Raw genomic sequence first — 98,670 nt, forward strand, 5'->3', positions numbered from 1 at the left:
GTATTGCGGGCAGGCGCATTTGGTTGCGCCGGGCAAACCGCTGCGCAGAGCCATTGAGGCGGGTCATGTTCATTCAATGATTTTCTGGGGGCCGCCGGGGACGGGAAAAACTACGCTGGCAGAGATTATCGCCCGCCATATCAATGCGGAGGTTGAACGAATTTCAGCGGTTACTGGTGGCATTAAAGAGATTCGTGAGGCGATCGAACGGGCAAAACAAAACCGCCTGTCGGATCGGCGCACCATACTGTTTGTGGATGAAGTGCATCGCTTTAATAAAAGCCAGCAGGATGCGTTTCTACCGCATATTGAAGACGGCACGGTCATTTTTATCGGGGCGACCACCGAAAATCCTTCTTTTGAGTTGAATAATGCGTTGCTGTCACGGGCGCGGGTGTATATTTTAAAACCGTTAAGCACAGCGGAGATCGAACAGGTATTAGAGCAGGCGTTAACCGACGAAGTCCGCGGGCTGGGGAAAGAGCGGTTGATTTTACAAGAGAATCTGATGCATATGCTGGCTGAATATGTTAACGGCGATGCCCGTCTGGCGCTGAACTGTCTTGAATTAATGGCGGATATGGCGCAAGAAAGTGAAAACGGCAAAATATTGAACCGCACTTTGTTGGCAGAAGTGTTGGGTGAACGGCAGGCGCGTTTTGATAAGCAGGGTGATCGCTTTTATGATCTGATTTCCGCACTGCATAAATCCGTCCGCGGTTCCGCGCCGGATGCCGCCTTATATTGGTATGCGCGGATTATTACCGCCGGCGGTGATCCCTTGTATGTGGCGCGTCGTCTGCTGGCGATAGCCTCCGAAGATGTGGGCAATGCGGATCCGCGAGCGATGCAAGTGGCGTTGGCGGCTTGGGATTGTTTTACTCGCGTCGGTGCGGCGGAGGGCGAACGCGCCATCGCACAGGCTATCGTATATCTTGCCGTCGCACCGAAAAGCAACGCGGTTTATAGCGCCTTTAATGCCGCGAAAAAACAGGCGGCGGAAAGTCCGGATTACGACGTGCCGGCGCATTTGCGCAACGCACCGACTCATTTAATGAAGGAATTGGGGTACGGTGCGGAATATCGTTATGCGCATGACGAGCCGAACGCTTATGCGGCGGGAGAGAACTATTTTCCGCCGGAGCTGCAAAATACTCAATATTATTTCCCGACCCAGCGCGGCATGGAAATTCAGATTAGCGAGAAATTAGCCCGCTTGCGCGAACTGGATAAACAAAGCACGACTATTCGTTATAAATCACGCGGATAACTGGTTTATTTTGTGAATCCGATCTAGAATAGCCGAGTATCAGAGTAACACATATTTCAAATTAACAGGTTAGGGTAACACTATGATCGATCCGAATTTATTGCGCAATAATCTTGCAGAAGTGGCAGAAAAATTAAAGCTCAGACGCGGTTTTGATTTAGACGTGGAAAGTATCAGCCGCTTGGAAGAACAGCGTAAAACATTGCAAGTTAAAACGGAAACCTTACAGGCAGAACGCAATGCGCGTTCCAAAGTTATCGGCGCAGCTAAAGCGCGCGGGGAAGATATTGCGCCGTTGCTGGAAGAAGTGGAGCACATGGGCATCGAATTGAGCATGGCGAAAGCGCAACTCGATGATGTACAGGCGGAGCTCTATAATATTGCGATTGCGATCCCGAATATTCCGGCGGACGAAGTGCCGTTGGGTAAAGATGACAGCGAAAATAAAGAAATTTCACGCTGGGGCGAGCCGAGAACCTTTGATTTTGAAGTCAAAGATCATGTCACCTTGGGCGAGCAGCTCCGCGGGCTGGATTTTGCCGCCGGTGCCAAACTCAGCGGTGCGCGCTTTGCGGTAATGCAAGGACAAATCGCTAAAATGCACCGCGCATTGGCGCAGTTTATGCTGGATCTACACACCGAGCAGCACGGCTATCGGGAAACCTATGTGCCTTATTTGGTGAACCACGATACGCTATACGGCACCGGGCAGCTGCCGAAATTCGGCGAAGATTTGTTCCACACCAAACCGCTGGAAGGTGAGCAACCTTATGCTTTAATTCCGACAGCTGAAGTGCCGGTCACCAATTTGGTGCGTGATGAAATTTTGGATGAGGCAGATTTACCGCTCAAAATGACCGCACATACGCCTTGTTTCCGTTCCGAGGCAGGTTCTTATGGGCGTGATACCCGCGGTTTAATTCGTATGCACCAGTTCGACAAAGTGGAAATGGTGCAGATTGTTGCGCCGGAAAAATCCATGGCAGCGCTGGAAGAATTAACCGCTCATGCGGAAAAAGTTCTGCAATTGTTGCAGTTGCCGTATCGTAAAGTGTTGCTGTGTACCGGTGATATGGGGTTCGGTTCGGCGAAAACCTATGATTTAGAAGTCTGGGTGCCGGCACAGAATACTTATCGTGAAATTTCTTCTTGTTCTAACATGTGGGATTTTCAGGCTCGCCGTATGCAGGCCCGTTGCCGCGCCAAAGGCGAGAAGAAAACCCGTTTGGTACACACCTTAAACGGCTCCGGGCTGGCGGTTGGTCGTACCTTGGTCGCTGTTTTGGAAAACTATCAGAATGCCGACGGCAGCATTACCGTTCCGGAAGTATTGCGTCCGTATATGGGCGGGCTTGAGGTTATCGGCAAATAATCGATAGATAACTTAGCGGGCGCAATTTAGCGCCCTTTTTGTTGCCCGTGTGTTTCCGTTTACTGCATGATTGCTATAAAGGTGCGGGCGTTTTGCTGTCTGGATTATGCAGAATCAACAAAAAAACCCACCGCACTTTTAAACTGTTCGCCGTAGAAAATCAGTGGAATCCGGCGGCGTTGCCAGACGGGCACTTCGGCTTGTTGCCATAATTTTTTGATATCCTGATTCACACCGTTTTTATTGCGTACCGCGCCAGAATAAGCAAAGCGGATTTGGATCGGCAAATCGGTGGTCGGCAGTGGTTGGTGGTAATGCTGCCATTGCGCCAGTAAACCCTCTTGGGTTTCGTGCAGCCGCAATGTTCCCAGATTATCGGGCAGGGCGATTGTTTGATTAGGTTGAATATCAAGGCGAATTTTGCTCAAATCGGCAAAATTTTCTGTGAGATAAAGCCGGTTTCGATAGCGCCGGATTACCTGATTTTGCCAGTGAAACTGCGGGTTGCGATCGGCGCGGGCGCTAATTACATCAGTAATCAATTGCTCCAGTTGTACTACGGAGGGCATCGCTAGGTTAAGTGCCGCCAGCCAGCGGCGCAGCAAGGCTTTTTGGCGCAGGACGGAAAACTGTGCAAACCCACTAATATCAAAAGTGCGGTCGGATTTTGCATAATATTGCTGAAAATCCCGGTTGATAAGCTCGTCGATTAATTGCTGCTGCTCGAAACAATGCCGGGCGGAACGCTGTACCGCGTGGTCAAAATGCGGCCAGCGACGGCGTAATCGGGGCAGGATTTGATGACGCAAAAAGTTACGCTCGTAATGGTTATCGGCGTTGCTTTCGTCTTCAATCCACGGCAGTTTGAGCGCACGCACGTAATCTTCCAGTTGTGCGCGGCTGAAAGGCAGCAGCGGGCGAAAAATCGGCAGATTATTGACCGCACTTTTTACTGCCATAGCGCTCAACCCTTGCAGACCGCTGCCGCGTTTGAGCGCGAGAAAAAAGGTTTCCGTTTGATCTTGTTGATGATGAGCGGTGACTAGGATTTCGTTTTCGTGCAGGTGCTTTTTGATCGCGCTGTAACGCGCATCTCTGGCGCCGGCTTCAATGCCTGCGCGCGTATCAACCCTGACTTTCTCAATAATCAGAGGTATTTCCAGCTGCTGACAGAGATTTTGACAATGTTGCGCCCATTGATCCGCGTTGCGGCTTAAGCCGTGATGAATATGGATGGCGCGCAGCATGAAGTGCGGTTGTTTTTTTCGTAGTTCGGCGAATAAACCAAGCAGGGCAGAGGAGTCCAACCCGCCGCTGAAGCCGAGCAGAAATTCGGTCTGCGAGGGCGCATAATCGCTAATCTGGCGGCAGAATTGTTCAAACAGCATGGTGAGAATCCAAAAAATTCTGACGGCGCAAATGCGCCGACAGATTGTGTGAATTAGGCGATTTTTACCGCGCGATAGTTACTGCGTGGTGTAACGATTTGATCACGTGCCGCAATGATTTGCAGTTCATAAGAACCATGTTGATGCGTGATTGCCATTACGTCGTTTACTGCGTTTGCGGTGTGCTCAAAAGCATCGACGTCGGATTTGCCGTTCAGCAGGTTGGCGATAAACAAACCGGCGGTTAAATCGCCTACGCCAACCGGCTCTTTGTCGAACGGATGCAACGGGCGGGCAATATGCCAAATGCCGTCTTGATTCGCCAGTAACATTTCAAACTGCTGCGGATTTTGTCCTACTTTACTTAAATGTTTGACCAACACTTTTTTCGGACCTTTACGCAAAATCGCTTTAACCGCTTCAATTGCTTGATCAAAATTCTCTACCGTCAGCCCGCTGAGCTCGCGCAATTCCACCAGATTCGGGGTCATAATGTCCGCTTGTGCCATGGCAAGATTAATCAGCCCTTCTTTTACGCCGTCGGCAACAATGCAGCCTTTATCCGGATGACCCATGACCGGGTCGCAAAGATACAGAACGCGCGGATTTTTTTCTCTTATTTTATGCAGCGCATTAATAATTTCTTCTACCTGTTCGGCAGAACCGATATAGCCGGAGACGACGGCATCACAGTGATGCAGTTCGCCGATAGCGTCGATACCGGCTACGATTTCGCCGATTTGCTCTTTCGGCACGACCATGCCGGTCCATTTGCCGTATTGCGTATGATTGGAAAACTGCACCGTATTCAACGCCCACACATCGACACCGAGTAATTGCATCGGAAAAGTTGCCGATTTATTACCGGCATAGCCGTATACAACATGAGATTGAATTGAAAGAATATTTTTCATGATATTGATTATTTCCGGGTAATTGACAGAAAATAGGGACGGACCACCGTCCCCTTTGGAATTCTATGCGACTTAGCAGTAGCCATAACCCATTAAACGTTGGTAGCGGCGATCCAGCAAGGTTTCCTGATCTAAGACATCAAGGTCTGCCAGATCGGTTAATAGACGTTGTTTTAGATTTTGCGCAATTTCGTCATAATTGCGATGTGCGCCACCGAGCGGTTCCGGCACGATATTGTCGATCAGTTTCAGTTGTTTTAGGCGCGGTGCGGTTAATCCCATAACTTCCGCGGCGGTGGAGGCTTTTTCCGCACTTTTCCATAATATAGACGCACAGCCTTCCGGTGAAATCACCGAATAGGTGCTGTATTGCAGCATATTGACTTTATCGCCCACGCCGATTGCTAATGCGCCGCCGGAGCCGCCCTCGCCGATCACGGTACAGATAACCGGCACTTTCAAGGTTGACATTTCACGCAGGTTGCGGGCGATAGCTTCTGACTGACCGCGTTCTTCCGCACCGACACCCGGATATGCCCCCGGCGTGTCAATAAACGTGATGATCGGCAAATGGAAACGCTCTGCCATTTGCATTAAACGCAACGCTTTACGATAGCCTTCCGGTGCCGGCATGCCGAAATTACGCATAACTTTTTCTTTTACGCTGCGCCCTTTCTGATGCCCGATCACCATCACCGCTCTGCCGTCCAGACGAGCGAGACCGCCGACAATCGCTTTATCGTCGGCAAAGGCGCGATCACCGGCAAGTTCTTCAAATTCGGTAAAAATATGTTTGATATAATCTAGTGTATGCGGGCGGTTCGGATGTCGCGCCATGCGCGAGACCTGCCACGCATCCAGATTGGCGAAGGTTTTCTGTGTTAGCTCCGCACTTTTCTTTTGTAGACGGGCGATTTCGTCATCAAGATTGATTTTGTCGTCTTGCTGCGTAACGGAACGGAGGGATTCGATTTTGGCTTCCAGTTCGGCAATCGGTAATTCAAAATCTAAATATTCTTGGCTCATGTGTTTTTCCTAATCATCATTCGGCACAAAATTTTACCGCACTTTAACAAGATTTTTGTTCGGGTGCAATTATGCCGTGTATTTTATGCGTTTTTTCAACCGAACACAGCGATTTTATTCGGTATTTCAGCTGGTAAGCGCAGTGTGAGATGCCAGCGAAATGTCCCAAAGTGCGGTCATTTTTGTGGAATTTCTTCCTGACAGTGCGGGCAGTTCATCAAATGCTTTTGATTGTTATGGACAATAAAATGCCCCATTTTTTTCGCTTTAGTATCCAGATATTCCGTATTGTAGCGGTTTTCTCCGACGTTCAACGGCACACGTTCCACAACATTGATACCCGCTTTTTTCATGGTGTCGATTTTGTTCGGGTTATTGGTGAGCAGACGCACTTGTTTAACCCCGAGCAGTTCGAAAATATCGGCGCAGACGGCAAAATTGCGCTCATCAGCGGCAAAACCTAGCGCCAGATTGGCTTCAATGGTGTCCATGCCCTGATCCTGCAGAGAATAGGCGCGGATTTTATTAATTAATCCGATACCGCGTCCTTCTTCGCGGTGATAAATCAGCACGCCGCGTCCTTCTTCGCTGATCTGGCGTAATGCGGTGGCAAGCTGAAAGCCGCAGTCGCATTTTAAACTGTGTAGCGCATCACCGGTTAAACATTCCGAATGAATACGGGCTAACACCGGCACATTCGGATCGCTGATATCGCCCATCACAAGCGCTACATGCTCTTTTTTAGTATCCGGAAATTCAAAGCCGACAATACGGAAAAGTCCAAATTCGGTTGGCAGGTTGGCTTCAGTCACACGCTGAATTTTTGACATAATTAAATCCTTATCCTTTTTTCTTTGTAATGGTGTTAGAATACGTTCTTTTTACAATCCGAGATGGTTACTAAAATGTTAAAACGGCTGTCATTATATACCTTATTATTGCTTATTGTACCTTTTTTTGTTTGGGCGACCGGCTGGCAGTGGCAGGGAGATGGTGCGCTTAGTGGCTTTGATCACGCACTGTATTGGCTGACGGAAAGCGGTAGTTCGCCTTATGCGATGATCACCTGTGCGGTATTCGCCGGGTTGTATTTTTGGCTGATTCCGAATAAGAAACAAGCCGTTTGGGTGATTGTGATTATGGCCTGTTCCATCGTTCTCACACAGGGAATGAAAAGTGGGCTAAAACTGCTGTTTGCCGAACCGCGTCCTTTTGTTACCGCGCTGGCGGAGCAAGCCGATATTTCCACCGAGTATTTTTACGATCAGACGCGCACCCAGCGCGAGCAAATTGTCTCCCTGTATTATGCAGATAAACCGCAGACGCCGGACTGGTTGGTACGCCATCGCGTGCATGAAACCGGTTATTCCTTCCCTTCCGGACATACCTTGTTTGCCGCGGCTTGGTTGATGCTGGCAGTGGGGTTCGGTCGGCTGTTGGGCGGACAACGCGTCAAAATGCGGCTGTTAACCGGCGTGATTGCGGTTTGGGCGCTGCTTATGCTGGTTAGCCGGTTACGTTTGGGCATGCACTATCCGATTGATTTGTTCGTTTCAATACTCACCGCGTGGCTGGTGCATTGCGTGCTTTTCACCTTTTTAGCCAAAAAGGCGATCTTTCGCAAAGAAAACCGTTAAAAGTGCGGTTAGAATAAGCGCTATTTTATTGTAATTGATCAAAGAGGTTTACATGCTATATGGTTTTGATATCGGCGGAACGAAAATCGAGCTTGCCGTGTTTAACGAAAAACTGGAGAAACACTATGCCGAACGAGTGCCGACACCGAAAGAGGATTATCAGCAATGGCTTGATGTGATTGAAGATCTGGTGCGCCGCGCAGATCAACAATTCGGCTGTCGAGGCTCGGTGGGGCTGGGAATTCCGGGATTTGTCAATCCGAAAACCGGTATTGCATCAATCAGCAATATCCGCGCTGCCGATAAAAAACCGATTTTAACCGATTTAACCGAACGCCTCGGACGTGAAGTGCGGGCGGAAAATGATGCCAACTGTCTTGCACTATCCGAAGCTTGGGCGGAAGAAAATCAGCAATATCAAAGCGTTATGGGGTTTATTATCGGTACCGGTTTCGGCGGTGGTTTAATCGTTAACGGCAAGGCGCATTCCGGTCAAAGCGGAATGGCGGGCGAAGTAGGGCATATTGCGTTAAATTATCAGGCGCTGAAATTACTCGGTTGGGATAAGGCGCCGATTTATACCTGCGGCTGCGGCAATCAGGCTTGTCTGGACACCTATTTGTCCGGTCGCGGTTTTGAATTTTTGTATCGCGATTTACAGGGCGAACCCTTACCCGCCAAAGCCATTATTGAGCGGTTTTATGCCGGTGATAAAAAAGCGGTTGAATTTGTTGATATGTTTGTGGAATTAATGGCGATTTGTATCGGAGATTTAGCGGTGGTCTTCGATCCTGATCTGATCGTGTTCGGCGGCGGCTTATCCAATTTTGACTATTTATATCAGGCGTTGCCGAACATTTTACCGGGGCAGTTAATGCGCGGCGCCTCTGCGCCGGTGATTAAAAAAGCGATTTATGGTGATTCAAGCGGTGTGCGCGGGGCTGCGGCACTGTTTTTAAGCCGTTAATACCGTTAATGCCATTGCCCCCGCAGTGAGGGCGGGCAATGGTATGTTTTATAAAATTCCTGTGTCCAGTACCAGTTTTCCCGGTTCTACACGGATTTCCTTGGCAAATTTTTTTATCAGAACATCGCGTGCGTTATTGTCGTCCAGCGTATAAATCGGAATATGGTTGATTAAAGCGGAGAGATTCGTACTCAGAAACGGCATCAGCGTCTGTAATTGCTGCATGTAACTGTCCGGTGAACCGGACCAACGCAGAATGCGTATGTCTTTCAGATACACTGCGCCTTTTTGTGCGTCGTAGTAGGGCGTGGTATCGAAAGTCAGGTTGAGCTTGGCGGCAAATTGTTTGTCTTTCAGTTTAAATGTGCCGTCTATGCTACCGTCGATTTCCACTCGGTTTTCCGTCGTTTGTCCGATTCTGGCGGTTAAGTCCTGTAATTGATATTGCATGGAAAAAAGCCCCGGAAAACTGAACTGATCGCTGATATTGGCGTGTTGCGCAAGATAATCGTTGACTTGCGCTTCGCTGACGGCAAAGGGGGAAATGAACGCATGGGCGGCGGGCATAAACAGGCTGCAGAGGCACAATATAGCGGTAATCGCGACTTTGTAAAACATAAATACTCCTTATGATTATCTCGGTAAAGTCAAAAAATAAGTTAAATCAACCGAATTTTATCGATGCGAAGATAAAAACGTATTAATTTTAGACCGCACTTTTATGGATAGGCGATATGTTAAATTCTGAACAACAGACGTTTGAACATTATGTTCGGCAATTATTACAGAAATATCATGGAAAGAGAATCACACCGTTTAACTATGGCGGTGAGGCATTTTGGCTGAAACAGCCGGAGCGAGTGAAAGGCATTTGGCGCCTATTAAAACCCTATCCGCACAAAGCCTTTCGGCAGGAAATTGAGGCGTTGCGCTATTTTGCCGGAAAAGGTGCGCCGGTGCCGGAGATTGTGCTATGCGGCGCGGATTTTTTTGTGCTGCGCGACGGCGGCAAATCTATCGGCTCGCAGCTGAATGACGATAAGGTTGCACAAACCTTGAAAGATCATATGCTGGATGACGGTGCGCGTGCGCTGGCGCAATTGCATCGGCAAGGGCTGGTACACGGGCGTCCGGCATTGCGGGATATGCTGTGGGATAACGGTCGGGTGAGTTTCATTGATTTTGAATCAGGATTGGTGAAAACGGATTCCGCCGCTGCATTAACCCGCCAGAAAGTGCGTGATAATTTGATTTTTATTCACAGTCTGGGGCGCACGGCAAGTTTGTCTGATGAGCGAATTGTGAGCGTAGTAAAAGGTTATTTCGCCGACTGCGAAGCGCCGATCCGACAAGCCACCTTCAAAACCGTACGTAAATATCGCTGGCTGTATGTTGTTTTGCGACCGTTTAGAGCAATTGCGAAGATGGATTTAATCGCGATTTATCGGCTGTTTGAGACTATGCAGAAACTGGAAGATGAAGAGGAAATAACATGAAAAAAATAATTATTGCGCTGCTTGTTGTGATGCTTGTCGCCTGTTTGGTAGGCGGTGGTTTTGGCGTTGGCGGGGGCAGTAACGGTGTTGGGGCGGGCATCGGTATCGGCAGCGGTATTCGTTTTTAAGTGACAAAATCTCACTCTAAATGCCGATAGGGCGGAAATACAATAGAAAGTGCGGTGATTTTTTCTGTTGTTTTTTCGGATTATGCTATTGATACGCGCAATAATCCGCGTTTTTTGCAATAAAAACTTGATATTGGTGCATAAACCCCGTATAATGCGCCTCATATTTTCGGACGCGGGGTGGAGCAGCTTGGTAGCTCGTCGGGCTCATAACCCGAAGGCCGTCGGTTCAAATCCGGCCCCCGCAACCACTTTACAACAAGTTCAGTAAAGGAACCCCAAATTTGGGGTTTTTTTGTACGAGCAATTTAGATGTAGGACTGGGCTGAACGCCCTTTTTTTATGTCTTAATTTTAATCGGGAGGTTGTTTTGGCAGCTTTAGAAGAAAAATTACGGGAATTACTGCAAGGTTCAGTGGAAGATTTAGGCTGTGAGCTTTGGGGAATTGAATGTCAGCGCAGCGGACGTTTTCTAACCGTGCGTTTGTATATTGATAAAGAAGGCGGCGTGACGGTGGACGATTGTGCCGATGTCAGCCGTCAGGTCAGTGCGGTGCTGGATGTTGAAGATCCGATTGCAGATAAATACAATCTGGAGGTTTCGTCGCCGGGGCTGGATCGTCCGTTGTTTAGTTTAGCGCAGTATCAGCGTTTTATCGGGCAGGACATTGCCGTGCAGCTGCGTATTCCGGTAGGCGATCGTCGCAAATGGCAGGGAAAACTGGAAAAAATCGACAACGATATGCTGACCTTAAATGTTGAAGGGCAGCCACAAGTGTTCGTATTTGGCAATATTCAGAAAGCCAACATTATGCCTAAATTCTGATTTTATACAGGGGAAAATAATACCATGAGTAAAGAAATTTTATTGGCGGCGGAAGCCGTCTCGAATGAAAAACTGTTGCCGCGCGAAAAGATTTTTGAAGCGTTGGAAAGCGCAATCGCCCTTTCTACTAAAAAGAAATACGAGCAGGAAATTGATGTTCGCGTAGTGATTAACACCAAAACCGGCGAATTCGATACTTTCCGCCGTTGGTTGGTGGTCGAGCATGTGAATAATCCGACCAAGGAAATTACATTGGAAGCGGCGCAGTTTGAAGATCCGAATGCGAAACTTGGCGATTATGTGGAAGATCAAATTGAATCCGTTGCCTTTGACCGCATTACGATGCAGACTGCGCGTCAGGTGATCAGTACTAAAATCCGTGAGGCGGAACGCAATAAAATTGTTGAACAGTTCCGTTCCCATCAAGGCGAAATTCTGACCGGTACGGTGAAAAAAGTGAACCGCGACAGCATTATTCTAGATTTAGGTCAGCAGGCGGAAGCGGTTATTTTGCGTGAAGATATGCTGCCGCGTGAAAATTTCCGTCCGGGCGATCGCGTGCGCGGGGTGCTGTATAATGTCAATCCTGAAAGCAAAGGCGCGCAATTATTTATTACTCGGGCGAAACCGGAAATGATTATCGAACTATTCCGCATTGAAGTGCCGGAAATCGGGGAAGAGTTGATCGAAATCAAAGGTGCGGCGCGTGATCCGGGTTCCCGTGCAAAAATTGCGGTGAAAAGTAACGATAAACGTATTGATCCTGTTGGCGCTTGCGTCGGTATGCGCGGCGCGCGGGTACAGGCGATTACCAATGAACTCGGCGGCGAACGGGTGGATATTGTATTATGGGATGATAATCCGGCACAATTCGTGATCAACGCCATGGCGCCGGCGGATGTGAGTTCTATTGTGGTGGACGAAGACAAGCATGCGATGGATATTGCGGTGGATGCGGCGAATCTGGCGCAGGCTATCGGACGCAACGGACAGAATGTTCGTCTTGCCACTCAGTTGACCGGCTGGACGCTGAATGTGATGACGACCGACGAGTTGAATGCAAAACACCAGGCAGAAGACAATAAAGTGTTGAAATTGTTTATGGATACGTTGGAAATCGACGAAGAATTCGCCCATATTTTAGTTGAAGAAGGATTCTCTACACTGGAAGAACTGGCTTATGTACCGGTCAGTGAGTTGACTGCAATCGACGGGCTGGAAGATGAGGATTTGGTCGAAGAACTGCAAACTAGAGCGAAAGATGCACTCACTGCGGCGGCTTTGGCGGAAGAAGAAGCGTTGAAACAGGCGCATATTGAAGATAAATTATTAAATCTGGAAGGCATGAATCGTCAAATTGCGTTGCAACTGGCGGCGAAACAGATTACCACCTTAGAGGAACTGGCCGAGCAAGGGGTGGACGATTTATCGGATATTGAGGATCTGAACGCAGAGCAGGCGGCGGATTTAATTATGGCGGCGCGTAACATTTGCTGGTTCAGCGAACAATAAGGAGTGATGACAGTATGACAGATGAAATAAAATTATCGGGTGCGCCGAAAAAGCTGAGCTTGCAGCGGAGAACCAAAACGACGGTTAGCGGCACGACCAGCGGCGGACGCAGCAAAGAAGTGCAGGTTGAAGTGCGTAAAAAACGCATGGTGCAAACCGAAGCGGCGAGAAAAGCGGAAGAACAGGCACGTTTGAAAGCAAAAGAAGAAGCCGAGAAAAAAGCCGCCGCGGAAAAAGCGCAGCGCGAAGCAGAAGAAAAGGCGCGTATCGAAGCAGAAAAAGCACGGCAGGCGAAAGTCGCACAGGCTGCGGAGAAAAAAACGGCGGAAAAAATCACCGCACTTAAAGCGGAAAACAAAGCGCTTGATGCGGAGAAAGAAAAACGTAAAGCGGAAGAGGCAGAACTGCGTCGTAAGGCGGAAGAGTTAGCTCGCCAAAAAGCGGAAGAGCAAGCCAAAAAAGCCGCGGAAGAAGCCAAACGTTATGCGGAAAGCGCAGAGGAACAAAACAGCAGTGAAAATGTGGATGAATATGCTGATTATCATTTGACATCAAGCTATGCGCTTGAGGCGGAAAATGAGGAAGAACGGCGTAACGAAGGGCGCGGTCGCGGCAAAAATAAAGTTGCGAAAGCGAAAAAAGGCGGACGTGAGGATGATAATTCCAAAACCGAACGTGAGTCCAACCGTCGCAATCAGAAAGATTCTCGCGGTGCTAAAGGCGGCAAGGGTAAACAGGGCAAAAAAGGTAGTGCATTGCAACAGGGCTTTACCAAACCTGCCGCACCGGTCAATCGTGACGTGGTGATTGGTGAAACCATTACGGTTGCCGAGTTGGCGAATAAAATGGCGGTAAAAGCCACCGAAATCATCAAAACGATGATGAAAATGGGCGAAATGGTGACGATTAACCAAGTGATCGATCAGGAAACTGCACAACTGGTGGCGGAAGAAATGGGTCATAAAGTGATTCTGCGCAAAGAAAATGAGCTGGAAGAAGCGGTATTGGAAGATCGTGATATAAACGCAGAAAAAGTCACTCGCGCACCGGTTGTGACCATTATGGGACACGTTGACCACGGTAAAACCTCATTGCTTGATTATATCCGTAAAGCTAAAGTGGCTGCCGGCGAGGCGGGCGGGATTACTCAGCATATCGGTGCTTATCATGTCGAAACCGAAGACGGCAAGATGATTACCTTCTTGGATACGCCGGGACACGCGGCGTTTACTTCCATGCGCGCACGTGGCGCAAAAGCGACGGATATCGTGGTGTTGGTTGTTGCGGCAGATGACGGCGTGATGCCGCAAACTATCGAGGCCATTCAGCATGCCAAAGCGGCGGGCGTTCCGATTGTGGTGGCGGTCAACAAGATTGATAAACCGGAAGCCAATCCGGATCGGGTCGAACAGGAATTGCTGCAACATGAGGTAATCGCGGAAAAATTCGGCGGTGATACACAGTTTGTTTATGTGTCGGCGAAAAAAGGGATCGGCGTTGATGAATTGCTTGATGCGATTTTATTACAGTCCGAGGTACTGGAATTGACCGCCGTGAAAGACGGTATGGCCAGCGGTGTGGTAATTGAATCTTATCTGGATAAAGGACGCGGTCCGGTAGCCACTATTTTGGTACAGTCGGGAACATTACATCGCGGCGATATTGTGCTATGCGGTTTTGAATATGGTCGTGTACGCGCAATGCGTGATGAAGACGGCAAAGATATTGATTCCGCCGGACCGTCTATTCCGGTGGAAGTGTTGGGGCTTTCCGGCGTGCCGGCAGCCGGCGACGAAGCCACTGTGGTGCGTGACGAGAAGAAAGCCCGTGAAGTGGCGTTGTATCGTCAGGGCAAATTCCGTGATGTAAAACTGGCGCGTCAGCAAAAAGCCAAACTGGAAAATATGTTCAGCAATATGGAAGAAGGCGATATCGCAGAGCTGAACGTGATTGTGAAAGCCGACGTACAGGGTTCGGTTGAAGCCATTGTACAGGCGTTACAGGAACTGTCCACCGATGAAGTTAAAGTCAATGTGGTGGGATCCGGGGTCGGCGGTATTACCGAAACCGATGCCACTTTAGCGGCGGCGTCCAACGCAATTATTGTTGGCTTTAACGTGCGTGCCGATGCGTCCGCGCGGCGTATTATCGAAAATGAAAATATCGATTTGCGTTATTATTCCATTATTTACGAGCTGTTAAACGAAATCAAAGCGGCGATGAGCGGGATGCTACAGCCTGAATTCAAACAGGAAATCATTGGTCTGGCGGAAGTCCGCGATGTGTTCCGTCATCCGAAATTCGGCGCAATTGCCGGCTGTATGGTGACTGAAGGCATAGTTAAGCGCAATAATCCGATTCGTGTATTACGCGATAACGTCGTGATTTTTGAAGGTGAGCTGGAATCTCTGCGTCGCTTTAAAGACGATGTCGCCGAAGTGCGCAGCGGTATGGAATGTGGTATCGGAGTGAAAAACTATAATGACGTAAAAGTCGGCGACCAAATCGAAGTGTTTGAAGTGGTCGAAGTTAAACGTTCGATTTAATCCGATGGCATGCCGGGCGGTGTAGTCCGCTCGGGTATGCATTATTTTATTCAGGCGGACAATTGTTCGCCTCTGCCTTATTCAGGAGGGTATCAATGAGAGAATTTAAGCGCAGTGACCGCGTGGCGCAGGAATTACAGAAAGAAGTTGCGCTGATTTTACAACGCGAGGTTAAAGATCCGCGTATCGGTATGGTGACGGTCTCCGATGTGGAGGTTTCCAGCGATTTAGCGTATGCGAAAATATTTGTTACATTCTTATTTGATCATGATGAAAGCGCTATCGAAAACGGAATGCAGGGACTGCACAAAGCTGCGCCCTATATTCGTTCGTTGCTGGCGAAAGCCATGCGCTTGCGCATTGTGCCGGAATTGCGTTTTATTTACGACCGCTCTTTGGTGGAAGGCATGCGCATGTCGAATTTGGTGACGAATGTCGTGCGCGAAGATGAGAAAAAACATAAAGAAGAGTAGTGATGAGCAAACCGCGTAAACAAGGGCGTGATGTGCATGGGATTTTTTTGCTGGATAAAGCACAGGGAATGAGTTCCAACGACATCATGCAAAAAGTAAAACGCCTTTTCCAAGCTAATAAAGCCGGGCATACCGGAGCGCTGGATCCGTTGGCGACAGGAATGTTACCGATTTGTTTGGGTGAGGCGACAAAATTTTCGCAGTATTTGCTGGATTCGGATAAACGTTATCGGGTAACTGCCAAGTTGGGCGAGCGAACCGATACCTCCGATGCCGATGGACAGATTATTCAGCGCCGAAGCGTTGAGGTAAAAACGTCGCAGATTTTGACCGCACTTGAGCCGTTTCGCGGTGAGATTATGCAAGTACCGACCATGTTTTCTGCCCTAAAATATCAGGGAAAACCGCTGTACGACTATGCCCGCGCAGGTATTAGCGTGGCGCGCGAAGCCCGTCCGATTACGATTTTCGAGCTGCGCTTTATCGAATATCAGGCGCCTTATCTCACCCTTGAGGTGCATTGTTCCAAAGGCACCTATATTCGTACGCTGGTTGATGATCTGGGGCAGGCACTGGGCTGCGGCGCACATGTCACGATGCTGCGACGTTTGGCGGTGGCGGATTACCCGACGGAGCATATGCTGACCTTAGCGCAGTTGCAGCAGATCGCACAAACTGCTTCGCTGGCTGAAATGGACGCTTTATTACTGCCGCCGGACAGTGCCGTTGCTCGTTTGCCGAAATTGTGTTTAAGCGCTGAACAAAGCCGGGCGGTAAAATTCGGTCAGCGGGTAAAATTCGATAACCGACAGGCGCTTTATGGTCAAGTGCGGTTATTTTCTGATGAGAATCTTTTTCTAGGCGTTGCGCAAGTGGATGAAAATAATGTGATCCGCCCGCAGCGTATGGCTAATCTTTAAGGACGGCGGACAAATCGTCCGCATCATTGCGATTGTTATCGCGTAAACAATAAAAGTCTTTTATTAATGAAAAGAGTTATCTGAATAAAAAAGAAATTGGAGCGGGAAACGAGGCTCGAACTCGCGACCCCAACCTTGGCAAGGTTGTGCTCTACCAACTGAGCTATTCCCGCGTAGACGGATATTATTTCTAATCCGGATAAAATTGGAGCGGGAAACGAGGCTCGAACTCGCGACCCCGACCTTGGCAAGGTCGTGCTCTACCAACTGAGCTATTCCCGCGTTAATTTGTTGGTCATTCGTGCTGAATGTAGGGCGTATTATACGAAAAAATTTTCCTCTGGCAAGCACCATCGGAAAAAAAGTCTCACGTCCGCCTGAATATTCACCAAATTGAATAATTATTTATCGACCGCGCGGATAAAATGAGCACGATAATAAGCCAGTTCGGCGATAGATTCCCGAATATCGTCCAGCGCAAGATGTGTGTTTTTCTTTTCAAATCCTTGTAGAATTTCTGGTTGCCAGCGCGATGCCAGCTCTTTTAGTGTGCTGACGTCCAGATAGCGGTAGTGGAAATAATCTGCCAGTTCGGGCATGTAATTGAATAAAAAGCGTTTATCTTGTGCCACGCTGTTGCCGCAAATCGGCGATACGCCTTTCGGTACCCATTTTTTCAGAAAATCAAGAGTTTGTAATTCCGCCGCACGTTCATTCAGTTTACTTGCTTTCACCCGTTCTACCAGCCCGTTTTCCGTGTGGGTTTTCACGCACCAGTCGCTCATTTTGGCGAGCAACTCATCAGGCTGATGTATTGCCAGTACCGGACCTTCCGCCAGAATGTTAAGATTTTTGTCCGTCACGATGGTGGCGATTTCAATAATGCGTTCTTTGGCGGGATCCAGCCCTGTCATTTCGAGATCAATCCAAATAAGATTTTGTTTATCCTGCTGCATAATATAAGATATCCTATACAAAATTTTTGCTATTCTAACTGAAAACCGACCGCACTTTAAGGATTTATCTTTGAGCAAACGTAAATTAACTCGCAACCAGCAGCGACGTATCCAATCCAATAATACCAAAACCTTGCGCCGTCATCAGGGCAAGCAGCACCAAGATATTGAGTGGCAGGACGATATGTTAGGTGAGTCGCAGACCGGAATTGTGGTCACGCGTTATTCTGTCCATGCGGATGTGGAGGCGGACAGCGGGGAAGTGTTGCGTTGTAATTTGCGCCGCACATTGTCCGGTTTAGTGGTGGGCGATAAAGTGGTTTGGCGCAAAGGCAATCGGCAGTTGCAGGGCGTAAGCGGGGTGATTGAAGCGGTGCATCCGCGTAAAAATGCCATTGCGCGCCCGGATTATTATGATGGCTTGAAGGTTATTGCTGCAAATATCGATCAAATTATTATCGTTTCGGCGGTGGTGCCAGCATTATCTTTAAATATCATCGATCGTTATCTGGTGATCTGCGAAAGCGCGGGCATTCCTGCTGTGATCGTATTAAATAAAGCGGATATGTTATCCGATATACAGCGCCAGGAAGCGCAGGCGCAGCTTGATATTTATCGGAATATTGGCTATCAGACCATGATGTTGTCGGCGGCAAGCGGTGAAAATATGCAAAAACTGACCGCACTTTTAGCCAGCGGAACTTCCGTGCTGGTCGGACAGTCGGGAGTGGGGAAGTCCAGTTTGATTAACCGTATTTTACCAGAAAGTGATATTCCCACCGGCGAGGTGAGTGAAATTTCCGGTTTGGGGCAGCATACCACCACATCATCGCGCTTATACCATTTGCCGCAAGGCGGAGCTTTGATTGATTCGCCGGGCATCCGTGAATTCGGTTTATGGCATCTGGACAGGGAACAGATCACCAAAGGCTATCGTGAATTTCAATATTTTTTAGGCACCTGTAAATTCAGAGATTGCAAACACGGCGATGATCCGGGGTGTGCGCTGCGGGAAGCGGTGCGTCAGGGCAAAATTCATCCGCTCAGATTTGAAAATTATCACCGCCTGCTCGCCGGTTTATCGGAAACCAAATCGCAAAGACATTTTTCTGCGAGCTGAAACGGTTAAATAAAAGTTAAAGTCAGTGTAAAAAATAAACAATTTTGCTGTTTTTTTGTGATTTAGTTCAAATTTTATTGCTATTAATCTTGATTATTCCGTTACTAAGCCTGATACTACGCGACGATTTATTTTTAAATATAAAATAAATATTAAACCGAATTTAATAGGTTTGTGGTTTAAATCTGTTATTAACTTTTAATACTTAGAATTTACTAAATTTTAGAGGATACGATTATGTACTCAAAAGATGTTGAAATTACTGCGCCAAATGGTTTACATACACGCCCTGCCGCTCAGTTTGTGAAAGAAGCAAAAGCATTCGCTTCCGAAGTTACCGTCACATCCGCAGGCAAAAGTGCAAGTGCTAAGAGTTTATTTAAATTACAGACCTTAGGTTTAACACAAGGTACCGTGATTACTATTTCTGCCGAAGGTGAAGATGAGCAGAAAGCGGTTGATCATTTAGTCGCGTTGATTCCTACGTTAGAGTAATTTGAAGTTAGCCATAAAACGGCGGTTTTTATCGTGATTGATAAAAGCTCGGGTTTTATGGCTATTGTTCTATTTAGGGTAACGTTTAATTTATCATTTCGGAAGGTTATATATGATTTCAGGTATTCCAGCATCGCCGGGCATTGTTTTTGGTAACGCATTGGTGTTAAAAGAAGAAAAGATTGTCCTCGATACGCAGAAAATTAAAGATGATCAGATTGAAGCGGAAGTGGCGCGTTTTTATCAGGGCAGAACCGCTGCCATTGAGCAATTAACCGCAATTAAAGACCGCGCTTACGCCTCATTAGGCGAAGAAAAAGCGGCGATTTTTGAAGGTCACCTGATGATTCTTGAAGATGAAGAATTAGAAGAAGAAATTATTGATTATCTGCGTAGCAATAAAGTCAATGCTGGCGTGGCGGCAAGTAAGGTGATTGACCAACAGGTCGCGATGCTCTCGGAAATCGACGATGAATATTTGAAAGAACGTGCCGGTGATATTCGTGATATCGGTAATCGTTTGATCAGAAATATTCTTGGTATGAAGATTATTGATTTGGGCGACATCAGCGAAGAAGCGATTTTGGTCGCCTATGATTTGACGCCGTCGGAAACAGCACAGCTTAATCTGGATAAGGTACTCGGTTTTATTACCGATATCGGCGGCAGAACATCGCATACCTCAATTATGGCGCGTTCCTTGGAATTACCAGCGATTGTGGGTACCAATAATGTGACTCAGCTGGTGAATACCGGGGATTATTTAATTTTAGACGCCGTGAATAATCAGGTGTATGTGAATCCGACATCGGAGCAGGTCGAGCGTTTTAAAGCCTTGCAGGCACAGCTGGCGGAAGAAAAAGCGGAACTGGCGAAATTAAAAGATTTACCGGCATTGACATTGGACGGTCGTCGTGTGGATGTTGTTGCCAATATCGGCACTATTCGTGATGTTGAAGGTGCGGATCGCAATGGCGCCGAAGGTGTCGGGTTATACCGCACTGAGTTTTTATTTATGGATCGCGATCAGCTGCCAAGCGAAGAAGAACAGTTTATTGCTTATAAAGAAGTGGTCGAAGCCATGAACGGACGTATTGTCGTGTTGCGTACGATGGATATCGGCGGCGATAAAGAATTACCGTATTTGAATCTGCCGAAAGAAATGAATCCGTTTCTTGGTTGGCGCGCTATCCGTATCGCAATGGATCGCCGCGAGATTTTACACGCCCAGCTGCGCGCCGTTTTACGAGCGTCCGCGTTTGGTAATTTGGCCGTGATGTTCCCGATGATCATTTCCGTGGAAGAAATTCGCGAATTAAAATCGGTAATTGAAAGCTTGAAACAAGAATTGCGCGACGAAGGCAAAGCTTTTAACGAAGATATTCAGGTCGGCGTTATGGTGGAAACTCCGTCTGCAGCGGTGAATGCAAAATTCTTGGCGAAAGAAGTGGACTTTTTCAGTATCGGTACCAACGATTTAACCCAATACACGTTGGCGGTTGACCGTGGTAATGAGTTAATTTCTCATTTGTACAATCCAATGATGCCGTCGGTGTTGAATTTAATCAAACAGGTGATTGACGCCTCACACGCCGAAGGCAAATGGACTGGTATGTGCGGTGAGTTAGCCGGCGATGAAAAGGCGACTTTACTGCTGCTTGGTATGGGGTTGGACGAATTCAGTATGAGTGCGATTTCCGTGCCGCGAATTAAGAAATTAATCCGTAACGTCAATTATCAGGATGCGAAAGAATTGGCGGATAAAGCTTTGCAGCAGCCGACCGCCGCGGATATTGAAGCGTTGGTTGCCGATTTTTTAGCTGAAAAAGCGTTAAACTAGATACCAATTGTGAAATTTTTGCGCTAGAATAGCTCGAACATTCACTAGTAGGAGACTTACAAATGGGCTTTTTCGATAAACTGTTCGGTTCAAAAGACAATAAAGCTATCGATGTCACGATTTATGCGCCGCTTTCCGGCGAGATCGTCAACATCGAAGATGTGCCTGATGTCGTATTTTCAGAAAAAATTGTCGGTGATGGTGTTGCGATTCGTCCTACCGGTAATAAAATCGTTGCTCCGGTGGACGGCGTAATTGGCAAAATTTTTGAAACGAATCATGCGTTTTCAATGGAGTCGAAAGAAGGTGTTGAATTGTTCGTGCACTTCGGTATCGATACTGTTGAACTGAAAGGTGAAGGTTTTACCCGTGTAGCACAGGAAGGACAATCGGTAAAACGTGGTGATACCATCATTGAATTCGATTTAGCGTTATTGGAAACAAAAGCGAAATCCGTACTGACTCCGGTGGTTATCTCCAATATGGACGAAATCAGCAATATGGATAAGAAAACCGGTGAAGTCGTTGCCGGTGAATCAGTAGTATTAGTGCTGAAAAAATAAAATGGCAGGTGTAAAAAAAGCTCATTCAAACCGAATGGGCTTTTTTATTAGCCGCTAAAATAATAAAAAACACTCGCACCGGATTGTGCATTGGGACAAAAGTGCGGTCAGAAATTTAATCGTTTATCAAAATAAACTCATCTTTCATGTTTAAAGATGGGTTTTTAGCCCTTCGTGCTAAAAAAGCACTATCTTTCTTTCAAAAAATTTAATAAGATTTACTAAATTTGTTAAAGATTTGTAAATGTATGCCGATGACTGTAAAATACCGGCAAATCAAATTCAAGGCATTTTGTTATCTACCCGGCGTTTAATTTTAGACTGAAAAATTAAACATAACTTTAAATTAACAAATAAGGAAAAGGCTATGTCAGATATTTTGGCAAATGACGTAGATCCGATCGAAACCAACGATTGGTTATTAGCGATCGATTCAGTAATTCGTGAAGAAGGCGTGGAAAGAGCGCAGTTTATTATCGAGCAGTTAATGCAGCATGCACGCGCGAATGCAGTTTCGTTGCCGAGCGGCGTGACAACCGATTATATCAATACGATTCCGGCATCGGAGGAACCGAATTACCCGGGTAATTTGGATTTAGAACGTCGTATTCGCGGTGCAATCCGCTGGAATGCGATTATGATGGTATTAAGAGCGTCGAAAAAGAATCTGGAACTGGGCGGTCACATGTCATCTTTCCAGTCTTCGGCAACAATTTACGAGGTGTGTTTCAATCATTTCTTTAAAGCGCGTAGTGAGAAAAACGGCGGTGATTTAGTTTTCTTCCAAGGTCATATTTCACCGGGAATTTATGCCCGCGCTTTTGTCGAAGGACGCCTGACTGAAGAGCAACTGGATAATTTCCGTCAGGAAACTCATGGTAAAGGTCTTTCTTCTTATCCTCATCCGAGATTAATGCCGGAATTCTGGCAGTTCCCGACCGTATCAATGGGATTGGGACCGTTGAATGCCATTTATCAGGCTCGTTTCTTAAAATATTTACACAATCGCGGACTGAAAGATACCGCAGATCAAACCGTTTACGCTTTCTTAGGTGACGGTGAAATGGACGAAGTGGAATCCCGCGGTGCAATCGCATTTGCTGCGCGTGAAAAGCTGGATAATCTGGTGTTTGTTATCAACTGTAACTTACAGCGTCTGGACGGTCCGGTAACCGGTAACGGTAAAATTATTCAGGAACTTGAAGGTCAGTTCAACGGTTCTGGCTGGGAAGTCATCAAAGTGATTTGGGGACGTCGTTGGGATCGCTTATTGCAGCGTGATACTTCAGGTAAATTACTGCAATTGATGATGGAAGTGGTTGACGGCGACTATCAGACATTCAAAGCTAAAGACGGTGCGTATGTACGTAAACATTTCTTCGGTCGCTATCCGGAAACCGAAGCGTTAGTGGCAGAAATGACTGATGATGAAATTTGGGCGCTAAACCGCGGTGGTCATGATCCGCTGAAAGTATTTGCTGCCTTTAATAAAGCCAAACAGATTAAAGACAAACCGGTGGCGATTTTAGTCAAAACCATCAAAGGTTATGGTATGGGGGATGCGGCGGAAGGCAAAAATATCGCGCATCAGGTGAAGAAAATGGATATGTCCGGCGTTAAACATGTGCGTGATCGCTTTAATATCGCAGTTGCCGATGAAGACATTGAAAAACTGCCGTATATTACCTTTGCACCGGATTCTGAAGAATACAAATATCTTCATGAACGCCGTCAGGCTTTAAACGGTTATTTACCGACTCGCGCAACACATTTTACTCAGACTTTCGAGGTGCCAGCATTAGAGGATTTTGCCCAGTTATTTGAAGAACAGGCGCGTCCGATTTCGACGACTATGGCATTTGTCCGTTCATTGAATGTCATGTTGAAGAATAAATCAATCGGTAAACACATTGTGCCGATTGTTGCCGACGAAGCGCGTACTTTCGGGATGGAAGGATTATTCCGTCAAATCGGTATTTATAACCCGCACGGTCAGAACTATACCCCGCAGGATCGCGAGCAAGTCGCTTATTATCGTGAGTCTATCGACGGTCAGGTATTGCAGGAAGGAATTAATGAGCTGGGAGCAACAGCCTCTTGGTTGGCCGCAGCCACGTCTTATTCGACCAATGATGTGCCGATGATTCCGTTTTTCGTTTATTACTCCATGTTTGGTTTCCAGCGCGTAGGCGATTTAATGTGGGCGGCGGGCGACCAGCGGGCGCGCGGCTTCATGATCGGCGGCACATCCGGACGTACTACGTTAAATGGAGAAGGCTTACAGCATGAAGACGGTCACAGCCATATTCAGGCGTTAACGATCCCGAACTGTATTTCTTACGATCCGGCATTTGCATTTGAAGTGGCGGTGATTATGCAAGACGGTGTGCGTCGTATGTACGGTCCTGAACAGGAAGATGTCTATTACTATATCACCACCTTAAACGAAACATATGAACAGCCAGCAATGCCGAAAGGTGCGGAAGAAGGTATTCGTAAAGGTATCTATAAATTTGAAACAGTGACCGGTCAGGGTAAAGGTAAAATCCAGTTACTGGGCTCCGGCGCAATCTTACGTCACGTACGTGAAGCGGCGAAATTGCTGGCCGATGAGTACGGCGTCAGCTCCGATGTGTACAGTGTACCGTCATTTACCGAATTGGCGCGCGAAGGTGCGGATGTCGAACGTTGGAATCTGTTGCATCCGCAAGCAGAAGCCAAAGTGCCTTATATCGCACAAGTGATGAACGATGCTCCGGCAGTTGCGGCTACCGACTATATGAAACTGTTTGCCGAACAAGTGCGGGCTTATATTCCGGCGCAAAGTTACCGCGTGCTGGGAACTGATGGTTTCGGTCGTTCCGACAGCCGTGAGAACCTACGCGAACATTTTGAAGTCAATGCACATTATGTCGTTGTAGCGGCATTAACCGAGCTTGCCAAACAAGGCACAGTGGATAACAAAGTGGTCGCACAGGCAATTGAAAAATATGGTATTGATGCAGAAAAAATCAATCCGCTTTACGCATAATTAAACGGCTCTCTTTGTGCGATGCGATAAGAGAGCGACGAGAGGATACAAAAAATATGTCAAAAGAAATTCAAATCCCGGATATCGGTAGTGATGAAGTCACCGTAACGGAAGTGATGATTAAAGCGGGCGATAGTGTTGCCGTAGATCAAAGTGTCATCAATGTGGAAGGCGATAAGGCGTCAATGGAAGTGCCTTCTCCTGAAGCTGGCGTGATCAAAGAGGTTTTAGTAAAAGTCGGTGACAAAGTCTCTACCGGTACACCGATGTTTGTATTGGATGCGGAAGACAATAAAGCAGCGCAAGCGCCTGCCGCACCTGTATCGGCGCCTGAAGCGACAGCGCCAAGTGCGGCGAGTGCCGTGATTGATGTCAATGTACCGGATATCGGCGGGGATGAAGTGAATGTCACTGAAATTCTGGTAAAAGTCGGTGACCGCGTAGAGGCGGAGCAGTCCATTATCAATGTTGAGGGCGATAAAGCCTCAATGGAAGTGCCAGCGCCGATTGCCGGTGTGGTAAAAGAAATTTTAATCAAAGTCGGTGATAAAGTTTCTACCGGATCATTGATTATGAAATTTGAAGCAGAAGGCGCAGCGCCAAGTCAGGATACTTCCGCACAAGCGGCGGTGCAAAATGAGGCTGCCGCCTCCGGCGAAGCCGTGCAAGATGTTGAAGTGCCGGATATCGGTGGCGATGAAGTTAATGTTACTGAAATTATGGTTGCAGTCGGTGACAGCGTAGAAGCAGAACAATCGCTGATTACCGTTGAAGGCGATAAAGCCTCAATGGAAGTGCCAGCACCGTTTGCTGGCGTAGTAAAAGAAATTTTGGTGAAATCCGGCGATAAAGTGTCCACCGGTTCATTGATTATGCGTTTTGCAGTGAAAGGTGCGGCACCTGCACCGGTTGCGAAAACCGAGCAAAAAACCACCGCACCTGCTCCAACAGCCACAGAATCCGTTGCGGCGAATGCAGCGGCGAACCAGAGCGATGTCAGCGCTAGCACAACTTATGCCCATGCTACACCGGTTGTTCGTCGTCTGGCGCGTGAATTCGGCGTTAATCTGGATAAGGTGAAAGGTACTGGACGCAAAGGGCGTATCCTGAAAGAAGACGTACAGGCTTATGTGAAAGCCGCAATTAAAGCGGTGGAAAGCGGGGCGGTATCTTCCGCACCGGCAGCCGGCGCCGCGAATGGTGCAGGATTAGGTTTATTGCCATGGCCGAAAGTGGATTTCAGCAAATTTGGTGAAACGGAAGAAGTGGAATTAGGTCGTATCCAGAAAATTTCCGGCGCCAATCTGCACCGTAACTGGGTGATGATTCCGCATGTTACGCAATGGGATAAGGCGGATATTACGGAATTGGAAAAATTCCGTAAAGAGCAGAACCAGTTAGCGGAAAAACAAAAACTGGATGTGAAGATTACACCGTTGGTATTTATTATGAAAGCGGCGGCCAAGGCGTTGGAAGCCTATCCGCGTTTCAACAGCTCATTGTCCGAAGACGGTCAGCGCCTCACCTTGAAAAAATATGTTAATATCGGTGTAGCGGTGGATACGCCGAACGGTCTGGTGGTACCAGTATTCCGTGATGTCAACAAAAAAGGCATTATTGAGCTGTCGCGCGAACTGGCGGAAATTTCCAAGAAAGCGCGTGCCGGTAAACTTACCGCCTCCGATATGCAGGGCGGCTGTTTTACCATTTCCAGCTTGGGCGGTATCGGCGGTACGCATTTCACGCCGATTGTAAATGCGCCTGAAGTGGCGATTTTAGGTGTTTCCCGCTCTGAAATGACGCCGGTATGGAACGGTAAAGACTTTACGCCGCGTTTAATGCTGCCGTTATCGTTGTCTTATGATCACCGTGTGATCGACGGTGCTGATGGTGCGAGATTTATTACCTTTATTAATGGTGTGCTAAGCGATCTGCGTCGTTTAGTCATGTAATCAATGTTGCGCGGCGTTTCTCTTGCGGAAAACGCCGCCATAAAAGTGCGGTGGAAAATCGCAGAGTTTTAACGAGGTAAGAGATGAATAAAGAAATTAAAACACAAGTTGTTGTACTTGGTGCGGGACCGGCCGGTTATTCCGCCGCATTCCGTTGTGCTGACCTTGGATTGGACACCGTTATTGTCGAGCGTTATTCCACTTTGGGCGGCGTTTGTTTGAATGTCGGCTGTATTCCGTCCAAAGCGTTACTGCATGTGGCCAAAGTGATTGAAGAAGCCAAAGCGCTGGCGGCGCACGGTATCGTGTTCGGCGAACCGAGCACTGACGTAGAAAAAATCCGCGGCTGGAAAGAAAAAGTGATTAACCAGTTGACCGGCGGCTTGGCCGGTATGGCGAAAATGCGTAAAGTTCAGGTGGTTAACGGTTACGGAAAATTCTCCGGTCCAAATACCATTATTGTTGCCGGTGAAGAGGGCGAAACCACGATCACATTTGATAACGCGATTATTGCGGCGGGTTCTCGTCCGATTCAGTTGCCGTTTATTCCTCATGAAGATCCGCGCATTTGGGATTCCACCGATGCGCTGAAACTCAAAGAAGTCCCTGACAATCTGCTGATTATGGGCGGCGGCATTATCGGTTTGGAAATGGGAACGGTTTATCATGCGCTGGGATCGAACATTGATGTGGTGGAAATGTTTGATCAGGTGATTCCGGCGGCGGATAAAGATATTGTCCAGATTTATACTAAACGCATTGAGAAAAAATTCAATCTGCTGCTTGAAACCAAAGTTACCGCGGTAGAAGCGAAAGAAGACGGTATTTATGTCTCAATGGAAGGTAAAGCGGCAAATGAAACCCGTCGTTATGATGCGGTGCTGGTTGCGATTGGTCGTACGCCGAACGGCAAACTCATTGACGCGCCGATTGCCGGTGTCGAAGTGGATGATCGTGGCTTTATTCGTACTGACAAACAAATGCGTACCAACGTGCCGCATATTTTTGCGATCGGTGATATTGTTGGTCAACCGATGTTAGCGCATAAAGGTGTTCATGAAGGGCATGTTGCGGCGGAAGTGATTGCAGGCAAAAAACATTATTTTGATCCGAAAGTTATTCCGTCCATTGCGTATACCGAGCCGGAAGTGGCTTGGGTCGGCAAAACCGAGAAGGAATGTAAGGCAGAAGGTCTTAATTATGAAGTGGCCAAGTTCCCTTGGGCGGCTTCTGGACGAGCCATTGCTTCCGATTGTGCGGACGGATTAACCAAGCTCATTTTTGATAAAGACAGTCATCGCATTATTGGCGGCGCCATTGTCGGTACCAACGGCGGTGAATTGCTAGGGGAAATCGGTTTAGCAATCGAAATGGGCTGTGATGCGGAAGATTTGGCATTAACCATTCATGCGCACCCAACATTACACGAATCGGTCGGTTTAGCGGCAGAAGTGTTTGAAGGATCGATCACCGATTTACCAAATCCGAAAGCGAAGAAAAAATAATTCTTGCTGTTGTCGAATTAAAGCCTTTCTATGGATGGAAAGGCTTTTTTATAGATATTCTGATAAAGAATTCGACTTAGATCGCAAAAACGGTAAAAAAAACAAGAAAAGCTGGCTATTTAGCTAAAATTTTTGTAGTATCCTGCGCAGTGTTTTTTTAAAAGTTATTTAGATTGTAAACTTATGCTGAAAAAAATATTGATGATTGCAGGGCTGGGATTACTGACCGCCTGTTCAAATACGCAAAGGAACGCTTCTGTTGATGAACGTGACGATGCGCAACTCACTACACTTATCGGTAATTTAAAAACTAACAGACCTCACCAATATTCAGCCGTTATGGATAAGCAATTATCTGAAGTGTATCGCGAATGGGCGGGTACGCGTTATCGTTTAGGCGGTTTAAGTAAACTTGGTATTGACTGTTCCGGATTTACTCAAACTGCCTTTGCCAAGGCTTACGGTATTGATTTACCGCGTTCGACAGCAGAGCAGCGGCATGTCGGCAGAAAGATTCAAAAAAGCGAATTACAGTTAGGTGATTTAGTTTTTTTCCGTGCGAATCGCCATGTCGGTATTTATATCGGTAATAATCAGTTTATGCATGCGAGTACCCGCAGTGGCGTGATGATAAGTTCAATGGACGAAAACTACTGGAGTCGTACCTATACGCAATCACGGCGAGTTTTGTAATAGTCGGCAAGCAAAAAGCATAAAAGAGCGGTTAAAATTCTGAGAGTTTTTTGACCGCTCTTTTCTTTTGTCGCCGATCAGGCGGCAAATTTCATCGTTTTCCTCGGTTTCATTTGATGTATGCTGTTGGTGACAATGCCGAGGATAGGCAAGCTATCCCAGTGCGGTGTTTTGATTGTTTTCATCTTGGCGGCCAACGGAAAGAAAATAAATTCCTCATTGTTATGGGCAACAAATTCATAAATCTGAAATGTGTTATGCAATTCCAGTACCACCAGATCGCCAACGGACAGGCTATCTGTTTTTTCTACCACGAGCATATCGCCGACCTCAATTCCCCATGCCAACATGTTCGGATTGGTTACCTGAATAAAGCAGGTTTGCTGCGGGCGTTTTATACAATACAGATTTAAATCCAGTTTTTTACTGAATTTGGGGGTTAATCGATCAGTATCATCGTAAAACGGCATAGGACGATAAGAATAAGTGTTATCGCGTCGTACCATATTATTGACATCTCTCATCATATACCTCTGTATAAACTACTGTGAATTTGTACAGCAAATAATACTGTTGTTATATACAGTAAGTCAATAGGCGATAAATAAATTTTTTTCGTATAAATAATTTCTAAATTTAGTCGGGAAATTTATTGCTTTGTTTAATAAATAGCAGGAGATTTAATATAAACTTGCTATTTAATATTTGCTTTATAGTCGATTTGCGCTATCTTTATTGCTGCTCGGGGGATCGTTATTGTGCGATCCGAAGTTTAACGGCAAGTCAGCCTGTATAATATAGAAATTAATTATGAATTCATCTCGTTTATTCTCATTATTTTTTCATGGAAGTCTTATCAAACGTATTTCAATCGGTCTTGTCCTGGGGGTGATTGCAGCTCTGATTTCACCGGCTTTAGAAAGTGCGCTCGGTTTTAATATTGCCAAGAGTGTGGCTTTTTTAGGCACGATTTTTGTTCGCTCGTTACGCGCCATTGCACCGATTTTAGTGTTTGTTCTGGTCATCGCTGCGATTGCGAATAAACGTATCGGCACCAAAAGCAATATGAAATCTATTGTTGTACTCTATTTGTTAGGAACTTTTTTAGCCGCATTAACCGCAGTGATTGCCAGTTTCATTCTGCCGACCACCATTTCGTTGGTGGCGCATGAAGGTGAATTATCGCCGCCGGGAAATATTTCCGAAGTGCTCAGTACGTTATTTTTAAATGCAGTGGATAATCCGTTGGCTGCGTTATTCAATGCGAATTTTATCGGTATTTTAGCTTGGGCGATTGCACTCGGCGTGGTATTGCGGCATGCCTCGGACACGACAAAAACCGTGGTTAACGATTTCTCCGAAGGCATTTCGAAAATTGTGCATTTTATTATTACCTTGGCACCATTCGGGGTGTTTGGTTTGGTGGCATCGACACTGGCGGATAAAGGATTGTCGGCATTACAAGATTATGCGCAGCTATTGGTCGTATTAATCGGTTCTATGCTGTTTACCGCCTTTGTGGTTAATCCGATTTTGGTGTTTTGGAAAACTCGTTCCAACCCTTATCCGTTAGTCTGGACTTGCGTGCGTGAAAGCGGTTTAACAGCGTTTTTAACTCGCAGTTCAGCGGCAAATATTCCGGTTAATATGGAACTGGCAAAACGCTTGAATTTAGATGAAGAAACTTATTCCGTTTCTATTCCGTTGGGCGCCACCATTAATATGGCTGGTGCGGCGATTACGGTAACCGTTTTAACGCTGGCAGCGGTGAATACATTAGGTATTAATGTATCAGTACCGACAGCCATTTTGCTGAGTGTAGTGGCGAGTCTGTGCGGTTGTGGCGCTTCCGGTGTAGCTGGCGGTTCGCTATTGCTGATTCCATTGGCTTGTAGTCTGTTCGGGATCCCAAATGAGATTGCTGCGCAGGTAATTGGGGTCGGCTTTATTATCGGCGTATTGCAGGATTCGGCGGAAACCGCGCTGAACTCTTCCACCGACGTTGTTTTCACCGCGGCGGTGTGTATGGCGGAAGAAAAAAATAACGCCTAAGAAGATATAATTTAGAGTTAAAGCGGGTTTAAGATCCGCTTTTTTTATCGGTGGTATGGTTATGATCAAGATAAATGACGCGGTATTCCAATTAAGTCCGAGCAAATGTTTAAAGATTGCAGAGTTGACGATCCGAGCGCACGGTTTTTGGGCTATTGTGGGCGGTAACGGTAGCGGCAAAAGCGCACTGGCGCGGGCATTGCAGGGCAATTTCCCAGTACGGCGGGGCGAATATCACAACACATTCCATTCTGTTTCCGGTTTGTCTTTTGAACAGCAACAACATCTTGTTGAGCAGAATTTTAAGGATCGCAATAACGATGGTGTCAGTCCGGATGATTTGGGCAAAACTGCCGCGGACATCATTTTAGACGGTTCGGATAAGAATGAATTATGTGAACGGTATGCCGCACAGCTGAAAATCAGCGCTTTGCTATCCCGTCCGTTTATACAGCTTTCAACCGGCGAAAGCCGAAAAGTGTTGCTGTGTCAAGCGTTGGTTAAACAACCGGATTTACTGATTTTAGATGAACCTTTTGAAGGCTTGGATGCACAATCGGTAACAGACTGGCGGGAATTACTTGCTACGCTACAGCAAAAAATGGCATTGGTATTGATTCTCAACCGTTTTGATGATATTCCACCGCAGACGAGTCATGTGGCTGTAGTGGAAAATGGGGAAATCATTTTACAGGGCGAGCGCCGCCAGTTGGAAGTTCAAAGCCTTTACCGGCAGCTGTGTTATGCGCAAACCGCCGTTCATGTACCACTGCCGGCAGCGATTACGCCTTTGATTGAACTGGATCAGAAGGCGGCGCGGTTTGAATTAAAGGACGTTTGCATTCAATATGGTGATAAAAAAATTCTGGATCATTTAAGCTGGACGGTGTTGCCGAAGCAAAACTGGTGGATCAAAGGGCCGAACGGTGCGGGCAAATCGACACTGTTATCTATTATTACCGGCGATCACCCGCAGTCTTATGCCAATCACGTGGTTTTGTTCGGTCGCCAGCGCGGCAGCGGGGAAACAATCTGGGAGATTAAGCAAAAAATAGGCTATGTCAGCAGCCAGTTGCACATGGATTATCGGGTCAATTGCTCCGTTTTGGCGGTGATCATTTCCGGCTTTTTTGACAGTATCGGGGTTTATCAGGCGGTTCCGGAAGCGCTGCGGATAAATGCGATGCAATGGCTGGCGCGGCTTAATTTAACCTCTGTGGCGGAGCAGCCGTTTCGTTCTTTATCTTGGGGACAACAGCGCCTACTATTGATCGCTCGCGCTATGGTGAAGCATCCGCCCGTGCTGATTTTAGATGAGCCTTTACAAGGGCTGGATGCCGCTAACCGAACATTGGTGACGCATTTTATTGACCAATTGGTGAATAATAGTGCGACGCAGTTGTTGTTCGTTTCTCATCAGGCGCAGGACGCTCCCGCCTGTATTACCCATTTATTTGAATTTATTGCAAAAAATGGGAAATATTACTATATACAAAGTGCGGTCTGATTTGTTAGACTTTTGTTAATTCCAAGTGCAGCATAGGAGAATTATTATGGAATTTCTGGACGGCTTTCCCGCAGCCATCGTTATTTTTGTGTTACTGGTCGTTTTTGTTTTGTATTCAACCTTAAAAACCGTGCCGCAAGGTTATCATTGGACAATTGAGCGTTTCGGGCGCTATACCCGCACCTTAACACCGGGGTTAAATTTTGTGGTGCCGTTTGTGGATCGCGTCGGTCGTAAAATCAATATGATGGAACAGGTGTTGGATATTCCTTCACAAGAAGTGATTTCCAAAGATAACGCCAATGTATCGATTGATGCCGTATGTTTTGTGCAGGTTATCGATGCACGCCGCGCCGCTTATGAAGTCAACCATTTGGAACAGGCTATTATCAACCTGACCATGACCAATATTCGTACTGTGCTGGGCTCAATGGAGCTGGATGAAATGCTGTCGCAACGCGATAATATCAATGGTCGTCTGCTGGCGATTGTGGATGAAGCCACTAACCCGTGGGGAATTAAAGTGACCCGTATCGAAATTCGCGATGTACGCCCGCCTCATGAACTGATTGCCGCGATGAACGCGCAAATGAAAGCGGAACGCAATAAACGCGCGGATATTCTGGAGGCGGAAGGTGTGCGTCAAGCGGAAATTCTGCGCGCGGAAGGCGAAAAACAATCCCGTATTCTGAAAGCGGAAGGGGAGCGTCAAGAGGCTTTCTTACAGGCTGAAGCACGGGAACGTGCCGCCGAAGCGGAAGCAAAGGCGACACAAATGGTCTCCGAGGCGATTGCCAGCGGCGATACTAAAGCGATCAATTATTTTATCGCGCAGAAATATACCGAAGCGCTGAAAGAAATCGGCGGTTCCAATAACAGTAAAGTTGTGCTAATGCCGCTAGAGGCGGGTAATCTTATCGGTTCTGTGGCGGGCATTGCCGAGTTGCTGAAAGGCGAGAAAAAATAGCCTGTCGGACCGTGCCGTTGTTTTCGGCGCATAACCGCTCTGGTTGCTCGGTGTCGTTGGATATGATGTACGAAAGCGTTTATTTATCAGGAATAGAATTATCTGAGCGGCAAACCTGAATGGATTTCTCGGATTGCCGATTTGAAGGGGGCTATAATGCAATGGTTGATGACGTGGACCGTATGGCACTGGCTGGTATTCGGCTTTAGTTTATTGATTGCCGAAATTCTGCTGCCGGGCGTGTTTCTGTTATGGTGGGGATTGGCGGCGCTGGTGATAGCTGCCGTTGTGGCGCTGGTGCCGACCTTACCTCTATCCATCGTGATTGTCGGTTATGCCTTATTGGCGATTATCCTCAGTTTATTATGGTGGAAATATCAGCATGGAAAAGACCGTGCCGATCAGGCGAAAACCTCGCTGAATCAGCGTGATCACGCCATGCTCGGTTTGCGCGGCAGCGTGCGTGAAATGAATGACAGCGGTATCGGGCGCGGTTATTTTGGCGATACGACTTGGCGCATTCAGGGGCAAAATTTACAGGTGGGCGATATTGTTGAGGTGCAGCGTGTCGAAGGCATCACGTTGTGGGTACGTAAAGTGGAAAAATAGTATGAATCATTTAGTTATTTTTGCTCACCCGAACGGTGAGCAAAGTTTTAATAAAGCGATATTGGATGCGGTGGTGCAGACAAGTCGGAATTTGGCGGTTGACACCGTGGTGCGGGATCTTTATGCGCTGGAGTTTAATCCGTTGCTGAGCTGGAAAGAATTACAGGCGGCATATCGCGGCATTACGCCAGCGGAAATCAGCCATGAACAGCGACTGATTACACAGGCAGATTTAATCACGCTGATTTATCCGTTGTGGTGGATGGGATTCCCGGCAATATTGAAAGGCTATCTGGATCGCGTATTAAGCCACGGTTTTGCCTATAAAACTGAAGCGGGCGTATCGGTCGGCTTGCTGGGCGGGAAAAAAATGCAGCATTTCATGACAATTGGCAATAATGTCGACAAATATCGCAAACTCGGCTTTGCGCAATCTTTATGTGATTGCTTGGTTAACGGTTTGTTTAATTACTGCGGCATTACGGATATTCAGCATCAAGTGTTCGGCGATATTCATGTGATTGATGATCAGGCACGTGGGCGAATGCTTGGAGATGCCGCCCGACAAACTCAACAAAATTTGACCGCACTTTTCACTAACCGAGAACAAGAAAAGGCTGCATTATGACTACGGCGTATCAATTAAATAATTTTTCTCTTATCAGCCGATTATTCGGCAACCTATTTTATCGTGCGCCGACCGATCCCGTATTGGCGGAAACCTTTATCTGGCTACAACAAAAAGGTTTGAGCCGTATTTGGGCGCTGGATACCGATAAACAAAGCGAACAGGCGCTAGACAGTTTGCAGATGCCGATTGATTTGACCTTATTGGATAAGGAATATCAACGTCTGTTTGGCGGCGAAAACCCATTGGTTGATCCGAGAATTTCAGCATACGGACTTGATGTATCGGCATTCATTGATTTCAGAACCGTCAGAGCTATGCCACCGGTGAAAAGTGCGGATCATTTTGCGTTAGTTTTTTTAACCGCCTCTTGGATCGAAGATAATCTAGATTCCGTTGCCGCCCAACGGACATTATTCGAGCGTTTTTTACTGCCTTGCGCCGCCCAATTCCTGACTTCGGTCGAAACCAACGCCACCCTGCCTTTTTACCGCTCGCTTGCCTTACTCAGCAAAGCAATTTTATCCGCAATGGCCGATGAACTGGAAGAAAGCGAAACGGTATAAGATAAAAAGCATCCGAGGATGCTTTATTGTAAGTAATATCGTTATTTAAATAAGTTAATAAATAATGTAATAATAATCGGATTACAAATGTTAATAAATACAACGGTAATCACCGGTAGTACAAACCAGGCGGTCGGTGCTGGACCGTTTTTCTCAATGATAGCAGACATGTTTGCCATGGCGTTGGGGGTTTGTCCTAAGCCTACACCACAATGTCCCGCTGCCATAACCGCGGCGTCATAATTTCTGCCCATAGTGAAAAAGGTAATATAATAAGCCCATAACATCATTAATGCAGCTTGAGAGAGCAGAATAATCACCATCGGTAGGGCGAGATCAAGTAATTTGTTAATATTCAACGCCATCAATACCATAGATAAAAATAAATTTAATGAAATATCACCGATAATATCGATTTCTTTCATTCTCAGCTTTAATAAATCCAGATCTGCAAGATTACGAATCAGTGCACCTCCGAATAAACAGCCGACATAGTATGGGAAGGTTAGACCGGTTAGATTCAGCAGTTTTGAAATATAAGAACCGATTAATGCAGCAACTAAAATCATAATTGTGCTGTGTAATAGATTTTTGCCATTTAAAACAGACTGTGAGTTATTTCGATCATCCCGATTTTCAGCGCTGTCAGCCGTTAAATTATATTTACCGATAAGACGTTTTGCGACCGGTCCACCGATTAAACTACCCAGCAATAAACCGAATGTTGCCGCCGCAATACCAATTGTCATTCCTCCGTCAGCACCGAATTCTTCGAGGGTCGGACCGAATGCGGCAGCCGATCCCACTCCGCCGGACATGGAAATGGAACCCATCGCCACGCCATGTAATGCGTGTAATCCGAATAAATGGGCAAGCCCCGCACCAAGCAAATTCTGGAAAAATAACAGACTAACCGCAACAATAGCTAGAATAGCACCTAATTTTCCGCTTTTACGAATAACGGAAAAACTACAGGTAAATCCGGTACAAGTGAAAAAGATATTCATGAAGAAATCTTGTAATGTATTTGTTAATTTAATTTCAAAAGTACCGGTTTTAATGCCGATAAACATCAGAATACTAAATAATAGTCCGCCAATAACGGGAGCCGGAATAAAATAAGTTTGAAAGAATTTGATTTTGCTCTTAATGAATTGTCCCAGTAGAAATAATACTGCGGCTACCGCTGCAGTTTGTAACAAATCAAAGGTAATTATCATAATTTACTTCCTCGTCAATAAATTCGCATCCGCTTTGTGCCAGTTTGTCATAGACCCAATCTATATTCAGATTTTTATTGGTATGAATTTCAGCCAACATTTGTTGTTCTTTTTTGGCGATTTGAGCCGCCTTTATTAAAACATCTTCCGCATCTTTGGGACGAATAGAAATTACGCCGCTTTCATCGCCCACAATAATATCGCCCGGAAAAATAATGCGACCACCGATATTTACCGGCACGTTAATTTCACCTGGTCCGTTTTTATAAGGGCCGTTTGGTGTGGATGCACAGGCAAAAACGGGAAAATCTATCTTTTCTAACTCTTTTTTATCTCGAATTGCGCCGTATATTATAAAGCCGGCAAGTTCGCGAGCTTTAGCTAGCTGTGCCATAATTTCGCCGCAGAGTGCTCTTTCGTTAAAGCCACCGCCGTCAACAACGATAACATCGCCTTTTTTTGCCTGCGCAATAGCGTAATAGAATAATAAGTTATCGCCACCTTGTACTCGAACGGTGTACGCTGTACCTAACATCAATTTGTCATTAACAGCAAAAAATTGAGAGGATATTGCTGCTGTTCTATTCATGCTGTCATCTAGAACAGAGACGGGAATATCTCGGAATTTTTCTAGTTGGTGTGAAGAAGTGCGGGTAAAATTTTTGATAATTCTAAATCCTACATTTTTCATGATTTCTCCTTGTTTTGGTTAATAATGTATCTTTTTTTAACCTAACATACAGATATATATTTATAAAACGAATAATTGTGATATTTTATATCTATAAAATAGATATTTGGGGGGTGATATGACTTTTGACCAAATCAGAACATTTCTGACTATTATTGAATGTGGTAATATTTCTACCGCGTCAACTATATTGTTTACTTCACAATCTACAATCAGCAGCCGAATCAAATTATTAGAAGAAGAATTGGACGTTCAGTTATTAATTAGAAGTAAGGGCGTGCGCAGTATTGAGCTAACACCTCATGGCAAAGAATTTATTCCTATTGCACAACAATGGCTTAGCCTATGGCAGGATACGAAACGAATTACTGAACAGGGTAAAATACAAATTTTAAATATTGGTAGTGTGGATTTAATTAATAATTTTACTTTTTTTCCGCTTTATCAACGTTATTTGAATCAATACCCTTATACTAAGTTATGTATTAATACTTTTCATTCGCCTGAGATTCATTCGCTTATTGAAAATCGTACTATTGATATAGGGTTTGTTTTTAGTCAGATTAAATATCAAAATATTATCTCTAAACCGGTTTACCGAGAGAAAATGTATTTAATTTGTCATCAGGAAAGTGATTATTACGATAATATTCATCCTGCAAAATTGGATATTACCAATGAAATTTATTTACGTTGGGGGGCCGATTTTGAGCAATGGCATCACGCACATTGGGATCCGCATGAACATCCAATAATTACTGTCAATACCGGATCGTTAATTGCACGTTATTTGGATAAACCAGGTTATTGGGCAATTGCACCGATGTCTTTGGTTTCATATATTAAGGAATTCTATCGGATTGCTTGCTATCAAATTCAGGAACCGCCACCGCCAAGAATTTGTTACCTGCTGACTCATCGGTATGCTAAGCCGAGTTTGCTGGAAACGATAAGAATATTTGAGCAGGAAGTAACGGAATTTATCAGTTCTAATGCAAATATTTGCCGATTTGAAAGCTGGATGCTGGATAAATAATGCCATATCGGAGAAAAGTGCGGTTGATTTTTAACAAGAATATGAATACCGTATTCGATGCGCTAAATCAGGTGGGACGATTTGGTGTTAAAAAAGCATCCTCGGATGCTTTTTTCATTTAATCAATCGTATAAACTCGGGTCTTGAGCGTGCGGGCGGGTTTTGAACCGGCGATGCAGCCACATATATTGTTCAATACCGCGTAGGATCTCTTTTTCAACGATTTTATTCATACGTATGGCGATATCGGTTTCCGTGGTCAAATCGCTGAAATCTACCGGCGCCGAAATGGTAACGGTATAACCCGAACCGTCGCGGTTGCGCAGCGGCGCAAAGGGAATTACTTTACTGTTTGGTGATGCCTTCAGCAAATAATAACTGCCGGTAGTGGTGGCAGCCTGCGTTACCGCGAAAAAAGGGACGAAAACCGCATTTTTATGCCCGTAGTCATGATCAGGCGCATACCAAATAATCTCGCCATGTTTCAGCGCTCTGAGCATCCCGCGTAAGTCTTTGCGATCCAGCATATCTTTATTGGAACGTAAACGCCCGCGGGTTTGCAGCCAATCCATCATCAGGTTGTCGTTGGGGCGGTAAACCCCGATGCCAGGCTGGTGTATGCCGACAATGCGCGCACCGAGTTCAAGAGTCAGAAAATGGATGCCGACGAAAATAATGCCGTCTTGCAGATTCTGTGTTAAATAGTCCAAACCTTCGATTTTAGACCATTTTTTAATCCGTTTATCCGACCAAAACCATGCCATGCCCGTTTCGATAATCGCCATTCCGGTCGATTTCAAATTTGCCTGCACAATTGCCTCGATCTGCGCGGCGGAATAGTTCGGAAAGCACAGTTGTAAATTGCGGCGTGCGATTTTGAGTCGGCGCTGACCGACTTTCAGTTTAGAAAACAGCCACCCCAGCAGACCGCCGATTTTTATTAGTAGCGGATAAGGCAGCAACAGAATCAGCCGCCAGATAGCCAATGCGAGCCAGAATCCCCAGTATTTGGGTTTTAGAAATGATTTGCTGAAAGTAGGAAGTGATGCTTTTGCCATAATAAAAATACAACGTGTTACGAAAATCGCTTAGTTTAACAGACCTTAGCGATTAGTTTAGCGGAATTCTTAGTAAATAGCATTTATCCTGTGGTAAAATCAGCAAAATTTTTCCAATTGCGATTAAGGAATAGAAGAAAAATGGGTCAATATTCAGCACAATTTCAGAATGCAAAAGTGTTAGTTTTAGGAGACGTGATGTTGGATCGCTACTGGTTCGGGGCAACAAATCGGATTTCTCCCGAGGCGCCGGTACCGGTCGTGCGCGTACAGGAACATGAAGAACGGGCGGGCGGCGCGGCGAATGTGGCGATGAATATCGCATCGTTGAATGTTCCGGTGGAGTTGCTGGGGTTAATTGGACAGGATGAAACCGGCGGTGCGCTGACCGCACTGTTGGAAGAACAGAACATCGGTTGCAATTTCGTCCGCCTTGACACTCATCCGACCATTACCAAACTGCGCATTTTATCCCGCCATCAGCAGCTATTGCGCCTTGATTTTGAAGAAGACTTCAAGAATGTGCGTAGTGATGTTTTATTGCAAAAGCTGCAAAGTGCGGTGGAAAATTACGGTGCTTTGATTTTATCGGATTATGGTAAAGGCACGCTCAATCAGGTGCAGTTGATGATTCGTATCGCCCGTCAGGCCAATGTGCCGGTGTTGATTGATCCGAAAGGAACCGATTTCGAACGCTATCGCGGCGCGACTTTGCTTACCCCGAATATGTCGGAGTTTGAAGCGGTGGTCGGAAAATGTGAGTCGGAGCAGGATATCGTTGAGAAAGGGCTGAAGCTGATTCGCGATATTGACTTGAGTGCGCTGTTGGTGACCCGTTCGGAAAAAGGTATGACATTATTACGCCCAGATCAGGCGCCGTTTCATTTGCCAACGGTGGCGAAAGAAGTGTTTGATGTTACCGGCGCCGGCGATACGGTAATCAGCGTGCTGGCGATTGCATTGGCGGACGGGCGTTCTTTTGAGGAAGCCTGTTATTTGGCTAACGTGGCTGCCGGTATTGTGGTCGGCAAATTGGGAACCTCTACCGTTTCTCGAGTTGAGCTAGAAAATGCAATCCATGGTCGTAGCAGTTCGGGTTTCGGTATTATGACGGAAGCGGAGCTGAAAAGTGCGGTCAAATTAGCGCAACAACGTGGTGAAAAAATCGTGATGACTAACGGTTGCTTTGATATTTTGCATCCCGGTCATGTGTCTTATCTGGAAAACGCCCGTAAGTTGGGGGATCGTTTGATTGTCGCCGTTAATAGTGATGCGTCGGTGAAACGCCTGAAAGGGGAAAATCGCCCGATTAACGAGCTGGCTGCCAGAATGGCAGTATTGGCGGGGTTGTCTTCGGTGGATTGGCTGGTCGCCTTTGACGAAGATACGCCACAACGTCTAATCGGCGAAATTTTGCCGGATTTGCTGGTAAAAGGCGGGGACTATAAGCCGGAGGAGATTGCCGGCAGTCAGGAAGTGTGGGCGAACGGTGGTGAAGTCAGAGTGCTGAATTTCGAAAACGGCTGTTCGACCAGTAATGTGATTAAGAAAATTCAGGCATTATCAAAATAATCTCGCTCATCTCAGGCGGTGCAATCACCGCCTGATTTTCTTATATCTGCGTCGATAAACTGAGCAATCATTTACCAATATGCTCAGCTTGAAAACACCCGACCGCCTTGCGAAATTCTGTACAATTTTTAATGCTGCGGCGACACGCTTGATTCATATTTATTGTATTAGTTTCGCCTAAAAAAATCCCCAAGCGGGGATTTTGATTATTTTGCGATACGTTTATATTTAATGCGGTGAGGTTGCAGTGCTTCCGCGCCGAAAGTTTTCTTTTTCCATTCTTCATAGTCAGAGAAATTGCCTTCGTAGAAGGTGACTTTGCCTTCATCGCCGTAATCCAGAATATGCGTGGCAATGCGGTCTAAGAACCAGCGGTCATGGGAGATCACCATGGCGCAGCCCGGAAATTCCAAAATTGCATTTTCCAGTGCGCGCAGGGTTTCCACATCGAGATCGTTGGTTGGTTCGTCTAGCAGTAATACGTTGCCGCCGGTCTGTAATAATTTTGCCAGATGCAGACGTCCGCGCTCACCGCCGGAAAGCTCACCGACGCGTTTTTGCTGATCCACGCCTTTAAAGTTGAAACGACCGACATAGGCACGGCTTGGGATCTCAAAATTGCCGATACGTAAAATATCCTGCCCGTTTGATACTTCTTCCCACACCGTTTTTTTATCGTCCATAGCATCGCGGAATTGTTCCACCGAGGCGAGCTGTACGGTTTCACCTAGTGTGATACTACCGCTGTCCGGCTGTTCTTGCCCGGATAGCATACGGAACAGCGTGGATTTACCAGCGCCGTTTGGACCGATAATACCGACTATCGCCCCTTTCGGAATGGAGAAGGACAGATCATCAATGAGTTTGCGCTCGCCATAGGTTTTGCTTAAATGTGCCACCTCAATGACTTTATCGCCTAAACGCGGGCCGGGCGGAATAAACAGTTCGTTGGTTTCATTCCGTTTTTGATATTCGCCGCTGTTAAGTTCTTCAAAGCGTGCCATACGGGCTTTACTTTTCGCTTGACGACCTTTCGGATTCTGGCGCACCCATTCCAGTTCCTTTTCAATGGATTTCTGCCGCGCCGATTCGCTTGCCGCTTCTTGCGCCAGCCGTTTTTCCTTTTGTTCCAGCCAAGAGGAGTAATTGCCTTCCCAAGGAATCCCTTCGCCGCGGTCAAGCTCCAAAATCCAGCCAGCAACATTATCCAAGAAATAACGGTCATGGGTAATCGCTACCACCGTGCCTTCGTAATCGTGCAGGAAACGTTCTAGCCAAGCGACGGACTCCGCGTCCAAGTGGTTGGTTGGTTCGTCAAGCAGCAACATATCCGGCTTTTCCAACAGCAAACGGCACAATGCCACACGACGGCGTTCCCCGCCGGATAAATGTTCGATTTTTGCTTCCCAGTCCGGTAAACGCAATGCATCTGCCGCGCGTTCCAGCTGGTTAGCAAGATTATGACCGTCATGCGCCTGAATAATCGCTTCCAGATTGGCCTGTTCCGCCGCCAGTTTATCAAAATCCGCGTCGGGATCGGCATATAAGGCATATACTTCATCCAAACGGGTCAGTGCGTTTTTAACCTCGGCTACGGCTTCTTCAATGGCTTCTCGCACAGTTTGCTGCGGTTGCAGTTTCGGTTCCTGCGGCAGATAGCCGATTTTAATGCCCGGCTGCGGGCGCGCTTCACCCTCAATGTCTTTATCAATGCCCGCCATAATGCGTAGCAGAGTGGATTTTCCGGCGCCATTCAAACCAAGTACGCCGATTTTGGCGCCTGGAAAGAAACTGAGCGAAATGTCTTTTAAAATATGCCGTTTCGGCGGTACCACTTTACCGACACGGTGCATAGTGTAAACGAATTGTGATGACATAATAATTCTCATTTTGATGAAAAAAGTGCGGTCATTTTACTTGAAATTATGGGGCTTTGTAAGTTCAATTAAGCAAAAAAACTCATATTGAGGCGACAGAACGGAAAGTGGTTAACTTATTTTTCATGGAATAATAAGTCGCCGAATTTTATTGATTTGAGTAGCATAAAAAAAACCTCCCGAAGCGGGAGGTAGGAAAGTAGTTTAGCTATTTATGATTATTTTATTTAGGAACTTTATGAATACCAAGCTATCACTTGATGCGCGGTATCTTACAGAAATTTTTATGCTAACGTAATATTAATTTTATATTTTTTTGACATATGTCACATAATTTGTGTGGTTTATGCTATTTTTTATCTAAAGTAGCTTATTTTTTAACATATTTTGTTTCATTGACGCGTTAATGCTAGAATGTCGCACTTAGTTGATTTTATCTGTTGAGCACTCGTTTTGACTAAATATTACACTGTATTATCGGCGTTGATTATGGCGCTGATTTTTCCCGTTCAGGGATTAGCCCATCCCCATGCCTTTATTGATATGAAAAATAAAGTGTTGGTGGAAAATAATCAATTGACCGGTTTTTCTATGCAATGGATTCTTGATGAACCCAGTTCTTCCGCCATTTTGTATGATTTAGCCCTGGCGCAGGGCGATCAGCCAGCGTTACAGAAGCTGATCGATGAGGTGATAAAAAATATCGTGCAGGAACATTATTTCAGTTATTTATTTAATAAAAAAGGGGAGAAAATCAAATACAGTTCTGTGCCGCAGAATTACGGCATGAAATCAAGCGGTACGCAAGTGCTGTATTATTTCGATTTTATGTTGTCCAAACCGCAGTTGCTGGCGCATGATGATTTTGAGCTTAGCACCTATGATCCCACCTATTATGTGTCCATGTATTATGACGAACCGGTAAAAAGTGCGGTGGATTTTTCCGCATTACCACAAAATTGCAGCGGTCGTGTCGTTGCGCCTAAGGTGGATGAAAAAATGAAACAATACGCCGCCTCGCTGGATCGCGATCAACGCGATGAAGACGCTACTTTAGGCGAGGTGTTTGCACAAAAGGTGGTGATTTCATGCAAGTAAAGCGCAAATATGTCTATTTATTGTTACCGCTGCTGCTGGTTTGCGCCGCCGTTTATTGTTTTCCTTATCTGTTTGCCCGAATTGTACTGTGGCAGCGGGAATTTAATCAGCTGATATCTGCTTATCTGCACCAGATTAAACAGGCGCCGCTGCATGCGGGGGGGTTGTTGATCCTACTGAGCTTTGTATACGGCGTATTGCATGCGCTGGGGCCAGGACACGGCAAGTTTATTCTCGCCAGTTATCTTTCAACTCATCAATCACAGTTAAAAACCAGTATGCGGCTGAGCTTGCTGTCATCGTTGATGCAGGGCGTCGTTGCCGTTAGTGCAACCTCCGTGATTGTGGTGATGTTGCGTCTTTCTTCCGCCTATTTTAAATTCAGCCAGCTATGGCTGGAGCGGATCGCGTTCGGTTTAATTTTATTACTCGGTGTGCAATGGGTTTATCAGAGCGGCAGAACACTCTGGCAACAACGTAAAACAGCGCTTGCACAACGGGGATTTTCGAGTGTATATCGCATCACGTCGTTGTCGACTGACAAGATACAAAAGATACAAAAAAGTGCGGTGCTAAATCGGCAAGAATGTCATCGGCACGATTCGCATTGCGGCTGTGGACATCAGCATTTGCCGGATCAACGGCAGCTGGCGCAGGCAGCGGACTTCAAATCGCAGTTTTTGATCGTGCTAAGTATCGGTATGCGCCCATGTTCCGGTGCGATTTTTATTCTGTTTTTCGCCTATATGCTGGATTTGTATCTGTGGGGCGTGGCGGCTGCGCTGGTGATGGCGTTGGGAACCGGACTGACTCTGTCCGCGTTCGCGTTAATGGTGCAATACGCACGTTCCGGCGCGGTGAAGCTGGGTAAGTGGTATTTGTCGCCGGGATTACAGCGTAATGCCGACGGACTGATTAAGCTGACCGTCGGGACGATAGTGATCTTTTTGGCACTCGGTTTGCTGTATGCCAGCACGCAGCCGGTGCAGGGCGGTGCGGCGTTATTCGGCGCTTAAAGGCAGAATTCTTATTGCCGCTACAGTGCCGTTTTCAACAGATACAGCGTATAGGCGAGATAGCCTAACAGTAAAAACGCGCCTTCAAACCGGTTAATCATACCGGTTTTTTTACGCCATCCGTAGCCGAATAGAAACAGTGACAGGGTTAATACCAACATAACCAGAAAATCCCGGCTAAAAATTTCATTTTCTACCTGAATCGGCATAATAGCACCGGCAATCCCGACCACCGCTAATGTGTTGAACAGATTGGAGCCGATAATATTGCCGAGCGCCAAATCTGCCTGCCCTTTTTTGGCAGCGACAACGGAGGCTGCCAGTTCAGGCAGCGAAGTACCGATCGCAACGATTGTCAACCCGATAACCAGATCACTGACACCGAGATAAGCCGCAATTTGCACCGCACCCCAAACCAGAAGCTGCGAACTGCCGACTAATAACACCAGCCCACCTAGCATTAACAACAGCGCGGAACGTAGCGACATGCTCGGTTTGGTGCGGGATTGGGGCGGTACTTCGCTGATGGAATGCGCACGTTTTTTAGAGCGCATTTCCCGTTCAATCGTGTAAAACATATAAATAGCAAAAACCAGCAATAAAACCAGCGCATCGACACGTGATATTGTGGCATCGTAAATCAGAAAGGCGGAAAGCAAGGTGATTAGCGTCAGGATCGGCAGTTCTTTTTTTAGCACCGAGGGATTAACCATAATCGGCTTGATCAGCGCGGTTAAACCGAGAATTAACGCGATATTGGTAATATTGGAGCCATAAGCGTTACCCAATGCAATGCCGGGGCTGCGATTTAGCGCGGATAATGCCGAAACAATCATCTCCGGTGCCGATGTGCCGAAGCCGATCACAAGGATGCCGATTAACAGCGGCGGCATTCCCAAATGCGCGGCGAAATCGGCTGCGCCTTCAATAAAGCGTTCGGCACTCCAAATCAGTATCATTAAGCCGGCGAATAACGCGAGAACGGGAATTAACATAATAAACCTTATAAAAAATAACAAGCGGGGAAAGTATAATAGAAGCGGAAAATTTTTTACAACAAAAATAAAAGCCCATAAGGAGGATATGGGCTCAAAATCTTTTGGGGAAAATAAGTTTTTATAAAAGGAGACAAATAAAAACTAACCAAAAGAAAAAATGGCTCCTCCTGCTGGACTTGAACCAGCGACATACGGATTAACAGTCCGCCGTTCTACCGACTGAACTAAGGAGGAATAATTCTGTATCACAAGGAATAGGTGGTGCATGATAATGATCTTGCTCGGCCTTGTCAACCTATAGAATAAAAAAAATTTGAATCATTATGCTATTTTTTTATATCCACAGCGCCTGTGGATAACTCTGTGAATTATTATTTTAAAAACGCGCCGATCCCTGATAAGAACTAGCCTGTTGCGATCCTCGATGAAAATTGGCTGCAAAATAACATTGTTATATATTTCAATGCGTTATGAAAATTCCAGAAAAATTTTTAAAAAATTTTTAGATTTTGCGAGGTTTGAAACTTGACAAATATAAGTCTGTGTAAAACTTGAATTTTTACTTTCCGCTCGAGGGATAAAAATGTGTTAAAATTCACCGCACTTTGTTTTGGAATTAACAGTGATGAACAATAAAATTAATACTAAACCTTTCATTCTGCATTCTGATTTTTCGCCTTCCGGTGATCAGCCTCAGGCAATCGAAAAATTGGTGGACAATCTTAATGACGGCTTAGCGCATCAAACCCTGCTGGGCGTGACCGGTTCGGGCAAAACCTTTACCATCGCCAACGTAATCGCTCGTTTAAACCGTCCGGCGATGCTGCTGGCGCCGAACAAAACTCTTGCCGCGCAATTATATGCGGAAATGAAAGCGTTTTTTCCGGAAAATGCGGTGGAATATTTTGTCTCCTATTATGATTACTATCAGCCGGAGGCCTATGTGCCGAGCAGCGATACCTTTATTGAAAAGGACGCTTCCATTAACGATCAAATTGAACAGATGCGCTTATCTGCAACTAAATCATTTTTGGAGCGGCGCGATACCATTGTGGTTGCCTCGGTGTCGGCGATTTACGGTTTAGGTGATCCTGACAGTTATTTGAAAATGATGCTGCATTTGCAAACCGGAGCGATTATCGATCAGCGTCAAATTCTGGCACGTCTGGCGGAATTGCAATATACCCGTAATGATCAGGCGTTTCAGCGCGGCACTTTTCGAGTGCGTGGTGAGATTATTGATATTTTCCCCGCTGAATCGGATGATCGGGCGGTGCGGATCGAATTATTTGATAATGAAATCGAGCGTTTGAGCCTGTTTGATCCGCTGACCGGCACCGGGTTCGGTGCTGTTCCGCGCTTTACCGTATACCCGAAAACCCATTATGTCACACCGCGGGAACGGATTCTGGACGCCATTGAGCAGATCAAGCAAGAACTGGCGGAACGTCGTAAGGTGCTGCTGGAGAACAATAAACTGCTGGAAGAACAGCGGCTGACCCAGCGCACACAGTTTGATATCGAGATGATGAATGAGCTCGGTTATTGCTCGGGAATTGAAAATTATTCCAGATATTTATCCGGTCGCAACGAGGGCGAACCGCCGCCAACCTTGTTTGACTATATTCCGTCGGACGGTTTGCTGATTATTGATGAATCCCATGTTACTGTACCGCAAATCGGCGGGATGTACCGCGGCGACCGTTCGCGCAAAGAAACATTGGTGGAATACGGTTTTCGCCTGCCTTCTGCGCTGGATAACCGTCCGCTGCGTTTTGAAGAATTCGAGCGTTTGGTGCCGCAAACCATTTATGTTTCTGCGACGCCGGGACCGTATGAGCTGGAAAAATCCGGTGCCGAGATTATCGATCAAGTGGTACGCCCGACTGGTTTGCTTGATCCTGAAATTGAAATACGACCGGTATCAATTCAAGTAGATGATCTGCTATCGGAAGCGCGCCTGCGCGCTGCACGCAATGAACGGGTGTTGGTGACCACGTTAACCAAGCGCATGGCGGAGGATCTGACCGATTATCTGGAAGAACACGGTGTGCGGGTGCGCTATCTGCATTCGGATATTGATACGGTGGAACGCGTGGAAATTATCCGTGATTTGCGTTTAGGCGAGTTTGATGTGTTGGTGGGAATCAATTTACTGCGTGAAGGGCTGGATATTCCGGAGGTTTCTTTGGTGGCGATTTTGGATGCCGATAAGGAAGGTTTTCTGCGTTCGGAACGTTCGCTGATTCAGACAATCGGACGGGCGGCACGAAATTTACAAGGTAAAGCAATTTTGTATGCGGACAGCATCACGAAATCTATGGAAAAGGCGATTACCGAAACACAGCGCCGGCGTGAAAAACAGATGAAATACAATGAGGCACATGGCATTGTACCGCAAGGACTAAATAAAAAAGTGGGTGAACTGCTGGATATTGGGCAAGGAACAGTCAATAAGGTCAAACATAAACAACGCGTACAAAAAGCAGCGGAACCGACCGCACTTTATCATGCGCCGAACAATCCGAAAGAATATCAGCAGCAAGTTAAAAAACTGGAGCAGCAGATGTATAAATATGCGCAGGATCTGGAGTTTGAAAAAGCCGCCGCCGTGCGAGATCAGCTGCATGAACTGCGGGAACGTTTTATGCTGGATTCATAGCCGTAAAAAAGACTTGGTTTGCCGATTACATCACCAAGTCTTTTTGTACTGATTCCGTTTTAACGGCAGCATAGTGAATTGCCGCCTTTTTTATTCCGCTGCGTTATTGAATAAGCAGATAGAAATTAGAATCGCCGCGCAGAATATTCAACGCGACCGCAGACGGTTTGCTGTCCAGAATTTTACGTAGTTGACCCAGATTTTCCACCGGATGACGATTCACGCCGATAATAATATCACCGGCTTTCAGACCGCGCTGTTCCGCCAATGATTTCGCTTTAACGCTTGTGATTGAAACGCCTTTCTGACCTTTTTCATTGTAATTGGTCAGATCTGCACCGTCTAATCCTGGTAAAATACCGCTTGCATTAGCCTGACTTTGTTCGTCGGATTGCAGCGTAACTTTGGTATTTTGCGATTTACCGTCGCGTAAATAGGTCAGTTCAATGGCTTTACCGGCGCCGGTGGTCGCAATTTTCGCTCTTAATTCAGCAAAACTTGCTAATCGCTGACCGTTGATCGCAGTGATCACGTCACCGGCTTTAATGCCGGCTTTTTCCGCGGCAGAATTCGGCAATACTTCGCTGACGAATGCGCCTTGCTGGGCGTCAACATTAAAGGCTTTTGCCAGATCGGTATTTAATTCGCCGCCGCGGATACCCAACAGACCGCGCCGCACTTCGCCGTATTCCAGAATCTGTTTAACCAGACTGTCCGCCATATTGCTTGGAATCGCAAAGGCGATACCCGCATTACCGCCGCTCGGTGAAATAATGGCGGTGTTGATTCCGATCAGCTCGCCGTTCAGATTAATTAGTGGACCGCCGGAATTACCACGGTTGACCGCCGCATCGGTCTGAATATAGTTTTCGTAGGTGCCGCTGTCAGAGCCGGTAGAACGTCCCAACGCGGAAATAATACCGGACGTGACCGTTTGACCTAAGCCGAACGGATTGCCGATTGCTACGGTAAAATCACCGACCCGCAATTTATCCGAGTCAGCAATTTTTATTTCGGTAAGGTTTTTTGGATTTTCCAGCTGAATCAACGCAATATCCGACATTTCGTCTTTGCCCACAACTTTCGCTTTGAATTCGCGCCCGTCTTCCAGTTTTACCGTAATTTTATCGGCTTGATCGATTACATGATTATTGGTTAAAACATAACCCTTTTCCGCATTAATAATTACGCCGGAACCCAGTCCTTTGAAATTACGCGGAGAATTGCCACCGAAGACATCCGGACCGAAGAAGAATTTGAATTCTTCAGGAATGTCATCATTTTGAAATGCGGATTTCTGCTTTCCTTCCACCGCAATGGATACTACCGAAGGTAGCACTTTTTCCAGCATCGGTGCGAGACTTGAGGTTTGTTGTCCGTCCATAAACGCCGGAAAAGCGGCTTGTGTTGCAACAGAGGTGGTTAATACGCTCAAGCCGAGCGCAATACCGGTTAATAGAAAATGTTTCTTTTTCACGTTATTTCTCCATTTAAAATAGTATCGTTGTTTATACAATGTATGCTCTAAGACAAGAAAAACAAGGGAATGTTCGATATCGCGCGTTAGATTTTAGCTGAACGGGTACAAGGTCTGTCCACAGATTACGGAAAAGACGGTTGTTGAATTAAGGAAAATCTGGGAGACGGATAAAAAGCTGCTTATCGATATGCAGGAACAGCAAGGGCTGAGACCGATGATAATATCGGACTCAGCCCTTGTCTCAGCCATTTATATAAACTCGGCTTAAATCGACCGCACTTTTCGGTGCGATTGGCAGCAAGGCTAGCCGGTGTTACGCATACCAGCCGCAATGCCGGTGATTGTAATCATCAGCGCTTGTTCCACATCCGGGTTCGGATTTTCCGGATTTTCACGTAAACGGCGCAGTAATTCCACCTGCAACAGATTCAACGGATCGGTATAAACATTGCGCAATGCGATAGACTCGGCAACCCAAGGCAGATCGGACATCAGCTGATCTTCATGAGATAAGGACAGCACAGTTTTGATATCCTGTTTTAGTTGCGCGCGTAAAGATTCGCCCAGATACCAGAGTTCTTTTTTTACCAGATGCTGATCGTAGTGTTCAGACAGCCAGGTATCGGTTTTGCTGAATACCATTTCCAGCATACCGATACGGGTGGAGAAAAACGGCCAGAGTTTACACATTTCTTCAATAATGGCTCTGTTGCCGTTTTCAATTGCCAATCGCACCGACGCGCCGGCGCCCAGCCAAGCTGGCAACATTAAGCGGTTTTGCATCCAGGCGAAAATCCAAGGAATTGCACGCAGGCTTTCCACGCCGCCGTTCGGATTACGTTTTGCCGGGCGAGAACCTAACGGCAGTTTGGATAATTCCTGTTCCGGGGTGGCGGAACGGAAATAGGGCACGAAATCTTTGTCGCCGCGGACGACATCGCGATAAATTTTACAAGAAGAGGCGGATAATTCTTCCATCACTGCACGCCAGCTGTCTTTCGGTTCCGGCGGTGGCAGTAGGTTCGCTTCCAGAATTGCGCTGGCATAAAGATCTAAACTGGCGACGGCGACTGCCGGCAAACCAAGTTTAAAGCGGATCATCTCACCTTGTTCCGTTACCCGTAAGCCGTTTTTCAGTGAACGCGGCGGTTGCGATAATAATGCAGCGTGCGCCGGTGCACCGCCGCGACCGATTGTACCGCCGCGCCCATGGAACAACGTCAGTTCGATACCCAGTTTTTCACACAGATTTACCAGTTGTTCCTGTGCGCGGTACTGCGCCCAAGACGCCGCCATCATCCCGGCATCTTTAGCACTGTCGGAGTAGCCGATCATCACCATTTGTTTGTTATTGATAACACCGCGATACCAGCCCACGTTGAATAACTGAGTCATCACCTCCTCAGAGGCGTCAAGGTCGTCAAGGGTTTCAAATAGCGGCACTACCGGCAGGTGATAAGGCACACCGGCTTCTTTTAACAATAAATGTACCGCCAATACATCGGAGGCGGTACGCGCCATGGAGATGATATAGCAAGAGATGACGCCTTCCGGCTGTTCGGCAATGACTTTGCAGGTATCCAGCACTTCCTGCGTTTGTGCAGACGGCTGCCAGTTACGCGGTACCAGCGGACGACGCGAGCTTAATTCACGAATTAAAAAGGCTTGTTTATCGTCTTCTGTCCATTGAGCATAATCGCCCAAACCGATATAACGGGTGATTTCGGCAATGGCATCGGCATGGCGGGTGCTTTCCTGACGAATATCCAGACGAGATAAGGCAAGCCCGAAACAGCGAATGCGACGCAGACAATCAAGCAGCGCACCGTTTGCGATAATCCGCATGCCGCATTGATGTAAGGATTGATAACAATCGTACAGCGGTTCCCAGAGTTGATTATCGTCGATCAGAATTTCACTTTTATCAATGGTTAACGGTTTGTCTTCCAGAATGTAACCGTAGTAGGCAACGGTTTTAATTAATTTGGTACGCAGTGCTTTGACCACGACCCGATAAGGTTCCAAATGATCGCCGTATTTTTCCCGGAATTGTGCGGTACACTGCACCACAGAAAGCTCATCGGCAAGCGCTTTAATATCTTCCAGAAACAGTTCCGCTGCTTTCCAACGGTTCATTGCCAGCACGCGACGGGTGGTTTGCGCGGTAACGAAAGGGTTGCCGTCACGGTCGCCACCCATCCACGAAGAAAAACGCACCGGCGCAAGCCCCACCGGATGCTGGACGCCGAAATTTTTTTCTAAATGGAAATTAAGCTGACGGCAAAATTCCGGCACGGCTTTCCACAGGCTGTTTTCAATGACTGCCATACCGCCTTTGGCTTCATCTACCGGGGTCGGGCGTTGAGTACGGATTTCATTGGTGTGCCAGGCAAGGGCAATCAGCTGCATTAAACGGCGTTTCAGTTTTGTGCTTTCCGCTTCGGTTAAATCGTCATGTTCCAAACGGTTTAAACAACGGTTGATCTCAATGTGTTTGTGCCCCAACGAACGACGGGTGACTTCGGTCGGATGTGCGGTCAGTACCAGCTCGATTAACAGTTTTTCCACTGTGGCAAGCACTTTTTCTTTTGCCACATTCTGTTGTTTCAATCGGGTAAATAAGGCTTCCAAAGAGCGATCGGAGGATTCCTGATCAATATGTCGGCGAGAAACGGTTTGATATTGTTCGGCAATATTGGTCAGATTGAGGAAATGATTAAAGGCGCGTGCAACGGGGATAATATTGTCGTTGGAAATCGTCGCCAACGTGTCCAAAAGTTGCTTGCGGGCTTGTTCGTCTCCGGCGCGGGAGTTACGCGACAGCACCCGGATATTTTCGATTAAATCCAAAATATCGCTGCCCTGAGCATCGCTGATCGTTTCGCCCAGAAAATGCCCCAGCATATTGATATTGTTACGCATCGTAGAGTATTGTTGAATCATAATCGCCTCTTTAGTCAATAATAAATTGTAGGTATTGGCTATAGGTATAACGAAAAACGAGAGAAAGGTCAAACAGAATTAATTTAAAATATTAAAAAATAGATAAAAAGTTATTTTTGTGTATTTTAATTAATTAAACCATAATTTAATTAAATTATTTTTATTAAAGTTAAGTTTTTGTTAAAGAGTAGTTCTTGCCTTTCCATCGCTTGAATGGATAAAAGTGCGGTGGTTTTTTTCAATGTTTCCAGCATTACACATGAGCGTTTTGTGCTTTGCCGCATAATGCCGGAAGGAGCGGGATTGCGAGGAAAACGTTAAATGAGCGTTTTCCTCGGATATGTTATTCCGCTGCGGGGGTTAGTTTCTTAACGGATTTGCGGATCACCAGCTCCGGATATAATTCGATAATATCATGCTGACCGGATTTGTCGCTGATTCGGCGGAACAGTAAATTAACAGCCTGGGCGCCCAAGCGGGATTTTGATTGATGGATTGTGGTCAGCGGTGGCGAGTAGAAACGCGAGGCGTGAATATTGTCATAGCCGATGATGGAAATATCATCAGGAACGGTTAAGCCCTTTTCGCCGATAGCGGAAATAGCGCCCAGCGCCATAACATCGTTACAGCAGAATACCGCACTTGGTAAGGTTTCTTGTGCCAGAATTTTATTCATACATTCATAGCCGTCTTCAGGTTCAAAAAAGCCTTCCATCACCCAGTCCGGATTTATTGCAAGACCGGCTTCCCGCATGGCTTTGACAAATCCTTCATAGCGGGTTTTGGCGGTGGTTTTAGTCAGCTCGCCGGCGATAATGCCGATGGACCGATGTCCGTTATCAATCAGATATTTGGTGGCGATATAACCGCCGTCAAAGCTGTTGTCCTGAATGATATCCGTGTGCGGATTGCTCGGTCCCCAATCCATGACCACCATTGGCAAATCGGTCAGATTGGCGAGTAAGTCTAAGGAGTCCTGCGCATATTCCGAACACATTACCAGCAAGCCGTCGACTCGCTTTTTAGCCAACATTTCAAGGTGGTTTTTGATTTTTTCCGGATTATTCTGAGTATTGCATAAAAATAACGAATAGCCCTGACGGTAGCAGTGTTCCTCGACCGCATGAATAATTTCGGCGAAGTAGGGTGCTTCGCTGGTGGTGACGATCATCCCGATCGATTTGGTGGTATTCACTTTTAAGCTGCGCGCGACCGCACTTGGCGAATAATTTAGCTCATGAATTGCCTGTAGGACGAGTTTTTCCGTTTCCGGCGCCACAAAGCGCGTTTTGTTGATGACATGGGAAACCGTGGTGGTTGAGACACCGGCGGTTTTTGCCACATCTTTAATTGTTGCCATAATAGCCTCCGTAAAATTTGCCGGCTATTATAAAGATTGAGGCGGAGCAGGTTAATAGAGTAACAACAAAAATTTGCGTAATGTCACAGATTTTAGTTAAAAAAGGAAAGTTATTTCTTTTTATTCAACCTGTTGATATAATTCTGACCGATTTAGTCAAATTTGAGGAGAGTGATTATGGGTACATTCGGTTATTCTATGCTGACGGTCGTTTTGGCCTTGGCGATGATTATTACATTGGCATCGTCCATTTTTTAACTGGTTATAGGGAAAACCTCTTTGTGATAAAAGAGGTTTTTTGTTCCGGCAGGTTTAACGGATTAATTCAGCCGGTTTTTATCCAACGCGGCATCCTGACTTTCCCAACCGACATATTCGCCGCTAAATTGAATCGCCATATTTTCAAATTTTTCCACATAAGCAAAAATTTCACCGTCATCCAAAGCCAGTTCCTGTTCCAGTTTCACCAGATAGACGTTTTCTTCTTCATCCAATGCGATCGGTAGATTGGTATGTTTTAGCGTGGTAAAGGCAATATCGTTGCTGGTGACATAGTCTAAAAAATGGTACATATCGTCTTCCTGTGGAAAGTGAAAGCTATGTTCGATCAGATAAATCTCTGCCAGATTACGACCGTTATGTACCAACATATCCAGCACTTCTTCCGTGGCGTTGATTTTAATTTCCAGCGGCGAGGGCAACAGGAAGTCAAAGTAAATATCCCATAGCGGATCATCTTGTTCATTAATTTCCGTAATTGTCGGAAATTGCTGTAATACCGCCAATAACGGCGCAGCCTGATTGCAGTAAAAATGCAATTTAGCTCGTTGTGCCGAAATAATATAGCCGGCATAAAGCACCGCGGGCAGCGTACACAACAGGGCGGAAACTTTAACGATTTCATTTAGCAACGATTGATATGCTTCCGGTAACGGCAGACCGTTATCTTCAGCGTGATACGGCAATGAAAATTGCAGTATTTTCGTATATTTTCCTTCGCCGGCGGTATATTGTTCAAGCAGTGTCAGATTCACCGCAAAAATTGCGGGCTTGTCATTGACCATAGAACGGTAATTCTGCCAGTTTTGCGTTACATCCATTGAAACCTCTTAGTCAAATTCAGCCCAGATCGGCGCATGATCGGAAGGTTTTTCCATAGCCCGGATATCCAGCGCAATTCCCGTACCAACGCAACGGTGCGCCAATGCCGTATTGGCAAGAATATGATCGATACGTAATCCGCGGTTATCGTTAAAGCCTTTGGAACGATAATCAAACCAAGAAAACTTATCGTTTACCGTTGGGTTAAGATAACGAAAGGTATCCACCAACCCGTAGTCATACAAGCGATTGATCCACTCCCTCTCTTCCGGTAAAAAGGAACATTTACCGGTACGCAACCAACGTTTACGGTTTTCTTCACCGATACCGATATCCGAATCCGTCGGGCTGATATTCATATCGCCCATAATAATGACCGGATTATCTTTATTGTGTTCATGTTCTAAATAATGCTGTAGATCGGCATAAAACTTTTGTTTTGCCGGGAATTTAGTGGCGTGGTTACGGCTTTCTCCTTGCGGAAAATAACCGTTAATCACAGTCAGCATGCCGAAAGGCGTATCCAAATCAGTCATAATAATTCTGCGCTGCGCATCTTGATCGTCTGTCGGAAATCCTTTGCGCACGGCTTTCGGTTCCTGTTTGAGCAGCAGCGCTACACCGTAATGCCCTTTCTGACCGTGATAATAAACATGATAGCCCAGATGTTCGACCAGATTGTGCGGAAAATCTTCATCGGCGACTTTAATTTCCTGCAGCCCGAGAATATCGGGGCGGTATTGTTCGATAATCGCCTCAAGCTGATGCGGTCTTGCTCTTAGTCCGTTGATATTAAAAGACATTATTTTCATATTTGTTAACCTGTTGAAATAATTTGCGAATATTTACGCCGTATTATACTTGATTATCACGCGTTCATAAATGCGGAAAAAAATCAGGATAAACATTAACCTCTTGAATTATCGTCTATTTAGAAAAGTGCGGATGATATAAGAAACGATTTTGTTTTTTGACTGCGATTGACATATATCAAAATGGCGCAAAATGAAACGTTTTATGATAGGCATCTGCGTTAAAGGATGAATGATGATGCAATGGAGTGGGGGACAATGGCAAAAAAATTCAAGAAAAAAGCTATTTTAGGCGGGTTGGTGCTGATGCTGATCGGCGCCGGCTTATGGGGTGGCGCGCAATATGCGATGAAAACGACCAATGCGACAGAATTTTGTGTCAGCTGCCATTCAATGAGTTATCCGAAACAAGAATGGGAAGGTAGCGTGCATTTTTCCAACCGCAAGGGAATCCGGGCGCAATGCGCGGATTGTCATGTGCCGTCGCAAGGCTGGCATTATTTCAAAGCTAAGCTGCTGGCGGTAAAGGATGTGTGGTACGAATGGCAAGGAAAAATCAGCGAACAGGACGATTTTGAAAAACACCGTGCGCAAATGGCGCAAACGGTTTGGGCGCAGATGAAAGCAACAGATTCTGCCGCCTGTAAAAGTTGCCACGACCCGGATGCGATGATTCTATCGGAACAATCGCAAGCCGCGCAAAAGATGCACAAGCTGGCATCCGAGACTAACCAAACTTGCATCGATTGCCACAAAGGATTGGTACATTTTATGCCGGATACGCAAGCCGATAATGCGACGGCGGGTGATGAACTGGCGAAACACGGTGGTCAATTTGCAGCTGATGACAAAACGCTTTACGCCTTAATGATGTCGGCAGCGACATTGGCGGACGGCGGCGAAGTACGTTTAATGCCCTATGCCGAACTGACGGACTGGAAAGTTGACGGCGATCAGTTGACGGCAACGGTGCAAGGCTGGCAACAAAGCGGGGCGGAAACCGTGGTGTATGCCGGGTTAGGCAAACGGCTGATGGTCGCTTTGTTGGATGACGGGACGAAAGATAAGGTCACGCTTGTTCGCACGGTTTACGATGATGTTACCGCGTCTGACTGGAAGCAAGTCAGTTTTACGGTGCGACTGCCGAAAGCAAAAACTGCGGCAAATTTGACCGCACTTAATCAGTACGGAAAAAATCTGAATGAAAATTACTGCGGTGGTTGCCATGCGCCGATTGGTGCCGATCACTATACGGCAAATCAATGGATCGGCGTCGTAAATTCCATGAAAGATCGCACTTCAATGTCTGCTGAGGAGGTTCGCAGTCTGACGATCTATTTACAGCGCAATGCCAAGGATATGGCAGCAATGGCACGTTAACAGATGCCCGAGATTTAAGGCTTGCGCCTTACGCGCAGTCATAAACGGTTCTCGTTAAGAGAACATTATCATCCGACTCCGAGCTTGTCAGCCTAAGTCGAAAGATATGGCGACAATGCCTGCAACTTGATTGCACATGGTGTGTTTAGAAATGAACACGCCACTCCCTTTAGAAAGGTGTCGTTATTTCACTTTCACAATTGTTTGCGAAAGTCGCGCCCTGTTGGTATTCGGGCGCGGAAAGCGATAGCGTTCCTTTTCTTTTCGCAACGCCCATTGTGAATCATTCGTCAATGAGGTTTAACATGAAACAACAGAACAACATTAATCTAAGCCGACGTGATTTTCTGAAGAATTCTTCCTTAGGCGTTGCCACCGCCTCTTTCGGCAGTACCGTTGCCGGTAGTTTGCTCGCACCGCAGGCAGTTGCCGCCGAGCAGCATACGGTAGTCACCGCCGCGCACTGGGGGGCGCTGGGCGTAGTGGTTGAAAACGGGAAAGTCGTCAAATCCGGACCGGCAATTGCACCGGCAGTGGACAATGAGTTACAAAGCGTGGTGGCGGATCAGTTATACAGCGAAACCCGGGTAAAATATCCAATGGTGCGCAAAGGCTATTTAGACGGTAATAAAGACACCACCCTACGCGGGCGTGATGAATGGGTTAGACTGTCTTGGGAGCAAGCCTTTGAGCTGGTTGCCGGTGAAGTCAAACGGGTGCGCGAGGCTTATGGTCCGACTGCCATTTACGCCGGTTCTTATGGTTGGTACAGCGCCGGCGCATTGCATGCGGCACGGACTTTATTGCATCGTTATCTCAACCTGAGCGGTGGATTTGTCGGTTCCAAAGGCGATTATTCCACCGGCGCCGCACAGGTGATTATGCCACATGTCTTGGGCACTATTGAGGTGTATGAACAGCAAACCAGTTGGGAAAGTGTGCTGCAACACGCCGATATTGTGGTGTTGTGGGGCGCGAACCCGTTGACGACATTACGCATCGCATGGACATCAACGGATCAACAAGGCATTGAATATTGCAAAAAACTGAAAGAAAGCGGCAAACGGGTGATTTGCATCGACCCGGTACGCAGTGAAAGTTGTGAATTTTTCGGCGCTGAATGGCTGCCGATTAATACCGCGACTGACGTACCGTTAATGCTGGGCATTGCGCATACGCTGGTGGTAGAAAACAAGCACGATAAAAGTTTCCTGCAAAAATACACCGCCGGTTACGATAAATTTGAAGCCTATTTATTGGGTAAAACCGACGGGCAGGCAAAAGATGCTCAATGGGCAAGCAAACTGTGCGGCTTGCCGGTAGACGTGATTAAAGGACTGGCAGCCGATTTTTCCAGCAAACGCACCATGCTGATGGGCGGCTGGGGCATGCAGCGTCAGCGCCATGGCGAACAGTCTCACTGGATGCTGGTGACATTGGCCGCGATGCTCGGTCAGATCGGCTTGCCGGGCGGCGGATTCGGGTTCAGCTATCATTATGCCAACGGCGGCGTGCCGAGTGCGACCGGCGGTATTCTAGGGTCAATAACTGCCAATTCTTCCGTTCAGCACGGGGAACAAAGCTGGTTGGCAGGAACCGCAAAAATGGCATTCCCGGTTGCCCGTGTGGCGGACGCCCTGTTGAATCCGGGCAAAACCATTCAATATAACGGCACAGAAATCACCTATCCCGATATTAAACTGGTGTACTGGGCGGGCGGCAATCCGTTTGTGCATCATCAGGATACCAATACGCTGGTCAAAGCGTTTCAGCAACCGCAGACTGTGATCGTCAACGAAGTCAACTGGACGCCGACCGCCCGCATGGCTGATATTGTACTGCCGGTCACCACCAGCTATGAGCGTAACGATTTGACTATGTCCGGCGACTATTCAATGTTGAACATTTATCCGATGAAGCAAGTGGTTGAGCCGCAATTTGAAGCAAAAAGTGATTACGATATTTTTGCCGAACTGTCGAAGCGCGCCGGTGTTGGTGAACAATTTACCGAAAATAAAAGCGAAATGCAGTGGCTACAGGCATTTTATCAGACCGCATTTGAAACAGCGCGTAAAAATCGCGTGTTGATGCCGAAGTTTGAACAATTCTGGCAGGAAAATAAACCGTTGAGCTTTAAAGCCGGCGAAAAAGCCAAAGCATGGGTGCGTTATGCCGCATTCCGTGATGATCCGTTGCTTAATCCGCTCGGTACGCCGTCAGGTAAAATTGAGATTTATTCTGAGGTGGTGGCGAATATGAATTATGATGATTGCAAAGGGCATCCAAGCTGGATGGAACCAGCGGAATTTGCCGGCAATGTGACACCTGAGGCGCCGCTGGCGCTGGTAACGCCGCATCCGTATTACCGCCTGCACAGTCAACTGGCGCAGACGTCACTGCGGCAAAAATATGCAGTCAATGATCGTGAACCGGTGTTGATACATCCGGAAGATGCGGTCGCACGCGGGATTACCGATGGCGACATCGTCCGAATCTTCAACCGACGCGGACAGGTATTGGCCGGTGCGGTAGTCACTGACGGTATTATAAAAGGCACGGTCGCGCTGCATGAAGGTGCATGGTATGATCCTGCCGATCTCGGTCAGTCGGAAAAACCGTTGTGTAAAAACGGCTGTCCGAATGTACTGACCCGCGATGAAGGCAGCTCAAAACTGGCGCAGGGAAATTCGCCGAATACCTGTATTGTTCAGGTTGAAAAATTTGTCGGTGAAGCGCCAGACGTGACCGTATTCAAACAACCTAAACACGCTCGGTAAATGAGAAACAGAGCACGCCGGCGCATGAGAGGTGCGCCGGTGTCGCCGTGATAAAGCAGGCAGAAACCTGCTTTGCGCTTAATCGGGTTAAGTGCGGTGATTTTTCAGCGAGTTTTTATGCTGCTGTAATAAATTTTCTGCCGTTTTCGGGTATTGTAGATAAAACCCGTTTGCCTCAATCTGCCTCAGTACTTCCTGATTATCGGCGTTCACCAGTGATTTGCCGCCTTTCAAATTAAACAGCATGACAAAAATCGGCGTACCGAATGCTGCCCGCAATGCCTCAGGAACGCTATCGAAAACATCCCGTTTTGCCACATAAAGGTACATTCCGTCTTTTTTGTTGGTTTTATATATTGCACATAACATTGATCGTAACCTGTTTGTTTTGATTTATTTTTTATAAAAAAAGTTTGCTGATTTTAGCGCAATTCTTTATGATCGAACCACTTTATTTTCAGTTTGGAACAGCTTATGGCGCAAGATATTGTTGAACTGCGGACGGGACAGTTTTCTTCCGTTTTTCTTACCTTAAACAGTGCAAGCCTTAATGTGATAAAACGTGCCTTGATGAAGAAAATCAAAAAATCACCGTCGTTTTTCCAACATATCGCCGTGATTTTGCAATTTAACGCCATGCTGGAAAAAGTCAATTTAAGCGCACTGAAAAATCTGCTGGCGGAATTTAATATTCAGGTCATCGGTGTTGCTGACTGGCAGAATAATTTACAAAAAGAACTGATTGTTGCCGCCGGTTTTGCCGTGCTGGGCAAAAGCGACGATGTCTCGGCGGTGCTGCCGGAGCCGCGTTATTTACCGACCAAAGTGATCGAACAGGATGTAAAGGCGACACAGGTGGTTTATGCCAAAAACAGTGATTTGATTATTCACGGCAATGTCGAGGCAGGCGCGGAAGTGGCGGCGGACGGCAATATTCATATTTACGGCAAATTGCGCGGGCGTGCCATGGCGGGCGTGAATGCAAATGCGGGATCGATTTATGTGCAGCATCTGGATGCCGAGTTTGTCGCCGTCAACAGCCGTTTTTTGTACAAAGAGAAGATCGCGCCTGAATTTATGCAAAGAGCGGTCAGAATTTTTGCCGAAAAAGATAAGCTGGCGTTCAGGATTTTAGGCGAATATTAATATTGCCGTCTTGCCGTGCGAGAGGTAACGCATGCTGCCGCGCAATGTGGCAATCGTAAATTCGGTCAAACGTAAAAATTGATAAAAAACGCACCGCACTTTTCGCCTTGTCGGATAAAGTGCGGTGCGTTTTTGTGCAGAATCGCGAAATCGCTTATAGGACTTTCACGATGCTTTCACATAAATAACGAATATTGTCTTCGGTAATGCCTGCGACATTAATGCGACCGGAACGCACGGCGTAGATGGCGAATTCGTCTTTTAAACGATCCACTTGCGCCGGGGTTAAACCGCTGAAAGAGAACATGCCGTTTTGCTGGATAATAAAACTGAAATCCTGTTGCGCGCCGTATTCTTTCAGCAATTGAACGAACAGGTTGCGCATTTGTTTGATTCGATTGCGCATTTCCGCCAGTTCCGTGCTCCATTGCTGGGTTAATTCCGGGTCGGCAAGCACCAATGCGACGCTTGAAGCGCCGTGCGAGGCCGGGTTGGAATAGAGCGTGCGTACAATGGTTTTGACCTGTGTCAACGCCGTCGCGGCGATGGTTTCATTTTCTGCGACCAGCGTGAATGCACCGACACGTTCATTATATAAGCCGAAGTTTTTCGAATAGGAACTGGCAATCAGCAGTTCTTTGTGGTTGGCGGCAAAGGTGCGCAGGCCCAGTGCGTCTTCATCCAGACCGTTGGCGAGCCCTTGATAAGCAAAATCAAACAGGGGCAACCAGCCCTTTTGCGCGGACATTTGCGCCAGTTGTTGCCATTGTTCCGGAGTCGGATCGATACCAGTCGGGTTATGGCAGCAGCCGTGCAGTAATACCACATCGCCTTCATCGGCATTGCTGAGATCGGCGATTAAGTTCTCCCAATCTAACGCTTTGCGCTGCGCATCGTAATAACGGTATTCGCGGATAGTGATGCCCACCGCATTGAAAATGGCGTTATGATTCGGCCAGGTCGGCGAGCTGATCCAAACGTTTTGCGCTTTAGTCTGGCGTTTGATGAATTCAGCGGCAATCCGTAATGCGCCGGTGCCGCCCAAACTTTGCACGGTTTTAGCGCGACGTTGGGCGACGATATCGGACCCTTCGCCAAATAATAATGCCTGCGTGCGCGCATTGAAATCCGCCACACCGTCAATAGACAGATAGTTTTTGCTGGTTTCCGCTTCAAGCAGGCGACGTTCCGCCGTTTTGACCGCCTGCATTATTGGCGTAGCGCCTTGCGCATCTTTATAAACACCGATGCCAAGATTGATTTTATTGGCGCGGGTTTCTGATTTGAACGCTTCACCTAAACCGAGAATTGGGTCTGCCGGTGCGGCTTGGATATTTTCGAACATAATGCTTGATCCTTATAAGTGAAATGATGTGTTTGAGATCTCTTTTATACTGATAAAGGCTCGCATTGGCAAGCCCTTATTCGGGGTAATCCGCGCTTTTTATCGGTTTATTGAAAAAAGCGCAGAATGCAGGCGGATTATTGTAATTTTTCAATCGCCCAATCCAGACCGGATTGATAATCCGGCGGTAATTCGCCACGTAGTTTCATCAGCTGTGTAATAATCATTTTTTTATCCGGATGCGCCAGATTGATATGTCCAACTTTACGACCCGGTCGCACGGCTTTACCATACCAATGTAATTGACTGCACGGCGTGTTTAACCACGCGGCATTATGCGCGGTGCCGATCAGATTCACCATGACACTGGGCATGCTGGCTTGCAACGGCGGCGTTGGCAGATCAAGCAAGGCGCGCAGGTGCAGTTCAAATTGGCTGATCGTACAGCCGAGCTGGGTCCAATGCCCGCTGTTATGTACGCGCGGCGCCAGCTCGTTAATTAACAAGCGTTCGCCGACGACAAAACATTCCATCGCCATCACGCCCACATAATCCAGATGCGTCATGATCTTCGCCAGCATCTGTTCCGCCTGTTGCTGTTGTGCACTTTGCTGTGGCAAGGTATCGGCTACACTGTAGCGTAAAATGCCGTTTTGTTGCAGATTATGAGTTAGCGGGTAAAAACGCGTTTCGCCGTTTTTGAATCTGGCGCCGACTAAGGAGACTTCGTAATCAAAAGGAATAAATTTTTCGGCAATGACTTGTTGAAACAGGTCATCGCCGATAATTGAGGCGTTTTCCCGTGCCACAATCCACTGACCGCGCCCGTCATATCCGCCGGTGCGCCGTTTTACGACCACTTTGTCGCCGATACGCTCGAATACCTGCGACCATTGCTGCGGATTTTCCAATAGGCACCAAGGCGCGGTCGGCAATGCCAGTTCATCAAGCAGCGATTTCTGTGTCAGCCGATCCGCCAGACGCCCGAATACCGAACGATTAATAAAATGCGGGTGATTGCTCAGCATATCGGTTAACGGTGTCGCCTCCCAGCGTTCAATTTCCGCAGTAATGATGCTGTCGGCTGGCAGTTGGAAAGGAGCGGCATCGAATGGCAGGGGCTGCACGCTAATATCCAGTGGCGCACCCGCATAACGCAGCATACGACCAAGTTGTCCATTGCCTAAGACGTAAACGGTTGGGTATAACGCGCTGTGTTGCATGATAAAATCCTTATAAAACAATAATAAAAGTCGGTTAGGGTTAAAGTGCGGTAGTATTTTCGTCTGTTTGTTGATGCGCTTTCTTTAAAAAATCATCTTCTTCCAGTTTTAATAAACGAGCAATGGCGTTCAGATAGGAAATTTCCAATGATTCGCGACTGGTTGCCATTACGCCCTGATCAATCAAAAAACCGTCGTTAACATCATAGACCCAACCGTGGAGCGACAGTTTTTTGCCGTTGCGCCAGGCGGATTGCACGATTGAAGAACGTCCCAGATTATAAACCTGTTCCGCGACATTCAGTTTGGTCAGCATATCCGCGCGTTTTTCCGGCGACAGTTTGCCGAGTAAATGGCTGTGTTTAAACCAAATATCACGAATATGTAGCAACCAATTGTTAATCAGCCCCAGATCCTGTTCCGCCATTGCCGCCTTGATGCCGCCGCAATTGGTGTGTCCGCAGATAATAATATGTTCGATATTCAGCACGTCCACCGCATATTGCACCACCGACAGGCAGTTTAAATCCGTGTGAATAACCTGATTGGCGACATTGCGGTGTACAAACAGTTCCCCCGGTCCCAGATTGGTGAGTTTTTCCGCCGGCACGCGGCTGTCCGAGCAGCCTATCCATAAATATCCCGGGGTTTGATGTTCGGCAAGTTCTTTAAAATAATTGGAATTTTCTTCTTTCATGCGTGTTGCCCAACTGTAATTATTGGCAAACAACTGTTCGATTTTTTTCATTGTTATACTCCTGCATATCGGCTGCACAGTATAGCCCGAATCCTATCGCTGTACAATGAAAAAGCCCTAGTCTCAGATTGCAGCTAGGGCTTTTAAACAAGCATAATCCGTTATATTGTGGCGGCTTTCATCGCTTTAACGAACTCTGCCAGTTCGGACAGACATTGGGCGTGATTATTCAGGTGACGTTCAATGATTTTCACCGTCGCCGAACCTGAAATCGCACCGGCGGCACCTAATTGCAGCGCTGCTTTCACCTGCGCCGGCGCGGCGATGCCGAAACCTTGCAGAATTGGTGCGCTGTGATGGGCGTGCAAGCGTTCGATCAGAGTATCCAGATTGACCGCATGGGTTTGGTTTTCGGCGCTGGTAACGCCGGCGCGCGAAACCAGATAGGTATAACCTTCACTGTGCGCGGCAACGGCTTGTATGGTGTGTTCGTCAGCATTCGGTGGGCAGATAAACACCGGTTGCACGCCGTGCTTTTTAGCCGCCTGAATATAAGGTGCTGCCGCCAACAGCGGTACGTCCGCCACCAATACGGCATCAATGCCGATATCCGCGCAATGTTGATAAAAACCGTCCAGCGTTTGAGCGTAAATCAGATTGGCGCAGAGTAGCAGACCGATTGGAATCTGCGGATATTTCGACCGCACTTTTTCCAATAAACGGAAACTTTCCGCCGTACTGCAACCTGCCTGTAATGCCCGATTATTGGCAGCCTGAATCACCGGACCGTCCAACAACGGATCTGAAAACGGAAAACCTAGTTCCAGTGCATCGGCGCCGTTATCCACCAAAGTGCAGATAATCTCAAAAGAGCGGTCAAAATCCGGATCACAAAGGGTAACAAAGGGAACGAAGGCGCCTTGTTTTTTCGCCGCCAGTTGTGCAAATAGCGTATTGAAACGAGACATTAGATTTTCCCCCTTGCAGTTAAAATTTTATCAACGGTGAAAATATCTTTATCACCGCGCCCGGATAGATTGACCACTAACAGTTGTTCCTGCTGCGGATGTTGTTTAATCAATTTTAAGGCGTGAGCTAATGCATGGGCGCTTTCCAGTGCTGGAATAATGCCCTCATGCAGAGCAAGCGCCTGAAACGCATCCAATGCCTCATCATCGGTGATACTTTCATATTCTGCACGACCGATAGCATGCAAATACGCGTGCTGCGGACCGACGGACGGAAAATCCAGACCGGCGGAAATACTGTAGGATTCTTCAATTTGTCCGTCTTCGGTTTGCATAATCGGCGATTTCATCCCGAAATAAATCCCCACTTTGCCGTGGCGTAACGGCGCGCCGTGCTCACCGGTGGCAATGCCTTTGCCCGCCGGTTCAATACCTATCAGACGTACCGATTGTTCCTGAATGAAATCGGCGAACATGCCGATAGCATTGGAACCGCCGCCCACCGCCGCAATGACGGCATCCGGCAAACGCCCTTCTCGTTCCAAAATCTGTCGTTTGGTTTCTTCGCCGATCATTTTTTGAAATTCACGCACGATAGTTGGAAACGGATGTGGACCTGCCGCGGTACCTAATAAATAATGAGTGTGTTCATAATTGGCTGACCAGTCGCGCATGGCCTCGCAACAGGCGTCTTTCAGCGAGCAGGAACCTTTTTCCACCGCTACCACCTCGGCGCCCATTAAACGCATGCGAAAAACATTCGGTGATTGGCGTTCCACATCTTTGGCGCCCATATAAATTTTGCACGGCATATTCAGCATGGCACAGGCAAGCGCCGTGGCGACACCGTGCTGACCGGCACCGGTTTCAGCGATAATGCGGGTTTTGCCCATGCGTTTTGCCAGCAGAATCTGACCGAGTACCTGATTGGTTTTATGTGCACCGCCGTGCAGTAAATCTTCACGTTTTAAATAGAGTTTGGTTTTTGACCCTTTGGTTAGGTTACGGCACAGGGTTAAAGCGGTCGGGCGACCGGCATAATTTTTCAGTAAATCCTGAAATTCCTGCTGAAAGGCGGGATCGTCTTTGGCTTCGACAAAGGCTTTTTCCAGCTGTTTTAACACCGGCACCAGAATTTCGGGCACATACATGCCGCCGAACTCGCCGAAATAGGGATCGAGAAGTGTATCTGACATAGAGCTTCCTTATGAGTGATTTGTTTTTGATAAATTAAATACTACTACACTAGTACATAAAAGTGTAGCGCTTTTTTCGATAAATAGATATTTTGTTGAACAAAGGCTGAATGAGTTGTTAAAGGCATGCTAAAAACCGGAGCGGCACGTTGTCTCTCCGGTCGGGATTGAATTAGTGATCGAGGATTTTAGCGAATACCGCCGACAGCTTATGCGGATCTTTAATGCCCGCCGCGCTTTCTACGCCGGAATTAAGATCTACGCCGATACACCCCTGATTCAGCGCTGAGTCGATATTGTGCGGTCCAATGCCGCCGGCCAGCATAATTCGATCTTTGAGTGCGGCAGGAATCTGCGACCAGTCGAACGCCGTGCCTGTTCCGCCGCGTCGGTTGCCGAGCTTGCTGTCTAGCACGTAGCGATCAACGGCGGAAATCGGCGTAATTTGTACCGCACTTTGTCGCTCAATATCAACGGCAATCGCCTGCCAAATTTGGCAACGGGCAGGCAGTGCGGCGCGCAGTGCGGTGATAAATTCCACTGTTTCAACACCGTGTAACTGCACGGCGAACAGGTTGAGTTGTGCGGCAATTTTACAAATAAATTCAATGGGTTGATTTTGGAATACGCCGACAAAACGCAGTGGAGCCCGCGTCACTAATTCCTGCGCTTGACGCAATGACAGCTGACGCGGGGAATGCTCGGCAAAAATCAAACCACCGTACAGGGCGCCAGCGGCATAAACCGCCTCCACATCCTGCGGACGAGTTAACCCGCAGACTTTATTTTCACCGAAAATTACTGCGCGCACGGCGTTATTCAGATCATCACTGCCCATTAGACTGCTGCCGATTAAAAACGCATGCACATAAGGTTTTAACTGCCGTACTTGATTGTGCTGGTAAATGCCCGATTCGCTGACAATAATGCGATCTGTCGGGATTTGTTCCGCCAAAGGCGGCGTACGCCGAATATGCACGGAAAGATCGTGCAGATTGCGGTTATTGATGCCGATTACTTTGGCGCCCAGTGCGATAGCGCGGTCTAATTCCGCCTGATTGGCGGTTTCGGTTAACACGCCCATGCCTAACTCATGCGCCAGTGCGGCAAGGGCGGTGTAGGTTTCGTCATCCAATACCGACAACATTAACAAAATGGCATCCGCTTGATGATAGCGTGCCAAGTAGACCTGATATTCACTGAGCATAAAATCTTTGCACAGCACCGGCTGGTTGACCAGTCGGCGAACCTGTTCAATATAAGTGAAATCGCCCTGAAAATATTTTTCATCGGTGAGTACGGAAATCGCCGAGGCGTAATGTTTATAGACTGCTGCGATTTCCGGCAGATTAAATTCGGCACGGATTAAGCCTTTGGACGGCGAGGCCTTTTTACATTCCAGAATAAATGCCGGGCGCAGACGCGTACCTTTCGCCAATGCGCTGTAAAAAGAGCGGTCGGATTTGCGGATGTTTTGCTTAAATTGCGCCAGCGGAAATGCGGCTTGTTTTTGTTCAAGCCAGCGAATTTTATCCTGTACGATTTGTTGCAAAATAGTCGGTTTATCATCCAGATTGATCGTTATCATATTGCGTTCACTTATTTGGTTAACCATTCCTGCAATGCCGGCAGGGCGTTGATGCGCTGAAAATAGGCATAAGGCTGCGGATCCAGATAGCGCTGCAAGCCATAGCTTTCGATGCGTCCGACTACCGGAGTGAAAAAGGCGTCCACCGCAGTAAACTGCTTGCCGCCTAAATATTCGCCGCCGAAACGGCTCAGCCCTTCCTGCCATAAGCGGTTAATTCGTTGCAGATCGTGGAGCAGTGCGGGCGGGATTTCCGTTAATGCAGTGTGTTTCAGCGGATCATAGGAACAGAGCGTGCGCAGCTGCTCAAAACCAGAGTGCATTTCAGCGCAAGCACTACGCGCCCATGCGCGGGCGGCGGCGTCTGACGGCCATACTTGAGGATAGCTTTCGGCGAGATATTCGACAATCGCTAGACTGTCCCAAATATAGCGTTCGCCGTCTTGTAGCACTGGCACTTTTGCAGTCGGTGAAAAGGTGGCGAGTAGACGACTTAATTCGGCTTTGTCCTGAGAGTAGGGAACCTGCTGTTCGGCGAAGGGAATATCCAACATTTTCAACAATATCCAGGGACGCAGTGACCAGGAGGACAATGGGGCGTAGAAATAGAGTTTATACATAATGAGCTCCTTACTTCAGACAAGATCTATAATCAGATAGGATTAATAATCGGTCAGTTTGTGCAGTATGTCAAAGGCTTTACCAGTGGCAAGCATATCGGCTGCCCGTTCGGCATTTTGCTTAATGTCGTCATGACCGAATAATTTTAACAACAATGCGGTATTCATTGCCACCGCCTGCACATGCTCGGCGTTACCGCGCCCTTGTAAAAGTGCGGTGAGAATTGCGGCATTTTCCGCGGGATTGCCGCCGCGCAGGCTTTCTAGCGGCTGCGGTTGAAAACCGAAATCATAGGCGGACAGGCTATAGCGCTCAATTTTTCCGTCGCGGATTTCCGCCACTTGGGTTTTACCATGAATGGCGACTTCATCCAGTCCAGCACCATGCACGACGATACTGTGCTGATGACCGAGGCGAGCGGCGGTTTCTGCATAAGGCTGAATTAACGCCGCTGAATAAACCCCTAACAACTGGCGTTTCGGGCGTGCCGGATTGCACAGTGGACCCAGAATATTAAAAATAGTGCGGGTTTGCAGCGCTTGGCGTACCGGCACCGCATATTTGAATCCGGGATGATAATGCTGCGCCCATAAGAAACAGAGATTGATTTCATCTAAGGCTTTGCGCGCGGTGGCGGCGTTCATGTCAATTTTTACCCCCAGCGCAGCGAGTACATCGCTGGCACCGGTTTTGCTTGATACGCTGCGATTACCGTGCTTGGCGACTTTCACGCCGCAGGCGGCGGCTGTAATGGCGGCGGCAGTGGAAATGTTGATAGTATTGGCGCCGTCACCGCCGGTACCGACAATATCCGCAAAAGCATAGCGCGGTGTCGGGAACGGCAGTGCATTGGCAAGGGCGGCATTGACGGCGCCGCTGATTTCTTCTGCCGTTTCGCCGCGTAATTTAAGCGCGATCAATGCGCCGGCAAGTTGTTCGTTGCTTAATTCTCCGCGCATAATTGCATTAAACAGCGTTTCCGTTTGCGATTGAGTTAAGGGTTGTTTGTCAAACAGTTGAGAGAGAAGTTGCGCAGTTTGCATAGTCTATTCCTTCTTTTTATTAGTATAAAGTGCGGTGGTTTTTAGCGATGAATATTGTAACTCAGATCGTGGGCTTCATCGCCGGTCATCCCTCTGAATCCCCAACAGTGGGCGGGTTGCTCTTTAATGGTGATTTCAAGGTCGATTGGCGCGATGCCCAGCTTGTCTTCCAGTTCACAAAACAACATTTTTATTAACCGCTTCTTGGTGAATTCTGTGCGCCCTTGCATAAGATTAATTTCAATCACGGTAAAATCCGCACTGCGACCTTCGGGGTAAAAATAATCTTCTACCTCCAAACCGATAAAGCGCAGCGCATGCTTGCGTGGCGGAATGCCTAATTCCAGATGCAGACAGTGAAAAATAATGTCCATTAATTGCTGTTTACGCGGGTTCAGCTGCGGTTTGAGTCCATAAACGATAATCATCAGTATGTCCTTTTTTCGGTATTCAATTGGTTTTGTGGGTGAATATGGCAATATCAGCGCGCCAGCAGCCAGTGAACGGCATTTTCCAACAGTTTTGAACCCTGTACGGTCAGAATACTTTCCGGATGAAACTGAAAGCCGCAAATCGGCAATGTTTTGTGGCGAATCGCCATAATAATACCGTTATATTCGGCATTGACAACAAATTCTTCCGGCAATGCATCACCCATCAGCGAATGATAACGCGCCACCGGCATGGGGTTTGCCAGCCCGGCAAACATCGCCTGTTCATCATGCCGAATGGCGGAAACTTTGCCGTGCAGCACTTCGCCGGCGTGTACCACTTTGCCGCCAAAAGCTTCAATTAATGCCTGATGTCCGAGGCAGATTCCGATCATCGGCACTTTGCCCGCCAGTTTTTTTATCAGCGGTAATAAAATGCCCGCTTCACTTGGATTACCTGGTCCCGGCGAGAGCGCCACGATGGTGTCGGCGTATTGTGTCGCCGCCTGTTCCAGCAAGGCTAGCGAACAGTCATTGCGGTAGATCCGCACTTGATGTCCGAGCGTGCGAAATTGATCCACCAGATTATAAGTAAAGGAGTCAAAATTATCTAAAAACAGAATATTTGCCATAATGAATTATCCTTGTTGCTGTGCCTGACGATTGGTCTGAATAATCGCGTTAACCACCGCTTTGGCTTTATGACGGGTTTCGTCCGCCTCCGCTTGCGGATCGGAATCCAGCACTTCGCCGCAGCCGGCTTGAATATGAGCGATACCGTTTTGCACGAATGCGGAACGGATAACGATACAGGTATCAAAATTGCCGTCGGAAGATAAATATCCGACCGCACCGCCGTAACTGTGGCGTTTTTGTTGTTCAAATCGGTAGAGCAGCTGCATCGCCTTGATTTTCGGTGCACCGGTCAACGTTCCCATGTTCATACAGGCTTGATAGGCGTGCAGTGCGTCAAGTTCGGGACGCAGTTCGCCGATCACGCGGGAAACTAAATGCATAATATGCGAGTAACGGTCAACCTTCATCAGGTTTTTCACCTGCCGGCTGCCGCTGCGACAGACCCGGGCCACATCGTTGCGCGCCAGATCCACCAGCATTAAATGCTCGGCAAGTTCTTTTTTATCCAGTCGCAGTTCCAATTCTAGGCGTGCGTCCAGTTCGGGATCGATGTTGCCGTGCGCATCAAAACCGCGCGGACGGGAGCCGGCAATCGGATAAATTTCCAGCTGGCGATTTGCTGCCGAATATTTCAGCGCACTTTCCGGTGAGGCGCAAAATAGGGTGAAATCTTCATCCTGCATATACACCATATACGGGCTTGGATTATTGCGTTTCAGTTGGCGATATGCCGCCAGCGCGTTCGGGCAATCGATGGAAAAACGACGCGAGGGTACGATCTGAAAGACATCACCGATATTAATGTGGTGTTTGAGCGAGCGAATAATCTGTTTGAATTGCTCATCGTTCAGATTGGTGCGCACGTCGGTTGAAGCCGCTTGAGCGCTTAAGTGCGGTTGAATTTTGCGTAATTTTCGGCAAATTTCCACCGCACTTTGTTGTAACGAATGTTGCTGCTGCGGATGAAAGCAGAATGTCTGTAAAGTGCAGGTTTGCGCCTGATGGTCGAACACCAGCAGGTTTTCCGCCAGATAGAATACATAGTCCGGGCAGGTTAAGCCGTCGTCTTGCAGCTCGATATTGTGCATCGGAATAAAATTCGCCACTAAATCATAGGCGAACAAGCCACCCAATAGAATCGGGGTGCAGCTGTGCTGATAGAGTGATGTGAGACAGCGTAATCCGTCGAAAATCGTGGTGGTTTGTAATTTACTGTCTTCATCCAGATTGGGATCAGGCGGCGGGAATTTGAGCGTAAGTTGTCGTTGGTGCTGGGAAATGACTGTAGTTTGACCCTGTAACTTTCTCTGGATTAATGGTAAAACCGCCTCTCCATTGTCTGTTAGCGCATTAAATGTGACGCTTTGTCCGCAACAGGAAATTTTCACTGCCGGATTAATCAGAAAAAGGCTTTTTAAGCTGTTTTTACTGCTGATTTCCGCCGATTCCAGCAATAAGGTGTTTTTTTGATCTTTACACAGCGTGGCGAAGACGGCGGTCGGATCATTATGATAACTGACCGGTTGGTTGAATACATGAATAAAGGGAACAGCCATAATCACTTCCTCAAATACAATAATTAACTTGCACTATTAAACTAGTGCAATATTGTTTTGTCAAGCGTTATCTATTGTTTGCGGCAGATTTGGCGGATTTCAGGATGATTGTGCGTTGAATCACGAAGCACAGCAGGCGGCTGATCAAAACCGCCTGACAGTTTTTCAGTCAATATGATATTACAGAGACGCGACGATGGCGTCGATTTTCGCTCTGGCATTGGTTTGCGCTTTTGCGATAGCTTCCGCGCCGAAACCAATGGCTTCCGCATAAACGAATTGAACGTCGGTAATGCCGATAAAGCCCAAAAAGGTTTTCAGATAAGGCGTCACCAGATCAGTTGCCTGTCCCTGATGGATACCGCCGAAAGCGGCCAATACGACCGCTTTTTTGCCGGTAATCAACCCTTCTGCGCCGTTTGCGCCGTATTGGAACGTCACACGCGGACGGGCAATGAAATCGATATAGCTTTTGAGCTGCGTTGGAATGTTGAAATTATACATTGGCGCGTTGATAACAATGGTATCCGCGTTTTTGAGTTCGGCGATTAAACTGTCGGATAACGCCAGTAACTGTTTGTCCTGTTCGCTTTTCGGTTCGCCGCGCAGCGCGTTCGCCGCCACACCGTCGAAATGCGGCAGCGGATTGGCAGCAAGATCGCGCTCAATCACCTTGGCGTCGGGTAATTTTGCAATCAGATAATCGGAAAGTTGGTTGGTTTGTGAATGTTCGGCAAGAATGCTGGATTTTAATACTAAAATATTGTGCATAATAATTCCTTTAATTAAGTGAAAGTGCGGTCATTATAAAATGTATTTTGGGGAAATAAAGTCCGTTTCAGTAAAAAGATTATTAATTATAAGTAAAAAATCGGCGCGGAAAATTGCACTTTATATCAGATAAGTTATGATGAACGCGAATTTATGTTTGATTAATAGAAAGGAAAAACTATGTGGTCTGAATTTATGCTAGGCTATGGATTGTTTATTTTAGAAATAGTAACGATTTTATTGATTGTTGCTGGTATTGTCGCAATGGCGTTTAGTTTAAAACAGAAAAAAGCCCATCAGACAGGCGAGCTGATTATTACTGATTTATCGCAGGAATATGAAGAAAACAGCCGAAAACTGCGCGAGTTTCATTTAACTGAAACGGCACTGAAACAGGCAGAAAAAGCACGAAAAAAAGCCGATAAAGCGAAAGCCAAAGAAGAAAAGGAAAAGCTCAAACAGGGCGATAATACGCCGTCGCGCAAACCGCACCTTTACGTGCTGAATTTCAAAGGTGATATGGCGGCGACAGAAACCGCCGCGCTGCGCGAGGAAATCAGTGCGATTATTGCCGTGGCGCAAGCGCAGGATGAAGTGCTGCTGCGTCTGGAAAGTCCGGGCGGAGTGGTGCATGGTTACGGATTAGCAGCATCCCAGCTTGCGCGTTTGAAATCTCGCGGGATCAAACTGACGGTGGCGGTGGATAAGGTGGCGGCCAGCGGCGGTTATATGATGGCTTGTGTGGCGGATAATATTGCCGCCGCACCTTTTGCGATCATCGGCTCCATCGGTGTGGTGGCGCAAATTCCGAACATTCACCGTTTACTGAAAAAACATGATGTGGACGTGGATGTGATGACCGCCGGTGAATATAAACGTACCATGACGGTACTGGGCGAAAACAGCGAAAAAGGCAAGCAGAAATTCCAGCAGGAATTGGAAGAAACGCATCAGTTGTTCAAAACATTCGTCAGCCGCAATCGCCCGCAGGTTGATATTGAACAAATCGCTACCGGCGAACATTGGTTCGGTCAACAGGCGCTGGGGTTAAAACTGGTGGATGAAATTATTACCAGTGATGATTTGATTTTGCAGGCGCTGAAAGACAAAACCGTGCTTTCCGTAAAATACGCATTAAAGAAAACCTTGGCGCAAAAATTGGGCAAACAGGCGGAAGAAAGTGCGGATACGGTGTTGACTAACTGGCTGCAACGCAATCGGCGCACTTTATTGTAAAGAATACCGATAGTTGTACAATAACATGTAAATTTGTGTAAGTTATTGTTTTTTTAATTTACTTCAATTTTAATTGCAATTACTATACTGCGCTGAAACGACACTGATTTCGCTATTATGCAACTTTATCCGATACCGGAGTTTACTGCAAAACTTCAGGGTTGAGCCATAACGCTATGGCTTACTTATTAAAGTCAGGAATCAAAAATTTAAGGTAACACAAATGAAATTATCACATCTTTTATTATCTGCGGTTGCGGCTACAACCTTAGCGGCTTGCGGTAACTTGAGCAAAGTCACCGACGAAGGCACATCCGATAATTTGGTATGGCCGAAAATCGATCAATCGGTGTTTAACCATGACGGCAGTCAGTTCGGTTCTTGGCCGAACTGGGATAATGTGCGCATGATTGAACGCGGCATGAATAAAGATCAGATTTATAATCTGTTGGGTCGTCCACATTTCAGCGAAGGTTTATATGGCGTGCGTGAGTGGGATTACGCTTTTAACTACCGTGAAAACGGTGAACATAAAATCTGCCAATATAAAATCCTGTTTGACAAAAACATGAACGCCCAGAATTTCTTCTGGTATCCGAACGGCTGTAACGGCAATTCGTCATTTAATTTAAGCGGCGATTTCCTGTTTGATTTTGATAAAGATACATTGACGGTAAAAGGCGCTGAAGTGGTGGATAATATTGCCGCGCAGTTGAAAACGTCAAATGCCAAACAGGTAAAAGTGGCGGGCTTTACTGACCGTTTAGGTTCGGAAGCCTACAATCTGAATTTATCCCAGCGCCGTGCCGAGCGCGTGAAAGCGCGTTTAATCCAGCAGGGTGTTAATGCTGATATTAGTGCAATCGGTTATGGTAAAGCTCAGCAGGTTAAAGCTTGTAATAACGAATCCGGTCAGGCGTTAAGAGATTGTTTGCGTCCTAACCGTCGCGTGGAAGTCTCAGCATCGGGTACAACCCTGAAACAATACGAAAGTGGCGTACAGGGCGGCAAAACCGGTCCGGCACCACTTTATCAAAAATAATGTAAACTAATTTTTACGTTCGTAAGAGCTAATCCGGTGAATGGATTAGCTCNNNNACGTTCGTAAGAGCCAAACCCGGGAAAGGAATAACCTTTTTTTTTTTGGGGGGGGGGAGGGGGGGAAATTGGCTTACTATTACATTTTTGCAAATTTTCCGCAAAATCTGCCCGTTATTTCGAGTAACTTTTAACGGGCAAAGCGCATTTAACAAAAGTGCGGTCAGTTTACCGCTTATTTTTTGTTTGACTAACTTTTTAACTCACCACATACATCGCCGATCATTTCCAAAATCACCATTCTTTGCACAGGCGTATCGCCATAATGTCCACGCACTTGACAAGGACTTTGGCAGCCGTTGATATTCACCTCTCCATCATTACCATGGCTGAACTCGGGTCGTTCTAACATAGCGGTTAAAGTTAATTCAATATTTGCTGTTGGAATTTTAATGTAAAGTTCGGCTGGGTAGCTGTTGCCTGTACGTTCGCTTGCCCAAATATTGCGATAAGTTAAATAAGCAATGTGATTGTTTTGGTTGCCGTTTTTGTCAAGCAAAGTCGCAAAAGTATAACGCTCGCCATTGCCATAACACACATCCCACAATGAAATGGCAGATTGGCTATCGGGCGTTAAAGTCATACCCAACCACAACCAAGACGGCAGACTGCCCAAAAAATCAAAGCCGCGATTTTCAGGATTTGGATAAGTCCATTGACGGTCTAACCAAGCGGTGGTTTCTTGAATTTTAATCATTTCATCGTGTAGGCGTATCGTGCCAGTAATTGTCATGTTGGGATAGGCGAATTGAAAAGATTGCGACCCCCACAGTGGCAACACGCCCACCGTGCCGTTGTACATGATTTGTTGTTGTGGACGTAACACGACATCAATCGCCCCTTTTTCGGTTTCTGCTTTTAAGTGCAGTTCACGTTCATTGCCTTGCAATGTGCCAAAGGCGGACGTGACCGAACAATGCTCAAAATCCGCGCCTGCTTTGCTTGATACAGGTTCGTTAATCGCATTATCCAACCAAATTTGACGACTAGCATCCATCAATAAAAATTCGGTAGCAGAGACTTTTTGACCGCGTTCCGTAAAAATGGCTTGATGCCATTCAAAGCCAATTTCACGCCCTTCGTGCTGAAAATTGCACAACACATACCAAGAATCTGTAAACACATTCGGTTTGCCGATTAAATCTTTTTTGGGGTTGGCAAAAACAGGTAAACCTAAATTCACGGTATCGGTTTTACGCTTCATAAAATACTCCTCATAAATGAAATAAGTTAAATGTAAACAAACACCGTTATTTTTGCCCGATTTGTAAAATTTTCAAGAAGTTGATCGTTTTACTTCTCAGGCAGAATGCAACCTGTGTCCGTCCGATTTCCTTGTTTGCTTGATAAAGTGCGGTCAGTTTAATCCGAATTTTTATAGAAAAATACCATCAAAATTACGTTTATTTGCTAAGATAACCATACAAAATTTTGAATTTGTATTGATAATTAATCAGTCGTGGGGAAAATTGTTATGCTGCCCGAATCTGAAAATTAAAAAAACGAAAAACAAGATTTGCGTATTATTCGTACGCATAAAATGATTAGAAACGCTCTAATCGAGTTGTTGAAAAACAAGGAGTTTGAGCAAATCGCCGTGCAGGAAATTGTGGCGCCACCTTTTACAAATACTATTCAGGCAAAAGCGATTTGACAGGGACAATGATTGATGATTTTAAGGCGGAATATCAAGCGCTTTTACAAGAACGTTTTTCAAATGAATTCGATATGCAAACACTGATGAATAAAACTCTTCCAGCTCTTTATGACAAACGCGAGTTGATTTTGGCATTGTGGAAAATCAGCACTAAATGTCATCATCTTTGGTTTGATATATTTTTGATGATTAAACAAAATTTCATCAAATACGCGCAAGCTAAAACAAGACGCCAACATTTTGAATTTCAAGGTGAAATGTTGGCGACACTGATTTTAGCCAGTGCAAAATACCGCTTTGAGCAAAATCAGGACTACCATCCACAGAAAATAATTAAACAGTTGAATGAAATGATGATGCTAGCGTTTAATGAATAGGCGTTAACGATTAGGTTTTGTAGAATATTAGCAAAAGGGTGTTAAAAATAAAGGCTCCGAATTGGCGGGTTTTCACAATTCGGGGCGCTTTCTATTACACACTCAACTTCTCTTTCGCACTTTTCACGATACCGTCTAGCCATTCCTGATGACCGTTGATCATCGGATTGGGTACGGTTTTAGCAAGGGCTTGGGCGGGTTTGCCGTTTTGGGTTTCTTGGGTCAGGATACGTACGCGTCCGCCGTCTAAATCTTCAATCAGCCAAGCATGGAGCACGTCTAAACGCTCATCCGTGCCTTCTTCGCCTGCCCAGCCGTGCCACGAAATGCGGGCAGGTTCGCCTGCTTTCGGGGCAACATATTCGGTGATTTCCGCTTCCACGGGGAAGCCGAAGGTTTTGAAGAAAAAGCGAGCTTTGTCAAAGAGTTCTGTGCCTTGGTAGCCGTTGTAAAAACGCACATCCGCTACGTTGCTGTAATAATGTGCCCAGAATTTGGTGTCGTTGAGATATTGCCACACATCTGCTGTGGAAAGCCCTGCCACGATCACTTCATTTGAGCAGAAATTGTCTGAAAAACCGGGTAAAAAACCGTCTGGAAAATGGATTGAATTTTGCATTTTGTTGCCCTTCGTTGCTAAATGATGGACATATTTTAACGATGCTTTTGATATAAGAGAAATTGTAATTTATAATATCTTTTATTTGCTGGGCAAATATCTAAAATGATGAATCTACGAAATCTAGACTTGAATCTGCTTAAAGCCTTTGATGTTTTAATGGACGAGCGTAATGTAAGCCGTGCTGCCGAGCGTTTGGCGTTGAGTCAGCCGGCAATGAGTGGCACCTTGCAACGGCTACGAGAGAGTTTTGACGATCCGCTTTTTGTGCGAATGCAGCGTGGCATTGAACCAACCAGTCGTGCGTTAAACCTTGCAATGCCTGTGAAACAAGTGTTACAACAAATTGAAACCTTGTTGCAAATACCTGAATTTGACCCCGCCACGGCAGAAATGACGCTTAAAATTGCTTGTACCGATTATGCAATGCAAGTGGTTGTCCTACCATTTTTGGTCAAACTCAAACCGCTTGCACCACATATTCGGGTAGCGTTGCTCAACATCAACGAAAACCAATTGCCGCAGCAGCTTGCTCAGCGACAGATTGATTTTGCCTTGACCACGCCTGCGTTTAATGCACCAGATGGGTATGCATTAAATTTATATCGAGAAGAATACGTCTGTGCCGTAGGCGTGCAACACCCGTTGGCGGCGGAAAAATCGCTCACGCTCACGCAATTTTGCCAAACCGAACAAGCGATTGTCTCTTATTTGGGCGGCAATTTCGCAGGTGTGACCGATGACGCATTACGCCAATTGGGATTAAGCCGCAGCGTGTCGCTGTCGGTACAAAATTTTATGATTTTGCCTGAAATACTCAGCCAACAAAATTTGCTGGCAGTCGTACCCAAACGATTGGTAGCAGACAATCCCCAAATCAAAACCTTCACGCCGCCGCTTGCTATAGCGGGCTTTGATAAAACGCTGGTTTGGCATGCTCGCATTCACCAAGATCCAGCCTATCAGTGGCTGCGACAGCTAATGAAGTCGTTGTTTTGATTTAGGTTAAAAATAAGAAAAGCTACCCGAAATCTAAAATAGGGTAGCTTTTTTATGTAGCTTTATTTTTTCTGTGTCAACAACCACTCACGCGCGGGTTCGAGCAAATAAGCGTAGTCAAAGGAATACATATGCTCCGAGCCGTTTTTGCCGCTGGCTGTAGCCGGTACGACAGTGTTTGGCGTAAAGCGGATAAAATTGGCGTTTTTGCCTTGTGCAAGAATTTTGCTTACTTCGCTATTTTGTTCACTTTGCGGCAGTTTGGCGGACAATTCGGTTTCAGTATAAGGCACGTTGTTTTGCTTCATTAAATCAATTACTTGTGCCATGCCTTTAGAGGCTTTTTGATCACCTGCGGAGACGGTATAGATAAATTTCGCTTTGGTGAGCGGTTTGAGCACATTGATGTCCCACTGGCTGCCGACAAACATCGATGCAGTGAACAAATCTGGTTCTATACTGTTGAGATAAAAGGAGATCATACCGCCCATTGATTGTCCAGTGGTGTACAGACGCGCTGGGTCAATCGGGTAGTTTCGTACGATGTTTTTGAACAGACGCAAAGCCATGCCTACTTCGTCTGTCGTGCTCCAATCGTCTTGTACGGCAACTTGGCTAAATGCCGGCACCAGTACGAAGGCCGGATTTTTCGCCTGTGCTTCGTCCGTTGCCCAAATAATACCGCCGTAGCCCTGCATTAACGGCGCAAGCACGCCTTTACCTGCGGTGCTGGCATCAGCGATAAACATCACAAGCGGGTAGGATTTTTGGGGGTCGAGATTTTTCGGAATATATAAATTATATGCCAGCGTTTTACCCGTTTTTTTGTCTTTAAATTCAAACTGTTGGAATTTCGGTGCGATTTGTTCGCGCAAGCTCAAAAGTTGTGAATCGTAGCTTTTATCTGCGCCGCCGTAGGCTTTGTTCCACACTGGGTTTTCAGCTGAAACTTGGCACGCGGAAAGCGCTGTTACAGCGGTTAATAAAAAGGCAAATTTTTTCATGAAATGCTCCGTTATTTTGAATTAGGTTGAAAATGAGTTTGCGCGGCAACTTCGGCTTTTTGATAATATTCGTTTGCCTTCACACTGTTTTTCTTCACACCTAGCCCTTTTTCATACATGTTGCCTAAGGCGTGCAAGGCAGGGGCGGCAATCACATCGCCGCGTTGGGCGGATTGTGTATAAAATTCAAGGGCTTTAGTATAATTTTGCGGCGTGCCGATGCCGTTTTCATATAAAAATCCGAGCCAATATTGCGAGGTGATGTCGCCTTTATCCGCCGCTTTTTGGAAATAGTCAAATGCCTTAGCAGGATCTTTTGCTACGCCTAAGCCGTTTAAGTGCATTAAGCCGAAATAGCGTGCGGCTTTCATGTGTCCGAGTTCATCGGCTTGCTCAAACAACGTCCATGCCAATGTATAATTCTGTGCTTGATATGCCGCTACGGCGTTATCCAACGCTATGTTGGCTTCCGTTTTGGAGGCCGCCGCCGTTGGGGTGGATTGTTGAACCTTTGAGGCGGATTGAGTGTTATTTTGTGGCATTTGGCAAGCAGTTAAGCCGATTAAACTGACAAATAAAAGGGTATATTTCATTAATAAGAACGGTTGGAGAAATCAATATTACCTCTGACAAAACGTTAAGTTTTTAGTTCGGTATGTAAATAAAAATCTCCCCGAAAAAATGTCATTCCACACAAATCTTTTTCCGACTGTTCGGCCTCTTTGATTTATGCACAATTGTCGATACAACGGTGTTTGCGGCGATAATCTAATCTGATAATTGATGCAGCCGTCGCTCTATTTGTTGCAGCCCGTTTAATCTTGTGCTGCTTAAGCGTTGGGCAATGCCTAATTCGGAAAAATAAGCGGTTAAATCGAAATGCTGTAATTGCTGTGCGCTTTTGTCGTTGATCTCTTGTAATAACAGCCAGAGTAAGCCGTTGATAATTCTCGCTTCACTGTAGGCATTGAAGTGAAAAGTGCGATCGTTTTTCAGGCAGGATTGAAACCACACTTTCGCCTCGCAGCCGCTAATCAGCTGCATTTGCGCCAGTTGTTGTGGTTCGGGACGGGGCAGATTTTTGCCCGCTTGGATTATCAAACGATAGCGTTCTTCCCAGTGCGATGCTTGTTTGAGTTGGGTTTTCATGCGTTTTCCAATAGATCAAGCGCGTTGTCCAGCGCGGTAAAAAACATCTCGATGTCCTGCGGCGTATTATAAGGCGCTAATGATAAACGCAAGGTGCCGCGTTGTCCCAAATGAGCCAGATAAGGCTGAGCGCAGTGTTCACCGCTGCGCAGCGCAATATGCTGTTCTGCCAGCAGGGTCGCTAAATCAGACAAGGCAATATGGGTAAAGATAAAACTTATTACCGAGCTTGGTTGCGGCGATTCAAATAAACGGCAATTCGGGTAATTTTTTAACCGCACTTTTAGCTGTTCGCTTAATTGCAGGGTATGCTGCTCGGCCGCCGCCAAATCCCATTGTTCCAGCCATTGCAGCACGGCATTAAAACCGATGACTGCTGCAATATTCGGCGTGCCGGCTTCCAACCGATAGGGCAAGTCGGCAAAACTGATTGCTGATTCCGATACCCGATCAACCATTTTCCCGCCGAATATCAGCGGTTGTAAGCGTGCCAGTGAAGTTGGTTTTCCGCTCAGCACGCCCAAACCAGTTGGTCCGTACAGTTTGTGTGCGGAAAAAGCGATGAAATCGGCATCCAACGCTTGCAGATCAATACTACGGTGACTAATTGCCTGTGCCGCATCCAATAACACCAGCGCGGCAGAATGTTGGCGGATCACACTGATCAGCCGCGCTAGCGGTTGTTCGGTACCGGTGACATTGGAGACGACATTTAATGCCACTAATTTGGTGTGCAGATTGAGCGCGTTAAGCAGCGCCTGTTCGTCAATCAAGTGCTGTTCGGTAATCGGTAGTACGATAATTTTCGCGCCACTTTTGCGGGCGATTGCATGCCAGCTGACAAAATTAGCGTGATGATCCGCCTGACTGATAAGGATTTCGTCCTGCGCCGATAATTCCGGCAGTAAACCGTTGGCAACGAGATTAATCGCTTGTGTAGTGCCGGAAGTCCAGATCACCGCTTGTTCGCTTTCGGCGTTAATCAGTTTTTTTACTCGGCTGCGCGCCTGCTCATAAAGTGCGGTCTGTTTTTCATCATATTGACTGCGATGCACGGAACCGGACGAACGATAAAAATCCAGCGTTGCCTCAATCAGGCATTGTGGCTTAAGTGCGGTTGCTGCGCTGTCCAGATAGACGACGGCGTCCGTCTGATTGAAATAAGGAAACTGGCGGCGGAATTGTTGATAATCAAATGACATTATGTTTCTCTTTTGGCTGATGCGTGTAATTTTTTACGCCATTGCTCGGGTGCAATTGGCGCGGGCGATTGCCATAATCCTATCCGGTGCTGCCGGGCTTGTTGTTGCGCGCGGCGGTAAGTAGGATCGCTGACATAGCGGTCGTAGGCCCATGCCATGCCAAGTTGTACCATTTTTAAATTGATATTCGTTCCCTGCAAGTTATAAACGGTTGCTAAAACCCGTTGATAGCGGTCATAACCGGAAATAGACAGGCGCACGGTTTGTTTATGAATCAGTCGTCCCAACGTCCGCCGTGATTGGCTACCAAAAGGCTGTTTTTTCTCCGGTGCGTCAATTTCCTGCAAGCGGACTTTAATCTGTTTTTTATTTTGTAGCAAACAGGTAAAGGTGTCGCCGTCGGAAATGGCTACCGCCAGACAGCTGAGGCTGCGTTCGGCATGCGCCGGAAACGCACCGATTAATGTTATTGAGAGCAGTAAAACGAACTTTTTTAACATTTTATTGGGATAAGTTTGATCTGAAACAGCAGTATTGTACCGAAAAAATATAACAAAACTAGAAAATAAGAGTAAAATTATCCTATATTTTTTATCAGAAAAGTTGAGTGATGAGAGGATGGGGCAAAAAATATTTCAATTATTGCGATCTTTTGCAATTCTTTACTTGATGCTTTATTTGGGCGAGTGGATTTCACATTTGATACCGGTGGGCGTGCCGGGCAGTATCTGGGGCTTATTGCTGCTGTTCAGCGGCCTGGCAACGAAGATTATCCGCATGAACTGGGTATTTTTCGGCGCGAGTTTGTTGATTCGCTATATGGCGGTGCTGTTTGTGCCGGTGAGCGTTGGGGTGATTAAATATTCCGATTTGTTAATCAGTCAGGCGAAAGCATTGCTGATTCCTAATATTGTCAGTACTTGCGTGACATTAGTGGTAGTCGGGCTGCTGTCCGATTATCTGTTTTCGCAGAGTTCTTTTACTGGATTACGTAAGAAAGTGCTGAAAAAACGCGCCAAGGAGCAGGCATGATTTATCTTTATTCCGTGTTGACCGTTGCGGCGTTTTTTGCGGCGTTACAAATCAGCAAAGTGTTGAAATCTGTTGTGCTGAACAGTTTTGTGTTAACCGTTTTAATTCTGATTATTGTCTTGCTGAGTGCCGATATTCCGTATGATGATTATATGGCGGGCAATATGCCGCTGAATAATTTGCTTGGCATCAGCGTTGTCGCACTGGCGTTGCCCTTATACGAACAGTTGCGCCAGATTAGCCAGCGCTGGAAAATTATTTTGACCGTAACCACTGCGGCATCGTTGCTGTCAATGGCAAGCGGTGCGCTGCTGGCATGGTTATTGGGCGCGAAACCGGAAATTGTCGCCACGATTCTGCCGAAATCGGTAACGACGCCAATTGCCATGGCGGTGGCGGAAAATATCGGCGGGATCCCCTCCGTGGCTGCGGTAGGCGTGATTATTGCCGGTTTGCAGGGCTCTATGTTCGGTTATCTGGTGCTGAAAAAAATCGGCTTAAAACATTCGCAGGCTATCGGCTTGTCGGTCGGTTCCGTTTCTCATGCGTTGGGTACGGTGAGTTGTATGGAATTGGATCTGAAAGCCGGCGGTTATAGCTCGATTTCCTTGGTATTATGCGGTATTATCAGTTCCATTCTGGCGCCTTTAATCTTTAAAGTCATGTACCTTTTTGTCGCATAATATAACATAACATGAAAAATCCAATTGATATGGTCTGGCAGGCTCGTTTTGTGGCGGATCAACCGCGCGAAAAAGACCACCGACCGCCGTTTCGCCGTGATCGCGGGCGAATTTTACACAGTGCCGCTTTTCGTTGCTTGCAAGCTAAAACGCAGATTCATGCGGTGGGCGAAAATGATTTTTATCGCACCCGACTGACCCATTCCCTTGAAGTGGCGCAAATCGGCAGCAGTTTAGTCTCTCAGCTGAAATTTGCCGATGTGTTCGGCGCATTTGCACCTGAGGCGGATAAAGCGGAACTGCAACGACAACTGAAATTATTATTGCCCTCCAACGATTTGATCGAAAGCCTGTGTTTCGCGCATGACATCGGGCATCCGCCTTTCGGACATGGTGGCGAAGTGGCGCTGAATTATATGATGCGCCATCACGGCGGGTTTGAGGGTAACGGGCAGACTTTCCGCCTGTTGACTCGATTGGAACCTTATACGCCGACTGCCGGCATGAATCTTACCCGTCGCACCTTGCTCGGCATCGTGAAATATCCGACGATTCTGGATGTATCTTCCCCGCAATATGCTCAGCTGCCGTCGGTTGAAAATACCGATCCGCGTTATGTCAAAATCGATGACTGGCGTCCGGGCAAAGGCTTATTTCGCGATGATATTGCCATGTTCAATTGGCTGCTCGAACCCTTGTCGGAAAATGACCGCACTTTATTCGGTGCATTCGCAGAAAACCGACAGAATGCCGCTCAAACCTTGAAAACCCGTTATAAATCGTTGGATTGTAGCATTATGGAGCTGGCTGATGATATTGCTTACGGCGTACATGATCTGGAAGATGCCATTGTCGTTGGCGTGGTAAACCGGCATCAATGGCAGGAAGCGTTGACAGCGCTGAAAACCTGTCAGTCTGTTTGGATTAGGCAACATATTGATGTGATTACGCAAAAGCTGTTTTCTGATTTTCATTACGAGCGTAAAAACGCCATCGGCGCGTTGGTCAATTATTTTATTACCCATGTGCGCTGGAAAGTCACGGCGGATTTTTCTGAGCCTTTGCTGCGCTATAACGCTGAATTGCCGGACGAAGTGATCGCCGTATTAAATGTGTTTAAAAAGTTTGTCTGGAAATATGTGATCAGAGATGTGGAAACCCAGCGTATTGAGTATAAAGGTCAGCGCATTTTAACTGAGCTGTTTCAGATTTTTGAAAGTGATCCGTTGCGCTTATTGCCGCGCAACACGGCAAATCGCTGGCGTAATGCCGCAGAGGAATACAAAAAAAGAATGATCTGTGATTATATCGCCGGAATGTCCGATGCTTATGCACTAAAAGTTTATCAACAGCTTTAGCCGCGGACAGACAAGCGAGCGATCCGTTAAACCGGAATCGAAGAAAAAAACACCAGCAAAATCGGCGGTACGATATTGGTGATAAAGCCGAAACTGATCGCCAAAGGAACCACTTCGATCCCGCCGGCGCGCTGAATAATCGGCAGCGTGCAATCTAGCGCCGTCGCACCGGCAATGCCGACCGCGGTAGAACGGTGATTAAACATAAAAAATGGGATAATAAAAAGGCTGAGAATTTCCCGTGACAGATCGTTGAAAAAAGCAATACTGCCGAATACGGCGCCCCAAGCATCGTTGATAATCACGCTGGATAATGAATACCAGCCGAAGCCGGAGGCGATCGCCAGTCCCTGAGTGAGCGGCAGATTCAGCACATACGCCGAGATAACGCCGCCCAACAGCGAGGTGATAATAAAAATTATGCCGGTATAAATGCCACGTTTATTAAACAGCACTTCGCGCAGGGAAATGCCGTTATTGCGCAATTGAATACCGACTAGAAAGATCAGCGCGATCAAGATATAGGTGCTGGTGCCGAAGGGCAGCGCAATCCAGGCTTTGCCCAACAATCCCGCCAGAAAACCGAAAAACACCATTGAACAAAGCGTAAAACTGTCCAACAGCATTCGCCGGCGCGGTGGCATGTCTGAACCTCGGCGTTTCAGTGGGCAGGGGAACAGCCGGTCATAGGCGAGCAGACCGGCAATATTGCAGCTTTGAATAATCACGGCAAAAGTTAAAGCGGAGAAGGCGATCCGCGGCAGTTGGGTGGCAAGATCGTCCAGCTGCCCTAAGGCGAATCCCATCACGAACAAAATAATATACAGCAACAGCATCACCGCTTGATTAATGCGGTGCAGTAGGGTGGCATTCGTGGTTTTGATTAAGTAGCCCGCAAACATCGGGCCTAAGACAATCAGTAATCCTTCGTACATAATATTATTTACAATGAAAGTGTTAGGGGTTGTCGATTATTGTGTGCTATTTTACGTTACCGTGGCAGGAAACACAAAGAGGGGCTTATGTATTTACGACGGTTGGAGATAATGGGCTTTCGCGGCATCAACCGCTTATCGTTCAAACTTTATCCGAATATGGTGCTGATCGGCGAGAATGCGTGGGGCAAATCTAGCTTACTGGCGGCGCTCAGTCTGATTTTTAACACCGACAAAACCTTATATCGCTTTAAGCCAGCAGATTTTTATCTCGCCGATGATAAAAACGAACAAACCAACGAAATTACTCTGTTATTTACCTTTTGCGAGCAAAAAACGGCAGAGCGTTGCGCACCGGCGAATCTTGACTATCAATCTTTATTCGTATCCCATGATGACGGTTATGCGCGGCTTTATTTTCAGGTTACGGGCGGTTTTCACAACAATCAAGTGATCACGGACTATGGGTTTTTGGATCGGGAAGGGAAAAAAATCCCGTTGGAAAACAACGAACAAATCGCCTTGTCTTTAATTGCTCGCCACCCGGTTTACCGTTTTCGTGATGCGCGTTTGAATCAGCATAAGCCTGTGGTGCTGAATCCCGCCTTGTTCACTCAGTACGGCGCAGTGCAGGACGCGCAACTGAACAAAGAAATTCAATCGGTTGGTTTACTGCTGCAATATTATTTTCTGCGGCGTCACGACAGCGCCGATTTAACCCGCGATGTGACCGCACTTTGGAATGATGCCAAAGCGCTTTGTTTGAAGCTACGGCACGACCAAACCCGCACCGTACAGAAACAGTTGTTTCGCTATTTGGCATCGCTTTTTATTACCTCTGAGCAAGCGCCGCTGAGTCAATTTATCCGCCCGATTATTCTATTTGAAGCGCCGGAATCGCGCTTGCATCCGCGCATGGTGGCAATTGCTTGGGAATTGGTCAGCTATTTGCCAATGCAGCGGATTACCACAACGAATTCTGTCGAGCTGATTTCTCAGGTGGAATTGCGTTCTATTTGTCGTTTGAACCGAACAGTAGATCGCACCAAAGCCTTTCAGCTGACCTCCAAAACCTTAGGCAAGGAAGATTTGCGTCGCCTGACTTTTCATATTCACCATAATCGCAGTCTAGCGCTGTTTTCCCGTTTATGGCTACTGGTGGAAGGAGAAACGGAGGTCTGGATTTTAACCGAACTTGCCGCATTAATGGGCATCGATTTGGCAATGGAAGGCATTCGCATCGTAGAATTTGCCCAGTGCGGTTTACGCCCGTTGCTGAAATATGTTAAAGCGATGGGCATTGAATGGTATGTGCTGACCGACGGCGACGAAGCGGGGCGTAAATACGCCGAATCGGCGCGCAATATGCGGGATGATAATGACAACAACGGCAGCCGGATCACCATGTTGCCGAAACGTGATATAGAACATTTTTTCTATTATGCCGGATTTGAATCGGTGTTTATTCGTCTGGCGCACTGGCAAACTTCGGCGCAGCATCATTATCCGGTTACAAGAATTATTCAGCGTGCGATTCAGCGCACTTCCAAGCCAGATCTTGCCATCGCGTTGGCGCAGGAAATTGAAAAACGCGGCAGCCAGTCTATTCCGCTGGAATTTAAGCGATTGTTTTCCAAAGTACTCACGCTGGCGCGTGAATAACTGTTTATTTATACAGTTTGTTGTGCTAAAGTGCGGTTAAAAATTTCACTGTTTTTAACCGCACTTTTTATGAACCTGACCACACGCAAAATTATTCACATTGATATGGACTGTTTTTATGCCTCCATCGAAATGCGCGATAACCCCGATTTACAGGCAAAACCGGTGGCGGTTGGGGGAGAGTCGCGTCAGCGCGGCGTGTTAAGCACCTGTAATTATATTGCCCGCCGCTTCGGTTTGCACAGCGCCATGCCGACAGCGCAAGCGTTGAAACTGTGTCCTGAGCTGGTGTTGTTGCCGGTGAATATGTCGCGTTATAAACAGGTTTCGCAGCAAATTCAGCAAATTTTTTTCCGTTATACAGATCGGGTCGAACCGCTTTCTTTAGACGAAGCCTATTTGGATGTGACCGATTGCCAGCAATGCAGCGGTTCCGCCACTTGGATTGCGCAGGCGATCCGACAGGCGATTTTTGATGAAGTGGGTTTAACCGCGTCCGCCGGCGTCGCGCCGTTAAAGTTTTTGGCGAAAATTGCCTCTGATCAGAATAAACCGAACGGTCAGTGTGTAATTAAACCGGAAGAGGTGGCGACATTTGTACGCACGTTAGCGCTGCACAAAATTCCTGGCGTGGGAAAAGTGACTTCACAGAAACTGGCGCAGCTCGGTTTGCAAACCTGCGCCGATGTGCAACGGTTTGATTTAAATCTGTTGTTGCATCAATTCGGCAAAATGGGGCAGCGTATTTGGACCTTTAGCCACGGCATTGACGAGCGGGAAGTGCAGCCGCATCGGGTGCGCAAATCCGTTGGCGTAGAAACCACCTTAACGGAAAATATTTCGCATATTCGTGACGGCGTTCGCATACTGGAACGATTATACCCGATGCTATTGACGCGCGTGCAACATGCCTGTCCGCAATTGCCGTTATCCGCGTTTAGAAAAATCGGGGTGAAGCTGAAATTCGCCGATTTTCAGATAACGACGCTGGAAAAAAGTGCGGTGGAATTTAAGCGAGAAAATTTTATTGCGTTGTTGCACCAAATCTGGCGGCGTAGTCGGGGGCGGCAGGTACGTTTAATCGGTTTGCATGTGAATGTGCCGGAGGAAAAAAGTTTGACCCAGATGAGTTTATGGTAAATTTTTTCTGTTGCCCCTTGAATTTAACAAATTTATAACTATTATTAACAACGAATTACACTCTACCTTTATTTATCAGCGAGGAACTTTCTATGATGAGAATTTTGCTATTTTTAGCAACCAATATGGCGGTTTTAGTCGTCTTTAATATTATTTTAAGTCTGACCGGTATTCAGTCGCAGGATGCGGCAGGGTTGCTGATTATGGCGGCGCTGTTCGGTTTTTCCGGTTCGTTAATTTCATTGTTTTTATCTAAATCCATGGCGCTGCGTGCGGTGAACGGACAAGTTATTGAACAACCACGCAGCGAACAGGAACGCTGGCTGTTGGAAACTGTGCGTACGCAGGCAAAAGCGGCGCAATTGCCGATGCCGGAGGTAGCGATTTATCATTCTGCCGATGTCAACGCCTTTGCTACCGGCGCAAGTAAAAAGAATTCGCTGGTGGCGGTGAGTACCGGGTTGTTAAACGCCATGACCAAAGACGAAGCGGAAGCGGTGTTGGCGCACGAAATGAGTCATATCAAAAACGGTGATATGGTGACCATGACCTTGTTGCAGGGCGTGTTAAATACCTTTGTGATTTTTATTTCCCGCATGATTGCCAAAGTGGCGGCCAGCAACCGTGACGGCGAAACCAGTCAAGGCATGTATTTCATGATTTCTATGGTGTTGGAGCTGGTATTCGGCTTTCTTGCTAGCATTATCGCCATGTGGTTTTCTCGTTATCGCGAATTTCGCGCAGATGCGGGATCGGCAAGTTTAGTGGGCAAACAGAAAATGATTGCCGCCTTGCAGCGTTTGCAACAGATTCACGAACCGCAGGAAATGGAAGGTCAGTTGGCGGCATTTGCTATTAACGGCAAAACCGGCGGTTTGAGCGCATTGTTTTTAAGCCACCCGCCGCTGGAAAAACGGATTGAAGCGTTAAAGAATTTAGACAGTTTTAAATAATGCCGGAATAGCGGATAATGTGAGGACGTCGGGTTGACGTCCTTAATTTTTTTATTCATTTGGAGTTATTGATGGAACATCGTCTGGAAGACATTATCGCCATTTTTAATCAGTGTTTTGAACGGGAATATAATACCCGATTGGTGAAAGGCGGCGAAGAACCGCTGTATGTACCGGCAAATGCCGACTGTCCGTATAATGCCATTTATTTTGCGCGCGGCTTTTACAGCAGCGCCTTGCACGAGATCGCTCATTGGCTGGTGGCGGGGAAGGAACGGCGCAAGCTGGAGGATTTCGGTTATTGGTATGAACCGGACGGGCGCTCGGCAGCACGCCAACGTGAGTTTGAAAAAGTGGAAGTCAAACCGCAGGCGATCGAATGGATTCTAGCGACGGCCGCCGGTTTTCGTTATATCGCCAGTGCGGATAATTTAAACGGTGATCCGGGAGATATTCAGCCGTTTAAACAAGCGGTATATGCGCAAGTAATAGCTTACGCGCAAAAAGGGCTGCCGAAGCGCGCGGAAACGCTGCGTAAAGCGCTGGCGGCATTTTATGCCACACCGGACGGTATTGATTTAACCCGCTTTGAGATCAGTAAAATTTAATTGAGAACAGTATGTTTGCATTAGAAATCAAAGGATTAACTAAAGAATATAAAAATGGAGTCAAAGCGTTGCACGGCATCAATTTAACCGTACAAGCGGGCGATTTTTACGCCTTGTTGGGGCATAACGGTGCTGGAAAATCCACCACAATCGGAATTATCTGCTCACTGATTAATAAAACGGCGGGTAGCGTGCGAGTGTTTGGCGATGATCTGGATAAGGATCTCAGTCGTTTAAAGCAGCATATCGGTTTAGTGCCGCAGGAATTTAATTTTAATCAGTTCGAAAAAGTGATTGATATTTTGGTTAATCAGGCGGGTTATTATGGGATCGCACGCCAAACGGCGTTGGCACGAGCGGAAATCTGGCTGAAAAAACTGGATTTATGGGATAAACGACATCAACAATCTCGCCGTTTATCCGGCGGCATGAAGCGCCGTTTAATGATTGCGCGCGCGTTAATGCACCATCCGAAACTGTTGATTTTAGACGAACCGACCGCCGGGGTGGATATTGAATTGCGCCGTACCATGTGGTCGTTTCTGCGCGAGCTGAACCTACAGGGCACCACCATTATTCTGACCACTCATTATCTGGAAGAAGCGGAAATGCTGTGCCGTAATATCGGCATTATTCAGCAAGGGCGTCTGGTGGTGAATATGCCGATGAAAGATCTGCTGGCGCAGTTGGAAACCGAAACTTTTATTCTTGATCTGGCGATGAAAAGCCCGATTCCTCAAATTCAGCATTATCGACTGGATTATGTGGATGCCAATACCATTGAAGTGGAAGTGCACCGCGAACAGGGCTTAAATCAGCTGTTTACCCAGCTTACCGAACAAGGCGTTAAGGTATTGAGTATGCGCAATAAAGCAAATCGGTTAGAAGAATTATTTGTTTCTATGGCGCTGAACAAGCCTCATGCAGATGGACAGGGAGCTTAATATGACACAATCTTGGGTCGCCTTTATCACGATTTTAACCAAAGAAATTCGTCGCTTTACCCGCATTTGGGTGCAGACACTAGTACCGCCGGTGATTACCATGACGTTATATTTTGTGATTTTCGGGCAGTTAATCGGCAGCCGTATCGGCGAAATGAGCGGTTTCAGCTATATGCAGTTCATTGTTCCGGGGCTGATTATGATGTCGTCACTGACCAATGCGTTCGCCAATGTGGCTTCCTCTTTTTATAGCACCAAATTCGCCCGTAATGTGGAGGAATTGCTGATTTCACCCACATCGCCGCATATTATTATTCTCGGCTATATGGTAGGTGGAATGGCGCGCGGAATCGGCGTCGGAATATTGGTGACGATGGTGTCGCTGTTTTTCGTTTCTTTTGACATTCATTCTTGGTGGGTCATCGCGATCACTTTATTGCTAACTACCGCTGCGTTTTCGTTGGGCGGTTTGATTAACGCCGTTTTTGCCCGTTCTTTTGACGACATCAGTATTATCCCCACTTTCGTATTGACTCCATTGACCTATCTGGGCGGCGTGTTTTATTCCATTTCATTGCTGCCCCCGTTCTGGCAGGCGGTATCCAAACTGAACCCAATTGTTTATATGATCAACGGCTTCCGTTACGGTTTTCTTGGCATCAGCGATGTCGGACTAGCTTATACCTTCAGCGTATTGGCGTTATTTATCAGTGCACTGTATGCAGTGGCTTTTTATTTGATTAATCGAGGCGTCGGGTTGAGAAGCTAGCAAAAGTGCGGTGGAAATTTTTTTATTTTTCACCGCACTTTTCTAATTGTTTATCACCATTCACGATGGATAATTATACGTCGTAAGTTCCCATCACCACTGCGTGATCTAAGATATGCCCCTGCATGGCAAAATGCAGATCATTAAAGCGAAATCCTGCAGGTAAATTGAGTTTGCAGTCCAATGCATACACGATTAATTCATAACGGTGCCGACAATTCGGCGGCGCCATGCCGCCGTAGTAGGAGGCTTCCTGAATATCGAATTTGCCCAGCGCACTCGCCCAACTGTTGGCACCCTGAACATAATCGGTGGCATGCAGACTTTCATTTTCCGCTACTGAACAGCGTTCCAAATCGGCAATCAGCCAATGGATCCAAACAAAACCGCTGGCGGTAATGGCATCCTTATCTTCCAATACCACGGCAAAGGATTTTGTGGCAGCAGGCGCATTTTGTATTTCAAACGGAATTGAGTAAGTCGGCATGCCGTTCGGACTGAATTGCGTACCGCGTTTACCGTATTTATCTGCAAAAACACCTTGTTGAATGGCTGAACTGGTAACTTGCATAGGCGCTCCTTTTTCGTTGAATGTGTTGAGGTGTATCCCGAACGGTTTGAGTATAGCATAAAATCCCGAGATTATCGGGCATCAAATAATGCGGCAATTTAACAAATTTAACCTTAAATTCACATAACGTAACGAAAAACATCAATCAAATCGTATTTGTTTGAATAGGATCACATTAAAAGTTATAGGGTTTCATTACAATCAAACAAGAATTTAGTTCGCCGCGGAGAAGAAATGTATGAATATCGCCCAGTGTTGGCAGGCAATGAAAATCGTGCGTAACCGCAATGTATTATTTTTTGTGTTTTCTGCCGTTTTTGCTTCCATAATGACCTTGTTGTTTTCTGACCAGAGTTTTTCTCAAATCCAAAATTATGTGCTGTTTTTATTGTTTTTCGCTATTTGTTTGTGGGTAACGGAAGCTATTCCACCGTTTTCCGTCAGTATTCTGATTGTCGGTTTTTTGGTGCTGGTAATGGGAAAAAGTGAGGCTTATGATGCCTTTCAATATCTGCAAACCTGGTCGGACAGCGTTATCTGGTTGTTTTTGGGCGGTTTTTTTCTGGCAGAAGGCATGAAAAAGACCAAACTGGATTTACGCTTGCTGAAAATCGTTTTACCGAAATTCGGCACCGAACCGGCTCGTGTATTATGGGGCTTAATGTTGGTTACTGCGGTGATGTCTATGCTAATGAGCAATACTGCCACTACGGCGATGATGATTGCCACCATTAGCCCGTTGTTTACTCGGTTGGATAAAAGCTCAAACCTGTCCAAAGCATTATTGCTGGGAATTCCGGCGGCGGCATCGGTCGGTGGTATGGGCACGATTATCGGTTCGGCGCCGAATGCGATTGCCGTCGGTGCGCTGGAAAAACTGGGCTATCCGATTTCATTTTTAGAATGGATGCTGGTCGGCACGCCGCTGGCGCTGGTGTTGTTGCTGATTTTCTGGCGGGTATTAGTGAAAAAATATCAGGTGAATCAAGAAGCTGCGCTGGATTTCAGTTTTCTGCGCGAAACGGCGGCGATGCAATTCAATCGAGTGGAACGCCTGCAAAAAACCGTGGTGTTGATTGTATTGGCGGGGACATTATTTTTCTGGTTGACCTCTAAATGGATCGGCATTCCGGTGGCTGCCGCATCGGGGATTCCGATTGTTTGCCTCACCATTACCGGTGTACTGGATGCTAATGATGTTCGCCGGCTGCCTTGGGATACCTTAATGCTGGTGGCCGGCGGTCTGGCGCTGGGCTTGGCAATTGAGGAACAACGTATCGCCGCGCATTTTGTGGAACAAATCAGCCATATTCAGGTCAGTTTTATCACTTTACTGATTCTGTTCGGTTTTATTACCGTGGTATTATCCAATTTTATGAGCAATACCGCAGCGACCACTATTTTAATTCCGATGGGGGTGTCGTTATTGGCGATGGTTGGCGGCGGTGCAGCATTGAATGCGCTGATTTTACCGCTGGTTATCGGGCTAAGTGCCTCTTGTGCATTGTTCTTGCCGGTGTCAACGCCGCCGAATGCCATTGCATTCAGCACGGGATTAATTAAACAATCCGAATTCCGTCTCGGCGGTGTGATTATCGGATTTTTCGGACCGGCGCTAAGTATTATCTGGGTGTTGTTGCTAATCAACTTATTTTATTAGCGGATTTTTCTCTAAAACAAACCGCACTTTAGCGCCTGTTGTTCGGCTAAAGTGCGGTTGTTTTTTTCGATTTTTTTATTTATGCGTTTAATTCAGCACGCAGTTTTTTTGTCACCTCGACCATTACTTGCAGCTGTGCAATGGTTTCCGGCCAGCCGCGGGTTTTCAAACCGCAATCCGGATTGACCCACAAACGTTCTTTCGGCACCACTTTCAGCGCTTTACGCAGCAGATGCTCGATTTCTTCCGCTTTCGGTACGCGCGGGCTGTGAATGTCATACACGCCCGGTCCAATGTCATTCGGATATTTAAAATCGGCAAAGGCTGTCAATAATTCCATATCCGAACGTGAGGTTTCAATGGTGATCACATCCGCATCCAGCGCAGCGATTGCCGGCAGAATATCATTAAATTCGGAATAACACATGTGTGTGTGAATTTGCGTATCATCCTGTACACCCATGTAGCTTAAGCGAAACGCCTCGCCCGCCCATTGCAGATAAGCATCCCAATCAGCGCGTTTTAACGGTAAACCTTCACGGATTGCCGGTTCGTCAATTTGGATCACCTTGATACCGGCTTTTTCCAGATCCAATACCTCATCGGACAGCGCCACACCGATTTGTTTACAAACGGTTGCGCGCGGAATATCGTTGCGTACGAAAGACCATTGTAAAATAGTTACCGGACCGGTCAGCATACCTTTCATGACTTTTTTGGTTAAACTTTGCGCATAGGTTGACCAGCGTACCGTCATCGGTTGCGGACGGACAACATCACCGTAGATAACCGGCGGTTTCACGCAGCGGGAACCATAGCTTTGCACCCAGCCGAATTTAGTGAAAGCAAAACCGTCTAACAGCTCACCGAAATATTCCACCATATCGTTGCGTTCCGCTTCACCGTGTACCAGCACATCCAGATCCAGCTCTTCCTGGCGGCGCACCACATATTCGATTTCTTTTTTCATCGCCGCTTCATAATCCGCAAGGCTGAGTGCGCCTTTTTTGAATTGCGCGCGTGCTTGGCGAATTTCGCTAGTCTGCGGGAAAGAACCGATATTGGTGGTCGGCAGCAACGGTAATTTTAGCCACGCATTTTGTTTTTTGATACGTTCGGCGAACGGCGATTGGCGTTGATCCGCACCTGCTGGCAAATCGGCTAAACGCTGCGCCACCTGCGGACGGTGAATTTCTTGACTGTTCGCCCGAGCTTCTGCCGCCGCCTGACTGGCATCCAGCTCTGTTTGTACCGCGTTGCGCCCCTGTTCAAGTGCGGTCTTGATGACGCGTAATTCTTGAATTTTTTGCAGCGCGAATGCCAGCCACTGATATAATTCAGGCTTATGCTGTTGTAATTGCGTTTCGACGGATAAATCATACGGTGTATGCAGCAGTGAGCAGCTCGGAGCGATCCATAAGCGCTCACCGAATGCGGCTTTCAATGGCTCAAGGACATCTAACACCTGATTCAGATTTGCACGCCAGATATTGCGACCGTCGATCACCCCGGCGGATAACACTTTGTCATAATCAGCAAAGGCGGCAAGCTGTTCCGGCGCACGGACTAAATCAATATGTAAACCGTCGACCGGCAAGCTTTTTAACAGTGCGGCATGCTCCGCCACGGAGCCGAAATAGGTGGCAAGCAACAGTTTCGCGTTAACACGGGCAAGCGCCGTATATACTTCATTATAAGCCGCCACCCAGTCAGCTGGCAGATCCACCGCAAGTGCCGGTTCATCGATTTGAATCCATTCCACGCCTTCGGCGGCAAGCGCATTGAGAATCTCTACATAGACCGGTACCAGTTTATGTAATAAATCCAAACGGTTAAATGCCTGACCTTTTTCTTTGCCCAAAAATAGGAAAGTCAGCGGACCGACAATGGTCGGTTTTACGTTTAATCCCAAGGCTTTTGCTTCGCGAATTTGCTGCACATAATGGGATGGATTAGCGTTAAACTCAGTATTTTGAGTAAATTCTGGCACAAGATAATGATAGTTGGTATCAAACCATTTGGTCATTTCAATGGCGAACTGTTCTTTATTGCCGCGTGCCAGCTCGAAATATTGCGCCAGCGTCAGATTCCGACTGTCGAACCCGAAGCGTGCCGGAATCGCGCCGGTGGCAACCTGAAGATCTAAAATATGATCATAAAAGGTAAAATCTGCGACTGCCACATAATCGGCATTGGCGCCGGCTTGATGTTTCCAGTTGATTTCACGCAGCGCTTTGGCAATATCCAATAAATCCTGCTCGGCGATTTCACCGCGCCAGTAACGCTCTTGGGCGAATTTAAGCTCACGTTTGGCGCCTACGCGCGGAAAACCGGATAAATGCAATGTTGTCATATTCTGCTCCTGTATGAATTGTAAACCCTGTTAATCAAATAGACGTCTAAACGTCTTTGTTGCGATTTATAATGCCGAAAGCTGGAATATTATGCAATATCATAATTTTCACGAATTACATGAATAAAATTAATAAACAAATTAGTAGCGACGCCACGCTGGCATCTGCTGCGATCTTGCCTTCACAGATTGGTGTAAGTTCACATTTATTTGCGGACGCGAGCATCGCGTCTCTACATTTGATCGAAGTAAAGCTCGCTCTTCATTTTTCATCCGAAACCAGTAGGAATCGCTGGCATCTGCTGCGATCTTGCCTTCACAGATTGGTGTAAGTTCACATTTATTTGCGGACGCGAGCGTCGCGTTCCTACATTTGATCGAAATAAAGCTCGCTCTTCATTTTTCATCCGAAACTAGTAGGGACGCCATGCTGGCGTCCGCTGTGATCTTGCTTTCACAGATTGGTGTAAGTTCACATTCATTTGCGGACGCGAGCGTCGCGTTTCTACATTTGATCGAAATAAAGCTCGCTCTTCATTTTTCATCCGAAACCAGTAGGGACGCCATGCTGGCGTCCGCTGCGATCTTGCCTCTTTACAGATTTGTGTAAGTTCACATTCATTTGCGGACGCACGCAGTGCGTCCCTACATTTTGCCTTTGGTGTCAAGGTATTGGATGATAGCACTGTTTGATTTTTCTTGTGGGGGGCTAACAAAAATAATCTTTGGTCAGTTCAACCTGGTATCGAAAAACACTGAAAAAAACAACCGCACTTTGCGCTGTTGTTATGCGAAAGTGCGGTTGTAAATTAATGTGTTTTGCCGATTATTGGGTGGCTTGAATGGCGGTCAGCGCGATGGTGTAAACGATGTCATCGACTAAGGCGCCGCGTGACAAGTCATTGACCGGTTTGCGCATACCTTGCAGCATTGGACCGATAGAAACCAGATCCGCGGAGCGCTGTACCGCTTTATAGGTGGTGTTGCCGGTGTTCAGATCCGGGAAGATGAACACGGTGGCTTTACCGGCGACCGGTGAATTCGGCGCTTTGGAACGCGCGACGTCTTCCATTACCGCTGCGTCATACTGCAATGGACCGTCGATAATCAGATCTGGACGTTTTTCCTGTGCGATGCGAGTTGCTTCTTTCACTTTTTCCACATCGACACCGCTACCGGAGGAGCCGGTGGAGTAGGAAATCATCGCCACTTTCGGATCAATGCCAAAGGCTTTGGCTGAATCGGCCGATTGGATTGCGATTTCTGCCAGCTGTTCTGCCGTCGGATCCGGGTTGACCGCACAGTCGCCGTAAACCAATACTTGATCCGGTAACAACATGAAGAAAATAGAAGAAATAATTGAATTGCCCGGTGCGGTTTTGATGATTTGCATCGGCGGG

88 protein-coding genes, 4 tRNA genes and 1 riboswitch are annotated in these 98,670 nt (G+C 46.8%); of the genes, 48 read left to right on the forward strand and 44 right to left on the reverse strand.

All coding sequences use genetic code 11. The annotated features are described in order from the left end of the window. On the forward strand, window positions 1-1,270 hold a 1,270-nt coding region (locus BN3349_RS11115), incomplete at its 5' end, for a replication-associated recombination protein A (protein WP_040977456.1). 82 nt (window positions 1,271-1,352) lie between these two features. Beyond that, entirely contained in the window at window positions 1,353-2,642 is a 1,290-nt protein-coding gene (serS, locus tag BN3349_RS11120; protein WP_040977457.1) for a serine--tRNA ligase, read from the forward strand. A 104-nt stretch (window positions 2,643-2,746) separates the two neighbouring features. Here serS and tilS read toward each other — a convergent pair whose 3' ends face one another. The 4 genes from tilS to ribA all read right to left on the reverse strand — a co-directional run bounded on the left by tilS (window position 2,747) and on the right by ribA (window position 6,800). Continuing rightward, the gene (tilS, locus tag BN3349_RS11125) at window positions 2,747-4,030 is read right to left on the reverse strand and encodes a tRNA lysidine(34) synthetase TilS (RefSeq protein ID WP_040977458.1); all 1,284 of its coding nucleotides are present in this window, start codon (window positions 4,028-4,030) and stop codon (window positions 2,747-2,749) included. Window positions 4,031-4,083: 53 nt separating this feature from the next. After that, on the reverse strand, window positions 4,084-4,944 hold the full coding sequence (gene pdxY, locus BN3349_RS11130) for a pyridoxal kinase PdxY (RefSeq protein WP_040977459.1): 861 nt from the start codon (window positions 4,942-4,944) through the stop codon (window positions 4,084-4,086). A 72-nt stretch (window positions 4,945-5,016) separates the two neighbouring features. Further along, window positions 5,017-5,970 carry an acetyl-CoA carboxylase carboxyl transferase subunit alpha gene (gene accA / locus BN3349_RS11135; protein WP_032109854.1) on the reverse strand — a complete coding sequence of 318 codons (954 nt, stop codon included), beginning with the start codon at window positions 5,968-5,970 and terminating at the stop codon, window positions 5,017-5,019. 176 nt (window positions 5,971-6,146) lie between these two features. Then, window positions 6,147-6,800: a GTP cyclohydrolase II gene (gene ribA / locus BN3349_RS11140; protein WP_032109855.1), complete on the reverse strand. Its 654-nt coding sequence runs from the start codon at window positions 6,798-6,800 to the stop codon at window positions 6,147-6,149. Window positions 6,801-6,875: 75 nt separating this feature from the next. Here ribA and BN3349_RS11145 point away from each other — a divergent pair, with 75 nt between their 5' ends. Both BN3349_RS11145 and nagK read left to right on the forward strand, forming a co-directional pair. Further along, complete coding sequence (locus tag BN3349_RS11145) at window positions 6,876-7,607, forward strand: phosphatase PAP2 family protein (protein WP_040977460.1); 732 nt, start codon at window positions 6,876-6,878, stop codon at window positions 7,605-7,607. Window positions 7,608-7,659: 52 nt separating this feature from the next. Beyond that, window positions 7,660-8,574 (forward strand): N-acetylglucosamine kinase, encoded by a 915-nt coding sequence (gene nagK, locus BN3349_RS11150; RefSeq protein WP_040977461.1) that lies wholly within the window; start codon window positions 7,660-7,662, stop codon window positions 8,572-8,574. A 48-nt stretch (window positions 8,575-8,622) separates the two neighbouring features. Here nagK and BN3349_RS11155 read toward each other — a convergent pair whose 3' ends face one another. Next, window positions 8,623-9,192 (reverse strand): YceB family lipoprotein, encoded by a 570-nt coding sequence (locus BN3349_RS11155; protein WP_040977462.1) that lies wholly within the window; start codon window positions 9,190-9,192, stop codon window positions 8,623-8,625. A 116-nt stretch (window positions 9,193-9,308) separates the two neighbouring features. Here BN3349_RS11155 and BN3349_RS11160 point away from each other — a divergent pair, with 116 nt between their 5' ends. The 8 genes from BN3349_RS11160 (at window position 9,309) to truB (ending at window position 16,475) form a co-directional block, all read left to right on the forward strand. After that, window positions 9,309-10,070 (forward strand): BUD32 family EKC/KEOPS complex subunit, encoded by a 762-nt coding sequence (locus BN3349_RS11160; protein ID WP_040977463.1) that lies wholly within the window; start codon window positions 9,309-9,311, stop codon window positions 10,068-10,070. Beyond that, complete coding sequence (locus BN3349_RS12295) at window positions 10,067-10,198, forward strand: hypothetical protein (RefSeq protein WP_281256027.1); 132 nt, start codon at window positions 10,067-10,069, stop codon at window positions 10,196-10,198. The genes BN3349_RS11160 and BN3349_RS12295 overlap by 4 nt, the downstream gene beginning before the upstream one ends. A 174-nt stretch (window positions 10,199-10,372) precedes the next feature. After that, a tRNA-Met gene (locus tag BN3349_RS11165) sits at window positions 10,373-10,449 on the forward strand. 119 nt (window positions 10,450-10,568) lie between these two features. Continuing rightward, the gene (gene rimP, locus BN3349_RS11170; protein WP_040977464.1) at window positions 10,569-11,024 is read left to right on the forward strand and encodes a ribosome maturation factor RimP; all 456 of its coding nucleotides are present in this window, start codon (window positions 10,569-10,571) and stop codon (window positions 11,022-11,024) included. 24 nt (window positions 11,025-11,048) lie between these two features. After that, on the forward strand, window positions 11,049-12,536 hold the full coding sequence (gene nusA / locus BN3349_RS11175; protein WP_040977465.1) for a transcription termination factor NusA: 1,488 nt from the start codon (window positions 11,049-11,051) through the stop codon (window positions 12,534-12,536). Window positions 12,537-12,550: 14 nt separating this feature from the next. Next, on the forward strand, window positions 12,551-15,082 hold the full coding sequence (infB, locus tag BN3349_RS11180; protein WP_040977466.1) for a translation initiation factor IF-2: 2,532 nt from the start codon (window positions 12,551-12,553) through the stop codon (window positions 15,080-15,082). A gap of 95 nt (window positions 15,083-15,177) precedes the next feature. After that, on the forward strand, window positions 15,178-15,555 hold the full coding sequence (gene rbfA, locus BN3349_RS11185) for a 30S ribosome-binding factor RbfA (protein ID WP_040977467.1): 378 nt from the start codon (window positions 15,178-15,180) through the stop codon (window positions 15,553-15,555). Window positions 15,556-15,557: 2 nt separating this feature from the next. Continuing rightward, window positions 15,558-16,475, forward strand: a complete 918-nt coding sequence (gene truB / locus BN3349_RS11190) for a tRNA pseudouridine(55) synthase TruB (RefSeq protein ID WP_040977468.1) — start codon at window positions 15,558-15,560, stop codon at window positions 16,473-16,475. A gap of 97 nt (window positions 16,476-16,572) precedes the next feature. Here truB and BN3349_RS11195 read toward each other — a convergent pair. The 3 genes from BN3349_RS11195 to orn all read right to left on the reverse strand — a co-directional run bounded on the left by BN3349_RS11195 (window position 16,573) and on the right by orn (window position 17,431). After that, window positions 16,573-16,648 (reverse strand) — tRNA-Gly (locus BN3349_RS11195). 33 nt (window positions 16,649-16,681) lie between these two features. Beyond that, a tRNA-Gly gene (locus BN3349_RS11200) sits at window positions 16,682-16,757 on the reverse strand. 119 nt (window positions 16,758-16,876) lie between these two features. Next, on the reverse strand, window positions 16,877-17,431 hold the full coding sequence (orn, locus tag BN3349_RS11205) for an oligoribonuclease (RefSeq protein WP_040977469.1): 555 nt from the start codon (window positions 17,429-17,431) through the stop codon (window positions 16,877-16,879). Window positions 17,432-17,501: 70 nt separating this feature from the next. Here orn and rsgA point away from each other — a divergent pair, with 70 nt between their 5' ends. From rsgA to BN3349_RS11245, 8 genes are all read left to right on the forward strand, one after another. Then, complete coding sequence (gene rsgA / locus BN3349_RS11210; RefSeq protein WP_040977470.1) at window positions 17,502-18,551, forward strand: small ribosomal subunit biogenesis GTPase RsgA; 1,050 nt, start codon at window positions 17,502-17,504, stop codon at window positions 18,549-18,551. A 237-nt stretch (window positions 18,552-18,788) separates the two neighbouring features. Continuing rightward, on the forward strand, window positions 18,789-19,046 hold the full coding sequence (ptsH, locus tag BN3349_RS11215) for a phosphocarrier protein Hpr (RefSeq protein WP_040977471.1): 258 nt from the start codon (window positions 18,789-18,791) through the stop codon (window positions 19,044-19,046). Between the two features lie 112 nt (window positions 19,047-19,158). Further along, window positions 19,159-20,886 (forward strand): phosphoenolpyruvate-protein phosphotransferase PtsI, encoded by a 1,728-nt coding sequence (ptsI, locus tag BN3349_RS11220; protein ID WP_040977472.1) that lies wholly within the window; start codon window positions 19,159-19,161, stop codon window positions 20,884-20,886. 62 nt (window positions 20,887-20,948) lie between these two features. Continuing rightward, a complete protein-coding gene (gene crr, locus BN3349_RS11225; protein WP_040977473.1) occupies window positions 20,949-21,449 on the forward strand; it encodes a PTS glucose transporter subunit IIA in 501 nt (166 codons plus the stop codon). 367 nt (window positions 21,450-21,816) lie between these two features. Continuing rightward, complete coding sequence (aceE, locus tag BN3349_RS11230; RefSeq protein WP_040977474.1) at window positions 21,817-24,480, forward strand: pyruvate dehydrogenase (acetyl-transferring), homodimeric type; 2,664 nt, start codon at window positions 21,817-21,819, stop codon at window positions 24,478-24,480. Window positions 24,481-24,536: 56 nt separating this feature from the next. Continuing rightward, window positions 24,537-26,432 (forward strand): pyruvate dehydrogenase complex dihydrolipoyllysine-residue acetyltransferase, encoded by a 1,896-nt coding sequence (aceF, locus tag BN3349_RS11235; protein ID WP_040977475.1) that lies wholly within the window; start codon window positions 24,537-24,539, stop codon window positions 26,430-26,432. Window positions 26,433-26,515: 83 nt separating this feature from the next. Then, a complete protein-coding gene (lpdA, locus tag BN3349_RS11240; RefSeq protein ID WP_032109870.1) occupies window positions 26,516-27,937 on the forward strand; it encodes a dihydrolipoyl dehydrogenase in 1,422 nt (473 codons plus the stop codon). A gap of 183 nt (window positions 27,938-28,120) precedes the next feature. Next, window positions 28,121-28,630 (forward strand): NlpC/P60 family protein, encoded by a 510-nt coding sequence (locus BN3349_RS11245; RefSeq protein WP_040977476.1) that lies wholly within the window; start codon window positions 28,121-28,123, stop codon window positions 28,628-28,630. Between the two features lie 77 nt (window positions 28,631-28,707). Here the strand turns inward: BN3349_RS11245 and BN3349_RS11250 are convergent, their stop codons facing one another. Beyond that, a complete protein-coding gene (locus BN3349_RS11250; protein WP_040977477.1) occupies window positions 28,708-29,154 on the reverse strand; it encodes a LexA family protein in 447 nt (148 codons plus the stop codon). A 286-nt stretch (window positions 29,155-29,440) separates the two neighbouring features. Between BN3349_RS11250 and sstT the strand changes: the two genes are divergently transcribed. The 6 genes from sstT to BN3349_RS11280 all read left to right on the forward strand — a co-directional run bounded on the left by sstT (window position 29,441) and on the right by BN3349_RS11280 (window position 34,959). Then, window positions 29,441-30,682 carry a serine/threonine transporter SstT gene (gene sstT / locus BN3349_RS11255; protein ID WP_040977478.1) on the forward strand — a complete coding sequence of 414 codons (1,242 nt, stop codon included), beginning with the start codon at window positions 29,441-29,443 and terminating at the stop codon, window positions 30,680-30,682. A gap of 55 nt (window positions 30,683-30,737) precedes the next feature. Further along, window positions 30,738-32,189 (forward strand): molybdate ABC transporter ATP-binding protein ModF, encoded by a 1,452-nt coding sequence (gene modF, locus BN3349_RS11260; RefSeq protein WP_040977479.1) that lies wholly within the window; start codon window positions 30,738-30,740, stop codon window positions 32,187-32,189. 46 nt (window positions 32,190-32,235) lie between these two features. Further along, on the forward strand, window positions 32,236-33,156 hold the full coding sequence (locus tag BN3349_RS11265) for an SPFH domain-containing protein (RefSeq protein ID WP_040977480.1): 921 nt from the start codon (window positions 32,236-32,238) through the stop codon (window positions 33,154-33,156). A 156-nt stretch (window positions 33,157-33,312) separates the two neighbouring features. Further along, window positions 33,313-33,765, forward strand: a complete 453-nt coding sequence (locus tag BN3349_RS11270) for an NfeD family protein (protein ID WP_040977481.1) — start codon at window positions 33,313-33,315, stop codon at window positions 33,763-33,765. A gap of 1 nt (window position 33,766) precedes the next feature. Continuing rightward, on the forward strand, window positions 33,767-34,393 hold the full coding sequence (locus BN3349_RS11275) for an NAD(P)H-dependent oxidoreductase (protein WP_040977482.1): 627 nt from the start codon (window positions 33,767-33,769) through the stop codon (window positions 34,391-34,393). Next, a complete protein-coding gene (locus BN3349_RS11280) occupies window positions 34,390-34,959 on the forward strand; it encodes a TorD/DmsD family molecular chaperone (RefSeq protein WP_040977483.1) in 570 nt (189 codons plus the stop codon). The genes BN3349_RS11275 and BN3349_RS11280 overlap by 4 nt, the downstream gene beginning before the upstream one ends. Before the next feature lie 41 nt (window positions 34,960-35,000). On the opposite strand, the gene gltS is transcribed toward BN3349_RS11280, so the two are convergent. Continuing rightward, on the reverse strand, window positions 35,001-36,179 hold the full coding sequence (gltS, locus tag BN3349_RS11285) for a sodium/glutamate symporter (RefSeq protein ID WP_040977484.1): 1,179 nt from the start codon (window positions 36,177-36,179) through the stop codon (window positions 35,001-35,003). Further along, the gene (locus BN3349_RS11290; protein ID WP_032109880.1) at window positions 36,163-36,870 is read right to left on the reverse strand and encodes an RraA family protein; all 708 of its coding nucleotides are present in this window, start codon (window positions 36,868-36,870) and stop codon (window positions 36,163-36,165) included. The genes gltS and BN3349_RS11290 overlap by 17 nt, the downstream gene beginning before the upstream one ends. Before the next feature lie 118 nt (window positions 36,871-36,988). Between BN3349_RS11290 and BN3349_RS11295 the strand changes: the two genes are divergently transcribed. After that, window positions 36,989-37,906 carry a LysR family transcriptional regulator gene (locus BN3349_RS11295; RefSeq protein WP_040977485.1) on the forward strand — a complete coding sequence of 306 codons (918 nt, stop codon included), beginning with the start codon at window positions 36,989-36,991 and terminating at the stop codon, window positions 37,904-37,906. 122 nt (window positions 37,907-38,028) lie between these two features. On the opposite strand, the gene BN3349_RS11300 is transcribed toward BN3349_RS11295, so the two are convergent. Then, a complete protein-coding gene (locus BN3349_RS11300) occupies window positions 38,029-38,964 on the reverse strand; it encodes a Kdo(2)-lipid IV(A) acyltransferase (RefSeq protein ID WP_040977486.1) in 936 nt (311 codons plus the stop codon). Between the two features lie 141 nt (window positions 38,965-39,105). Here BN3349_RS11300 and hldE point away from each other — a divergent pair, with 141 nt between their 5' ends. Beyond that, window positions 39,106-40,536: a bifunctional D-glycero-beta-D-manno-heptose-7-phosphate kinase/D-glycero-beta-D-manno-heptose 1-phosphate adenylyltransferase HldE gene (hldE, locus tag BN3349_RS11305; RefSeq protein WP_040977487.1), complete on the forward strand. Its 1,431-nt coding sequence runs from the start codon at window positions 39,106-39,108 to the stop codon at window positions 40,534-40,536. Between the two features lie 206 nt (window positions 40,537-40,742). On the opposite strand, the gene ettA is transcribed toward hldE, so the two are convergent. Beyond that, the gene (ettA, locus tag BN3349_RS11310; RefSeq protein WP_040977488.1) at window positions 40,743-42,413 is read right to left on the reverse strand and encodes an energy-dependent translational throttle protein EttA; all 1,671 of its coding nucleotides are present in this window, start codon (window positions 42,411-42,413) and stop codon (window positions 40,743-40,745) included. A gap of 489 nt (window positions 42,414-42,902) precedes the next feature. On the opposite strand from ettA, the gene zevA reads away from it, so the two are divergent. Together zevA and zevB are read left to right on the forward strand one after the other, a co-directional pair. Further along, window positions 42,903-43,511, forward strand: a complete 609-nt coding sequence (gene zevA, locus BN3349_RS11315) for a zinc transporter binding subunit ZevA (protein WP_040977489.1) — start codon at window positions 42,903-42,905, stop codon at window positions 43,509-43,511. Then, on the forward strand, window positions 43,502-44,527 hold the full coding sequence (gene zevB, locus BN3349_RS11320) for a zinc transporter permease subunit ZevB (protein ID WP_040977490.1): 1,026 nt from the start codon (window positions 43,502-43,504) through the stop codon (window positions 44,525-44,527). The genes zevA and zevB overlap by 10 nt, the downstream gene beginning before the upstream one ends. Before the next feature lie 20 nt (window positions 44,528-44,547). On the opposite strand, the gene BN3349_RS11325 is transcribed toward zevB, so the two are convergent. Continuing rightward, complete coding sequence (locus BN3349_RS11325) at window positions 44,548-45,522, reverse strand: calcium/sodium antiporter (RefSeq protein ID WP_040977491.1); 975 nt, start codon at window positions 45,520-45,522, stop codon at window positions 44,548-44,550. Between the two features lie 161 nt (window positions 45,523-45,683). Further along, window positions 45,684-45,759 (reverse strand) — tRNA-Asn (locus BN3349_RS11330). A gap of 391 nt (window positions 45,760-46,150) precedes the next feature. Between BN3349_RS11330 and uvrB the strand changes: the two genes are divergently transcribed. Continuing rightward, on the forward strand, window positions 46,151-48,187 hold the full coding sequence (gene uvrB, locus BN3349_RS11335; RefSeq protein WP_040977492.1) for an excinuclease ABC subunit UvrB: 2,037 nt from the start codon (window positions 46,151-46,153) through the stop codon (window positions 48,185-48,187). A 103-nt stretch (window positions 48,188-48,290) separates the two neighbouring features. On the opposite strand, the gene BN3349_RS11340 is transcribed toward uvrB, so the two are convergent. From BN3349_RS11340 to xthA, 5 genes are all read right to left on the reverse strand, one after another. Further along, on the reverse strand, window positions 48,291-49,664 hold the full coding sequence (locus tag BN3349_RS11340) for a Do family serine endopeptidase (RefSeq protein ID WP_040977493.1): 1,374 nt from the start codon (window positions 49,662-49,664) through the stop codon (window positions 48,291-48,293). Between the two features lie 306 nt (window positions 49,665-49,970). Continuing rightward, window positions 49,971-52,610, reverse strand: coding sequence for a phosphoenolpyruvate carboxylase (ppc, locus tag BN3349_RS11345; RefSeq protein WP_040977494.1), 2,640 nt, complete (start codon window positions 52,608-52,610; stop codon window positions 49,971-49,973). Between the two features lie 343 nt (window positions 52,611-52,953). Then, complete coding sequence (purR, locus tag BN3349_RS11350) at window positions 52,954-53,970, reverse strand: HTH-type transcriptional repressor PurR (protein WP_040977495.1); 1,017 nt, start codon at window positions 53,968-53,970, stop codon at window positions 52,954-52,956. A gap of 320 nt (window positions 53,971-54,290) precedes the next feature. After that, window positions 54,291-55,070 (reverse strand): TIGR01619 family protein, encoded by a 780-nt coding sequence (locus BN3349_RS11355; RefSeq protein WP_040977496.1) that lies wholly within the window; start codon window positions 55,068-55,070, stop codon window positions 54,291-54,293. Window positions 55,071-55,079: 9 nt separating this feature from the next. After that, complete coding sequence (xthA, locus tag BN3349_RS11360; RefSeq protein ID WP_040977497.1) at window positions 55,080-55,883, reverse strand: exodeoxyribonuclease III; 804 nt, start codon at window positions 55,881-55,883, stop codon at window positions 55,080-55,082. Window positions 55,884-56,141: 258 nt separating this feature from the next. Here xthA and BN3349_RS11365 point away from each other — a divergent pair, with 258 nt between their 5' ends. Both BN3349_RS11365 and torA read left to right on the forward strand, forming a co-directional pair. Further along, window positions 56,142-57,263, forward strand: a complete 1,122-nt coding sequence (locus tag BN3349_RS11365; RefSeq protein WP_040977498.1) for a NapC/NirT family cytochrome c — start codon at window positions 56,142-56,144, stop codon at window positions 57,261-57,263. 64 nt (window positions 57,264-57,327) lie between these two features. Beyond that, window positions 57,328-57,459, forward strand: a riboswitch (molybdenum cofactor riboswitch). A gap of 109 nt (window positions 57,460-57,568) precedes the next feature. Beyond that, entirely contained in the window at window positions 57,569-60,040 is a 2,472-nt protein-coding gene (gene torA / locus BN3349_RS11370; protein ID WP_040977499.1) for a trimethylamine-N-oxide reductase TorA, read from the forward strand. 87 nt (window positions 60,041-60,127) lie between these two features. On the opposite strand, the gene BN3349_RS11375 is transcribed toward torA, so the two are convergent. Continuing rightward, entirely contained in the window at window positions 60,128-60,409 is a 282-nt protein-coding gene (locus tag BN3349_RS11375) for a YcgL domain-containing protein (RefSeq protein ID WP_040977500.1), read from the reverse strand. A gap of 105 nt (window positions 60,410-60,514) precedes the next feature. Here BN3349_RS11375 and minC point away from each other — a divergent pair, with 105 nt between their 5' ends. Next, window positions 60,515-61,186 carry a septum site-determining protein MinC gene (gene minC, locus BN3349_RS11380; protein ID WP_040977501.1) on the forward strand — a complete coding sequence of 224 codons (672 nt, stop codon included), beginning with the start codon at window positions 60,515-60,517 and terminating at the stop codon, window positions 61,184-61,186. Window positions 61,187-61,340: 154 nt separating this feature from the next. On the opposite strand, the gene BN3349_RS11385 is transcribed toward minC, so the two are convergent. The 12 genes from BN3349_RS11385 to BN3349_RS11440 all read right to left on the reverse strand — a co-directional run bounded on the left by BN3349_RS11385 (window position 61,341) and on the right by BN3349_RS11440 (window position 73,261). Next, the gene (locus BN3349_RS11385) at window positions 61,341-62,531 is read right to left on the reverse strand and encodes an amino acid aminotransferase (protein ID WP_040977502.1); all 1,191 of its coding nucleotides are present in this window, start codon (window positions 62,529-62,531) and stop codon (window positions 61,341-61,343) included. A gap of 137 nt (window positions 62,532-62,668) precedes the next feature. Further along, window positions 62,669-63,754, reverse strand: a complete 1,086-nt coding sequence (purK, locus tag BN3349_RS11390; RefSeq protein ID WP_040977503.1) for a 5-(carboxyamino)imidazole ribonucleotide synthase — start codon at window positions 63,752-63,754, stop codon at window positions 62,669-62,671. Between the two features lie 40 nt (window positions 63,755-63,794). Then, the gene (can, locus tag BN3349_RS11395) at window positions 63,795-64,502 is read right to left on the reverse strand and encodes a carbonate dehydratase (RefSeq protein ID WP_032109916.1); all 708 of its coding nucleotides are present in this window, start codon (window positions 64,500-64,502) and stop codon (window positions 63,795-63,797) included. Window positions 64,503-64,612: 110 nt separating this feature from the next. After that, window positions 64,613-65,419: a tryptophan synthase subunit alpha gene (gene trpA / locus BN3349_RS11400; protein WP_040977504.1), complete on the reverse strand. Its 807-nt coding sequence runs from the start codon at window positions 65,417-65,419 to the stop codon at window positions 64,613-64,615. Next, entirely contained in the window at window positions 65,419-66,615 is a 1,197-nt protein-coding gene (trpB, locus tag BN3349_RS11405) for a tryptophan synthase subunit beta (RefSeq protein WP_040977505.1), read from the reverse strand. Before trpB ends, trpA begins: the two co-directional genes overlap by 1 nt. 172 nt (window positions 66,616-66,787) lie before the next feature. Then, on the reverse strand, window positions 66,788-68,203 hold the full coding sequence (trpCF, locus tag BN3349_RS11410) for a bifunctional indole-3-glycerol-phosphate synthase TrpC/phosphoribosylanthranilate isomerase TrpF (RefSeq protein WP_040977532.1): 1,416 nt from the start codon (window positions 68,201-68,203) through the stop codon (window positions 66,788-66,790). An 11-nt stretch (window positions 68,204-68,214) separates the two neighbouring features. Next, on the reverse strand, window positions 68,215-68,823 hold the full coding sequence (locus BN3349_RS11415) for a glutathione S-transferase family protein (protein ID WP_040977506.1): 609 nt from the start codon (window positions 68,821-68,823) through the stop codon (window positions 68,215-68,217). Window positions 68,824-68,865: 42 nt separating this feature from the next. Next, window positions 68,866-69,867: an anthranilate phosphoribosyltransferase gene (gene trpD, locus BN3349_RS11420; protein WP_040977507.1), complete on the reverse strand. Its 1,002-nt coding sequence runs from the start codon at window positions 69,865-69,867 to the stop codon at window positions 68,866-68,868. Between the two features lie 41 nt (window positions 69,868-69,908). Continuing rightward, the gene (locus BN3349_RS11425) at window positions 69,909-70,295 is read right to left on the reverse strand and encodes a tautomerase family protein (protein ID WP_040977508.1); all 387 of its coding nucleotides are present in this window, start codon (window positions 70,293-70,295) and stop codon (window positions 69,909-69,911) included. Between the two features lie 53 nt (window positions 70,296-70,348). Beyond that, entirely contained in the window at window positions 70,349-70,930 is a 582-nt protein-coding gene (locus tag BN3349_RS11430) for an aminodeoxychorismate/anthranilate synthase component II (RefSeq protein WP_040977509.1), read from the reverse strand. Window positions 70,931-70,936: 6 nt separating this feature from the next. Next, window positions 70,937-72,490, reverse strand: coding sequence for an anthranilate synthase component I (gene trpE / locus BN3349_RS11435; RefSeq protein ID WP_040977510.1), 1,554 nt, complete (start codon window positions 72,488-72,490; stop codon window positions 70,937-70,939). Between the two features lie 180 nt (window positions 72,491-72,670). Then, window positions 72,671-73,261 (reverse strand): FMN-dependent NADH-azoreductase, encoded by a 591-nt coding sequence (locus tag BN3349_RS11440; RefSeq protein WP_040977511.1) that lies wholly within the window; start codon window positions 73,259-73,261, stop codon window positions 72,671-72,673. Between the two features lie 180 nt (window positions 73,262-73,441). On the opposite strand from BN3349_RS11440, the gene sohB reads away from it, so the two are divergent. Beyond that, the gene (gene sohB, locus BN3349_RS11445) at window positions 73,442-74,497 is read left to right on the forward strand and encodes a protease SohB (RefSeq protein WP_040977512.1); all 1,056 of its coding nucleotides are present in this window, start codon (window positions 73,442-73,444) and stop codon (window positions 74,495-74,497) included. A 223-nt stretch (window positions 74,498-74,720) separates the two neighbouring features. Next, the gene (locus BN3349_RS11450) at window positions 74,721-75,539 is read left to right on the forward strand and encodes an OmpA family protein (protein ID WP_040977513.1); all 819 of its coding nucleotides are present in this window, start codon (window positions 74,721-74,723) and stop codon (window positions 75,537-75,539) included. 246 nt (window positions 75,540-75,785) lie between these two features. Here the strand turns inward: BN3349_RS11450 and BN3349_RS11455 are convergent, their stop codons facing one another. Next, window positions 75,786-76,799, reverse strand: a complete 1,014-nt coding sequence (locus BN3349_RS11455) for a lipocalin-like domain-containing protein (RefSeq protein WP_048736382.1) — start codon at window positions 76,797-76,799, stop codon at window positions 75,786-75,788. 446 nt (window positions 76,800-77,245) lie between these two features. Here BN3349_RS11455 and BN3349_RS11460 point away from each other — a divergent pair, with 446 nt between their 5' ends. Further along, on the forward strand, window positions 77,246-77,629 hold the full coding sequence (locus BN3349_RS11460; RefSeq protein ID WP_143933755.1) for a hypothetical protein: 384 nt from the start codon (window positions 77,246-77,248) through the stop codon (window positions 77,627-77,629). Window positions 77,630-77,723: 94 nt separating this feature from the next. Here the strand turns inward: BN3349_RS11460 and BN3349_RS11465 are convergent, their stop codons facing one another. Then, window positions 77,724-78,248, reverse strand: a complete 525-nt coding sequence (locus BN3349_RS11465) for an SRPBCC family protein (RefSeq protein WP_040977514.1) — start codon at window positions 78,246-78,248, stop codon at window positions 77,724-77,726. Window positions 78,249-78,353: 105 nt separating this feature from the next. On the opposite strand from BN3349_RS11465, the gene BN3349_RS11470 reads away from it, so the two are divergent. After that, complete coding sequence (locus BN3349_RS11470) at window positions 78,354-79,247, forward strand: LysR family transcriptional regulator (RefSeq protein ID WP_040977515.1); 894 nt, start codon at window positions 78,354-78,356, stop codon at window positions 79,245-79,247. Window positions 79,248-79,309: 62 nt separating this feature from the next. Here the strand turns inward: BN3349_RS11470 and BN3349_RS11475 are convergent, their stop codons facing one another. The 5 genes from BN3349_RS11475 to BN3349_RS11495 form a co-directional block, all read right to left on the reverse strand. Then, window positions 79,310-80,251 (reverse strand): carboxylesterase family protein, encoded by a 942-nt coding sequence (locus BN3349_RS11475; protein ID WP_040977516.1) that lies wholly within the window; start codon window positions 80,249-80,251, stop codon window positions 79,310-79,312. Window positions 80,252-80,262: 11 nt separating this feature from the next. Then, entirely contained in the window at window positions 80,263-80,844 is a 582-nt protein-coding gene (locus tag BN3349_RS11480) for a tetratricopeptide repeat protein (RefSeq protein ID WP_143933757.1), read from the reverse strand. A gap of 175 nt (window positions 80,845-81,019) precedes the next feature. Further along, entirely contained in the window at window positions 81,020-81,400 is a 381-nt protein-coding gene (locus BN3349_RS11485) for a SufE family protein (protein WP_040977517.1), read from the reverse strand. Continuing rightward, complete coding sequence (locus BN3349_RS11490; protein WP_040977518.1) at window positions 81,397-82,602, reverse strand: aminotransferase class V-fold PLP-dependent enzyme; 1,206 nt, start codon at window positions 82,600-82,602, stop codon at window positions 81,397-81,399. The genes BN3349_RS11485 and BN3349_RS11490 overlap by 4 nt, the downstream gene beginning before the upstream one ends. Next, entirely contained in the window at window positions 82,602-83,102 is a 501-nt protein-coding gene (locus BN3349_RS11495) for a thermonuclease family protein (RefSeq protein WP_040977519.1), read from the reverse strand. The genes BN3349_RS11490 and BN3349_RS11495 overlap by 1 nt, the downstream gene beginning before the upstream one ends. Window positions 83,103-83,220: 118 nt before the next feature. Here BN3349_RS11495 and BN3349_RS11500 point away from each other — a divergent pair, with 118 nt between their 5' ends. Genes BN3349_RS11500 through BN3349_RS11510 form a run of 3 tightly spaced genes read left to right on the forward strand, consistent with a single transcriptional unit; the run spans window position 83,221 to window position 85,675 of the window. After that, entirely contained in the window at window positions 83,221-83,634 is a 414-nt protein-coding gene (locus tag BN3349_RS11500; RefSeq protein WP_032109935.1) for a CidA/LrgA family protein, read from the forward strand. After that, on the forward strand, window positions 83,631-84,317 hold the full coding sequence (locus BN3349_RS11505; RefSeq protein WP_040977520.1) for a CidB/LrgB family autolysis modulator: 687 nt from the start codon (window positions 83,631-83,633) through the stop codon (window positions 84,315-84,317). The genes BN3349_RS11500 and BN3349_RS11505 overlap by 4 nt, the downstream gene beginning before the upstream one ends. Before the next feature lie 11 nt (window positions 84,318-84,328). Next, on the forward strand, window positions 84,329-85,675 hold the full coding sequence (locus BN3349_RS11510) for an anti-phage deoxyguanosine triphosphatase (RefSeq protein WP_040977521.1): 1,347 nt from the start codon (window positions 84,329-84,331) through the stop codon (window positions 85,673-85,675). 26 nt (window positions 85,676-85,701) lie between these two features. Here the strand turns inward: BN3349_RS11510 and BN3349_RS11515 are convergent, their stop codons facing one another. Further along, entirely contained in the window at window positions 85,702-86,610 is a 909-nt protein-coding gene (locus BN3349_RS11515; protein ID WP_040977522.1) for a LysO family transporter, read from the reverse strand. Between the two features lie 87 nt (window positions 86,611-86,697). Between BN3349_RS11515 and BN3349_RS11520 the strand changes: the two genes are divergently transcribed. The 6 genes from BN3349_RS11520 to BN3349_RS11545 all read left to right on the forward strand — a co-directional run bounded on the left by BN3349_RS11520 (window position 86,698) and on the right by BN3349_RS11545 (window position 92,686). Continuing rightward, on the forward strand, window positions 86,698-88,272 hold the full coding sequence (locus BN3349_RS11520) for a DUF2813 domain-containing protein (RefSeq protein WP_040977523.1): 1,575 nt from the start codon (window positions 86,698-86,700) through the stop codon (window positions 88,270-88,272). A gap of 69 nt (window positions 88,273-88,341) precedes the next feature. Beyond that, complete coding sequence (dinB, locus tag BN3349_RS11525) at window positions 88,342-89,412, forward strand: DNA polymerase IV (RefSeq protein ID WP_040977524.1); 1,071 nt, start codon at window positions 88,342-88,344, stop codon at window positions 89,410-89,412. Between the two features lie 92 nt (window positions 89,413-89,504). After that, a complete protein-coding gene (gene htpX, locus BN3349_RS11530) occupies window positions 89,505-90,365 on the forward strand; it encodes a protease HtpX (RefSeq protein ID WP_040977525.1) in 861 nt (286 codons plus the stop codon). Between the two features lie 71 nt (window positions 90,366-90,436). Further along, window positions 90,437-90,973: an elongation factor P hydroxylase gene (locus BN3349_RS11535; protein WP_040977526.1), complete on the forward strand. Its 537-nt coding sequence runs from the start codon at window positions 90,437-90,439 to the stop codon at window positions 90,971-90,973. A gap of 11 nt (window positions 90,974-90,984) precedes the next feature. After that, the gene (locus BN3349_RS11540) at window positions 90,985-91,917 is read left to right on the forward strand and encodes an ABC transporter ATP-binding protein (protein WP_040977527.1); all 933 of its coding nucleotides are present in this window, start codon (window positions 90,985-90,987) and stop codon (window positions 91,915-91,917) included. Between the two features lies 1 nt (window position 91,918). Next, window positions 91,919-92,686, forward strand: a complete 768-nt coding sequence (locus BN3349_RS11545; RefSeq protein ID WP_040977528.1) for an ABC transporter permease — start codon at window positions 91,919-91,921, stop codon at window positions 92,684-92,686. Between the two features lie 73 nt (window positions 92,687-92,759). Here the strand turns inward: BN3349_RS11545 and BN3349_RS11550 are convergent, their stop codons facing one another. Further along, window positions 92,760-93,257, reverse strand: a complete 498-nt coding sequence (locus BN3349_RS11550) for a YbhB/YbcL family Raf kinase inhibitor-like protein (protein ID WP_040977529.1) — start codon at window positions 93,255-93,257, stop codon at window positions 92,760-92,762. Between the two features lie 238 nt (window positions 93,258-93,495). Here BN3349_RS11550 and BN3349_RS11555 point away from each other — a divergent pair, with 238 nt between their 5' ends. Further along, window positions 93,496-94,917, forward strand: coding sequence for an SLC13 family permease (locus tag BN3349_RS11555; protein WP_245853830.1), 1,422 nt, complete (start codon window positions 93,496-93,498; stop codon window positions 94,915-94,917). A 79-nt stretch (window positions 94,918-94,996) separates the two neighbouring features. On the opposite strand, the gene metE is transcribed toward BN3349_RS11555, so the two are convergent. Both metE and pta read right to left on the reverse strand, forming a co-directional pair. After that, window positions 94,997-97,270 carry a 5-methyltetrahydropteroyltriglutamate--homocysteine S-methyltransferase gene (metE, locus tag BN3349_RS11560; protein ID WP_040977530.1) on the reverse strand — a complete coding sequence of 758 codons (2,274 nt, stop codon included), beginning with the start codon at window positions 97,268-97,270 and terminating at the stop codon, window positions 94,997-94,999. Window positions 97,271-98,096: 826 nt separating this feature from the next. Continuing rightward, window positions 98,097-98,670 (reverse strand): phosphate acetyltransferase (gene pta / locus BN3349_RS11570; protein ID WP_082024917.1); only part of this gene is annotated, 574 nt, incomplete at its 5' end.

Origin of the sequence: Necropsobacter massiliensis (genome assembly GCF_000827595.2) — a bacterium.
In the GTDB taxonomy this organism is placed as follows: domain Bacteria; phylum Pseudomonadota; class Gammaproteobacteria; order Enterobacterales; family Pasteurellaceae; genus Necropsobacter; species Necropsobacter massiliensis.

Coding starts and splice junctions, on each gene's coding strand:
- serS (WP_040977457.1), top strand. CDS start 1,353: ATGATCGATCCGAATTTATTGCGCAATAATCTTGCAGAAGTGGCAGAA.
- tilS (WP_040977458.1), bottom strand. CDS start 4,030: ATGCTGTTTGAACAATTCTGCCGCCAGATTAGCGATTATGCGCCCTCG.
- pdxY (WP_040977459.1), bottom strand. CDS start 4,944: ATGAAAAATATTCTTTCAATTCAATCTCATGTTGTATACGGCTATGCC.
- accA (WP_032109854.1), bottom strand. CDS start 5,970: ATGAGCCAAGAATATTTAGATTTTGAATTACCGATTGCCGAACTGGAA.
- ribA (WP_032109855.1), bottom strand. CDS start 6,800: ATGTCAAAAATTCAGCGTGTGACTGAAGCCAACCTGCCAACCGAATTT.
- BN3349_RS11145 (WP_040977460.1), top strand. CDS start 6,876: ATGTTAAAACGGCTGTCATTATATACCTTATTATTGCTTATTGTACCT.
- nagK (WP_040977461.1), top strand. CDS start 7,660: ATGCTATATGGTTTTGATATCGGCGGAACGAAAATCGAGCTTGCCGTG.
- BN3349_RS11155 (WP_040977462.1), bottom strand. CDS start 9,192: ATGTTTTACAAAGTCGCGATTACCGCTATATTGTGCCTCTGCAGCCTG.
- BN3349_RS11160 (WP_040977463.1), top strand. CDS start 9,309: ATGTTAAATTCTGAACAACAGACGTTTGAACATTATGTTCGGCAATTA.
- BN3349_RS12295 (WP_281256027.1), top strand. CDS start 10,067: ATGAAAAAAATAATTATTGCGCTGCTTGTTGTGATGCTTGTCGCCTGT.
- nusA (WP_040977465.1), top strand. CDS start 11,049: ATGAGTAAAGAAATTTTATTGGCGGCGGAAGCCGTCTCGAATGAAAAA.
- infB (WP_040977466.1), top strand. CDS start 12,551: ATGACAGATGAAATAAAATTATCGGGTGCGCCGAAAAAGCTGAGCTTG.
- rbfA (WP_040977467.1), top strand. CDS start 15,178: ATGAGAGAATTTAAGCGCAGTGACCGCGTGGCGCAGGAATTACAGAAA.
- truB (WP_040977468.1), top strand. CDS start 15,558: ATGAGCAAACCGCGTAAACAAGGGCGTGATGTGCATGGGATTTTTTTG.
- orn (WP_040977469.1), bottom strand. CDS start 17,431: ATGCAGCAGGATAAACAAAATCTTATTTGGATTGATCTCGAAATGACA.
- ptsH (WP_040977471.1), top strand. CDS start 18,789: ATGTACTCAAAAGATGTTGAAATTACTGCGCCAAATGGTTTACATACA.
- ptsI (WP_040977472.1), top strand. CDS start 19,159: ATGATTTCAGGTATTCCAGCATCGCCGGGCATTGTTTTTGGTAACGCA.
- crr (WP_040977473.1), top strand. CDS start 20,949: ATGGGCTTTTTCGATAAACTGTTCGGTTCAAAAGACAATAAAGCTATC.
- aceE (WP_040977474.1), top strand. CDS start 21,817: ATGTCAGATATTTTGGCAAATGACGTAGATCCGATCGAAACCAACGAT.
- aceF (WP_040977475.1), top strand. CDS start 24,537: ATGTCAAAAGAAATTCAAATCCCGGATATCGGTAGTGATGAAGTCACC.
- lpdA (WP_032109870.1), top strand. CDS start 26,516: ATGAATAAAGAAATTAAAACACAAGTTGTTGTACTTGGTGCGGGACCG.
- BN3349_RS11245 (WP_040977476.1), top strand. CDS start 28,121: ATGCTGAAAAAAATATTGATGATTGCAGGGCTGGGATTACTGACCGCC.
- BN3349_RS11250 (WP_040977477.1), bottom strand. CDS start 29,154: ATGAGAGATGTCAATAATATGGTACGACGCGATAACACTTATTCTTAT.
- sstT (WP_040977478.1), top strand. CDS start 29,441: ATGAATTCATCTCGTTTATTCTCATTATTTTTTCATGGAAGTCTTATC.
- modF (WP_040977479.1), top strand. CDS start 30,738: ATGGTTATGATCAAGATAAATGACGCGGTATTCCAATTAAGTCCGAGC.
- BN3349_RS11265 (WP_040977480.1), top strand. CDS start 32,236: ATGGAATTTCTGGACGGCTTTCCCGCAGCCATCGTTATTTTTGTGTTA.
- BN3349_RS11270 (WP_040977481.1), top strand. CDS start 33,313: ATGCAATGGTTGATGACGTGGACCGTATGGCACTGGCTGGTATTCGGC.
- BN3349_RS11275 (WP_040977482.1), top strand. CDS start 33,767: ATGAATCATTTAGTTATTTTTGCTCACCCGAACGGTGAGCAAAGTTTT.
- BN3349_RS11280 (WP_040977483.1), top strand. CDS start 34,390: ATGACTACGGCGTATCAATTAAATAATTTTTCTCTTATCAGCCGATTA.
- gltS (WP_040977484.1), bottom strand. CDS start 36,179: ATGATAATTACCTTTGATTTGTTACAAACTGCAGCGGTAGCCGCAGTA.
- BN3349_RS11290 (WP_032109880.1), bottom strand. CDS start 36,870: ATGAAAAATGTAGGATTTAGAATTATCAAAAATTTTACCCGCACTTCT.
- BN3349_RS11295 (WP_040977485.1), top strand. CDS start 36,989: ATGACTTTTGACCAAATCAGAACATTTCTGACTATTATTGAATGTGGT.
- BN3349_RS11300 (WP_040977486.1), bottom strand. CDS start 38,964: ATGGCAAAAGCATCACTTCCTACTTTCAGCAAATCATTTCTAAAACCC.
- hldE (WP_040977487.1), top strand. CDS start 39,106: ATGGGTCAATATTCAGCACAATTTCAGAATGCAAAAGTGTTAGTTTTA.
- ettA (WP_040977488.1), bottom strand. CDS start 42,413: ATGTCATCACAATTCGTTTACACTATGCACCGTGTCGGTAAAGTGGTA.
- zevA (WP_040977489.1), top strand. CDS start 42,903: ATGGCGCTGATTTTTCCCGTTCAGGGATTAGCCCATCCCCATGCCTTT.
- zevB (WP_040977490.1), top strand. CDS start 43,502: ATGCAAGTAAAGCGCAAATATGTCTATTTATTGTTACCGCTGCTGCTG.
- BN3349_RS11325 (WP_040977491.1), bottom strand. CDS start 45,522: ATGTTAATTCCCGTTCTCGCGTTATTCGCCGGCTTAATGATACTGATT.
- uvrB (WP_040977492.1), top strand. CDS start 46,151: ATGAACAATAAAATTAATACTAAACCTTTCATTCTGCATTCTGATTTT.
- ppc (WP_040977494.1), bottom strand. CDS start 52,610: ATGATTCAACAATACTCTACGATGCGTAACAATATCAATATGCTGGGG.
- purR (WP_040977495.1), bottom strand. CDS start 53,970: ATGGCAACAATTAAAGATGTGGCAAAAACCGCCGGTGTCTCAACCACC.
- BN3349_RS11355 (WP_040977496.1), bottom strand. CDS start 55,070: ATGGATGTAACGCAAAACTGGCAGAATTACCGTTCTATGGTCAATGAC.
- xthA (WP_040977497.1), bottom strand. CDS start 55,883: ATGAAAATAATGTCTTTTAATATCAACGGACTAAGAGCAAGACCGCAT.
- BN3349_RS11365 (WP_040977498.1), top strand. CDS start 56,142: ATGGCAAAAAAATTCAAGAAAAAAGCTATTTTAGGCGGGTTGGTGCTG.
- torA (WP_040977499.1), top strand. CDS start 57,569: ATGAAACAACAGAACAACATTAATCTAAGCCGACGTGATTTTCTGAAG.
- BN3349_RS11375 (WP_040977500.1), bottom strand. CDS start 60,409: ATGTTATGTGCAATATATAAAACCAACAAAAAAGACGGAATGTACCTT.
- minC (WP_040977501.1), top strand. CDS start 60,515: ATGGCGCAAGATATTGTTGAACTGCGGACGGGACAGTTTTCTTCCGTT.
- BN3349_RS11385 (WP_040977502.1), bottom strand. CDS start 62,531: ATGTTCGAAAATATCCAAGCCGCACCGGCAGACCCAATTCTCGGTTTA.
- purK (WP_040977503.1), bottom strand. CDS start 63,754: ATGCAACACAGCGCGTTATACCCAACCGTTTACGTCTTAGGCAATGGA.
- can (WP_032109916.1), bottom strand. CDS start 64,502: ATGAAAAAAATCGAACAGTTGTTTGCCAATAATTACAGTTGGGCAACA.
- trpA (WP_040977504.1), bottom strand. CDS start 65,419: ATGTCTCGTTTCAATACGCTATTTGCACAACTGGCGGCGAAAAAACAA.
- trpB (WP_040977505.1), bottom strand. CDS start 66,615: ATGTCAGATACACTTCTCGATCCCTATTTCGGCGAGTTCGGCGGCATG.
- trpCF (WP_040977532.1), bottom strand. CDS start 68,203: ATGATAACGATCAATCTGGATGATAAACCGACTATTTTGCAACAAATC.
- BN3349_RS11415 (WP_040977506.1), bottom strand. CDS start 68,823: ATGTATAAACTCTATTTCTACGCCCCATTGTCCTCCTGGTCACTGCGT.
- trpD (WP_040977507.1), bottom strand. CDS start 69,867: ATGCAAACTGCGCAACTTCTCTCTCAACTGTTTGACAAACAACCCTTA.
- BN3349_RS11425 (WP_040977508.1), bottom strand. CDS start 70,295: ATGATTATCGTTTATGGACTCAAACCGCAGCTGAACCCGCGTAAACAG.
- BN3349_RS11430 (WP_040977509.1), bottom strand. CDS start 70,930: ATGGCAAATATTCTGTTTTTAGATAATTTTGACTCCTTTACTTATAAT.
- trpE (WP_040977510.1), bottom strand. CDS start 72,490: ATGGCTGTTCCCTTTATTCATGTATTCAACCAACCGGTCAGTTATCAT.
- BN3349_RS11440 (WP_040977511.1), bottom strand. CDS start 73,261: ATGCACAATATTTTAGTATTAAAATCCAGCATTCTTGCCGAACATTCA.
- sohB (WP_040977512.1), top strand. CDS start 73,442: ATGTGGTCTGAATTTATGCTAGGCTATGGATTGTTTATTTTAGAAATA.
- BN3349_RS11450 (WP_040977513.1), top strand. CDS start 74,721: ATGAAATTATCACATCTTTTATTATCTGCGGTTGCGGCTACAACCTTA.
- BN3349_RS11455 (WP_048736382.1), bottom strand. CDS start 76,799: ATGAAGCGTAAAACCGATACCGTGAATTTAGGTTTACCTGTTTTTGCC.
- BN3349_RS11465 (WP_040977514.1), bottom strand. CDS start 78,248: ATGCAAAATTCAATCCATTTTCCAGACGGTTTTTTACCCGGTTTTTCA.
- BN3349_RS11470 (WP_040977515.1), top strand. CDS start 78,354: ATGATGAATCTACGAAATCTAGACTTGAATCTGCTTAAAGCCTTTGAT.
- BN3349_RS11475 (WP_040977516.1), bottom strand. CDS start 80,251: ATGAAAAAATTTGCCTTTTTATTAACCGCTGTAACAGCGCTTTCCGCG.
- BN3349_RS11480 (WP_143933757.1), bottom strand. CDS start 80,844: ATGAAATATACCCTTTTATTTGTCAGTTTAATCGGCTTAACTGCTTGC.
- BN3349_RS11485 (WP_040977517.1), bottom strand. CDS start 81,400: ATGAAAACCCAACTCAAACAAGCATCGCACTGGGAAGAACGCTATCGT.
- BN3349_RS11490 (WP_040977518.1), bottom strand. CDS start 82,602: ATGTCATTTGATTATCAACAATTCCGCCGCCAGTTTCCTTATTTCAAT.
- BN3349_RS11495 (WP_040977519.1), bottom strand. CDS start 83,102: ATGTTAAAAAAGTTCGTTTTACTGCTCTCAATAACATTAATCGGTGCG.
- BN3349_RS11500 (WP_032109935.1), top strand. CDS start 83,221: ATGGGGCAAAAAATATTTCAATTATTGCGATCTTTTGCAATTCTTTAC.
- BN3349_RS11505 (WP_040977520.1), top strand. CDS start 83,631: ATGATTTATCTTTATTCCGTGTTGACCGTTGCGGCGTTTTTTGCGGCG.
- BN3349_RS11510 (WP_040977521.1), top strand. CDS start 84,329: ATGAAAAATCCAATTGATATGGTCTGGCAGGCTCGTTTTGTGGCGGAT.
- BN3349_RS11515 (WP_040977522.1), bottom strand. CDS start 86,610: ATGTACGAAGGATTACTGATTGTCTTAGGCCCGATGTTTGCGGGCTAC.
- BN3349_RS11520 (WP_040977523.1), top strand. CDS start 86,698: ATGTATTTACGACGGTTGGAGATAATGGGCTTTCGCGGCATCAACCGC.
- dinB (WP_040977524.1), top strand. CDS start 88,342: ATGAACCTGACCACACGCAAAATTATTCACATTGATATGGACTGTTTT.
- htpX (WP_040977525.1), top strand. CDS start 89,505: ATGATGAGAATTTTGCTATTTTTAGCAACCAATATGGCGGTTTTAGTC.
- BN3349_RS11535 (WP_040977526.1), top strand. CDS start 90,437: ATGGAACATCGTCTGGAAGACATTATCGCCATTTTTAATCAGTGTTTT.
- BN3349_RS11540 (WP_040977527.1), top strand. CDS start 90,985: ATGTTTGCATTAGAAATCAAAGGATTAACTAAAGAATATAAAAATGGA.
- BN3349_RS11545 (WP_040977528.1), top strand. CDS start 91,919: ATGACACAATCTTGGGTCGCCTTTATCACGATTTTAACCAAAGAAATT.
- BN3349_RS11550 (WP_040977529.1), bottom strand. CDS start 93,257: ATGCAAGTTACCAGTTCAGCCATTCAACAAGGTGTTTTTGCAGATAAA.
- BN3349_RS11555 (WP_245853830.1), top strand. CDS start 93,496: ATGAATATCGCCCAGTGTTGGCAGGCAATGAAAATCGTGCGTAACCGC.
- metE (WP_040977530.1), bottom strand. CDS start 97,270: ATGACAACATTGCATTTATCCGGTTTTCCGCGCGTAGGCGCCAAACGT.